Raw genomic sequence first — 115,343 nt, forward strand, 5'->3', positions numbered from 1 at the left:
CCTCACCCTCGACGTGCTCGACGAGAACCAGAATCTCAGCCATCGACCCGCCCCTCAGATGAACTTCTTCGACGCGAGGAAGTCGGCGGCCTTGGCCGGGGCCGCCGCGCCACGCGGTGGGTCGTTCGGGTTCGTACGCCGGTCAGCTTGCGCTGCAGGAGACCGAGGGCCAGTTGTAGTTGCCGTTGTGCTGGATGGTGACGCCGAAGTTGTTGCCGCTGCCGTTGGGCCTGGCGGTCAGCACCTGGGCGCTGGGGTAGCTCGCGCTGATGTTCCAGGTGGAGAGGATCTTGGCGGGCGAGGGCACGTTCATCGTGACGGTCCAGTTGCTGGAGCCGGAGACCGCGACGTTGAGGTTGTAGCGGTCGCTCCACGACTGGCCGGCCGACAGGGTCGCGGTGCAACCGCCACCGCCACCGCCACCGCCACCGCCGCCACCGCCACCGCCGCCACCGCCACCGCCACCGCCACCGCCGCCACCGCCGCCACCGCCGCCGGAGGTGCCCAGGGTGATGTTGGAGTTGCCGCTGCTCTGGTAGCCCTCGGTGGCCAGGATCATGTAGTCGTGGGAGCCGAGGTTCATGCCGTAGCGGGCCCAGGCGTCGAAGTGGTTGCCGGTGGTGATGGTGCCGCCGGTCTTCTTGGACTGGCGGACGCTCCAGTACTGGTTGAAGGTGCTGCTGTTGCCCTCGATGGAGGGGGCGTTGTACCGGGTGGTCATGTAGATGTCATAGGTGCCGCCGTCGCTGGTGACGGTGCCCTTGTAGGTCCCGGTGGGCCGGTAGGTGCCCCAGTTGTCCAGGATGTAGTACTCCACCAGCGGGTTCCTGGTCCAGCCGTACAGCGCCAGGTAGGCGTTGCCGGAGGGGTTGAAGCTGCCGGAGTAGTTCACCGACATGCGGCCGCCGTTCCTCCAGCCCTTGCCGGCGACGAAGTTGCCGACGTTGCTCCAGGAGGTGCTGTAGTTCCCGCCGCCGCCCAGGGTCATGGACGACGATCCACCGCCGTCGCTCCAGAAGGAGTAGAAGTAACCGCCGTCGGTGCCGGTCTGGTTGCTGGTGATGGCCGCGTGGGCGGTGCCGGGGAGCATGGTGATGATCGCGACCAGGGCTATGACCCAGGCGCGGCCGATGAGCGCCCAAGGACGGCCAGGTCTGCGGATCTTCGGAAGGATGGGGACGTCGTTCATGTGTGCGCTTCCTCCTCGTGAAAGCTGGCGGTGCCAGGCGGCGTGGCACGATCCGGCGGGGCGCTCGCCGGTGACCTGGTGAGGGCCACGGCGCGCCGGCGTCGTGCGACGCGGCGGAGGTGTCCGGCCGTCTTCCGGTGGACGGCCGGAGGACCAGGTCGCGGCTGGTGACCTGGATCGACAGCTTCATGCCTGCCGATGGCGCCAGTGTTCGCCCGGTTTCCTGAAAGTGTCAATCAGATGCCGAAAGATTGCGACTGCCTCACCTTTGCGGATGACGTGTTCAAACTGCTCACGGACAGCGCACGGCGGTTTGTCATGGATGAGGCGTGATGAAATTTTCGGCTATCCGCCGAAATGTGCGGAGCACGGAACGGGTTGAACGCTCGACATCGGCTGCGCTGAGCGGTGCCGACGGCGTGAACCGCCCAGGAGCGGGGGTGCGGCCAGGTTCGGCGGGCTGAAATTTCCATCCGCGACCTGTGACTTCGCGGCCCGCCTGGCCGCGGTGTCGACATGCGGCGACACGCGGTCCTACCGTCGGCGTAGCGCGTCGATCGGTATGGCGGGGCCGGCAGGCCACCGCCCCCACCTCCTGGCCGCCAGGGAGTCACCATGCAACGGCGAGTCATCTCCATCGTTCTCGCGGCGCTCACCGCACTGGCCGGGCTCGGGGTGACCACGCCCGCGTTCTCGGCGACGGCTCCCGCGCGGATCACGCGGCTCGCCGACACCAGCCCGCCGACGGTTCCCACCGGGCTGAGCTCCACGGTCAGATGCAATCCCCTGTCGGTGACGCTGAGCTGGACCGCCTCCACCGACAATGTCGGGGTCACCGGCTACGACGTGTACGCCGCGTCCTACGGCGGTTCGTTCACCTCGGTCGGGACGACCACGGCGACCTCGTTCACCCAGCCCATCAACGGGCTGTACCAGTACGAGGTGCGGGCACGCGACGCGGCCGGCAACACCTCCGCCTTCACCGAGCCGGTCCGCGTCGTGCCGCCGCCCTGCCCGACGATGCCGCCGCCGGACACGCAGGCGCCCACGACGCCGGGTACACCGACCGCGACCGTCACCTGCGGCTCGGTGACGCTGACCTGGGCCCCGTCCACCGACGACAGGGGGGTCGCCGGGTACGAGATCTGGCGCGCGCCCGGCACCACCGGCGGCACGTACGTCTCCGTCGGCACCTCGACGACCACGTCCTTCACCCAGTCCGGCGTGGGGGTCTTCCGCTACCAGGTGCGGGCGCGTGACGCGGCGGGCAACACCTCCGCCTTCACCACACCCGTCACCGTGTACATCCCGGCCTGCCCGACCAGGGGCTGTACAGCCGTGTACAGCCCGGCCGGCGCCTGGCCCGGCGGGTTCCAGGGGCTGGTGGTCGTGACCAATACCGGCACCACCCCGACCACCGGGTGGAGGGTCACCCTCACCTTCCCCGGCGGTCAGCAGCTGACGCGGGTCTGGAATGCCCAGACCAGCGACACCGCCAACCCGTACACGATCACGAACCTGAGCTTCAACGGAGCACTGGCCCCCAACGGGTCCACCACGTTCGGCATCCAGGCGACCACCACCAGCGGCGCCGACAACACCCCCACGACCACCTGCATCCGAACCCCGTCCAGCTAGGCGCGCCGACCACTCACCATCTCCGAGTGCGACACTCGCCGGGTCCTGGCCGGGTCCTTCCCCGTGCTGGGTGTGACGCTCACCTCGTGCCGGCCGGGTCTTCCCCCGGCACGTGGCTTAGTCCGCTCTGGCTGAGTCCTTCCCCGGCGCCGGGGCGGCGAGACGGGGTACGGCGAATCCGGCGCCGTTGTGCGGCGGGTGACCGGCGAACGCTCGCCGGTCACAGCACCGGCCCCGCTGGGTCGTGGCGGGCTCAGAATCCGGTCGGGTCGTGCTTCACCACGCGCTTGGACGACCGCCAGGCCGCGGGAGAACAGACCACGGCGGGTCCATCGAGTCGCTTGCTGTCGCGCACAGCGACGGCCTTGGACAGGTTGAGGGCGACTTCTACGCAATTCCCGCCCGGTGTGCGAGGTTCTCCGGACGTGCGCGACTCCCCGGGCGCACACGGCCATGTCCTTCCGCGGCTGGAGATCGTAGAGGGGATGGAGAAGCTCGTGCGGCGGTCACGATCGTCCGTGCCGCGCAGCGGTTCTCCTACCGCGTCGCTCCTCGAATGGGCGAGGCGTATCGCATGCTGTTCCCGGCCGGCGAAATTGCGGAGGCGGTCGCCTACATCACCGCCGAGACCCTGAAGTGGCAGGACGAGCACTCCAGCGCAGTGGAGCGCGCTTGTCGGCAGTCAAGGGACGCCGACATGGAGCAGCCGATCTCCCTCACGGTGCCTCGCCCAGATCGTGGCCGTTGTTCAGCCAGTGCAGGTGGCCGCCGTGGATGGCGGAGAAGGCGACGGGGCGCCCGTCGAGCGCGACGGTGTAGGTGAGGGTGTCCGCCGGGGGCCGCCGCCCGAGGCGAGCGGCGACGTCCGGCAGGATCTCGGCATCCTCCTGGGAGATCCAGTGCCCGTCGAGCCGCCGCACCTGGTCCACGAACGTGGCCCGGCCGGCTTCGGGTACGTAGTAGAGCACCGCGGTGTGGAAGACGACGAGCGTGGCCGACGGGGGCGCCTGGGCCGCCACCTCGCCGAGGCGCGCGTTGAGATCTCCCCGCACGACGCGGGGAGGGTCCTGCCGCGCCAGCTCGATCGCGGCGTCCAGGCGCCGCAACCGTTCGTGGTGTTCGGGCCAGACCAGCGTCCGCAGCCATCGGACGTCGTCGGGGTCGGTGACGTCGAGCGGGTTCAGGTCGATGCCGGCCCGCCAGGCGACGGTGACCGCTCCCGGTCCGGGCAGGGGCGGCTCGCCCTCGACCTGGCACCGCACCCGCAACGGGCTGTCCACCGCGCCGGCCAGGGTGCCGTCGTAGTCGTACCCGTAGCGGTCGGGGAGCAGGCACAGCCCGGCCGACGCCCCGGCCTCCAGCAGCGCCAGCGGCTGCGGCAGCGAGGCGAGCAGGGGGTACAGCGCGGCGCACCGCGCCGGCTCGTTGGTCTGCGTGCGCCGGGAGAGCATCGTGGCCACGACCGCGTCACGGTGGTCGAGGACGGCCTTGCGGAACGCCCGGTAGCCGTCCGGAGTCCCGCTCACGTGCCGGGCGGCGGCGAACAGCAGGTTCGGCTGCCGCTTGGCCGCCGGGAGGCCGGACAGCAGGTCGAGCAGGTCACGGTCGTCCGCCACCCCGAGGGCGAGTTCCTCGTAGAGCGGCGAGCTGCCCCGCGCCTCCATGGACGCGAACCGCCGGTACAGCTCCGCGGTCGCCGATGCCATGACCGAACCCTAACCCGGTGGAAACCGCGTGCCTACGCGCCCTAACCACGACCGCCGAGCGCGTTCGCTCAGCGGGCGATTGAGCTGAGGACGGACAGAGACCCGATCGTGGTCGTCACGTGGCTGGGATTCGCCGCCACGCCGATCGGGATCGCCGCGGCGGTCCTCGCGGCGATGGTCGTGTGGCGGATCAGCGCCTTCCAGGAACCGCGTCGCGGCGCGGGCGCCGGGGGCTGAACCTTTCAACGGATCTGTGCCGCGTCGCGACGGTGATTAATCGGTTCAATTTCCGACCGGCGAGCGCGTTTGTCCTGGCCGGGATGGGCTGCGGCGCCCGCGGTGCCCGCATGACGCCTGACCGGTGATGACCAGCGGGCACGTGGGGCGTCCGCCGCAGCGGTGAAGGGTCGCGACCGTCGACTTAATCGATTAATTTCGGGACGCTTCATTCGGCGGTCCATCGCGTGCCGTACCGGTGGCCGTTCATTTCCGGAAAGGACGCCTGATGAGACGAAGTCTCGCCACTTTCGCGGCGGCCGCGCTGGTCGCCGCGGGTGGGATCGCAGCGGTGATGGCGCCGGCCGCCGGCGCCGCCGCAGGGTGCACGGTGGCCTACAAGATCACCAATCAGTGGAGCGGCGGATTCCAGGGCGACGTGGCCATCACCAACCTCGGCGACCCGCTGACGGGTTGGAAGCTGGAGTTCGACTTCCCCGACTCCGGCCAGAAGGTCGCCTCGGGGTGGAACGCCACCTGGACGCAGTCCGGCGCGCACGTCACGGCCGCCGGCATGTCGTACAACGGCTCCATCGCCACGAACGCCACCGTCTCCGGCATCGGGTTCACCGGCACCTTCGGCGGCGCCAACCCCGTCCCCACCGCCTTCTCGGTCAACGGTGTGGCCTGCACCGGAGTGCCGACCGCGTCCCCGACGCCCACCCGGACGCCCACGCCGACACCCACTCCCACAAGGACGCCGACCCCGACCCCGACCCCGACCCCGACGCCGACCCCGACGCCGACGCCTACGCCCAGCGTGCCGCCGGGTTCGGCGCCCAAGCTGCACGTCTCGGGCAACAAGCTCGTCAACCAGGCGGGGCAGGCCATCCGGCTCCTCGGCGCCAACCGCTCGGGCGGGGAGTTCGCCTGCATCCAGGGCAACGGCATCTGGAACGGGCCGATGGACGACGCCTCCATCAACGCCATGGCCGCCTGGAAGATCAGGACCGTCCGCGTCCCGCTCAACGAGGAGTGCTGGCTCGGCACCGGCAACGTCCAGTCGCAGTACGGCGGTACGACCTACCAGAACGAGGTGAAGGGGTACGTCTCCAGGCTGCTGGCGCACGGCATCACCCCGATCGTGGAGATGCACTGGAGTTACGGCTCCTACACCGGCAACTCCTCCGCCTGCACCGACGTGCACGCTTCGTGCCAGAAGCCCATGCCGGACGCGCAGTACGCGCCGAGCTTCTGGACCTCGGTCGCCAACACCTTCAAAAACGACACCGCGATCGTGTTCGACCTGTTCAACGAGCCCTATCCCGAGCGGGCCACCGGCAGCGCGGCCTCCGGCTGGGCGTGCTGGAAGAACGGCGGCACCTGCGCGGGCATCGGGTACCAGGTGGCGGGCATGCAGACCCTGGTCAACGCCGTGCGCGCGACCGGGGCGCAGAACGTGATCCTGCTCGGCGGGCTCGCCTACTCCAACGACCTGACCCAGTGGCTGTCGTACAAGCCGTCCGACCCGGCCGGCAACCTCGTCGCCGCCTGGCACTCCTACAACTTCAACGTCTGCGCCAACCAGAGCTGCTGGGACAGCCAGCTCGCCCCGGTGGCCGCCCAGGTACCGCTCGTGGCGGGGGAGATCGGCGAGAACGACTGCGCCCACGGGTACATCGACCAGCTGATGAGCTGGCTGGACCAGAAGGGCCTGTCCTACCTGGCGTGGACGTGGAACAACTGGGACTGCTCCAGCGGACCGTCCTTGATCACCGACTGGAACGGCACGGCCACGAACTACGGGGCCGGCTTCAAGGCCCACCTCGCCACCCAGTGACCGCCTCCGGCGGGGGGTCTTGTCGCCGAGCGAAACAGAATGGAATTCTGTCGGCATGAACCGCGCGACGACCAACGGCGTCGAGATCGCCTACGAGGCCTTCGGGCCCCCCACCGGCCGGCCGCTACTGCTGATCATGGGTCTCGGCTCGCAGTTGATCAATTGGGACGTGGAGCTCTGCGAGCTGTTCGCCGACAGGGGGCACCGCGTCGTCCGCTTCGACAACCGGGACGCCGGCCTGTCCACCCACTTCCACGAGGCGGGCGTACCCCATTTCAACCCGGGACCGGACGGCGTGGTGGCGCCGCCGCCGTACCTGCTGGAGGACATGGCCGACGACACCGCCGGCCTACTGGACGCGCTGGGCTGGGACGCCGCCCACGTGCTCGGCGCGTCGATGGGCGGGATGATCGCGCAGAGCTTCGCCATCCGCCATCCGGCCAGGACGCTCAGCCTCACCTCCATCATGTCCACGCCGTCTCCGCACATCGGCTCGCCCACCCCTGAGGCCATGGCGGTGCTGGTCACCAGGTCGGCCCCCGAGCGCGACGCCGTCGTCCGGCGGGCGATCGAGTCGCGCCGGGTCATCGGCTCGCCCGGCTACCCGGCGGACGACGAGCGCGTCGCCCGGCTGGCCGGCGAGAGCTTCGACCGCGCCTACGACCCGGCCGGGTTCGCCCGCCAGCTCGCCGCCATTCGCGGGTCGGGCGACCGCACCGCCGGGCTCAGGGAGCTGTCGGTCCCCGCCCTGGTCATCCACGGCGAGGCCGATCCGCTGGTGCGACCGGCCGGCGGCCAGGCCACCGCGGACGCCATCCCCGGGGCCAAGCTGCTGACCTTCCCGGGGATGGGTCACGACCTGCCGCGCGAACTGTGGCCGGACATCGTCGCCGCCGTCACCGACCTCACCGAGCGCGCCCACCGCCCCTGAACGAGGGCGCGCCCGCCGCTCTCAAACGCACGTGTCCTGATCGGGGGCGCGGTCGTCGCTGTGGACGCGCCTCCTGTGTCGCGGGGCGCGTCCACCGTCAGATGTCGAGCTTCTCGTCGATCGCGCGGAGCGAGTGCCGCGCCATCGCGAGATTGGCGCGACCCCGGTCCAGCGCCAGGTACAGGAACAGGCCCTTGCCACCCCGGCCCGACAGCGGGCGGATGATGTGGTACTGGTTGCTCAGCGTGATCAGGATGTCCTCGATGCCCTCCTTGAGGCCGAGGGCGTCCATCGTGCGGAGTTTGGCCTTGATGACCTCGGTGTTCCCGGCGGCCGCGACCTGAAGGTCGAGATCCTTGGAGCCGCCCAGCGTGCCGAGCGCCATGCCGCTGTTGTAGTCGACCACCGCGGCGCCGACCGCGCCGTCGACGGCCATCATCTCCTTGAGGGAGACATCAATGCCGGCCATGTTCGTCGTTGTTCCTCTCGTGGGTGCGAGCGCGCCGGCCGCCGCTATCCGGCGGCCGGCGCGCGTTCGACGATGGCGGCGAGCCGCGCCGCCGTCCTGCGTCCCTCCATCCGCAGCAGCCCGAGGTTGGCGCCCCTGGCCGCCAGGACGGTGAGAACGAGCTTGGGGCCCGCGGCGTAGCAGGCCGCGTGGCCGCCGGCGCCGGAGATCAGCGTCTCCTCCAGGGCGCCGGCATGGATCAGGCCGGTCATGCGGTCGCTCAGCGCGTGCAGCGCGGAGGTCAGCGCCGCCACCTGCTCGGCCTCGGCCCGGATCTGCGCCGTCACGAGCATCCCGTCCACCGTGCACACCAGGGCGCCGGTCACCTCGTCCATGCGCCCGCGCAGGAGGAGCATCTCTTCGTGCACGTTGCGGCGTAGATCCATCGGTAGCCTCTTTCCGGCCCGCTTGAGCGATTGCAGCCTCATCACGCCGTCGCGCCCTTGTCGCCGTCACCGTTCACGGCAGCTTCTCCAGGGCGTCGCGCAGCCTGAGCAGCATGCCGACGTCGCCTGGATCGCCGCTGACCCGCGGCAGCCCCGGCGCCTCCGGTGCTCCGGGTGGAGGAGTGGCCGCGGACGGGACGGCGTCCGGCCGGAGTCCCGCGTGCCCGGCCCGCTTCGGCAGCACGGACGCCGAACCGGCGGAAGCGGCCGATCCCGGGGACGGGCCCGCTGGAGCGGCCGATCCCCGGGAAGGGCCTGCCGGGCAGGCGGACCCCGCCGTCGGGGACCGGGCGGGCGCGAAGTGGGCGGAGGTCGACAGGGCGGGCGCGGATCGGGCGGAGGTGGGCGGGCCGGGCGCGGAGTGGACGGGGGTGGGCTGGACGGGTGGGGACTGCGTGACCAGGCGGCCGGAGATGGCGCGCAGGTGGTGACGCGCGAGCGCGAGGTTCGCGCGCTCCGGGTCCAGTCGCAGGTAGAGCAGGATCGGGCCGGTGAGCGCCGTCTCCAGAGGCCTCAGCAGGTGGTGGCCGGTGTCGGCGGTGATGATCACGTCCTCCACCCGCACGGTGCCGTCGGGCGAGGTCACGGCCAGCCCGTCCAGCGTCGCGCGCAGGGTGCGGCTCAGCGCGGCGGCCGACTCCTGCGGATCGAGGTCGGCGACCGTCCGTCCCGCCGCGACGGCGGTCCCGCCGGTGTCCTCGATGACGAGGGCGTCCAGCGCACCCGGGATGGCCAGGATGTCGGTGAGACAGTCCTCGATGTCGAGCATGGTCGACTCCTCGCCGGTCGATCCGAACCGCATGTGGCGGCCAACTCTAGGGAAATGACCGGGGGATTCCATTCGGCGTAAATAGCTGTGAAAGATATGAGATAGAAGGATGTCTCACCAAGTAGAAGGATCGATCCCCCAAGTGGCAGGCGTCGGCTCGAATACCACTCGGTGTGACGGGGAAAATGTCTGGCTGGCGCTATTTGTCCCACAATGAAGCGGGGAAACGGGGATTTATTGCCCTGTTTGTCTCCCCTGCCCGGAGCGTCCAGCGCCGCTACCGCGAGCGACTCGGCGCTGCTCCGAAGGGTCCCGTGGCTGCTGCCACGGGACCAGGGATCGCCATCAGGGAACCAGGGACCGCTGCCACGGACCCGGGGGATCCTACGGCCGCTGCCACGGGACGGGAGGACTCTGGAGCGGTGCCAGAGGAACCGGCCGCTGCCGGGAGACCCTGGGGTCGCGGCGGTGGCTACCGTGGAGGGATGGAGAGGATCCTGGTCAGTGCGTGTCTGATCGGCCGTCGGGTGCGGTTCGACGGCCGCGCCAAGACCCTCGACGACACGCTGCTCGCCCGGTGGCAAGCCGAGGGGCGACTGGTGCCGTTCTGCCCCGAGGTGGAGGGCGGGCTGCCGGTGCCGAGACCGCCCGCCGAGATCGAGGGCGGGGTCGGCGGCGCCGCCGTGCTGTCCGGGGTCGCGCGCATCCTCACCCCTGACGGCGCCGACGTCACCCGGCACTTCCTGGCCGGGGCGCAGGCCGCGCTCGCGGTCGCCCTGTCGATGGGCGTCAGGCTCGCCATCCTCAAAGACGGCAGCCCGTCATGCGGCAGCCTGCGCGTCCATGACGGCGCCTTCCGCGGGCGGACGACCCCCGGCGCCGGCGTGACGGCCACCCTGCTCGAGGCCAACGGCATCCGCGTCTTCACCGAATCCCACCTCCCCGATGCGGCCACCCACCTCCACCACCTGGAATCCACCCCGACTTGACCCCGGGGCCCGGTGGGCCGCCGTACGAGTGGCGCCGGCATCGCCGCCCCGCGTCCCACCGCCGCGGCGCCATTCCGAGGGGCTCGTTGCGGGAGAGGAGTCGGGGCGCCGTGTCCTTTCATGCTTGGGTCCGGGGCGGGAACGAGGGGGTCGTGTCGTTCATCCTGGGGGCGGGGGCGTGGTGGCCTTCGCACGCGTGTTCCGGGGGCGGAGGTGAGAGGGCGGTGGCCTTCGCACGCGTATTCCGGGGGCGGGGGTGAGGGGGCCTTCGCATGCGCATTGCGGGGGGCCGGAGGTTGTGCTGTTCGGGGGTGCTTTTGGTGGCGGGGTCAGGGGTTGAGGGGGTCGGATGGGTGGGCGTCGCCTATTACGGCTTTTTCGTCGGGTTTGAAGACCAGGACGGTGTCGATGTAGGACTTCACGGCCGCTTCCAGGCCGACGTCGCGGCCGGCGGTCTCGGACATGAACCAGCGGTGGTCGAGCACCTCGTGGAAGAGCTGGGCGGGTTCCAGCTTGCCGCGCAGCTCGACGGGGATGGCGTTGACGGTCGGCTGGAAGGTCTCGGCCAGCCAGCGGTGCGCGACGATCGCCTCGTCCTCGTGGCGCAGCCCTTTGGCGACCCGGAAGGCGTCCAGGTCGTTCAGCAGCCGCCTGGCCTGGTTCTCCTCGACGTCCAGCCCGGTCAGACGCAGCAGGCGACGCTGATGGTGGCCGGCGTCCACGACCTTCGGCCGCACGATCAGGCGGGCGGTGCCGGCCTTGCGCCTGACCATCATTTCGGCGACGTCGAAGCCCAGGGAGTTGAGCCGCCGGATGCGCTGGTCGACGCGGTGCCATTCCACGTCCTCGACGATCTCCTCCTGGGTGAGCTCGTCCCATAGCCGGTGGTAGCGCTCGATGAGCTGCTCGGCGAAGGCCAGCGGGTCGATCGAGGGGTGGAGCAGGCCGCCGGCCTCCAGGTCGAGCATCTCGCCGTAGATGTTCACGTGGGCGACGTCGATGTCGTGGGAGCGCTGGCCCTGGGTGAGCACGGGGTGCAGTTCGCCGGTCTCGGCGTCCACCAGGTAGGCGGCGAACGCGCCCGCGTCCCGGCGGAACAGCGTGTTGCTCAGCGAGCAGTCACCCCAGAAGAAGCCGGCCAGGTGAAGGCGCACCAGGAGCACCGCGAGGGCGTCGAGCAGGCGGATCAGCGTGTCGGGGCGCAGCGTTCCCGACAGCACGGCCCGGTAGGGCAGCGAGAACTGCAGGTGACGGGTGATCAGCGCGGAGTCCAGCGGCTCCCCGTCGGCCGAGGTCCTGCCGGTGACCACGGCCACCGGCTCGACGGAGGGGGTGTCCAGGCGGCTCAGGTCCCACAGGAGCTGGTACTCGCGTTTGGCGTACCGCTGGCTGATCTCCTTGATCGCGTAGACCCGCCCGGACAGCCGGGCGAACCGGACGACGTGCCGGGAGATGCCGCGCGGCAGCGTCACCAGGTAGTGCTCGGGCCACTGTTCCAGCGGTAGGTCCCATGGCAGGCGGATCAGGTCGGGATCGCTGGGGGCGCCGGTCATCTGGAGCGGCAAGCTCGTGCTCCTCGTGGATCGATGGGATCGGTGGGATCGGAGGATCGGGGGGATTAAGCCTATTCGTTCCGTTCCTTCCGGCTCCGACGCTAGCCGTTCCGCGCGCGCGACGCCGGACCGGTCCGCCTGGCGGACACCAGGCCCCGCCGGGGGGCGAGATCGCCGGTCCCGCGGAGGTGATCTCGACCGGGTCGCCGTCCGCCGCCGCCGGAGCGGGCTCTCCGGCGGCCGGTCGCGTCGGGGGAGGCGGTTCTCCGGACGGCGGGCCGCGCCTGCGGCGGCGGCAGGCTTGGTGCGCGGTCGGCGTTATCGGATCGTGACGATCGGGCTGCGTGGGTGGGAAGGCGACCGGACCTGTGGAGGCGTGCGGCGGGGTCGGCGGGCATCTGGTCTAGACCGGGTATGGGGGGTGTCGAATTAGGGGCTGTTTGTGCCATCATCGGCCCATGACCTGTGCCGTTGTGAGATTACGCCGGGGTTTCCTCACGCCTCCGGCGTGCCCCTCTGTCGCGGGTCGAATGCTGGTCGGCCACAGCTCGATCACGGGTTGGCCCATACCACTTGACGGTGTAGGGGGATGGACGTACGTTCCTCCAAACGTTTAGGAAACTTTCCTAATTGATAGCTCATTCTGGAGGGTTGCATGTCCAACTCCGCCGGCACGCCCCGAGAGATCACCCGGCGGCAGATGCTCCGCCGGATCGGCCTCACCGCACTCGTCGCAGGACCGGCGGCCGGCGTGCTCAGCGCCTGCGCGACCAGCGGCACCGGCACCGCCGCCCCCAGCGCCACCGCGAGCGGCGCCGCGACCTCGGCGGCCAACCCCTTCGGGGTCAAGGCGGACGCCCCGCTCGAAGTCGTCATCTTCAAGGGCGGCCTGGGTGACAGCTACGCCACCGACGTGCACGAGCCGCTGTACAAGAAGGAGTTCCCGAAGGCCTCGGTCAAGCACGTCGCCACGCAGCAGATCTCCCAGACGCTGCAGCCCCGCTTCGCCAGCGGCGACGTCCCGGACTTCATCGCCAACTCCGGCTCCGACCTGATGGACAACGGCGCCCTGCAGTCCGAGGGGCAGCTCCTCGACCTCACGCCGCTGTTCGACGCGCCCTCCATCGACGACCCGAGCAAGAAGGTCAAGGACACGCTGATCCCCGGCACCTACGAGTCGGGCCTGGTCGCCGGGAAGCCCTACATCCTGAACTACGTCTCCAGCGGCTACGGCCTCTGGTACAACGCCAAGCTGTTCCAGGAGAAGGGCTGGGCTCCGCCGAAGACCTTCGACGAGTTCAAGACGCTCTGCGAGACGATCAAGAAGGCCGGCCTCACGCCGTACGCCTACGCCGGCAAGAACGCCTCCTACTACCAGTACTGGATGATCCTGATCACGGCCGCCAAGGTCGAGGGGAACCAGGTGCTGATGGACATCGACAACCTCGTGGACGGCGTCTGGAACCGTGACTCGATCAAGCAGTCCGCCGCCGCGTGGGCCGAGATCGGCAAGTTCATGGACAAGAGCTACGAGGGCTTGATCCACACCGAGGTCCAGACCAGGCAGAACCAGGACAAGGTCGCGCTGTACCCGTCCGGGTCGTGGCTGGAGAACGAGCAGAAGTCCAACACCCCGGCCTCGTTCGAGTACGCCGTCACGCCGACCCCGAGCCTGACCTCGGCCGACAAGATGCCGTTCGAGGCGATCCGCTCGGCCGCGGGCGAGCCGTACATCATCCCGGCCAAGGGCAAGAACACCGCCGGCGCGCTGGAGTACGCCCGCATCATGCTCTCCAAGGAGGGTGCGAAGGGCTTCACCGAGAAGTCCGGCAGCCTCACCGTCGTCTCCGGCGCCGCCGAGGGGCTCTCGCTCAGCCCGGGCCTGAAGAGCGTCAACGACGCCCTCACGGCCGCGGGCAGCAACATCGTCACCTACAGCAGCTTCGAGAACTGGTACAAGGAGCTGGAGACCGAGCTGCGCAAGCAGACCAACTCGCTGATGTTCGGCCGCATCTCGGCCGAGGAGTTCTGCGCCAACATGCAGAAGAAGGCCGACTCGGTGAAGGCCGACTCCTCCATCACCAAGCAGAACCGGACGGTGTAGTCGATCATGCGGCATGGCGACGGCGGGCTGGCCGGGTGGCTGCTCTCTGCCAAGATGCGGACATACGGGTTCATCGTGTCCTTCCTGGCGATCCCGGTGGTCCTGTACGTGGTCTTCGTGATCAGCCCGTACATCCAGGCGTTCTACATCTCGCTGACCAACTGGAAGGGCATCTCGGCCAACCCGCAGTACATCGGCTTCGAGAACTTCGGCCGGCTGCTGGGCGACGAGGTGTTCTGGGCGGCGGTGCGCCACCACGCCCTCCTGCTGCTCGCCATGCCGCTGATCACCATCGCGATCGCGCTCTTCTTCGCGTTCCTGCTGAACATCGGGGGCGGCGGCGGGAGCGGGAAGACCAAGGGCGTCTGGGGGTCGCAGTTCTACCGGGTGGTGTACTTCTTCCCCCAGGTGCTGGCCGTCGCCGTCGTTGGCGTCCTGTTCCAGGCGATCTACCGCCCCGACGGCACCGGCGTGCTGAACGGCCTGCTGGCCACCGTCGGGCTCGGCCCGGTCGGCTGGCTGATCAACACCAACCTCGCCCTCTGGGCGATCATGGCCGTGGTCGTCTGGCAGTCGGTCGGGTTCTACGTCGTGCTGTTCTCCGCCGGCATGTCGGCCATCCCGCGCGACGTGTTCGAGGCGGCGGCCCTGGACGGCGCCGGCCGGTTCCGGCTGTTCTTCAGCATCACGCTCCCGCTCATCTGGGACACCATCCAGGTCGGCTGGGTGTACCTCGGCATCGCCGCCTTCGACTGCTTCGCGCTGGTGCAGGTGCTGTCGGTGGACCGTGGCGGCCCGGACAACGCGACCACGGTGCTGCCCCTGGAGATCTGGCGCACGGCGTTCACCTTCTCCAAGTTCGGCTACGCCTCGGCGATGGGCGTGGCGCTGTTCTTCCTGACCATCACGTTCGCGGCGCTCAGCCTGCGCGTGACGCGGCGCGAGAGGATCGAGTTCTAGTCATGGCGCTTCAGACCGATGCGGTGCGGGTGGCCAAGGCGCCGCGCGCGGCCACGACCCGGCGCCGGCAGAACCCGGTGGGCGTGTTCGGCGCCCTGTCGCACGTCGCCCTGATCGTGTGGACCATCCTGGTCGTCGGCCCGATCCTGTGGACGTTCCTCGCCTCGTTCAAGACCAACCCCGAGATCGTCGGGGACGCGCCCCTCGCGCTGCCGCACGGCTACAGCTGGGCGGCCTGGGGCCGAGCCTGGGACAAGGCCCACGTCGGCAGGTACATGCTGAACACCGTCTTCGTGGTGGGCGTGAGCACGTTCTTCACGATGCTGTTCGGCTCGATGGCCGCGTACGTGCTGGCGCGCTACCGCTTCTGGGGCAACCGGGCGATCTACTTCCTGTTCGTGTCCGGGCTGTCCTTCCCGGTGTTCCTGGCGCTGGTGCCGCTGTTCTTCGTCGTGCGGAGCTTTGGCCTGACCGACACCTTCACCGGCGTGATCCTGGTCTACATCGCCTACTCGCTGCCGTTCACGGTGTTCTTCCTGACCGCCTTCTTCAAGACGCTGCCCACCTCGGTGGCCGAGGCGGCCATGATGGACGGCTGCTCGCACACCCGGACGTTCTTCCAGATCATGATGCCGATGGCCAGGCCGGGCCTGATCAGCATCACGATCTTCAACATCCTCGGCCAGTGGAACCAGTATCTGCTCCCGATCGTGCTGCTGTCGGGCAACGTCGAGGACAAGTGGCTGATCACGCAGGGCATCGCCAACATCAACACCAGCGCCGGGTACGAGGCCGACTGGCCGGGGCTGTTCGCGGCCCTGAGCATGGCGATCCTGCCGATGCTGATCGTCTACATCGTCTTCCAGCGGCAGATCCAGTCCGGTCTCACCGCGGGCGCCGTCAAGTAGCGCCGCGCACTCCTCTGCCTTCTCTTTCGCTATTTGTCGGATAAAGACTCTTTCGTACTTCCGGCAACTGGTGGAAGATCTCCGGCAAAGACGTCTGTCACGTCCTGGGCCGGTCGGCCCGGGCGGAGGGGTGAGGCCGTGAGCGAGTCGTCGACCCATCGTAGGAAAAGACGACTGACCGTACTGTTCATCGCCGCCGTGCTGGCCCCCGTGGGGCTGGGGGCGGCTCCCGCTCTGGCGGAGCCGCCGCCCGCGCCGGCCCATCCGTGGCAGGCCGACCTGTGGCCGCAGCGGCAACCATGGCAGGAGGGGGAGCCCGCCGCCCTGCTCCGGGGCAGACCCGGCGGCCCGGCCGTGATCGACCCGCAGAACTGGAAGAACCCCGACCACATGACCTGGGAGGACTACAAGCCCGTCCCGGGCACCGACTGGTCGGACCCGGCGGGCGTCGCCTCCAAGCGCACCTTCAAGGGCGCGCTCGTCCTGCTCGACTACCCGGGCCAGTCGTTCGTGGTGACCCGCCCGCCGCACTCCACGGTCTTCGGCAACCCGAGCACCGAGGCGCACGACATCCCCCGCGACAAGGTCGCCCAGTTCTACAAGGACTTCCTCAACACCCCCAACCAGCTCAACCGGGGCCACACCATCAACGAGTACTGGATGGAGGACTCCGGCGGCCGGTACGGGGTCGACCTCACCGCCTTCGGCCCGTACGAGATGCCCGGCAAGTCCCACGAGTACGCGATGGAGTTCCAGAGCGGCACCGCCTGCCCGGCCGGGGACACCTGCAGTCGCAACATCCGCACCGACGGACGCGCGGCCTGGGCCGCCGACGCGGGCGAGGCGACGATCGGCCAGTACGACTTCGTGTTCTACCTGAGCGCCGGCCAGGACGAGTCGTCCACCTGGCAGGAGTTCGGGCCGATCAAGTTCCCCACCAAGGAGCAGGTCACCGACCCCTTCGGGCCGCCCGACCCGGCCCTGCCCAACTGGGCCAGGACCCGGTACGTCGAGTGGACCTCCTGGGCCTCGGCGTCCACCATCTGGCCGAACGCGGGCGGCGGCTCCTCCACCCAGGCGGAGAGCTCCGGTCAGGGCGTCTACGCCCACGAGTTCAGCCACATCCTGGGCATCGGCGACAACTACAACAACCCGTTCGGGGTCCCGCCGCGCCGCGCGTACACCGGCATCTGGGAGATGCTCAGCCGGGGCAGCTTCAACGGCCCCGGCGGTCCGCACAGCCGCTGGACCATCCCGCCGACGGGCGGCGGCTCGATGGGCGCACAGCACATGCTCCGCAACAAGATCAAGCTGGAGATGGTGGACGAGAAGAACGTCCTGCGGCTGTCACGGGAGGCGCTGGCCGCGTCGGGCCTGGTCGTCGCCCGGGTGAAGGCCCGCGAGGCGCAGCCGGGCGAGAGCGAGCTGTCCGGCGTCAACATCGCCCTCGGCACCGGCGACCTCAGCCCCAAGTGCGACGTCGCCACCGACCCGCTGTGCGACGGCGGCGGCTACCAGAACTACACGGTCGAGGTGGTCGACCGCATGGGCGCCGACTCCTTCACCCCCGACTCCGGCGTGCTGCTCGCCAAGACCAAGAACCAGGACCAGGCGCCGTTCGAGTGGGTGATCGACGCCAACCCGCAGGACATCGGCATGACCGACTACGTCCTGCCGGACGGCACGCGGGTCCCGATCACCATCGGCGACTACCGGCAGCTCTCCGACGCCCTGTTCCACGCGGGCACCGACTCCGGCAGCGAGTACGAGTACGTGGACCAGGCCAACCGCCTGCACTTCTACGTGCTCGGCCTGCAGCGCGACAAGAAGGGCATCCTCTCCTACACGGTCGCGATCCGCTCGCTGGACGGCGCGGGGCCGCAGCGGCACGGCGTCAGGGTCCTGCCCAGCGCGGCGGTCACCACGGGGACGCAGTGGGCGGCCTGCCGCTTCCCGCTCGCCAACACCGGCAAGGCCGCGGCGCCCCAGGGGCAGCACCCGGAGGACGTCGGCGCGTACCTGAAGTCCGACGTCTACCGCCTGTCGGCCAGTGTGGAGGGCAAGGGCTGGTCGGCCTGGACGCCGAACACGCTGGCCGCCGTCGGGTTCGGCGACTCCACCCTCGTGCCCGTCTACGCCCAGCGGGCCAAGGGCGGCGACCACCTCGGCCGGCTGAAGCTGACCGCGACCTCCGAGAGCGACCCCGCCAAGACCTCGACGGCGACCTGCCGGCTGGTCGGCGTCTGACCACACCGTCCGTACCACCGGCGCCCGCGGGCCCGGTGGTACGGCGTCGCCGCGCCCGCGGGCGGGCATCCGTCACCGACACACATGAGAGAGAGCCATGCCGCACATCGAATTAGGGAACGACGCGCCCGGCATCGTCGGGCTGATGCTGTACCGGCCGGACACCGCCAAGGTGCTCAACGAGCTCGCCGAGATCCTGCTGCGGGGCGAGAACACGCTGACCCGGGGCGAGCGCGAGCTCATCGCCTCCTATGTGTCCGACCTGAACCGCTGCCGGTTCTGCCACGGCTCGCACGCCGCGTTCGCCGCCGCGCAGCTCCCCGGCGGCGCCGAGACCGTCGCCCAGGCCTGCGCCGACCTCGACACCGCCGACATCTCGGCGAAGATGAAGGCGCTGCTCCGCGTCGCCGGCGCGGTCCAGCGCATCGGCACCGACGTCACCCCCGCCCTGGTCGAGGCGGCGCGCGAGAACGGCGCCACCGACCTGGAGATCCACGACACCGTGCTCATCGCCGCGGCGTTCTGCATGTACAACCGGTACGTCGACGGCCTCGGCACCTACGCCCCGGAGGATCCCAAGGCGTACGAGGAGATGGCCGGCCTGATCGTCGAACGCGGCTACGGGGCCTCGGTGGCGGCCAGGCAGGAGGCCTCCGCAGGCTGACCCGCCGGGTGAGCCGCCGGGTGAGCCGGGCCGCCGGGCCCGCGCGACAACCCTTCCCGCCGCGTGCGAGACTCCTGGCATGAACAGGTTGGACGAAGCGGCGATCGCCACCCGGCTGAGCACGGTGCCCGACTGGAAGCGCGAGGGCGACGAGATCCGGCGCACGATCGTCGCCCCCGACTTCCGCACGGCCATCGCCATCGTCAACGACGTGGCCGAGCAGGCGGAGGCCATGAACCACCACCCGGACGTCGACATCCGGTGGCGGCGGCTCCACCTGGCCCTGACCACCCACGACGCCGGCGGCCTGACCGAGAAGGACTTCACCCTCGCCGCCCGCGTGGACGCCATCGCCGCCGACCACGGCGCCACGTCCTGATCCTGACGCCCGCGACCGGGGGCCGCCGCCGTGCGGCCCCCATGGCCTGTCACGGCCTGTCACGGCCTGTCACGGCCTGTCGCGGCCGTCGTGCCGCCGTCCGGACCTCTGCCGGGCCGTTATGGGCGGCGGGCCGCCGTGAGGACCTCCACGGTCCCGTGCTCGCCGTCCACGCGCAGCAGGTCGCCGGTGCGCAGCCGGTCGGTGGCGTTGCCGCAGCCGACGACGGCCGGGATGCCGAGCTCGCGGGCGACGATCGCCGCGTGTGACAGGGGAGCGCCCACGTCGGTGACGACGGCCGCGGCCCGCGGGAACAGCGGCGTCCATCCCACGTTGGTGACGGTCGTGACCAGGATCTCGCCCGGCATGAGCGCCTCGCCCTCCTCCACGCTCGCGATGACCCGCGCCCGGCCCTCGACCACGCCCGCCGCGCCCGGGAAGCCGGTCACCGCCTCGGCCGCCGGCGCCTCCCGGTCGTGCTCGTCGTACACGTCGCCGCGCCGCGCGGGGTCGGCCGCCCACCGGAAGGGGTCGAACCGGCCCCTGATCAGCGCGGGGTACGGCGGCAACGCCCGGTAGCGTTCGTGGAGCCGGCGCCGTCCGGCGACCGCCGCGAGCGCGGACGCCCCGTCCGCCGTGCTGCCGTCGCCAGGCGCGGCCCCGGCGTTGCCGGCGTCCGGCGCGTGCCCGGCGCCGCCGCCGGGGGAGCGGGCGTCGAGGACGGCGAGGATCTCCTCGACGGACAGGAAGAACAGGTCCTCGCCATGTCCGGTGATCTCGCCGGCGCGCAGCACGAAGTCGCGCACCGCCCAGAAGGCCCGGACCACCTCCGAGCGCGCCACCTCCCGGTCGCGGAGCGCCCTGGTCATGCGCGCGACCGTGCGCCGGGCGCGCCGCACCTGGCGCGGGTGGCCTTCCGCCAGCCGGCGCCACGCGGCGGCGCGCCGCTCACTCTGGCGGGCGAGGAGCGCGTCGATGTCGTGCTCCGCCTCGCGGAGGCCGGCGAGCTGGGCGTCGATCCACCGGGGATCCTCGCCGGGGCGCGCGACGGAGACCTCGAACTCGCTCGGCCCCCGGTGGCCCCACTCGCGGGCGAAGGCGTCGCGGTCGATCTCGCCGCGAGACAGCCGGTCCAGGCCGACGAGCGGGCCGAGGCTCGCCAGGGCGGAGTCGCCGCCGTGCAGGCCGCTGCTCAGCGCGGCGACCTCGGACTCGCCGACCAGCTTGGCGAGCCGTATGCGGCCGAGGCCGAGCGCCCCGCTGTCCTGGCGGGTGGCGGCCTCCAGCATGTGCGAGCATTCGAGCAGGTACGGGCCGAGCTCCTCACGCCACAGGGCGGCCAGAGCGGCGGCCGTGGGTGCCGCCGCGACGCGTCCGCGCAGCGCTTCGCACCGCCCCGGCGCCGTGGCGAAGAACTCCGGCAGCCGGCGGGTGTTGACCCGTACTTCCCGCTTCACCGCGACCGCCGCCGGGAGGATCGACCGGGCCATCCGCCACCACGACATCGGCACCGTCGGGATGTCCATGCCGGCGGGCAGCCTGCCGAACACCGGCTCGATGAACATGGCGAAGCGCTTGCGCAGGCCGAACGCCGCCGCGAGCGTCATGGCCAGGCTGAGGTTCATGTAGAAGCGCCCGCCGATGCGCCCGTAGGCGCGGAACTCGGCGACGGACGAGGTGCGCATCGCACCGGACATGAAGATCTCGACGAAGGAGTAGGTGCTCGGCGTCATCACGTCAGGGATGGCCTCGCCGAGGTTGCCGTTGCTCCAAAGGTAGTCGCCGGAGAGGCTGTCGTTCCACAGGTCCGCGGGCGCCGCGGCCTCCAGGGCGGTGATCGGGCGGGCCTGCAGGATGGACGGCCGCCCGGCGTGGAGGGCCCACTCGACGTCCATGGGAAGGCCGTACAGCTCCTCGACGCGCTCGCCCAGGCGGGCGAGGGCGGCGATGGCGGCGGCGTCCAGCACCGGGGCGGCGCGCAGGTCCTCGGGCACCGGCACCTCCGCGGTGCCGGCTCCGGCGCGCACGGTCATCACGGCCTTCTCGGCGGTGTGCCGGGCGATGACCGCTCCGCCCGGCCGGGCCACGACCACCGTGTCCGGGGTGACCTGGCCGCCGACGACGGCCTCGCCGAGCCCCCACGCCGCGTTGAGGACCATGCGGTCGCGCGCCCCGGTGACCGGGTCGGCGGTGAACAGGACGCCGGCCGCGTCGGCGGGCACCAGCTCCTGGACGACCACCGCCATCGTCACCTCCTCGTGCGCGACGCCATTGCCGGCGCGGTAGGCGATGGCCCGGGCGGTCCACAGGGACGCCCAGCAGCGCCGGACGGCGTCGATCAGGGCGGCCTCGCCCTGGACGCCCAGGTAGGTCTCCTGCTGCCCGGCGAAGGACATGCCCGGCAGGTCCTCGGCGGTGGCCGAGGAGCGCACGGCGACCACGGGCTCGCCGAGGGCCGCGTACGCCGCGCGGATCGCCGCGCTCACCGGCTCAGGCACCTCGCGCCCGGCGAACAGCCCGCCGATCGCGCGCTCGGCTTCCGCGAACGGCATCGACCCCACGGCGGCCCCGCTGACGGGGTCCCCGGCGGCGCGGCCGGCGGAGGCAGGGGTCTCGGCGGTAGGGTTCGCGACGGCGGCGACGGCGGCCAGGACGGCCTCGCGCAGCCCACCGGCGACGAAGCGCTCGTAGGCCGCGGTGGTGACGTGGAAGCCCGGCGGGACCGGCAGCCCGGCGGCGGCCATGCGCGCGAGCGAGGCGCCCTTGCCGCCGGTGAGGGCCAGGTCGGCGGCCGGGTCGGCCAGGGGCAGCACCAGAGGGGGCTCGCTCACTGTCGGTAGTCCTCTCCGAGGTCGGTCGTCGTCAGGGACAGCCGGAGCCGTTCACGGGCCACGCGCAGCGCCTCGTCCAGGAAGGTGAGAGCCGCCCCGGTGGCCTCGGCCGTCTGGTCGGGGGTGAGCGGGCGGCCTGCGTCCAGGGCGCGGTGCAGGGTGTCGGCGAGGAGCTCCGCCAGGCGCTCGCCGGAGAGCCGGTGGTCCTCCGGCATCCGCGGGGTGATCATGAAGAAGCCGTACATGGTGCCGGTGATCACGTTCACCTGCTCGACCGCCGACAGGTCGGTGCGGACGGCCCCGTGCTCGCGCAGCGCGCCCAGGTAGACCTCCGACAGCGAGCGCATCGCGATGGCGGTCTGCACGGTGGGCTTGTTGCGGATCAGCTTGCCGAGCACCTCGGCGTCGCTCAGCAGGCTCGCCTTCATCAGCGGCCGGGTCATGACCGCCAGGGCGAGGTGCCGGAACAGGGAGCGGGGCGTGGCGCCGCCGGGTTCGGCGGCGAGGCCCGCGCGCACCTGTTCGAGCATGGCGACGCGGTCGCGGCGCAGCAGGGCGGCGAACAGTGCCTCCCGCGACTTCCAGTGCAGGTAGATCGTGCCCTTGGCCACCCCCGCGGTGCGGGCGACGTCGTCGATGGTCGTCTTGTCGTATCCCCAGCGCAGGATCAGCTCGGCGGCGGCGTCGAGGATGCGGTGGGCGCGTTCTTCACGGCCTGGCCCGGGGGGAGCGCCTCGGCCGGCGCGAGGTTCGGTGTCGGGGGACGGCATGGCCTCACTCACGATGGACGAATGACCAGATAAGCTCATTTGGTCATTGGTTGGTCATCGAACGGTAAGCCCCGGTCGTCCCCGTGGTCAAACCGCCGCGTCCGGCGGATGGCGGCAGGGCCTTCACCGGCCGGGCGGCGACGGCCATACTGGGTGGTAACCGACAGATGTTCGGGCAATGAGGAGACCCAGATGAGCCTCTCGGACCTGCGTCCGGTCCCCGGCGAGCAGCTGACCTTCCGGCTACCCCCGAAGTTCGAGAACGTGGCCGACGAGCGGCGCCACCGCCAGGAGCGGCTGGCCGCGGCGCTCAGGCTGTTCGGCCGCTTCGGCTTCGAGGAGGGCGTCGCCGGCCACATCACCGCGCGCGACCCCGAGCACCTCGACCACTTCTGGGTGAACCCCTTCGGCATGAGCTTCAAACACGTCAAGGTCAGCGATCTGATCCTGGTCAACCACCAGGGTGAGGTCGTCGAGGGGCGTTACCACGTCAACAAGGCCGCCTTCGCGATCCACGCGATGGTCCACCAGGCCCGGCCGGACGCCGTGGCCGCCGCGCACAGCCACTCCGTGCACGGCAAGGCCCTGTCGTCGCTCGGGCGGCTCCTGGAGCCGCTCACGCAGGACGCGTGCGCCTTCTACGAGGACCACGGCCTGTTCGACGACTACACCGGCGTCGTGGTCGAGACCGAGGAAGGCCGCAGGATCGCCCGGGCCCTGGGCTCGCACAAGGCCGTCATCCTGCGCAACCACGGCCTGCTGACCGTCGGCGACTCGGTGGACGCCGCCGCCTGGTGGTTCGTCACCATGGAGCGCTCGTGCCAGGCCCAGCTCCTGGCGAAGGCCGCCGGTGAGGTCGTCCCGATCACCCACGAGAACGCCAAGCTCACCCACGGGCAGATCGGCAACGACCTGGTGGGGTGGATCAACTTCCAGCCGCTGTACGACCAGATCGCCCGCGACGAACCCGACCTGTTCGACTGACGCCGGGCGGGCGCGTCAGGTGAAGAGCTCGGGCGGCGGGACGGGGGTGAGCACCGCGTCGCCGTCCCTGATCGGCGCCGCGCCCGCGACGAACCTCACCAGGTCCTCCTCGTACACGCACCGGGCCTGGGTGAGGCCGCCCGCCGCCTTGCGGGTCAGCTCGCGCAGTGGCAGCGGCGCCGCCGAGGCGGTCACGATGAGGTTGCCGAACCGGCGCCCGCGCAGGATGCCCGGCTCGGCCAGCAGCGCCACGTGGCGGAAGGTGCCGCGCACGGTGGCGACGACGCGGCGCGCGAAGGCCAGCCCCTTGCCGTCGGCGATGTTGATCAGCAGGGTGCCCGGGTCCTTCAGCACGCGGGCGATGTCGCCCATGTACTCGGCGGTCGCCAGGTCCACCGGCATCGTCGCGCCGCTGAAGGCGTCCAGGATGAACAGGTCGGCCGAGGCGTCGCGCAGGCCGGTGGCGGCGCTGCGGCCGTCGGCCACCCGCACCTTCAGCCGGGGCACCGACCGCAGCCGCAGCTGGTCGCGGACGAGCTGCACCAGCGCCGCGTCCGGCTCGATCACGATGTGCCGCGAGCCGGGCCGGGTCGCCGCGACGTACCGGGGCAGGGTGCAGGCGCCCGCGCCCACGTGCACCACGTCCAGCGGCCCCTCCTGGATCGCGTCGATCACGTCGGCCATCAGCCGGACGTACTCGAAGTCGAGGTAGGTGGGGTCCTCCAGGTCCACGTACGACTGGGGGACCCCGGCCATGCTCAGCAGCCAGCCGTGCGGCCGGTCCAGGTCGCGCAGCAGCTCGACCTCGCCCATGTCCACCGGGTAGCGGCCGGGCATGGGGCCCGCCTCGGCCTTACGCTTCCCCACACGGTCTCCCATGGTTCTGATATATCGGGATGTGCCATACCCGGCACTCTTGGGAGAACCGTATGCGCCGCCGAGGACTGCTCGCTCTCTTCGGGGTGACCGTCGTCATCATCGCGGCCTCCCTGGTGGCGCTGGTGCTGGACGCGCGCCGGATCACCGGCACCCCCGAGGCGGCGGGGCGGGCCTACCTGGACGCCTGGGCGGCGGAGAATTTGCCATCGATGAGGGAGATGGTGTTCTCCCCGCCCGCCGACTTCCTGGACCAGCACCGCCGCCTCAGCACCGACCTGCAGGTGCTGTCGATCAAGCTGACCCCCGGCACGCTGGTGCGGCACGGCGAGCGGGCCGCCGACCTGCCGTTCGAGGGAGTGCGGCAGATCGGCGAGCTCGGCCAGTGGCGGTTCTCCTCGGTGCTCCATCTGGCCGTCAGGGACGGCGCGTGGAAGGTCGTCTGGACGCCGCAGACGCTCCACCCCGGCGTCGCGGCCGGTGAACGGCTGCGCCTGGCGGAGATCCCGGTGCCGGGCACCGAACTGCTGACCCGGCAGGGACGGCCGCTGCCGCACGCCAGCGGCGCCGAGACCTATCTCCGCGACCTGTCGGGCAAGGTCGACGACTTCTACGACGCGCCGTCGGCGGGGTGGGCGATCGAGGCCGGCACCTCGGCAGGCAGGTCCAGGAACCTCGTGGTGTTCCGCCGGCCGGCCGAGCGGACCTTCCGCACGACGCTGGACTGGTGGACGCAGGCGGCGGCCGCCCGCGCGCTCGACGGGCTCGACCGGCCCGCGGCCGTCGTCGCGGTGCGGCCGTCCACCGGAGAGGTGCTCGCCGTCGCCGACCGGCTCGCCGGCCAGGGCGCCTTCTACCAGCCCGCCCCGCCCGGCTCCACCTTCAAGATCGTCACCGCGGCGGCGCTGCTCGGCGACGGGATGAGCGCCGACACCCCGGTGCCGTGCCCCGCCCGCTACACCATCCCGAACGGGCGCACCTTCACCAACCACGACCACCAGGACCACGGGACGGTCAGCCTCCGCCGGGCGTTCGCCCTGTCGTGCAACACGACCTTCGCCCGGCTCGCCGTCGAGCGCCTGGGCGACGGCGCGCTCCGGCGGGAGGCGACGGAGCTGGGGTTCGGCGGCGACCTGAAGTCGGGCATCGGGGGGACGTGCGGGACGATGCGCAGGGCCGGCGACCGCGACGAGCTGGGCGCCGACGCGATCGGGCAGAACTCGGTACAGGCCACCCCGCTGTGCATGGCCCTGGTCGCCGCGGCGGTCCGGGACGGCACCTGGCGCCCGCCCCGGCTGATGTCGGAGAAGGCCGTCAAGCGCCTGGAGATCGACGGCCGGCCGAAGCCGAGACGCATGCCCGGTCCGGTCGTCGCGCAGCTCAGGTCCATGATGGCGGCCGTCGTGACCGAGGGGACGGCCGCCGGCTCCGCCCTGCCCGGCGGGGTGGCGGGCAAGACCGGCACGGCCGAGACGGGGACGGGCGAGGACCACGCGTGGTTCGTCGGCTACCGCGGGGACCTGGCGTTCGCCGTCTTCGTCGAGCACGGCGGCGCGGGGGCGGGGGCGGCGGCCACCGTGGCGGCCCGCTTCCTGGGCGCTCTCTGAGGCCGTTCAGTGCAGTGAGGGAACTCACCGCCTACCCCCGGTGGTTCGGCTTCCACGAGGTGTTCCACGCCTTCACCGTGGCCGCGTACGTCGTGCAGTACGTCGCGGTCTCGCTGGTGGTCTACGCCGCCGCCTGACCCATGCTCCACGCCGCGGTCCGGCCCGGTGGTCCTCGCCGTCCGACCCGGTGGCCGACCCCCGCCGTCCGACCCGGTGGCCGACCCCCGCCGTCCCGCCCGACCCCCGCCGTCCCGCCCGACCCCCGCCGTCCCACCCGGCCCGCGGCGCGGCAGGGGGACGGCGCGCTCAGGCGGTGGCCGCCTCGAGGCCGAGCCGGCGCTCGGCCAGCTCGGCGTACAGGGCCGCGCCGTCGGGCAGCACCGTGTCGTCGAAGGCGGCCTCGGGCGCGTGGTTGTAGGCCGCCCGCGCGGGGTCGGCCCCGTTCGGGCAGGCGCCGAGGGCGACGAAGGCCGAGGGCACCTGGTCGCAGACGAACGAGAAGTCCTCCGAGCCGGTGAACGGCTGGGGCGCGGTGATGTAACGGTGCTCGTCGAAGACCTCGCGCACCGTGTCCCCGGTGAAGTCGGCCTCGGCGGCGCTGTTGACGGTCACCGGGTAGCTGACGTCGTACTCCGCGTCGACCTCCAGGGCGTGCGCGGCGGCGATGCCCTTGAGCAGCGTGAGGATGCGCTCCTGGACGCGGCCGTGCGCGGCGGCCGAGAACGACCGCACGGTGGCCTCGAACGTCGCCTCCTCGGGGATGATGTTGTCGGCGGTGCCGGCGTGGAAGCTGCCCACGGTGACCACCACCGGGTCGAACACGTCGAAGCCCCGCGTCACCATCGTCTGCAGCGCGGTGACCATCTCGCAGGCGGCGGGGATGGGGTCGGCGGCCCGGTGCGGCATCGACCCGTGGCCGCCCCTGCCGCGCACCGTGACCTTCAGCCGGTCGGCCGCCGCCATGATCGGCCCGCCCCTGCTGACGAAGAGGCCGCGCGGCAGCACCGAGCTGATCACGTGCAGCGCGTAGGCGGCGATCGGGCGCCGTCCCGAGGCGTCCAGCACGCCCTCGTCGATCATGATCTTCGCGCCGCCCTGGCCCTCCTCGCCGGGCTGGAACATGAACACCACGTCGCCGGCGAGCCGGTCGCGCCGCGCCGCCAGCAGGTGGGCCGCGCCGGCGAGCATGGTGGTGTGCAGGTCGTGGCCGCAGGCGTGCATCCGCCCGGGCAGCGCCGAGACCACCGCGGCGCCGCTGCGCTCGGAGACGGGCAGGGCGTCCATGTCGCCGCGCAGCAGCACGGTCGGGCCGGGCCGCCCGCCGCGCAGCACCGCCGTGACCGAGCTGAGCCGCTCGCCGGTGGTCACTTCCAGGGGCAGTCCCGCGAGGGCGCCGAGCACCTTCTCCTGGGTCCGCGGCAGGTCCAGGCCGAGCTCGGGCTCGCGGTGCAGGGCGTGGCGCAGCCGGACGAGCTCCTCGCCCAGGTCCTTGGCGGCTTCGCGGAGCGACACCGGGCATCCCCTCCAGGTTCCTCACCGATACATCCGAGACTTCAGACGATATAGCCCGACTTGGCGGCAGGTAGACAGCATTTGGCGACTTTTTGGTCTGTTACCAGGGTCTTTCCGGATAGGAACGGAACGGTAGCTCGACGGGGGAGATTCGACATGCATGAGGTCAGCGGCGAGGCAGGCCGTCACTGGACAGAGATGGGCCGTCACTGGTGGGTCCAGGCGGCGCGCGGCGCGTGCGCGATCGTCTTCGGCGTCCTGGCCGTCGTGTGGCCGCTGATCACGCTGCTCACGCTGGTCATCCTGTTCGGCGCGTACGCGATCGTCAGCGGGGCCTTCGCCCTGTTCGGGGCCTTCCGCGGCGTCCATCCCCGCGACTCGCGCACCTGGCTGGCCATCTCGGGCGTCCTGGCGATCGTCGCCGGCATCGTGGCCTGGGTCTGGCCGGGCATCACGGCGCTGGCCCTGCTCATCCTGATCGCCGCCTACGCGGTCGTCATCGGGGTGTCGGAGATCGTCGCCGCGGTCGCCCGGCGCAAGGCCGGCGAGACCGACTGGGCGTACCTGGTCAGCGGCGTGCTCGCGGTGATCTTCGGCATCCTGCTGTTCGCCTGGCCGGCCTCCGGAGCCCTCGCCCTGACCTGGCTGATCGGCCTGTTCGCCATCCTCTACGGCGCCTCGCTGCTGCTGCAGGCCTACCGGGTTCGCGAGAGCGCGCGCAGGGGGAGCACCGCGGGCCCCGCCGCGCACGCGGTCTGACCGTTCCGCCGTCGCCCGTTCCGCCGTGAGGCCGCCTGTCCTGCATGATTCCGCGTGGTAAGCCGGATGTACCGGAGGAATTCCACATAATCATGGAGGTGGCCGGGAATATTCTTGCCGACTATCGGACAGGCTCCTCATGGGGAGGGCACATGAGCGTGCTCGACCGGCTGGCCCGCCACCTGCTCGTCGACGGTTACCGCTTCGAACTCGACCTCGACCGGAGCCGGGGATCGTGGATCGTGGACGCCGGCACCGGCCGGCGCTACCTCGACTTCTACACCTTCTTCGCCTCCGCCCCGCTGGGCGTCAACCCGTTCGACGACGATCCGGAGTTCCTGGCCCTGCTCGGCCGGGTGGCCGCCAACAAGCCGGCCAACTCCGACATGTACACCCGCCACCTGGCCGACTTCGCCGACACCTTCGCCCGCGTGCTGGGCGACCCCGCGCTTCCCCACCTGTTCTTCGTCGAAGGCGGCGCGCTCGCCGTGGAGAACGCCCTGAAGTGCGCGTTCGACTGGAAGAGCCGCCACAACGAGGCGCGCGGCCGCCCGCGCGAGCTGGGCACCAAGGTCCTGCACCTCACCCGCGCCTTCCACGGCCGCAGCGGGTACACCCTGTCGCTGACCAACACCGAGCCGGTCAAGACCGAGCGCTTCCCGATCTTTGACTGGCCGCGCGTCGAGGTGCCCGCGATCCACTTCGGCGAGGTGGAGGCGGCCGAGGAGCGGGCGCTCGCCCAGGCGCGCGCGGCCTTCGACCGCCACCCGCACGACATCGCCTGCTTCATCGCCGAGCCGATCCAGGGCGAGGGCGGCGACAACCACATGCGGCCGGAGTTCCTGCTGGCCGTCCAGCGCCTGTGCCACGAGCACGACGCGCTGTTCATCATGGACGAGGTGCAGACCGGCGTCGGGCTCACCGGCACGCCATGGGCCTACCAGCAGCTCGGCCTGGCCCCCGACATCGTGGCATTCGCCAAGAAGGCCCAGGTCGGCGGCATCATGGCCGGCCGCAGGGTGGACGAGGTGCCGGGCAACGTCTTCCAGGTCAGCGGGCGGATCAACTCCACCTGGGGCGGCGGGCTGGTGGACATGGTCCGCTCGCGCCGCATGCTGGAGATCATCGAGCGGGACGGCCTCATCGCGCGCGCGGCGGAGCTCGGCGAACGGCTGCTCGGCGGCCTGCGCGAGCTGGAGGCCGGGTTCCCCGGCCTGGTCCGCGCCGCGCGCGGGCGCGGGCTCATGTGCGCCTTCGACGTGCCGGACCGCCGTGACGATGTCGTCCGGGCGCTGCGCGAGGACCAGGGCGTGCTGGTGCTGCCCTGCGGCGAGCGGTCGGTGCGGCTGCGCCCCGCCCTCTCGGTCACCGCGGAGGAGATCGCCCACGGCCTGACAGCGCTCACCCGGACTCTGACCACCGTCCGCGAAACCACCCCGAACGCCCTCCGCGTGCCCGCCTGACCACCGGACAGGCCGCCCGCGAAGCGTCGCCGGGTCGTCCGCCGTAGCCGGCGCCGGCCTCGCCGTGCCACGACCCGCCGACCCGGCGCCGATCACCTGTGGCACGTGGCCGGGATGGAGGACCGCGCCCGGTGAACGTTCTGGTCACCGTGCTGGTCGCGGGCGGGGTGTGTTGCTCGACGCCGGGCCGCGGGTGCCACGCCGGCCGCCTCCCCGTGGCCGGCGTGCCGTTCGTCCGTCAGGTGGGCGGGCGGGCGGGGGAGTTGGCCTTCCACAGGCCGATGGCCGTCATCCGGCAGTCGGCCCCGAGCTTGGAGTAGATCCGGTTCACGTGGTTCTTGACGGTCTTCTCGCTCAGGAACAGCCGCTGGGCGATCTCACCGTTGGAGTGGCCCGTCGCGATCAGGTCCATCACCTCGGCCTCGCGTTTGCTCAGCCCGGCGTGCGCGTGCTCGTTGTAAGTGGCGTCATCGACACTCATCCGGCCTCCGTGGCACGAATCATTGTCTGATCGCCGAGCCCCCCGCGCTGGCGGTGTGCGGTTTTTGCGAGCATAGCCCGCCATCGCGGCCTTTGGGGGCCAGCCAGTCCGAGAAATGCTCACTTTCCGCGAAAGCGATGGAGAGGGCGGTGATGCCGCGAAAGCGCGATGGCCGGTCCGAGAGGGACCGGCCATCGACCGCTGGGGTGAGTGATGGGACTTGAACCCACGACATCCAGGACCACAACCTGGCGCTCTGCCAACTGAGCTACACCCACCATGTCCGCGGTCATCGCCGCGGCACAGGAAAAGTGTAGCGGGCTTTGGGGGGTTCTGGTGCCGTGCCGCGTCAAGATCCGGTTATGGCCTCCGCCACCTCACGTGCGGTGGCGGTGTCGGGGCCCGGCTGCGGCACGAAGACGGCGGCGCGGTAGTAGCGCATCTCCTGCACGCTTTCGGTGATGTCGGCCAGCGCCCGGTGGCCGCCCTGCTTGGCAGGGGAGGCGAAGTAGACCCGTGGATACCAGCGGCGGACCAGTTCCTTCACCGAGGAGACGTCCACCATGCGGTAGTGCAGGTAGGCGTCGACGGCCGGCATGTCGCGCGCGATGAAGGAGCGATCTGTGGAGATGGAGTTGCCGCACAGCGGCGCCTTCTTCGGCTCCTGCACGTGCCGCTGGATGTACGCCAGGACGAGCGACTCGGCCTCGGCGAGCGTCACGCCGTCCGCCAGGGCGCTGAGCAGGCCGGAGGAGGTGTGCATCTGCCGCACGACCTCCGACATCTGCTCAAGCGCCTCCTGCGGCGGCTTGATGACGACGTCGATGCCCTCGTCCAGCTGGTTCAGCTCGCCGTCGGTCACGACGCACGCGACCTCGACGAGCGCGTCATGGCCGAGGTCGAGCCCGGTCATCTCACAGTCGATCCAGACCAACAGGTCACTCATAATGCTCAGCGTAGTGCCCGGTCATGAGGCCTTGAGAGAGTCCAGTACGCGATCGATCAGCGATGTGTCCAAATTGTCGGGTACGGAGGCGTAAAGGACAGAAGGTCGCTTGCCCAGACCCTGGTCCACCAGGGCGATCACCCCGTGCTCCTTCTTGAAGTCCCAGCCCGCCTTCTTGGCCTCGGGCGTGAAGTCCATCTCGAACCTGAGCATCCACGCCTTCTTGCCGCTGACCTCGAAGCTCTCGTCCTTGACGATCTTGCGCTTGTGCGGCGGGCTGTAGAAGACCTTCTCGTAGTTGATCAGGAAGCTTCCGGCCGCGTTGCGCAGGTCCTTCGGGCCCGAGTAGTCGAAGACCTGGGGGAGCGTGCACACCGTCACCGTGCCCACCCAGTCGTGGTCCTGGCCGTCGTAGTTCTTCTGCGAGGTGGCCTGGTAACCGCTGGTCCACAGCGGGAAGCGCGGGTCGGGCCGGCCGGTGCCGTTCAGCTCCGCCCACGTCGGCACCGACCACTTGCCGCCGGGGAAGGTGAAGGACAGCCCGTTGCGGGGGTCGGTGATGGTGTCGCCCTTCGGCGGGGGCAGCTGGGCCGGGAAGTCCGTGACGCTCGGATCCGGGGTCGGGGTGTCCAGCGGCGGGTCGGTGGCCGGGGCCGACGGCTCCGCGGTCTCGCTCGGCAGGGGCGTGGACGCCGCGGTCGGGGTGCCGTCGCGGTTGACGAAGGTGAAGGCGAGCACCAGGGCGATGACCACGAGGATCGCGACGGCGCCGCCGCCGAGCACCCACGGCAGCGGGCTCTTCTTCGGCGGCGGGGGCCCCTGCGGGCCGAACTCCGGCACCGGCATCTGGGCCGTGGCCCCGGGAGGACCCCACTGCTGCGGTCCGCCGTACGGGCCCGGCTGACCCGGCTGCCCTGGTTGTCCCGGCTGCCCGTACTGCCCGGCCGGCTGGCCGTAGGCGCCGGTGGGCTGGGCGTACGGACCCGTCGGCTGACCGTACTGGCCCGCCGGCTGCCCGTACTGGCCGCCCGGCCCGCCGAACTGCGGCTGCCCGCCGGGCGGGGCGAAGGCGCCGGGCTGCTGGTGCGCCCCGGTGCCCTGCTGTCCCCCGGGGCCGGGCGCGCCCGGCTGCGGGTACGGCCCGGTGCCCTGCTGCCCGCCGATCGCCCCGGGCTGCGGCTGGGGACCGGTGGCGCCGGGCCGCGGGTACGGGCCGGTGCCGCCCGCGCCCAGGTGAGGTTGCGGCCCCGTCTGCGGCCCCGCCTGCGGACCGGTCCCCGGCTGCGGGGGCGCTTCCTGCGGGGTGCCGGCGCCCGGCGGGGAGCCGCCCGCCTGGGACGCCTGGGAGGAGTCGTCCGGCGCGGACCCCGCGCCCTGCTGGGGCGTGCCCTCCGGCCGGCTCCACTGGCCGGTCGTCACCGGGGCCTGGCCCGATGAGGCCTCCAGGGGGTGGGTGGCGTCGGTCCACTGCGTGCCATCCCACCACCGCAGTTGCGGTGATCCGTATGGGTCCGGGTACCAGCCGGCGGGGGTCTGCGTCATGTCGTCAGAATAGTGACATCCCCGTTATTACGCGCATTTGGCGAGCGATCTGCGCGGTCAGCATTTATAAGTGAACGTCGCCGCGTCCTCGAGCGGGGCGCCCGAGGCGCCGACCGGCGACAACACGCGCAGCCGCGCCGTCAGTTTCCGGGTACCGTGCCCGCTCACGTCCCATTCAAGAGTGACCTCGTGGCTGGACCGCCCGGACGGCACGGCGTCGGTGTGCTTGATCGGCTTCTGCTTGCTCAGCAGCCACTCGTAGGAGACCTGGCCGGCCGACCCGTTCGTGGTGAGCACCCCGACGACGTTCACGGTGGTGTCGCACCCGGCGGCCTTCGGCTGCCTGACCTGGACCGCCGTCACCGACAGCGGCGCGCCGCGCTGGAACCACAGGAAGGCCGCGGCCAGCAGGATCAGCGCGAACAGCACGGCGGACCCGACGAAGCCGCCGCGTCGGCGCCGCCGCCTGCGCGGAGCGGCCAGCCGCTCGGCGGCCGCCACGGTGGGCTGCTCGCGCCCGGCCCGCCAGATCTGCGCGGCGGTCGTGTCCGCCGGCACCCCGGGGCCGAACCGCATCTCGCCGCCGGCCGGCGGCGTGGCCGCGGACGGGGCCTGGCCGGTATCGGCCGCCGGATGGGCCGGCTGCTCACCGGCGCCCGCCGGCACGTACAACAGGGTCACGACCTCACCGGTGTCCACGCCCTGCGGCGACGGGGGCAGGTGCGGGGGCTGCCCGGTGGGCACCGCCGACGCCGACCACCACTGGATCGTCTGGACCAGCCGCTCACGGGTGGCGAACCCCGAGGGCAGCAGGTCGCGCCCGTTGACCAGGGCGTCGCGCGCGGCGCCCAGGCCATGGGTGGTCGCGGTGGCCGCCGCGCGGTCGAACAGCCGCGCCGCCTGCTGGTCGCCGGCCGCCCACGCCGCCGCGAGCCCGCGGGCCAGCGAGGCCCACGCGGCCAGGTCGCGCTCGACCGAGGCGTGCGCGCCGCGCAGCGCCGGGACCAGCCCGCGCTCGGCGAGCAGCGCCGTGCCGTCCTCGGCGATCACCACGGTGCCGGCGTGCAGCGCGCCGTGCACCAGGCCCGCCGAGTGGACGGCGAGCAGCGTCTGCGCGGTCTCCACCAGGATCGTGGCCGCGCTCCCGGCGTCGGGGACCGGGCCGGAGGCCGGGGCCCGCATCAGCTCGGCCAGCGACGGCGTTCCCGGCCGCGCGGTGAGCAGCCACACCTGTCCCCGCGCGGCGACCAGGTCGGTGATCGGCACCAGGCCCGCGACGCCGCCGCGTGTCAGGCGCCGGTCGGCGGTCACCTCGGCGACGACCCGGTCGCGTGCCCCGGGGTCCACCAGGACCCCGGGATCGATCCACAGGACCCCGCCGCGTCCGCCGTCCGGCGTGACCGCGTCGGTCCAGGTGCCGGTCTCACCGGCGCGGGATCGGCCCGTCAGCCGGTATCCCGCGATGCTCTCGCCATCTGGCATCTACCGCCGCCTCCGGTGCCGTCCCGCCATGCGCTGTCTGAGGACAAGTGTGGCGGGAACCGCCCCGGTCGTCACCAGGCCGGCCGCCAGCACGCCCACCGCGTCCCCTCGCGGGGTCGTCTCGGGCGACGGGGTGTCGCCGACGTCGCCCCTCGGCGGCGGTGACGACGGCGACTCCGAGGGCCGCGTCGAGGGACTGGGCGACGGCTCGGGAGAGGGCTGGGGCGGCTGCTGCGTCGGGCGAGGAGTCGGGGTGGGCTTGGGCTTGCCGGAGGGCAGCGTGTCGTCCACCTTGGGATCGGAGGTGTCGGGCTTGTCGGACGGGCTCGGCTTGGCCGAGGCCGAGGGCTTGGCGGACTTCGTCGGCTTCTTGCTGGGGGAGGGCTTCGGTTTCGGCGAGGTCTTGGTGGCGGTGGGCTGCGGGGCGGTCGAGGGGACCGCGGCGGCCGTGGTCTGGGGAGGGGCCGCCGTCGGCTCGGCAGTCGGGCTCTCGGACTCCTCCGCCTGCTCCGTCGGCTCCTCGGAGGGCTCCTGCGCCGGCGACTCGGCGATCGCCGGCTTGGGCGAGCCTCCGGCGATGGCGGGCGTGGCCGACGGCGTGGTGGTCGTCGTCTGCGCCTGCAGCGAGCTGTCGCCGAGCGTCCCCACCAGGACCGCGCCGCCCGCCGCGACGACCGCCAGGCCCACGGCGCCCACCATGAGTTTGACGCTCAGCTTGCTCAGGCCCCGGCGGACGCCGCCGAGCTCGGTCTCCGCCAGCGAGGTGCTGGCGCCGGGCAGCTCGTCGACCAGCGGGAACAGCAGGGCGAGCAGGCCCGCCAGCGCGGCCAGGCGGCGGCGTCCCTTGTCCTCCCAGTCGGGCCCGTACGCCTGGAGGGCGACGTCCTCCAACTCGGCCAGGAACGCGTCGGCGGTGGCGGGCCGGTCGGCGGCGCGCTTGGCCATGCCGCGCTCGATGAGCCCCCGCAGCGGCGCGGGAACCTGCTCGACCGGCGGCGGCATCGCCTGGTGCTGCCGCGCCAGCGCCGCCATGTTGCGCGACTGGAACGGCCGGGTGCCGGTGAGGCACTCGAAGAAGACGATGGTCGCGGCATACACGTCGGTGCTGGGGCCGGCGGGAGCGCCCGCCCACTGCTCGGGCGCCATGTACGGGGGCGTACCGGCGCCGCTGACCCCGTCGCCGGAGCGCACGGCGATGCCGAAATCGATGAGCTTGCTGTCCCCGGTTCCCTCGATGACGACGTTCTCGGGCTTGAAGTCGCGGTGCACGACGCCGCTGGCGTGCGCGGTGGCCAGGCCCAGCAGCGACCCCTTGAGCAGCACGAGCGCCGCCTCGGCGCCGGTCGGGCCCTCCGAGCGCAGCATCGCGCGCAGGGAGACGCCGTTGACCAGCTCCATGATGATGGCGGCGCCGCCCTGGTGCTCGATGTACTCGTAGAACCGGGCGGCGTGCGGGCTGTCCATCAGCTCCAGCAGCCGCGCCTCGTGGCGGAAACGGACGACGAACCCCGGGTCGGCGCACAGCTCGTCGGACAGGTATTTGATCGCGACGTAGGTCTGGTCCGCGTCGTAGCGTGCCATGACGACACGTCCGGACCCTCCGCTGCCCAGGTCACGAATCTCGGTATATCCGGGGACTCGCCATGCCCCGCTCTGGCCGTCCATGCGGTCTCCTTTTGTGGCCGGGCCCCCACCCATGACGCGACAACGAAGCCTAATGGCGACGTGGCTGATCCGTGATGTTTAAATAGATATTTGCTATATTGTCGGCGCCATTGTCAGCGATCGGCGCGGCCCGGCGGCGCTTTACGCCCGGCCTTCCGCGCGGTCGTCCAGGGCCCTTTTCCGTGCGGTCACCCGGCGTCCGGCCGCCCCCTGCCGGCGATGTGGGCGGGCACCGGCGTCCCCTGCGGCAGCGCCGGGTCGGGCTCGGGCTCCCCCCAGCTCACCCGCAGCGGTAGGACCCCCGCCCACAGCGGAAGCGCGTAGTCCTCCTCGTCGTCCACAGGAGGCCCCTGGCGCACCTTCACCGACGCCTCGGCGAGGGACAGCGCGACGACCGCCGTGGCCGCCAGCTCCTTCCTGTCCGGCGGCCGGGTGGCCTCCCACTGGCCGGGCGCCAGGTTCTCGGTGATGGCCCGCAATCCCGCCAGCCGTTCGTCGGCGTCCTCGACCGGGCGCGGGGTGCCGTAGATCATCGCCGAGCGGTAGTTCACCGAGTGATGGAACGCCGAGCGCGCCAGCACGACGCCGTCCAGATGGGTGACGGTCACGCAGACCTCCCCGCCCGCGCGCAGCGACGCGGCGCCGGTCGATCCGTGCAGGTAGAGGGTGTCGCCGATGCGGCCGTACCCGGTCGGGACGACCATGGGCGAGCCGTCGACCACCACGCCCACGTGGCAGATCAGTCCGGCGTCCAGGACGGCGTACAGCTCGGAACGGTCGGTGCGGCCGCGGCGCTTGCCGCGCCTGAGGGTGGTGCGCGAGGTCGAGGACAGCATGCGATTACCGTACGAAGAAGTGGACCTGTGGTGCAGGTCCACTGGCGCGCCGTTTCAGGAGACCACTTGCCGCTCCACGTCGACCTCCCCCTCGTCCTCGACCGGGACGCGTCCGTCCCGCTCACGGTCCAGCTCGGCGACCAGCTCCGGGCCGGCATGCGCGCGGGCATGCTCAGGTCGGGAGAGCGACTGCCGTCCAGCCGCGCGCTCGCGCGGCTGCTCGGCGTGAGCCGCACGGTCGTCACCGACGCCTTCCAGCAGCTGTACGCCGAGGGCTGGCTGGAAGGACGCCACGGCTCGGGCACCTACGTGGCCGACCTGTCCGGGATCGCCGGTCCGGCCGTCGGCGCCTCGCACGCGCCCCCGGCCGGGGGCGCCCGTCCGGCGGGCGGCGCCCCGCACGGGCCGGCGAGAGGGGCGCCGTCCGGGAACGGCCCGGCGACGCGGGCACCCGCCGGACCGGCGGGCCCGGCGGCCGGATGGGCGGGGCGGGACACGGTGTTCGCCGCCGCCGGCGCGCAGGACGTGCCGGACGCCGGGGTCGTCGACCTGCGGCCCGGCCGGCCATGGGTGCGGGACTACGACCGGGCGGCCTGGCGGCGGGCCTGGCGCGGGGCCGCCGACCGGCCGCCCTGCGACGTCATCGACCCCTACGGGCATCCCCGCCTACGGGAACTGCTGGCCGGCCACCTGCGCAGGGCGCGCGGCGTCCCGGTGGGACCGGAGAACGTGATGGTCACCCGGGGCACCGGCCACGGGCTCGACCTGCTCGCCGCCGCCCTGCTGCGACCGGGCGACCGGGCCGGCGTGGAGGAGCCCGGGTACGGCAAGGCCCGCTCGATCATCGCCGCGCGCGGCGGCCGCATCGCCCCGTGCCCGGTGGACGAGCAGGGCGTCCTGACCGAGGGGCTGCCCGACGACCTGCGCATCCTCTACACCACGCCCGCGCACCAGTACCCGCTGGGCGGCAGGCTGCCCATCCCGCGCCGCGAACGGCTGCTGGCCTGGGCCCGCCGCACCGGCGCCACCGTGGTCGAGGACGACTACGACGCCGAGTTCCGCTACGACGTGGCGCCCCTGACGGCCCTGTACGGCCTGGACCCCGGACGGGTCGTCCTGCTCGGCACGCTGTCGAAGTCGCTGGCGCCGGACGTGGGCATCGGCTGGCTGGTGGCGACGCCCGCCCTGCTCGGCGAGCTGGCCCGCGTGCGCGTGGAGCTCGCCGACCGGACCTCCGGGCCGGTCCAGGAGGCCGTCGCGGTGCTGCTCGAACGCGGTGACCTGGACCGCCACCTGCGACGGGCGCGGCTCTCCTACGCGCGCCGCCGGGCCGCCATCGTGGAGATCCTCGGCGGGCGGGTGAGCGGCGACTCCGCCGGCCTGCACGTCTTCCTCAGGCTGCCCGCCGGGCAGGTGGGCCGCCTGGTCGCCGCGGCGGCCGAGCGCGGCGTGTTGCTGGACACCACCGAACGGCACCACCACGGCCCGGTGCGCCACCACGGGGTGGTCATCGGATACGGCTCGGCGTCCCTGGCCGAGGTCCGCGAGGGCTGCGCCGTCATCGCCGCCCTGCTGTCCGGCCGCTGACCACGGCCGCCGACCACGGCCGCTGACCAGGGCCGCCGACCACGGCCGCGCCGGACGGGGGAGGCGACGGGCGCGGGGCCGGAGCCGTGTGCGGCCGGGCGGCAGAGGACGGGCGGCAGAGGACGGGCGGCAGAGGACGGGAGTCAGGGGACGGGAGTCAGGCGGCGCGGGGGAGCAGATGGTCGCCCGGCGGGGGCGGAGCCGGGAGCAGCGACTCGACCACCGGCAGCGCGCGCCCGGCGTACAGCGGGTCGACCGGCAGCACGTGCCGCGCCCACCAGCGGGCCGTCTCGCGCTCCGGCGACGGCTCGACGAACCCCTCGGCGTAGTCGTCGTACGGCGGGTCGTAGAGGTAACCGGTGGGCACTCCGCGGCGCTCCAGCGCGGCGATGGCACCGTCGCGGTCGGCGACGAGCAACGGGACGCGGAACAGCGGCTGGTCGACCTGGGCGCGGACCCCGGCGGCGGCCGTCGGCAACTCGGCCAGCCGGGCGACGCCCGCCAGCCGCGCCGCCCGCTCCTTGGGCAGGCGCGCGAGCCGCCGCCCCTGGTACCACCGGGCGACGGCGCCGCGAGAGCTGCGGTAGTCGTGCAGGTCGGCGCGGACCCACGCGTCGAACGCCGGCAGGCCGTGCCCGCCCGCGAGCGTCGCGGCGAGCTCCTGCGGACGCAGGGCGATGCGGTAGCCCTGGCGCGGCTCCTGCAGGCCCAGAACGCGGGCCAGCCGCATGGCGGGGCGGGCCATGTCCAGGCGCAGGGCGGTGCGCCGGGCGGCGGAGGTGGCGACGCCGAGCAGATCCCTGCGCAGGGCGCCCGGCTGGAGCAGCAGGTCGCGCTCGCGCTCGAGCTCGCGCCGGTCGGCCGGGCTGTCCACGGCGAGCACGCCCCCCGACCCCGCTCCCGCGTGCTTGGACATGCTGAAGACCCCGGCCACGCCGAACGTGCCGAGCGGCCGGCCGTCCACCGACGTCTCGGCCGCGTGGGCGACGTCCTCGATCACCAGCAGACCGGTCATGCCGAGCACGTCGTCGGGCAGGCCGTACAGGTTGGTGGTGAGCACGGCGTCCACCGCGCCCAGCAGCACCCGGGCCAGCTCGATGTTGCCGTCGAGGACCGAGACCGGCGCGATGACCGGGATGAGCCCGGCGGCCAGGACGAGGAAGAGGATCTCGTCGGCCGAGATCGGGGACATCAGCAGCCGCTGCCCGGGTGTGCACCAGTGCCGCAGGGCCAGGTACAGACCGAGCCGGTTGGACGGCAGGTACACGGTCTCGCGCCCCGTGCGCGCCGCGAGATGTCTTTCGGGACTCACTGCTCCCTCTTTCCGCCGCCTGGTGGTGCCTGGACCAGGTCCGGCAAAGCAGAAAGGTAGCGCATGGGAGCCGGGTGGTTACCCGTCTATGCGGGGCCGTTACCCGGCTGGGCGGGCGCCTGTTACACGGCGAGGCCGGTGTGGACGCCGGTCATCGGACGACGCGCGGACACGGAGCAGGTCACGAGGCGATGGTGGTGCGGATCCTGCCGTAGGTTTTCAGCGCCAGGTCCGCGGTCTCGCGGAGCACCGAGTTGGCGAGGACCGTTCCACGGGCCTTCCGGACGGGCACGCGGACGAGCCAGTGAACTCCGGCCCCCGGAGTCGGCCGGGCGACGCGGCCCTCGGTGACCCACAGCTCGCCGGTCTTCAGCTTGTCCTTGTACTCCTTCTCGCCGCGGCCCATGTCGATGAGGCGGATGCCGGCCTCGGCGGCGCGCTCGGCCATCGCCAGGTGGTGGATCAGGCCGGGGGAGTACTTGGCGTAGGCCGGGTCGTAGGCCGGGAACCAGCCGGCGAGGGTCGTCTTGGTGCGCAGCCCGAAGTGCCCGGCGACCGGCCGGCCGTCGACGTAGACCATGTCGAGTTGCCCGCCGAAGTGCTCGGTGTCGATGCGCAGCAGGTTCTCTACAAGGCGCACGATCCACGGCCGCGCGAAGCGGTCGGTGCGGCCGGTGCGGCGGTACTGGTCGGTCTTCCAGTCGAGCAGCGTGCGCAGGACGGCCTCGTCGGTGACGCCGAAGTCGTGGCGCATCGGGCCGAAGTCGCGCTGGAGCTTGCGCGTCTTGTACGCGGTGGACTTGTAGGTCTTGCCGGACACCTGCTTGAGCGTCTCGACGTAGGCCGCGTAGCCGTCGGACAGGTCGATGACCGGCGAAGGGTGCCGGGTGTGCTTGGCGGGCACCAGCGGCTGACCGGCCAGCAGGTGGTCGAACTCGAACACCGCCAGCCCGCAGGCCTTCATCAGCTCGTTCGGGTCGAGCTCGATGTCCTTGGCGTGGACCATGCCCTGGGCGTCGGTGAGCCCGGCGGCCACCGGCATGCCGATGCCGAACTGGTGGCGCTCGAAGGGGAAGAAGCCCACGATGTCGGCGCCGTCGGTGAGGACGGCCACCCGCGCCTGCTCGCGCACCCGGCCCGTCTCGATCGTGAACTCGGGCGAGAGAAAGGGGCTGTCGAGTGCGGGGTCGGCGGCCTGCAGAGCCCGCCAGCGGGCCGTCTCTGAGGGACCGAGTTCCCTGGGATGGACGACGGTTACGCGCATGGGCTCCTACTGGGGTGATCCCTGTGGTGTTGAGACGGCGCCTACACCTTCTACCCAGCTTGGTGCCTGCCATGTAATAGGGCGATAAAGATCGTATCACGGTGTGATTGGGGAATGCTGGTAGCGATCGCGCTCCACGTCGCGTCCATCGGCGCCGATCCTGCCGGCGCCGTTCGCACCGCCCTCGCGTGGGCGCGGGACGTCGAGGCTCGCGGGCGGCTCGCCGACGATGCGGTGCACGTCGATCGCCCCCGGGTCCCCCTCGGAGGCGCCGGGCACCTGCGAGGCGCCGAAGTGGCCGCCTCTGGCCCACACCCGCGGACTGCCCTGCGCCGCCACCGACAGGGGGTAGGGCAGGGGAGGGCCGGCGGGCCACCGGCGCGGCACCTCCCAGGAGTCCAGCCACGACAGGATGTCGTCCAGCCCGTCCATCTTGCTCTCGGTGAACGGCTCCTCCACCGATCCGAGCACGCGGATCTGGACGCACACCCGTCCCTGCCGGTTGAGCGCGCCCGGCAGCCCGCAGGCCGCCCTGGTGGGCGGGAGTGACTGGATGATCTGCCCGGTGACGGGGTTCCACACCAGATGGGCCGGTCGGGAGATCTGGACGAGCCGCTGGGCCACCGATTTGGCCGACACCCGTTGGGGGTCGGTCGGCCAAATGAACCAGACCACCCGGGGCGCGCCTCCGGCCATCGGCCCTGCGTCCTCGAGAGCGGGAATTCGACTGGCGACGGGCAGCCATGCCTGGGCCACTGTGCCCCCTCAAATCCTCGGTCGCGGCTTTTATACCCCTTTTAACAAGCCGTTGACACCTTATGCTGCTTGATTCTTGGAACAACACTTAGAGTGATACTTGCGGCGTTAAAAGGGTTATGGGCGTGTCTGGTGGTAAGTGGGCGAGCCATGAGCACCATGGCGGACGGCGCCCACGGGCGCTCGCGCGGTGGGAGCATTCAAGGGTCCTGCAAGCGTGAGCGGATACGGTGACGGAGTGTTGGAGAGCAGTGGCCGGCATGCTCGGCGTCGTTACATCCGGCGAGGGCCCATCGCCATCGGCGCCGGCGTCCTCGCCCTCGCCCTGGTGGCCGGGCTCCTGGCCATCGCCGCCCAGCGCGGCGGCGGGCGGTCCGACGGCGTCGCGGCCACCATCCTCGCCACCCCCGAGCCGCCGCCCAGCCTCGAGCAGCCGCCGGTGGTGGACAGCTGGCCGCGGTGGGGCGTGACCCACACCCAGTACAGCGCCGACAACGAGAGCGACGAGGTCCGCTCCAAGGTGGCCGACCTGTTCGCCCGCGTCCCGATGCTGGAGAACCAGCACATCATGGGCTGGGGCGCCGGCAACCCCGAGCCCGCGCCCGGCAAGTACGACTTCCGCGACCTCGACCGCCGCGTCAAGCTGATGGCCGCGACCAAGTCCCAGCCCGTGCTCACGCTGTGCTGCGCCCCCGACTGGATGAAGGGCGGGTCCGAGGGGCGCACCAACTGGAGCAAGATCGAGATGGCGCCGGTGCGCGACCACTTCGAGGACTACGCCGAGCTCGCCGCCACCGTGGCCCGGCGCTACCCGACCGTGACCCATTACATGGTGTGGAACGAGTTCAAGGGCTTCTGGGACGACGCCCACAACGACTGGGACGTCGAGGCCTACACCGACCTGTACAACCGGGTGTACGACGCGCTCAAGGCCGTCAACCCCAAGATCCAGGTCGGCGGCCCGTACATCCCGATCGACAGCCACGTCAGCAGCGCCAACGCCTCCGCCCTGCGCGGCCCCTGGGGCGCCGTCGACCGCAGGAACCTCGCCAGCATCGACTACTGGCTCACGCACAAGAAGGGCGCCGACTTCATCGTCGTCGACGGATCCTCGGCCACCAACGACCGCGGGCTGGTCCCCGACGAGTTCACCGCGCTCAAGAAGTTCTCCGCCGTCACCGCGTGGCTGCGGCAGCGCGGCGGCGACCTGCCCGTCTGGTGGGCCGAGTGGTACATCGCCCCCGACAACATCGACTGGGACGAGCAGCACCGCTCGGCGGTGCAGGCGGTGGCCATGATGGAGTTCGCCAGGAGCGGCACGGCCAGCGCCCTGTACTGGAGCCCGCAGCGCAAGGCCGGCGACGACTGCCCCGGCTGTCTGTGGACGCCCGGCGTGGGCGACGAGATGCCCATGGCCGGCCTGCTCAGCGGCTTCACCCGGTGGTTCCCCGCCGGCGCCGAGCTGGTCGACCTGAGCGTCTCCGACCCGCGCGTCCAGGTGCTCGCCGTCGACCGGCAGATGGTCATGGTGAACACCGCGCCCACCGCCCTGACGGTCACCGTCGACGGCAAGTCGTTCGAGTTCGCCCCCTACGACGTCAAGTGGAGCGACCGCGGCCGGTGACCGCGGACCGCCCCGCGGTCAGCCGGAGGTCAGTGTCAGGAAGCGCTCCACGATGACGGCGAGGGCGGCGGCGGTCATCAGCAGGCCGATGATCACCAGTTTGCGCCGCCCGCGCGCGGCCCGCTCGGTGCCCCGCAGCCGCGCGAGCTCCGCTGCGAACAGCGTCGAGACGGCCAGCGCCAGCGCCACGAGGCCGAAGGGGGTCCACGGCGTCGAGCGGTCGCCCACCATCGTCACCGGAGCCGGCGGCGGGATCTCCGATCCCTTCGGATAGGTGCGCAGGGTGTAGATGGCGGCGTCCTGGTTGGCGTACACGCGCTTGAGCTTGGTCGAGGCGTCCAGGGCCGCGCGGAACCGCTCGCCCCACTCTGGGGGGAAGCCCTCGTTCAGCTCCAGATACGCCGCCTGCCCCCGCGTGGTGATCAGGAACGTGTTCGGGGCCTTGCCGCGCAGCGCCGTCAGCACCCCGGCCAGGTCGCCGGGATCCTTGGTGACGAGCGCCTGGTCGTACTCGACCCGGTCGATGTCGCGCTCGCGCCACGGGATGGTCGGCGTGACCTCCTCGCCGAGGATCGGCACCAGGTACAGCAGCCGCGCGCTCGGCCGGTCGTGGGCGTACACGTAGTGCATCGCCGCGGCCTCGCCCGTGGTGACCCGCTCGAACTTCTCGTTGCCGTACCGCGCCACCAGGAACGCGCCCGCCAGCGCCAGGGCGGTCACCGCCGCGAGCACCGCCGAGACCCGCCGCGTCGTCCCCGGCGCGAACCGCATGGTGCGGCGGCGGATCGGCACCGTCTCGCCCTCGCGGGCGTCGGTGGTGTGCGCGGGCAGATTCGGGAAGAACGCGTACGCGCCCAGGATGCACGCCGCGGGCAGGGCGAACATGTAGACCCGCAGGCCGATCTCGCCGCCGTAGCTCTGCAGGCCGAGTGCCAGCGTGGGCACGCACAGCAGCACCGCCGCGGCCCGGTCGCCGACGCCGCGCCGCAGCCGGCGCAGCAGCCCGACGGCCGCGAACAGCAGGATCACCCCGCAGATCCCGAGCCGCACCTTCAGCACGATGCCGTGCTGCGGGTCGGTGCCCACCAGCCGGTCGCCGGTGTTCTCCTGCAGGTTGGCGAAGATCTTGCCGATGCCGCCGAACAGCTCGTCGATGCGGCCGCTCCAGAACGGCGTCGCCTGGTAGTTGATCCAGGCGATCACGATCAGCCCGAAGAACACCGGCAGCGCCAGGGACAGGGCGCTGCGGCGCAGCAGGATGAGCCCCGTCAGCGCCCCCATCATCATGAACGGCGTGATCTGGTGGGTCGCCGTGGTGGCGAAGAACAGCCCGACCAGCAGCGTCAGCAGCACCACCCGGTCGGTCACCGTCGTCGGCCTGGCCGGCAGCTCCCCGGGCGTGAGCCGGTCGAGCCGTGCCAGCGTGCGCCGCAGAAAACCCTTGGGAGGCAGCGGCGCCGTCCTGGGCTCCGCGCGGCCGAACCAGCGCATCAGGACGGCGACGAACACCAGGTACAGCGCGAAGGTGAAGCCCTGCGGGGAGAAATAGTCCTGCCCGATCCACTGCACCAGGATGAACAGCAGCGCCGCGAACCAGCGGGCCCGGGTGGTCGCCACGATCTGCCGCAGGATCAGCACGAACGGCAGCAGATAGAGCAGGTTGGACACCAGCGGCGTCCACTGCAGCACCGTCGAAGGATCCTCCACCCCGGCGGCGCGCAGAACGAACCCGAACAGCGCGAAGAATCCCGGCCAGGCGAAGCGGGCGTCCAGCCCTGGCAGCGCCTCGCCCGCCCGTCCGATGTACTCGGCGAAGCCCGCGTGCACCCAGGCCGTGGGGAAGCGCGGCTCGGCCTCGACCAGCGCCGCCGCCCCGTGCAGGGTGAAGGTGACCGCGGCGAGCTGGAACAGCAGCAGGCCCTTGCGGTCGGTGTTCTGGGTCAGCGTCACGAAGAACGAGACGATGATGAGGGCGATCGCGGCGAAGGCCGTGACCGGCAGCACCGAGATCAGGCCGAGCCCGTTGATCCGGTCGAGGTCGACGCCGCGCATGGCCCCGTGCGGCACCCGCAGCGCCAGCACGTACATGACCAGACCTTCGAGGGTCAGCAGCGGCGGCAGCCACGACGCCACGCTCGCCGCCAGCCGCGACACCCGCGGCTCCGCCGCCCGGTCGCCCGCCTCCACCGCCTCCGCCTCCAGGGCCGTCTCGACCGGGGTGGCCGCGGTCGCTGCGGAGAGCTTGGCGGGAGTCCCGGGCGCGGCCTGCGCGACGGCCGGAGTCGTGTCGGGGTCGTCCGAGCCGTCGGAGTCGTCCGGGTCCTCTGGGGCGTCCTGGTCGTCTGGGGCGTCCGTCCGGCCCGCCGCAGCCTTGGCCCTGTCGTCCAGCCGAAGCGGCTCCTCGGGCGCGGGCGGCGCCTGGACGGCCCGCGCGACCGGCCGCGGGCGCGAGGCCGGCAGCGGCAGCGGGATCACCTGCGTGACGTCCTGGTCGACCGGTTCCCCGGCCGGCACCACGGCGACCTCGTCATCAGGGTGCGCGGCGTCGTCCCGGTCGTCGTCCCCGTCGTCGTCCCCGTGGTCGTCCGACGGGGCGTCGGCGGGGGCGTCGGCACTCGCCGTGTCCGGCGCCGTGCCGGCGCCCTCGGCGGCGCCCTCGGCGGCGCGGGACGGGGTGAGCTGGACGGGCAGTTGCAGCACCTGGGTCACATCGGCGTCGTCGGCGTCGTCGTCCCCGCCCTCGGCGTCGTCGTCCCCGCGCTCGGCGTCGTCGTCCGCGCGCTCGGCGTCGTCGTCCGCGCGCTCGGCGTCGCCGGTGTCACCAGGCTCGGCGGCGCCGGCGTCGTCGCTGTCACCGGCTTCGGCGGTGTCCGCGGGCGCGGGGGCGCGGTCGATCGGCAGGGCCACCGGCCGGGCGAACTCGGAGGTGACGTCGGAGTCGTCCTCCGCGTCGAGAGCCTCCTCCGTGCCCGGACCGTCCTCCGCGTCGAGAGCGTCCTGGCCGTCCGGACCCTCCTCGGGCCCGGTGGCCTCGGCGTCCGGACCGTCAGCGGCGTCAGCGGCGTCGGCGGTGTCGGTGGCCTCGGGGTCGGTGGCCTCGGCGTCCGGACCGTCCTCGGCGTCCGGACCGTCCTCGGCGTCCCGGGCGGCGATCCCGGCGCCGGGATCGCCGGCGTTCGGGCCGTCGGCGGCGTCGAGGGGCTGCTCGGCCTCCAGGTCGGCCTCGGGGCCTGCGTCGTCGGCCTCGGCGCCTGCGTTCTGGTGTGCGGGGTGACCGGTGTCCGGATCGTCCGCGGGGTCGAGGGCGTCGTCGTCCGCCGGGGTGGCGATTTTCGTCGCCGTGTCCTCAGTCACCTCGTCGCCTGTCCGTTGCCTCACGTGGACCATGATGCGGTCTCGGACGCCTCCCGCGCGCTCGATGACCCCGGCGTCGCCGAGCCGCCGAGTATCCGGCGCAGCCCCGGGAGGATCAGCAGGGCGACCAGCACCTCGCTGAACAGCAGCCCGTACCCGACCGAGGTGATGCCCGCCACCGGCAGCAGGATGACCGAGGACGACAGCACCAGCACCGCCAGGCCGATCTGCACGACGGCGAGGGTGCGGGCGTCGCTGCGGGCGCGCAGCCCGCTCAGGTAGATCTCGATCAGCACGCGGGGCAGCACGGCGACGGCCATCAGCCGCAGCAGCGGCGCCCCGTGCTCGGCGAAGCCCGGCCCGAACACCGCCAGGATCAGCGGAGCGGCCACGACGGTCACCGCCACCACCGGTATGATGATCATGTACGCGCGCCGCAGCGCCTGACGGCAGTTGGCGGCCAGCATCGAGCGGTCGCCGGCCCCTTCGACGGTGAGCGAGGTGGCCATGTTGATGGCCAGCAACTCGATCATCGCCCCCAGGGTCTGCGGGATGGAGAAGTACCCGAACATCTCGCCGTTGACCCGCGAGGCGACGTACACCGGCAGGAAGTACACGATGGCGAGGATCGAGAACGCCCCGGGGTAGTCCCCGGCGAGGAAGCGGCCGATCTCGCGCAGCCGGGGCGGGCGCGAGCCGGCCGGTGCCAGCTTGGCGTGGCGCGGCACCAGCACGCCGAAGATGAGGATGTTGATCGGGATGAGCGCGAGCGCGGTCGGGACCACCCACGAGACGTAGATGCCGTCGTCGGGCATGGCCCCGGCCAGGGCCACCAGCAGGCCCATCTTGACCAGGCCGAAGCTGAAGCTGTTCACCGGCACCCAGACGGCCTTGCGCATGCCGGCGAGCGCCACGTCCTGCAGGGTGAACACCGACCAGATGGCCACCGACGCCAGGAAGAACAGGCCGGGACCGACGCCGGCCAGCGTGGAGTAGTTCTCTCCCCAGAACGGCAGGGTCAGCAGGAACGCGCCCGCGGCCACGACGGCCGTCAGCGTGGAGATGAGGTAGCCGCGGCCGATGAGCCCGCCGGTGCGCCGGCCGGCCACGGGGATGAACCGGGCGAGCGCGCCGGTCAGCCCGAGCGCCGTGAGCCCGGCGAACAGCCGCATCGCGGTGATCAGCGCCTGGCTGCGCCCGAAGTCCTCCGGCGAGTACAGCCGGGCGGCCAGCAGCCAGTAGCCCATGCCGAGCACCGCGGTCACGCCGGTGTTGGCCATCAGCGCGTAGCCGTTGAGGAACAGCGGGTTGCGCAGGTCGCGAAGGAGCCGCCGCCACAGGACGGTCAATCTCCCGGCGGCCTCATCGGCGTCCGTCGCCTCCGGCCTGTCGCCGGTCACTGTCGTCTTCATGGTCGCGTCACCCCCCTCATCGACGCGCGGCGTCTTCCCCGCGGCTACTTCACTCACGCCCGACCACGTGGCGCAGGCCGTACCTGGTGCGGCGCACCACGGCGTACCCCTTGGTCAGCGCGTGTTCCTTCATGTAGATGATCGGCACGCCGCGCCCCTCGACGGCCCGCCGGAAGCGGTTCATGGTCGTGGAGCGGCCCACGGTCAGGCGCGGGAGCGCCATGACGTCGTCGGCGTCGCAGGCCAGCGCGTTGGCCACGGCGCAGGCCGCCCAGTAGCCGGCCTTGCGCACCTCCTTGCGCACGCGCGCGGAGGAGTAGCCGTAGGGGTAGGCCATCGTGGCGACCGGCCGCCCCACCTTGTCCTCCAGCAGGGCCTTGTTGCGGCGCAGCTCCTGGCGCAGAGCGGCCTCGGGTAACTGGTCGAGCTGCGGGTGGCTGTGGCTGTGCCCGGCGATCTCGACGCCGCAGGAGGCGGCCTCGCGGGCCTGGCTCCAGGTCAGCATCTTGTCCAGCGGGCGGCCCGCGGCGTCGCTCCCCGCGTCGCCGACCCATCCGCTGGTGAGGAAGACCGTCGCGGGGAAGCCGAGCCGTTCGAGGATCGGCAGGGCCTCGCCGTGGAAGTCGGCGTACCCGTCGTCGAAGGTGACGACCACGGGACGCTCGGGCACCGGCGCGCCGCCCGTGCCGTACAAGGTGGCGACCAGGTCGCCGAGCGTCAGCGGCGTGAACCCGCGGTCCTTCAGGTAGGTCATCTGGGACTCGAACACCGACGGGCGGACCGCGAGCGGGCGGGTCGCGCTGTTCGGACGGTCGGTCACCGAGTGGTACATCAGGATCGGCACGCGCATGGTGGTCACCGTTCGTGGTCGATGGTTCGTCCGGCCCGGTCACCGCGCACGCGCAGCCGCGCGGAACCCACGGCGTACCCCCACGTGGTCCAGGCGAGGCCGGCGACGATGGCGCCGGCCCTGGCCAGCCCGGCGGGGTCGCCCCGCAGGGCGTCGGCCACGCCGCGAAGGACGCCGCGCGGCAGCGTCTTGACGGCGTGGGCGCGCTCGCTGGACAGCCCGTCCCCGGCGCCCACGCTCTGGGAGACCAGTGCCTTGGACAGGCCTTCCGCGTAGCACCGGGACCGGAAATAGCGGAAGGTCGCCCGGGAGGCGGGCACGCGGTGGCCGATGACCGCCCGCGGCTCGAACATCATGATCGAGCCTGGCCTGCGCTGGGAGAGCCGGATGCAGAACTCGGTCTCCTCGCAGCCCAGCGGGCGGCTCTTACGGCCCTGGACGCTGCGGCCGATGCCGGAGTGGAAGCCTCCGACCTCGCCCACGACCTCCCGGATGAAGGCGGCGTTCCCGCCCATCACGTTGCGGATCGGCTTGCGTTCGGCGGGCAGGCCGCGGTAGGTGCACCCGATGGTCCAGTCGAACTCCTCGGGGAACCACCGCGGCCGCTCACCGGTGTCCCACAGGGGCTTGGTGAGCCCGCCGACCCCCACGACCGTTCCGGAGCCGGCGGGCCGCTCCGACATCGTCTCCTCGAAGGCCGCGAGCCAGTCGGCGTCCGCGACCGCGTCGTCGTCCAGGAACGCCACGACGTCACCGGTGGCGGTGGCCACCCCGGTGTTCTTGCCGCCGGACAGGCCCCGCGCGTGGGTGTTCTCCACGACGATCGCGTCGGCGTACTCCCGCTTGAGCCGCAGGTGCAACTCGGGGTTGTAGTCGACGACCAGGATCAGTTCGTACGGCTGGCGTCTCTGGCTGCGCACCGACTGCACGGCGGCCCTGATGTCGTCCCACCGCTCCTCGGTGTAGACGCAGATGACGACGGAGATGTTCATACCGTTATGCCGCGCCCTGGTCGGCGGCGGGCTGCTGGGCGGCCGCCGCGGGAGGGATGTCGATGACCGGGCGCCGCCACTCGCGGACGATGGTCTTGAGCACGCGCCAGCCGTCCCGCACGACGCGCAGGTTGCTCTCGCCGTGGATGCGGTTGCGTTCGTGGCTCGGCACCTCGTGCACGCGCAGGCCCGCCTTGGCCGCCCGGATGTTGAGCAGGGTCTCGACCTCGAAGCCTTCGCAGTCGAGGTCCAGGACGTCCAGGTGGCGTGCCCAGAAGGCGTTGTAGCCGTAGCACAGGTCGGTGTACTGGGTGCCGTAGATCCAGTTGACCAGCGAGCGCAGGACGCTGTTGCCCAGGCGGCGGCTCAGCGTGAGGTCGTCGCTGCCGCCTCCGCTGGCGTAGCGCGAGCCCTTGACGAAGTCGGCGCCGGTGACCAGGGCGCCCACGAAGTGGATGATCTCGCGCCCGTCGGTCGAGCCGTCGGCGTCGATCATGACGATGATGTCGCCGGTGGCCTCGGCGAAACCGGTGCGCAGAGCGTCGCCCTTGCCCTTGCCGCGCTGCTGCACGACGCGGAGGTTCGGGCGCAGACGCCGCGCGACGGCGACGGTGTCATCGGTGGAGTTGCCGTCCACGAGGATGACCTCGTCGATCCAGTGCGGAAGCGTGGCGAAAACGTGCGGAAGGTTCTCCGCCTCGTTCATGGCCGGTACGACCACGCTCACCGTCGGCGATATGGCCAGGTGGGGAGTGAGAGGTGTGAAACGGTCCACTGTCGGCAGTGGCCTCAGCGTATGAAGCTGAGACTTCCCGTTGTGCTTGGTGATCTCGGGACTCATTTTCGAGGGATGTCCTTCCGGGCGGTCTGACATCGGCGGCGACTGCCAACAGGACCGGCGCGACTGGACGGAGAGGGGTTTCTCCGTCCCGGTCAGAGCAGTAGAGGGTGTGCGATGTGCTGTGCTGTGCTTGTGAGGGGGAGCTAGCTGTCAGCGCGCCCCCGAGGGTTCCTTCTCGACGGACTCCGGCTGGAGGGATGTGCGCACCCGCCCGAAGCCCTTCAGCAGCCTGTCGGCCAGCCGGTAGAGCGAGGGGCGGTCGACCACGATGTTGCGGGCCTTGTTCACCGGCGTCCGGCCCATCCAGTGGACGGCCGCCGCCGCCGACGGACGGGAGACCCGGCCTTCGGAGACGTGGATGACGTCGTTCTTCAGCCAGCCCTTGTACTCCCGGCCCCCCTTGCCCATGTCGACCTGGCCCAGACCGTGGGAGGCGGCCTGCTCGGCCATGTGCAGGTGGTGCATGATCCCGGGGGAGTACCGGGCGAACTCGGTGTCGTAGGCGGGGAACCAGCCGACCAGCGTGTGGTGGGTGCGCAGGCCGAAGTGGCCGGCCACGGGGGTGTCGCCGGCGTACAGCATGGTGAGCACCCCGCCGAACGACGGAGTGTCCATGGCGTGCATCTCGTCCAGGAGCTGGACGATCCACGGCTGGGCGAACCGGTCGACCCGGCCCGTCCGGCGGTACTGGTCGGACTTCCAGCCGGTCAGCGTGCGCATCGACTCGGGATCGGTGGCGCACCATTCGAGGCGGATGTCGCCGTGCTCGCGTGCGAGCTTGCGCTCCTTGTAGCGGACCGTTTTGTAGTTCTTGGGAGAGTTCGTCCGCACATGGTCGATGTAGGCGTCGTAGCCGCCGGTGAGGTCCATCATCGGCACCGGGCGCACCGCGGACTCGTGCGGCGCCCACGTGGGCTGCCCGGCGACCATGTGGTCGAAGTCGAACACCGACAGCCCCGTCGCGCGCAGGATCTCGCGGGCGGAGATGTCGAGGCCGGGCACGGAGATCAGGCCGTGACAGGTGGTCAGCCAGCTTCCAAGGGGCTTGCCGATGCCGAAGGCGTGCCTTTCGAACGGCAGGAAGCCCGCCACCTTGCCGCCGTCCTCGATGACGGCGACCCGGACATAGGAGCGCAGCCGGCTCAGGGCCAGCGTGAACTCCACGGAAAGGAAAGGATTGTCGAGCGATGGCGTGGCGCGCTGGAGTTCGCGCCATCGGGTGAGTTCGGCGTCCCCTAGTTCTCCAGGCCGAACGACCGTGACTTTCACCTTGACCCGGCCCCCTGTTCGGTGCGCACGTTGCCGTTCCCCCGGTACAGAGACCGAAGCACCCACATGAATCCGCCGAGCACCGCGACGGTGGCCACACCCGCGCGGGAGGACCACGCGTCGAACATGAGCATGGCCTCGGCTAGTAAGACGTTTACAACGAGACTCGCGGCGGCGCCCACCGTTAGTGCCGCGAGAGGGTCACGATCACGCAACAGTCCGACGACCGAGGCTCCCGGGACCACGAGTAGGAAGAGCGGGACCAGGACCACGCGTGCCGGTGTGCGAATGTCGGCGAGCGCGATGACCGCCCCCGCCGCACACGCGATCGCCAGCACCCATGTGAGCACTGTCCTTCTCCTACGCATTCTCTCCTGGCTCCGCTGGTCAAGACCGACCAAAAGGCTTGGATGATCGGTCTCTTCATAGGACCAACCACGCCACGCCAACGTCAATGCCGACGCCCCAACCCTGCCACGGGTTTACAAGGCCCAGGGCAAGAACCATAGCGCGGCCGATCAAAGGACCGGCCGCGCCAATGACTGTTGCCCCCGAGGCCGCCGTGACTGTAGGGACTTGGGGGTATTCACACGGTACTATCCGTTCGCCCCAAGTGTGGACTCGGTGCCGGAATCAGGTGGCCTCGGTGGTGGCCTGCTCGCTCGCGGTCTCCGTCGGAGACGGGCCCGACGTGGGCTGCTGGTCGGGCGGCGGATCGGAGGCGGGCGGCGGGTCCTGGGCCTCCCACGAGATCGCGCATGTCGCCGCGCCGGCCGCGGATTGCAAGGTCACGGCGCCTTTGCCGTCCTCCTCCGGAGCCGAGACCACGACAGAGACCCGCTGCTTGACCCCCGCCTTGAGCGTGCCCGACGCCGGGGAGACCGACAGCGCGCCGGTCGCGGCGGCCGTCCAGGACACACTCGCGTTGCGCGCGGAGATGAGGATCTCACCCGCGTCCTTCCCGCCGAAGGCCCCCGGGCAGGAGACCACGAGCCGGGCGGCCGGGGAGGGCGGCCGGGGCGTGGGCGTGCGCGAGGGGGGCGCGCTCGACGACGTGGCCGCCGGCGCGGCGGCGGACGTGCGCGCCTGCGGCGCCCGCGTCGGCGTCGGCGTCGGACGGGTCCGCGAGGACGACGTGGGGGAGGGCCCGGCGGAGGTCGCCTCGTCGGTCGGCTCCGGGCCGTAGCTGATCTGCAGCTCGCCGGGGGTGCGGCTCGGGAAGCGCAGCGTCGGGGTCGTGCCGCCGGGGTGGGAGGCGTCCTGCCCGGTCGCGACGACCATCGCCCCGGTCGCCACCAGCACGCAGGCGATGGTGGCGAAGACGGGCGTGGACCTGCGGGAGGCCCTGCGCGTGACCGGCGCACCGCGCCTGCGCGCCGGGCCGCGCCCGGACCTCCCCGAGCCCACGCCCGTCCCGTCCTGTCCCCCGGCCATGCCGTGCCGGGGGGTGTCGGCGTGGGCGACGCCCATGCCGTAGTAGGGGGTCTCGGCGGCCTGGTCGGCGGCGGCGCGCCGCTCCTCCCTGCCGCCCCGCCGCTCCGCGCGCAGCCGGCGCTCGGCCGCCGCCGCCGGGGGGAAGCCGTTCTTGTCGAACCCGTCGGCGAGCGTCATGATCGCCGTGCGCGCCTCGTCGTGCCGCGGCCGGGCGCACGACTCCGCGACCCGCCGCCGCAGCGACAGGGGCGGGAAGGCCACCGGCACCGAGTCCAGCAGCCGCTCGGCCGACACCCGGCGGCGGCGGCCCTCGGTGCACTCCTTGCAGCCGATGATGTGCCGGGTGATGCGCCGCCGCAGCTGCTGCGGCAGGGGCCCCTCGATGGAGTCCAGCAGGGCCGACAGGTCGGGGCAGTGCGCACGCCCGCTCCTGGCCAGGACCACGGCGGCCGCCGCGTTCTCCAAGTGGTCGCGGGCCCGCTCCAGGCGCGTCCCGGCCTGGCGCGAGGTGAGCCCGAGCACGGCGCCGATGTCCGAGGCGGCCAGCCCGTGCCGCACGCCCAGCACCAGCGCGTCGCGGTCCTTGGGCGCGAGCTCGTCCAGGGACTCCCGCACGATCTCCGCCAGCTCGGGGTCCTCCTCGTCCCCCGGCAGGTACTGCTCGGTGTCGGTGCCGTGCGCGGGGGTCCGGCCGCGGCGGGTGCCGCACTGGTAGCGCGTCAGCGCGTACAGCCAGGCCCGCAGGCGGGCCGGCTCACGCAGGACGCCGATGCGGCCGTGGGCGGTGACGATCGCGTCGTGGACGGAGTCGGCGGCGGCGTCGGTGTCGCGCAGTAGTGAGTGGGCATAGTCGTTCAGTCGGTCGGCATAGGCGTCGTAGAGACCGTCCGCCGCGCGGCTGTCCGCCTGGCGCAGACGCTCCACCAGTCGCTGGTCGTCGGCACGGCCGACGCTCGGCCATCCGGGCACGAATCTTCCTCCCCCGCAGGACGGGTACCTGGCTTCGGTCACGCACGATCGCGAGAATTTCCCCTGCCCGCGCCAGGCCCACACGCGTAGGACGTCCGCTTCCTTCAGAGGGTTCACCCGGAAATAAACAATAATCAGCGGGTATGACCTGGGAAAATAGGGATTGAGGAGTCTGCTGGAACCAGTGTGACGTCTGCGTGAGAGGGGGTGAAGATCCCTCACCGTCGGTAGCGATTCCGCTGACGAAACGTGACGGCACGGCGTTTCGGGCGACCGCCCGCGCAGGCGTTTCGGATCGGCCCCGCACGGCCGCGGGACGGCGAAGCGGCGGCGGCCGTCCCGGAAGCGCACATGTCGCAGCCGCCGGATGCCGGGCGGTCGGCCTGCCGGCGGTCGTCCGGGAGACCGCGGCGGTGGTCCGGACGGCGGGACGTCGCGAGGGATCAACGGCGAACGCCCGGCTCCGGATCCTCAAGGACCGGGCCGGGCGCATGGGCCGTCCGCGCGGCTACTACTGCGAGCCGCCCCCGTCGGTGCCGCAACGTGGGGCGCACAGGCGCCGGGAGATGCCCTCCAGGAACACCTTGCGGATCTCCAGGGCGTTGTTGGGGAAGAACGCCTGGCCCTGGGTGGCCTTGGCGATGGCCTGCATCTGCCGCCGGCCCGCCGCGTCGTCGGCGCCGAGCGCCACGATGATGATGCTGATCGGCTGGGTCTGGTCGAACTCCTGCCGCAGCTTCTTGAGTATCGCCGCGTTGCTGATGCCGCCCTCGGGGTCGTCGTTGCCGACGCCGTCGGTGAAGACGAGGATCGTGTTGATCTTGTCGGCCTCGTACTCGGCCTTCATCTTGTCGTAGGCGGCGGCCAGCGTGTCGTTGAGACCGGTGTCGCCGGTCGGCTTGGCCTTGATCTGCTGCAGCGACTGTGAGATCGCCTCGCGACGAGTGGCGCCGTTCAGCTTGGCCCCGAGCGGCCCCACCGGCACCGCCTCGCGATAGTCGACGCCCTTGCCGTTGAGGTTGGTGGAGAACACCCAGGTGCCGACCTCGGTCTTGTCGGGGAACAGCTTCAGGCCCTCGATGGCCGTCTGGGCGATCAGCCGCATGCGGTCGCCCGGCGCGCCCACCGCGGGCAGCGCCATGGTGCCCGAGATGTCCAGCAGAGCCAGCAGCCGGCCACCCAGCTTCAGCCGGGACCACGCCTGCGACAGCCGCGTCACCGTGGCCGCGTCCGGGATCTTCAGGGACCGCGGGGTCGCCGGGTTCAGCCCGTTGGCCTGGCTGATGGCGCCGCCGGCCTTGCCGTCGGGCGTGCGGAAGCCGTACTCGCGGATGGTCTTCTTGGCGTCGGCGGCGGTCAGCGCGGCGGTGAACTCCTTGGCGGCCTGCCGCTTCTGCTCGTCCTTCGCGGTCACGACGACCGGGTAGTCGAGGCTGATCGTGCCCTCGGCCGGATAGAGCGCCACGACCTCGCCGGGCTTGCTCTTGTCGTTGTTGGACCAGATCTCCTGCTCGGAGGCGATGCCGATCGGGGCACGGGAGGACGGCTTGGCCATGCTGGCGAACATGTTGCCCGGCGAGTTCACCGCGCTCTCCGACAACTGCCTGAGCACGCCCACCAGTTGGTCCTCGCCCGCGCCGGACGCCTGGAGCACCCCGGACCCGGCCAGCAGGGCGCACATCCCCGCGGCGTTGAGCGTGGGGTCCAGCGGCAGCACGCGGATCTTGCGGCCGAGGCCGTCGGGCGTCGCGGCGTTCGCCGCCGACATCAGCCCGCTCCAGCTCGGCTCGCCGAAGGCGCTGCGCAGCTTCTCGACCACGGGCTTGGGCGCGGCCAGCACCACCGGGGAGCGGGCGACGAAGCCGGTGGGCTCGGGGATGCCCTCGCCCTTGGGGCTGGAGCGCAGCCTGGCGACCCACAGGCTGGAGTCCGGGATCCACACGTCGCCGTCGAACTTGCCGGTGGTCGCCCCGGTGCCGGCCAGGGCGTTGGTCACCCCCGCGGGGTCGCTGCCGGAGACCGCGACCTGCACGCAGGACGCGCCGTCCGCCGGAGCGGCCTTCTTGTTGTAGGCAGCGGCGATCTTGCTGATCGCCGGCTCGATGTCGGGGGAGGCCACCACCTTGAGCGCGACCGTGCCGTCGCCGCAGGCCTTGTCGCGGCTCATGATCACATAGGCGGCGACGCCCAGCAGTACGGCGAGCGCGACGGCGCCCGCCAGAGGCACCAGCACCTTGCCCCGGCCCCCGCGGCGGCGGCCTGACGGCTCGTGATAAGGGTTGTAGCCGCCCTCAAGCTCGTCTGTCCGGTGGCGTCCACCCACGATGTCCTCTTAGGTGTCGATCTTCAGGGGTACGGTGGCGCGCTTCGCAGCGACCATATAGGGAGATGTCGGGTAATGCTTACGGAACCATAGCGTCAAGCTTTATACCGGCAAAACCGATCTTTTGCTGCGGCGATGACCGGATTCGGGGCACAATCCGGTGGTTGATGCCTGTATTTCGCGATACATCTTGACGTCGCGCGAACGCGATGTATCGTGTCACGGTATATCGCGATTTCTGGTGCTCGGTCGCGGAGCCGTAGGGGGCCGGGGGCGGCCCGGGGCAGGGGGTGACACTCGTGTCGACGCTCGTCGAGGCACGTGCCACGCCGGAGGTGACGGCCCTGGCGGGGCCCACCGGCCGGGGGCCGGCGGAGCGGCGGCCCGATCTGCTGCTGATCGAGGCCGACCACCCCGGTTGCCCGGACGAGGTGCGCCGCGCCCTCTGGGAGTCCGACTGCGTGCGCGAGGTCGCCATCGCGGGACGGGTCTGCCGGGCCCTCGCCGACCCGGGCACCGCGCCGCTGGTGGCCGCCGCGCTGCGCGCTCAGGGCCTCCGGCTCGCCGTGGTCATCGTTCAGTGGCGGCAGCAGTGGCCGCGCCAGGCCCTGCCGCCCTCGCGCACCGCCACCGCGGCCAGCGCGACGGCGACGGCCGGGTCGAGCCACCACCAGCCGAGGGAGGTGGCGGTCAGCCCCGCCAGCACCCCCGCGGCCAGCAGGGCGCACAGCATGTTCTGCGTGCCCTCGCCGGCGGTGGCCGCCGAGCCCAGGCGCGCGCCGAGCCGTCGCTTGGCCAGCCCGAGCAGCGGCATGCTGACCAGGCTGATCGTGGTGACGGCGATGCCCAGCGCCGTGGACGCCGGCCGCTGACCCTCGCGAAGGTCATAGGCCACGTGGGCCAGGAGATAGGGCGCGAGAACCCAGAAGCTGACCGCCACGGCCCGCTGCGCGCGCGACTCGGCGGTGGCCGAGTGGAGCCGGCGCCCGGTGAAGCGCCAGATGACGATGAGGCTCGCCAGCGCCTCGACCAGGGACGCCCAGCCCCAGCCGATGAGCGCCACCGAGTGGGCCGACAGCCCCGCCGCCAGGCCGAAGGAGCTCTCAGCGCCGAGCCAGACAAGCGTCGCGACCGACAGCCGCCTGGCCAGCCGCGCGTCGCGCAGGAACTGCGGCGCGGCCGAGGGACGCGCCCGCGTACCCGGATCTGGCACCATGGCCCCCGATCACCTGAAAGCCGATCCGACAGCGCTGCGTAGTCTACCGGTCGCACACGGTGCCCTGCCGTCGTCGGCGCGCGGCCATGGACGGCCGGCGGGCCGTCCATGGAGGAGATTTCATTGCCCTTCACCCCCGCCCACGTCGCCGTGGTCATCCCGTTGATCGGCTCGCCGCGGGTGCGCAAGGTGCTCGATCCCTGGGCGCTCGGCGTGGGGGCGATGGTCCCCGACCTGCCGATGTTCCTGCCGTACCTTTCGAACTACAGCCGGTGGCACTCGCCGGCCGGGGTGGTCACCGACGACGTCGCCGCGGTGTTCGTCCTGCTGGCGCTGCTGCAGTTCGTCCTGCGCGACCCGCTGACCGCGCTGCTGCCCCCCCGTCTGGCCGCGCGCGTCGCCGCGCTGCCCGGACCGGCCTGGCGGCGCTTCCCCGCCATAGCGCTCGGCGCGGCGGCGGGCGCGGCCACGCACGTGCTGTGGGACTCCTTCACCCACGAGTGGGGAGCCGCGCTCTGGGGCTGGGCATGGATGACCGCGCCGGTGGTGGGCTGGCTGAACGGCTCGCAGGTGGCGCAGTACGCCTCCTCCGTGCTCGGCCTCGCGCTGACCGTCTGGTGGGTCCTGCGCTACCTGCGCGCCGCCCGCACCGCCCCCCGGCCCGAGGTCCCCGGCTTGGGGCCGGTCGGCGTGCGGCCGCGGCTCACCGCGCGGGCGGGAGTCGAGGGACGGCCGGAGCTGACAGCGCCTGCGGGAGTCGCGGGACGGCCGGAGCTCACGGCGCGGGCGCGGTGGGGCGTGCTCGCCGGCGCGGCCGGCGGCGCGTGCTGCGCGGCCGCCCTGTGGACATTCGTCGACCCGCCGAACCCCCTGTACGGCTGGGCCGGCGTGCTCGCCAAGACGGGCGTCGGCCTGGTCGTGGGGCTGTGCGCGGTGCTGACCGTCTACGCCCTGCTGTGGCAGCTCGCGCGGGTCATACGCTTGAGGCGTGCCTGAGCTCATCACCGTGGAGGACCCCGCCGACCCCCGGCTGGCCGACTATGTGCGCCTGCGCGACGTCGAGCTGCGCAAGAGCCTGGAGGCCGAGCGCGGCCTGTTCATGGCCGAGGGCGAGAAGGTCATCCGGCGGGCCGTCGCGGCCGGATACCCGGTCAGGTCGGTGCTCACCACGCCGAGGTGGCTCGCCGGGCTGGCCGACGTGCTGGGCGAGGCCCGCGTCTACCTGGTGTCGGAGGAGGTCATGGGCGGCATCGCCGGCTTCGCCGTGCACCGCGGGGCGCTCGCCTCCATGGCCCGCCTGGAGCTCCCCGCCGTGAGCGACCTGCTCGCCGGCCGGTTCACCGCCCCGGGCGACCCCCGCTTCACCCCCGCGCCCCCGGCCCCGACTCCACCACTCCCGCGGCGGGTGCTCGTTCTTGAGGACCTGGTCGACCACGGCAACGTGGGCGCCATCTTCCGGTGCGCCGCCGCGCTCGGCGTCGAAGCCGTCATCCTGTCGCCGCGCTGTGCCGACCCGCTGTACCGGCGCTCGGTGAAGGTCTCCATGGGCGCGGTGTTCGCCGTCCCGTACGCCCGCATGACCAACTGGCACGCCGGGCTCGCCGAGCTGCGCGAGGCGGGCTTCCGCACCCTGGCGCTCACCCCCGACCTTTCGGCCACGCCGCTGGAGGCCGCCGCCGTCGGCGGCCGGGTGGCGCTGCTCCTCGGCTCCGAGGGCGACGGCCTGTCCTCCCGCTGGCTGCGCGAGGCGGACGAGGCGGTGCGCATCCCCATGAGTCCCGCCGCGATGGACCTCGGCGTCGACTCCCTCAACGTGGTCGCCGCCGCCGCCATCGCCTGCCACGAACTCACCCGATCTCCGGCCGCTCTCACCTGACAGGCGGGGCGGACGGCGGCCCGTCCGCTTTGCGAGACGTGGCGCCGCAGGGTATGGGGCCGTGCGTATCCGGGTTTGTGTCTTGCTCTGGGTTGGGTGCGGAGGGTGCTCTCCGGGCCGGTGGCGGGCGGAGGTCCTGCGGTTACGCGCCGGAAGTCCGGGTTTATGGCGTCTAAATTACCTGATGACGGACAAAATGAGCCGCGTCCAGCAATAGTACTATTGTCAGCGAAAGAGTAATCATTACTGTTAAGTCTCGCCCTTAATGGTGTCCTGGCTTGTGCTGTCGCGGCCTGTCGCGACATTGTGGTCATTGTCGCATCACGTAATGAACAGTCAATGTGCTTGGCCCTACTTCGGAGTGCTCCGATGACGCACCCACGAACGGGATACCAGGTCATCGAGGCCGTGGTCGCCCGCCTCGATCCCGACGAGCTCCCCTACCTGCCGGAAGCCTGGAGCCTTTACGCGGCCAATCCCACCCGCCTCAATCGTCGGCGCGAGCAAATGCTCGGCGGGGGCATCATCCCGCAACTCGCCGAATGGGCGCCCCTGGTGGCGACGTTCGTCGGCGGCGCGCTGGCCGACGCGATGAAGGACGAGATCGGCGACGGGGCGCGCACCGGTGCGCGCTTGCTGTTCGGCCGGATCGGCCGGCGCGCCCGCGCCCGCCGCGACGCGCAGGCGCTCGCCACCGACCCCCTCCCGCCGCTGAGCGTGGAGCGCTGCCAGTGGCTCGCCGGCAAGGCCTACAGCGACGCGCGCGCGGCGGGCGTGCCCGAGACCAGGGCCCGGCTCCTCATGCAGACAGTCCTGAGCGTGCTGCTCGAGACGGACACGGGGCATGGCCCCGACGGCGGGCCGCAGAAGGACGGCTAGATGTCGGCCGCCGACCCTCCGCGCCCGCCGCCCTTCGCGGCCCCCCGACACGGTGGCGGCCGCGGGGAGCCCTCGGCGTCACCGGGCGGGTCCGGGGAGCCGGCCGGTGGCCACGATCCGCCGGACGACCTACAGGACGGCCGCACGCCCGGCGGCCAAGCGGCCCACGACCGCGCCGCCGGCACCTTCGCGCTGCCCCCGCCGACCACGGGGCGGTTGCGGCTGCTGTTCCTGACCGTGGCGGCGGGCTCGTACTTCGCCGGCTATCTGTTCCTGGTCTGGGGTCAGGACGGCTGGCGTGCCGCCAACGAACAGTGCGCCGCGGCGCGAGCCGACCTGGTGGCCTGCACGTCCCGGGTCCTGATCCTGCAGTCGCTGACCCCGATGGCGGGCCTGCTGCTGATCGCGGCCCTCACCGTCCTCGGCTACCTCTCGGCGCCCGTCGTGGTGACCTGGTGGCAGAAGGCCGACCGGCTGGGCGACTGGCCGGAGGAACTACGGGAGACCGTCGACGCGGCGGGGCTTCCGGCCGTCCCGGAGCCGGTGCGCAGGAGGCGGGACAACGAGTGGACCATGTTCGTCTACGGCCGCCGGCCTCGACACCGTGTCCTGCTCCCGGCGAACCTGCGGCTGAGCCTCCTCAAGGGCCCCGCGGAGGTGCGGGCGCTTCTCGCCCACGAACTCGGGCATCTGCAGAACCGCGACGTCGACCGGTCGATCCTCGCCCTCTTCGCCACCGGCTCCTTCCTGCTGGTCATGGCCGTCGCCGTGGCCGCCTCGGCCGCGATGCGGATCGATCCGCCGATCCGCCTGGCGCTCGGCTGGCGGCTGGTGCTGCTGGTGTCGCTGGTCGTGGCCACGTTCGCCGGCGTGCTACGGGCCCGCGAGCACGACGCCGACCTGCGGGCGAGCACGAAGCACCGGGCGACACTGCTCGAACTGCTGAAGACGTCGGCCGCCCAGCGTTCCTGGCCGATCCGGCTGCATCCCACGCTCCCGGACCGGCGCCGCATCGTGCTGGATCCGGGCCTGACCATGCGGACCTCCGTGCCGGAGGCGTTCGCGACCGGCGTCGCAGGCGGCGTGGCCATCCTGGAACTGGCCGCTCCGGTGCAAGCACTGCTCCCGGAGCCCGAACTCGTCGCCTATTGGATCGCCGCGTTCGTGGTCGCGCTGCCCATCGCCGGCGTGGTCGGCCTGGCCGTGTGGCGCTCGGTGCTGCACGACGTCGAGGCCGGCGTCCGGCGAACGCGGGTGGTCCTCCCGGGGGTCGCTCTGGGCACGGGAGTGGTCCTCGGCTCCATCCTGGCGCCGAGGGGGAGCGCGCCTTGGACCGTCGTGTTCACCTCGGTGCCCGAGTCGACCGCGCAGCTCACGTTCCTGGAGGGCGACCCGCTGACCGCGATCTGCCTCGCGGCGGGTCTTCCGCTGGTGACAGCGCTGGTGCTCAACTGGGTCGCGCTGGCGGCCGCCGCGCGCCTGCCCGGAGGCGGGCCGAGGGCATGGCGCCCGATGGCATTGGCCACCGCTGTGGTGTTCGGTGGCGTGTTCGGCACCTGGTTCCTCGCGGCCCGGTTCGCGGCGGTCGATCAGTGGCGTCCCGCCTCCCTGGCGGGTCTCGTGATCGAGCCCTGGGAGGCCGGGGTGCTCGCGGCGGTGGCGCTGACCTGCTGTGCGGTGCTCCTGCCGCTCCGCCGCGCCCCCTGGTCGTGGTTCGCCGGGGCGGCGGGGGGACTCCTGCTGTCGCTGGTGTTCCTCGGCGCCGTCGCGACCGGCGCGGTGGGCGCGCGTCCTGTGGCCCAATGGTCGGCCGCCGCGCTCCCCGAGTCGAACGAACCCGAGGCCGTCTGCCTGTGGCTGCGTGCCGTCGGCATCCGGGCGCTGGGCGACCGCGGTGACCACGACACCCGGGCCCGGCTGGGCGACTTCCTCCGAACGGCGCCCGACTCCCATCTGCGCCGGGCGGGCGGGCTCATGTCGCTCAGCGCCCGCACGCGCTCGCACGCGACCGCCATGGACGCCTGGCGGCTGCTGGTGCGGCGCTGCGACCTGATCAAGCGGTATCCGGAGACCGTCGAGACCCCTCCGGCCACCCCCACACCCCCGTTCCCCCTTCTGACCGAGTGAGGAATCATGAACGCCAAGAGCATGCTCGTCCGCCGCGCCGCCGGTTCTCTCGTGGTGACGGCCGTGGTCCTCGCGCCGGCGCCCGCCCACGCCGGCGTCGACCGGACGGCGGCGGTGCGCCCCGTCCCGAACCTCGCCGGAGCGCTGCTCGACCTCTCGGACGTGCCCAGCGGGTATCTCAGGTGGACTCCGAAGTACACGGCGTACGACTCGACCGACTCCAAGCCCTGCGCCCAGACCCTGGACGAACTGCAGTTCCCCCTTCACCGCGATCGGAGGGTGCGTTACGCGGACGTGGCCTTCAGCGGCGGTGACACCGGCCCGTACATCGTGGAGACGCTCCGGTACTACAAGTCCGGCTCCCCGAAGCGCGCCCTGGCCGACGCCGCCGCGACGCTCCGCCGGTGCGGCCGGTTCACGCTGTGGTACACCAGCGAGCCTCCAGAGCTGACCGCGGTCGTCACGGTCCAGCGCATGGCGTTCCCCTCCGTTGCAACGGAGACCCGGGGCTGGTTCATCACGGTCACGTTCACGCAGAACGGCGCGCGCGTGTACGGCGCGAACCAGGTGCTGGTACTGGCCAGATCCAACAGGACACTGATGATCCTGAGCCGGCACGGCGAGAAGGCGCCGAGCGCGGCCTTCATCCGGAGCCTGGCCGAGCGGGCCGCCGCGAAGATGCGCAAGCTGAAGTGAGACCCGACCGCGTCGCTCCTCGCGGGTCCTCGGTCTGGAAGACACGGTCCCGCTATCGCGGGGTGCGCGCCGTCGCGAGAAGGTAGGCCGGCCAGCTTCCGTGGGCGCTGATGTCCTTCGCCGACTCGGCGGCGTACGCCTCGCACAGGAAGCCGAGGACGCGGCGGCCGTCGGCGAGGTCGACGGTGCCGAGCGTCAGCGGCGGCCCGGTGTCGGCCAGCAGCGTGCCGAGCGCCTGCGTGCCCAGCTCGTACAGCTCCACCTCGACCGCGACGCCCGCGCCGGGCCGGCGCACCAGGCCGGGACGCGCCGGCTCGCCGCCGTCCAGCGCGTAGAGCCGGTAGAGCGGCGCGGTCATGACCGTGCCGAGGCCGGCGGCGCCGAGCGCGGCGAGCCGGCCGTGCAGCGGCTGCCCGAGCCGGTGCGCCCCGACGACGGCCAGCACCTTCTGTCCGCCATCATGGACGCCCGTCGCCGTCTCCGGGGCCTCGGCGGGTGAGGACGAGATGTCCGTCCCAGAGTCGCCGGGCCGTGCGCCGGAGGCACCCGCGGTCGCGTCGCCGCCGGATGGCGTGGTGGCCTCGGCGGGCGACTGGAAGGCGTCGGCCAGGCCGGCCAGAAGGGCGTCCGCGCCGGCCGGGGCCAGCAGGCTGAGGCCGTGCGGGCGGCCCGCCGCCGTCATGCCGCCGGGCACCGCGACCGCCGCCAGGTCGAGCAGGTTGGCGAAGGTCGTGTAGTGCCCGAGGACGGTGTTGCGGTCGATCGGGCTCTCCAGCATCTCGGCGACGGTGAAGGTCGTCGGCACCGTCGGCAGGGCGAGCGCGTCCATCGCCGCCCACGCCCGCCGGGTCTTCGCGCGCAGCGCCCGCAGGCGGTACAGGCCCTCGAAGGCGTCGACCGCGCTGAGGCCGGCGCCGCCGCCGAGCACCTCGCGGGTGACCGGGTGCAGCTCGCCGGGGTGACGGGCGGCGAATTCGCCCACCGCGGCGAGCCGTTCGGCGATCCACGGCCCCTGGTACAGCAGCCGTCCCGCGGCGAGGAACGGGTCGAGGTCGACCGGGACGATCCGGTGCCCGAGCCCGGCGAGCCGCTTCACCACCTCGGCGAACGCGGCCTCGGCGGCGTCGTCACCGAAGAACGACAGGTGCTCGGGCACCCCGACGCGCATCGCGCCGACGGCGGGCGGCGCCGGGGAGGGCACGGGCAGCGGGCGCGACCACGGGTCGGCGGGCTCGGGACCCGCCATCACCGACAGCACCGCGAGCCCGTCGGCGGCCGACCGGGCGAAGACGCTCGGGCAGTCCAGCGACGCGCACGCCGGCACGACGCCCAGCGTGCTGACCAGACCCCGGCTCGGCTTGATCCCGGTGGTGCCGGTGAGGGCGGCCGGCACCCGGCCCGACCCGGCCGTGTCGGTGCCCACGGCGAAGGTCACCAGCCCGGCGCCCACCGCGACCGCGGAGCCCGAGCTGGACCCGCCGGAGATCAGGCCGGGCACCAGCGGCGACTCGCACGTGCCGTACGGGCTGCGGGCGCCGGACAACCCGGTGGCGAACTGGTCCAGGTTGGTCTTGCCGACCAGCAGCGCCCCGGCCGCGAGTAGCCGCTCGACCAGCGGCGCGCCGCGCTCGGGCACGTAGGCGTAGGCCGGGCAGGCCGCCGTGGTCGGCAGCCCGGCCACGTCCACGTTGTCCTTGACGGCGAAGGGCACCCCGTACAGCGGCGGGCGCGAGCCGGGGTCCGGCCAGCGGCGGGCCAGTTCGGCGGCGTCGCCGAGCAGGTCCGCCGCCGGCCGCAGGGTGATCCACACGTGGTCGTCGCCGCGGGCGGCGATGCGCCTGAGCACCTCCGCGGCCACGCCGGCCGGGGTGAGCGACCCGTCGCGGTACCCACGGGCCAGGTGCGCGAGATCGAGCGAGATGGTCATCGGATCCCTCTGTCGTGGGCGCCGCCGTCCGCGTGCCGCCGGCGGGTCGGCCGGGGGTCATGAGGCCGCGGGCACCTCGGCGGCCACGGGCTCGGCGGCGGGCGGGGCGGTCGCGGCGTCCTCGGCCCCGGCCGGACGTAGGAAGGCGAAGGCCAGCAGCACCAGCCCGGCGAACAGGTAGCCCAGGGCGATCTGGCCGCCCGCGTTCCACGCGACCCGCTCGCCGTGGATCAGGCCGACGAACGACAGCGCCGCCCCGATGCCCGCGTACGCGGCGGCCCACAGGAACGAGCGGTCGATGATGAACGCGGCGATCGAGCCCAGCACCAGCCCGGCGAGCACCGCCCCGCCGCCGAGCAGGGCCGTGCCCTCGTAGACCGTGCCGCTCTGCGCGATGGCCGCGTACCCGACCTTCTGGGCGCTGGTGCCCGCCGCCGCCAGCGCGTTGTCCATGTAGCCCTGCGCCCAGGCGGCGATGTTCGGGATGATCGCCAGCACGACGGCGACGGCGTGCGCCCGCGGCACGGCCTGGAACGCCTGGGCGCCGATGAGCAGCCCGATGTACAGCAGGATGGGCACGATCGCCGGCGTCGGGAACACCGCCCCGAGCAGCGAGAACATGCCGAGGAAGCAGAAGGCCGCGATCACGACGCCGCTGGCCATCGAGTAGCCGCTGCGGCCGCCGGCCGACTTCCACCCCGGGTGGCCGATGTAGACCGCGGGCGGGAACGGCGAGCCGAGCATCGAGCCGACCACCGCGCCCGCGCCGTCGGCGAGCAGGACCGACCGCAGGTTGTAGGAGTCGCCCGCGGCGGCGGCGCTCTCGACGTTGCTCATGCCCTCGGTGAAGTTGTAGATGCCGAGCGGGATCGCGGTGGCCAGCAGCGGCGACACCTCGCGCAGCCCGTCGAGCAGCCGGCCGAGGTTGAAGGAGGGCAGACTGACCGCGATGTCGCCGGCGGCCCGGCCGACGTCGGCCGGGTTCATGTACCCGCCGATCCAGGCGATGGCGGTGCCCGCGAGCAGCGCGGCCAGGCCGACCGGGATGCCGCCCGGCAGGCGCAGGTCGGTGAAGAAGCCGACCAGGATGATCACCAGCACCGGCAGCGCGATCCAGGCGGCCTCCCACATCTGCGCGGCGGGACGCATGGCGATGAAGGCGATCGAGATGCCCGCGAGCGTGCCGAGCATGGCCGCCCTCGGCGTGAACCGGCGGATGTAGGGGCCGACGAACGCACCGATCACCACGATGAGGCCGATGATGAAGCACCACGCCAGCCCGGCGGCCCACGCCGTGAGGGGATTCTTCGTCGTCAAGTACGTGGGCAGCATGATCACGAAGACGACGATGAACATGTGCGGCACGCTCGGCCCGTACGGCATCGCGCAGACGTCGTCGCGGCCCTCACGGCGGGCCAGCCGCCGGGCCAGGTAGGTGTAGTAGAGGTTGCCGATCAGGAGCTGGATGCCCATCGCCGGCAGGATGACCCCGAAGACCTGCGCGCCGGGCAGGTGCACGACGCCGAGGCACAGGCCGCTCAGCACCAGCACGTTCACCATGACGTTGAAGCCGAGACCGAAGAAGGCGTTGGTGTCCCCGCCGACCCACCAGGGCAGGCGCGGCGGGGCTGACAGGGGGGTGGTGGTCGTGGTCATCGTGCGCTCCGCGCTTCTAGTGCCTTGAGGTAGTGGCCGGAGGGGGCGACCCACCCGAAGATGCCGCCCTGTGCCGCGATCATGTCGAGTCCGTGGCGCTGGAACTCCGGGAAGTAGGAGCCCACGCAGTCCGACAGCACCAGGCACTCGTAGCCCCGGTCGTTGGCCTCCCTGACGGTGGTGTGCACGCACACCTCGGTCGTGACGCCGGTGACGACCAGGCTGCGGACGTCCATGTCGCGCAGGATCTCGTCCAGCCCGGTGGCGTAGAAGGCGCCTTTCCCGGGCTTGTCGATGACCAGCTCCCCCGCGATCGGGGCGAGCTCGTCGATGATGTCGTGGCCGCGTTCGCCGCGGACCAGGATGCGCCCGTACGGGCCGGGATCGCCGATGCGCATCGAGGGCGCGCCGCGGCGCAGCTTGGCGGGCGGGCAGTCGGACAGGTCGGGCAGGTGCCCCTCGCGGGTGTGCACCACGGGCACGCCGGCGGACCGGGTGGCGGCGAGCACCTCGCGCAGCGGGGGGATGACGTCCTGGAGCAGGGTCACGTCGTTGCCCAGGCTCTCCCCGAAGCCGCCGGGCTCGACGAAGTCGCGCTGCATGTCGATGACCAGCAGGGCGGTGTGCGCGGGGTCGAAGCCGTAGGGATACGGCTGGGCCTCGACGAGAAGCGGATCGGACACGTTGGCCTCCGTTCCTCCGATTCCTCCCTTGTCGATTGTCGACAGAATTGTGTCGGGGGTTCTTCGGCCCGGTTACGCTTCTGTTAGCCGCTCTGCCCGGGTACGGGGCGCGGCCGTCTCGGGCCGGGGTTCGCCGGCCTCCTGCCGGGGTTCCCTCGAACGCCAGGGTCCCTCCAACGCCAGGGCCCCCTCGAACGCCAGGGCCCCCTCAACGCCGGGGCCCCCTCAACGCCGGGGCCCCCTCAACGCCGGGGCCCCCTCGAACGCCGGGGCCCCCTCGAACGCCGGGGCCCCCTCGAACGCCGGGGCCGGGAGCGCGCCGAGTGTGGTGCCTGGAGCGGGTGGGTCTCCGCCGCTTTCCAGGTCAGCCGATGTAGGTGCGGGCTCCGTGCGCGGCGAGGGCCGCGACGACCGTCGCGGGGTCGCCCGAGGCGACCGCCTCGTACAGGCGCCGGTGGCGCACCACCCCCTCCGACGGCGTGCGCTGCTCGGCCTCCCTGCGCAGGTTGGCCGCCATGTACAGCTGCAGCTTGGACACCACCGGCTCGTACGCCAGCAGCAACTGGCGGTGGCCCGCCAGCGCCACCAGCGCGATGTGGAACCGCCGGTGCGCCTCGTTCTCGGCCAGGGCGTCCCCCGCCTCGACCGCCCCGCGCATGCCTTCGAGCGCCTCGGCCAGCCCCGACAGGTCGTGCGCCCCCGACGGGGGCAGCGCCGTCCACACCGCGTAGCGCTCCAGCACGTCGCGCAGCCCGAACAGCTCGTCGACGTCCTTGCTGGACAGCTCGGCCACCCGGACCCCGCGCCGGGGCAGGTGCTCGACCAGGCCCTGCTGCGCGAGCGAGCGCAGCGCCTCGCGCAGCGGCGCCCTGCTGGTTCCGAAGCGCTGGGTGAGCTGCTCCTCGATCAGTCGCTCGCCCGGGGCCAGCGCCCCGCTGAGTATCTCGTGACGCAGCCGCCGCATCGACAGCTCGACGAGGCTGGGGGAGTCGAGGACCCCGTCAGATTCCACCCGCACACCTCCCGGAACCCATTCTCCGCGAGCCTCAGACGCCGTTCGCGCTCGCCCCGTCGAGAAGGACCCGGGCGCTGCCGTAGCGGGCGGCGTCGCTCCTGTCGCCGAGGACCGCCCCGACCAGCGTGTGGCCGCCGCGCACCGAGGTGAACAGCAGGCAGTAGCCGGCCGGGCGTGTGTAGCCGGTCTTCAGCCCCTGTGCCTCGTCGGGCAGCAGGCGGTTGGTGTTGCGCCAGACGTGGGCGCGGTGCGCCGCCGTCTTCCCGGTCGCGTACCGCGGGGTGCGGGCGATGGTGGCGATGACCGGGTCGGCCAGAACGGCGTTGGCCAGCCTCACCTGGTCCTGCGCGGTGGAGCGGTCGCCGCCGGGCTTGGGCAGCCCGTCGGCGTTCTTGTACAGGGTGTCGCGCATGCCGAGGGTCTTGGCCGCGCGGTTCATCTTCGCCACGAAGCCTTTCACGCCCGGTCCGTAGCGCCGCGCGAGGGCGTTGGCGGCGTCCGCCCCGGACGGCAGCATCAGCGCGTACAGCATGTCGCGCACGGTCAGCCGCTCGCCGGCCCGCAGCCCGGCGTGGGTGGCGCCGTTCGCGGCGGCGTGCCTGACGTCGTCCTTGGACACCGTGACGAGGTCGTCCAGCGACGCCGAGCGGCGCACCACGTACGCGGTCATGACCTTGGTCAGGCTGGCCACGGGAACCCGGCGGGTCTGGCGCCTGGCGTATTCGACCGTTCCGGCGGTGACGTCGACCAGGTAGGCCTCCTTCGCCGTGACCGCCGCCGCGCCGGCCCGGCCGCGCGCGGGCAGCGCGGCGAGGGTCGCGCTCGTGGAGGGAGCGGCGGTCGTGGCGCTCACGGTTCCGGCGGCCGGGGCGGTGGTGGACATCGTCGCCCCAGCCGCTTTCACGGGCGCCGTGAGGGCGGCCGGGGGGCGCGGCGCCGTGCCCGCGAGGGCCGGGCCGGCCGGGCCGGCCGTGATCAGGGCCGCTACCAGGATAGGGAGAACCGCCATGCGCATCCCGTTATGATCCCATGCCCACCAATCTGGGCATGCGCATTGACGCGAGATGCCCGGGCGGCGATCGTGGTACTTTCCGCCCGCGCGATCCCGGCCCCCGCACCGGCCCCCGTCGCGACTGCAAGCGGACGGCAAGTAGGACACAACCAGCCCCGCGTACACCTGAGGGTGAACGAAAGGGGCGGGGCATGAGAGCGGGGCGCAGCATGGAGCCGGTACGCCGTCTGGCGCCGATCATGGCAAGCGGCGTGGCGAGCGTCTTCAAGCTGCTGATCGCGACGCTGGCCTTCTGCGGCGCCTACTTCGGCGTGGCGGCCACCGGCGGGCCCGCCGTCCCGGCGCGGGCCGGCGAAACGGCCGCCGGCGAGCAGGTCAGGACCGTCACCCTGTCCGCCCAGGCCATGCCGGTCGAGATGGGCCGCGCGCCGAGGCCCGGCCTGGTGACGGTCGGCGCCGCGGAGCCCGGCGCGCCCTGCCCGCGCGCCTACCACGCGCAGAGCTTCCTGGCCGGCGGCGCCGGCCGTGCCGCCGCCTACGAGTGGAGCCTGCGGCGCTGGAACCCCGGCCGCCACGCGTGGAAGACCGTCGAGGTCTCCGGCGCCGGCCGGGTTCTGGGCGGGCCGCGCACCGTCGAGTGGCGCCCCCGCGTCGCCGGCGCCCCGGGCTGGTACCGCGTCGAGCTCGCGGCGACCGGCGGCCGGACGATCGCCGGCGAGAGGTTCAAGGTCACCTGCTGAGGGCAGCACCCCGGAGCCACGTGCCGGCCGGACCGGCGCGGCCCGGCCGGCACGCGGCAAAGACCGGTATGACCGCTTTGAGAAGCACAACGCCGCAGCCCCCCCGCGCCGAGAACACGCAGCGTCCCGTGACGCCGGCGCCGCGGCACCGGCACGCCGCGCCCAGATCACCGCCCGGTGCCCGGGCCGCGCCCAGATCGCCGGCACCGACCCCTGCCTTCACCGGTGAAGGCGGGACGGGTCAGACGGTTCCCAGGCCCTTTCGCGCCGCCGTGACCCAGCGGGGGACGCCGACCCGTTCGGCCACCGCCAGCGCCTTCTCATAATGCCTGCGCGCGTCCTCCGGCTGCCCGAGATGCATGGCGAGGTCGCCGAGCGTCTGCGCGACCGGCCACAGCGCAACGACACCGGTGCCGGCGCCCGCGATGCGGTCCGACAGCGGGCCGAGGGTCGAGTAGGCGTCCTGCATGCGGTCGCGGTCGCCGAGCAGCATCCCGGCCAGCGCACGCCACGTCGTCGCCAGCTCGTACAGGAAGTCGGCGCGGACGGGGGGCCGGATGGCCGCGATCGCCCGCGCGTCCTTGACGTGGCCCGCCGAGGCCAGCGCGACGGCGTAGGCGTCCAGCGTCCACTTGGCGCCGCGCCGGTGCGCCTCCTCCAGGGCCTCGACCATGTCGGCGGCCCTGCCGTCCACCAGGTGCAGGCAGAACGTCGTGATCAGCGGCAGGTCCTGGCGGCCCTCCAGCATGCCGGCGCGCGCCGTGAGCCGGGCGGCGTCGCGGTAGGCGCGCTCGGCGCCGGCGTACTCGCCGGTGATCATCATGCGCATGCCGGCGTACCAGGCGCCCACCGCGGACGGCGCCGGCAGGTCGTACCGCCTGGCCAGCCGCTCGGCGGAGCTCATCTGCGCGTCGGCCTCGGCGAAGTCGCCGCGCGCCGCCGCGCACTCCATCAGCACCAGATGGGCCAGCGCCCGCACCGCGATCTGCCCGGACGCGGCGCCGACCTCCAGCAGCTCGCGGCCGATGGCCTCGCGCTCGTCGACCACCGTGATGACGTACGACTGGCGCAGCCGGCCGCTCAGCGCGACGGCGAGCAGCGCCGGGTCGCCGCTCTGCCGGGCCAGCTCCTCGGCCTCCAGCGACGCCTCGTACCCGCGTCCGGTGGCCGAGCCCTCCAGCTCCAGCGCCAGAGTGGCCAGCAGGCTCGCGCGCAGCGACTGCTCGCTCGGCGGCAGCTCGATCAGCGCCCGCTCGGTGACGTCGACGATCTCCCACGCGGTGCGGGTGAGGTCGCGGGCGATGCCCTTGTAGGGGACGGCCACCGACGCGGCGATGCGCGCGGTCAGCTCCAGGTCGCCGAGCGGCAGGGCGGCGTCCATCGCCTCGCGGCGGCGGGCCCGTGCCGCCGTCATGTCGCCGCACAGCGCCAGCGCCTTGATCAGCCGGAGCTGGAGCATCAGCCGCTCCTTGGGCGGCCCGCCCGTGGGGTGGGCGCGGTCGAACGCCGCGATGGCCCGCTCCCACAGAGTCGCGGCCTCCCGGTGGGCGAAGCGCCGCTCGGCCTGCTCGGCGGCCAGGCCGGCGTAGTGGACGGCCTTGGCCGCGGTCTCCACCGTGCCGGCGGCGTCGTAGTGGTGGGCGAGCGCCGCCACGTCCGACCGCGACCGGCTCTCGATGACCGAGGCGACGGCCGCGTGCAGGCGGGACCTGCGCAGCCGCGAGGCGTCGGAGTACAGCGTGTCGCGGACCAGGTCGTGGTCGAACCGCAGCATGCCCGGCCCCGGCTCGGTGACCAGGCCGGCCAGCAGTCCGGCCTCGACGGCGTCGACGACGGCGTCCTCGTCGCCGGAGATGTCGACCAGCACGTCGATGTCCACGTCCCGGCCGATCACCGCGGCCTGCAGCAGGATCTGCTGGGCCGTCGCCGGAAGGCGGGCGATGCGGCGGCGCAGCACGTCGCGCACGCCGGAGGGCACCTCGGAGATGACCTCGGCGGCGGTGGCGCGGCCCCCGGTGGACTCGGAGTCCAGCAGCCGGACGGTCTCGCGGACGAAGAAGGGGTTGCCGCCGGTGCGTTCGACGATCGTGCCCAAGGCCTCCTCGTCGACCTCGCGGACGCAGGTGGCGCGCACCAGCTCGGCCACGGCCTGCTGGTCGAGCCCTTCCAGGCCTACCCGCACCGGCCCGAGCCGGGCCAGGGCCGCCAGCACGTCGGACTGCTGGTCGTTGAGCTCGCCGTCGCGGCAGGTCACCACGAGCAGCACCCGGCTGGTGGCCAGCAGGCTGGGCAGCGCGCGCAGCATGGCGAGCGTCTGGTCGTCGGCCCAGTGCAAATCTTCCAGGGTGAGCAGCACGGGCGCGTCGCGGGCGATGCCGGCGATGTAGCCGCCGACCGCGCGGTGCAGCCGGAAGCCGCCGGAGGCCTGGTCGTCCTCGTCGGCGGGGGCGGCGTCGTCCAGCAGCGGCGCGAGCAGCGGGCCGTACTCGCCGGCGCCGCGCACCGCGACCAGCGCGCGCAGGACCTCCACCCACGCCCAGCCCGGCGGGGTGGCGCTGCTGTCGGGGCAGCCTCCCGAGGCGGTGATCCAGCCCTGGCGGGCGAGCTCCTGGCCGAGCTGGCGCACCAGCGTGGTCTTGCCCGCGCCGGGGTCGCCGCCGACCACGGCGGCGGTGAAGCGCCCGGACAGGGCGTGCGGCGCGGCGCCGGTCAGCCGGGCCAGCTCGGCGTCCCGGCCGACGAACGGCTCGGCGGGCAGCGGCGGGACGTCCACGGCGGGGCTCTCGGCGCGCGGCGGCCAGGTGCCGCCGGGCTCGGCGAAACGCTGCTGCCGCTGCGGGACCGTCAGCTCCAGCCCTGGATCCTGGGACAGGATGTCGGACTCCATCTTGCGCAGCGCGGGGCCCGGGTCGATGCCGAGCTCGTCGGCCAGCATCGTGCGGGCCCGCCGCAGCGCGGCCAGGGCGTCGCCCTGCCTGCCGCAGCGGTACAGGCCCAGGGCCAGCAGCCGCCAGCCCTCCTCGCGCAGCGGATGCTCGCCGGTCAGGGCCTCCAGGTCGGGCACGGTCTCGGCGTGCAGGCCCAGGCGCAGGCCCGCGTCGGCGTGGCGCTCGCGGGCCACCAGCCGCAGCTCGGCCAGCCGGTTGACCTCCGCCTCGGCCCACTGCTGCTCGGCGAAGTCGGAGTAAGGGGTGCCGCGCCACAGGCCGAGCGAGGTCTCAAGGCCCGAGCGCGCCGGCTCGGGATCGTCGTTGTCCAGGTACTTGCCGGCCGAGCGCACCATCGACTCGAAGCGGAGCGCGTCGACCTGCTCGGGCGCGGTGCGAAGCGCGTACCCCGAGGCGACGGTGACCAGCAGGCGGTTGGGGCCGCCGCGCGGGCGGCCGGGCTCAAGGACGCGGCGCAGCCGCGAGATGTAGACCTGCAGCCCCGACTGGGCGCCTTTGGCGGCCTCGTCGCTCCACAGGTCGAACAGCAGTGTGTCGACCGGCACCACCTGGCCGCGCGCGACCAGTAATCGCGCCAGTACGGCGCGTTGCCGAAGCCCGCCGAGGTCGACCTCACCGTCGCCGTCGTCGTACGCCTCGACCGGCCCAAGAACGCGGAACGTCACCATGTCAGCCGCCACGCTATGCGGGCCCGTCGAGCGCGCACAAGCTATTCGTCAAGGCCCGCCTTCCTTCTCTCGCCGCGCCGTCGCGGATGCCTCGGGCGGCCCACGGGTGTGACGAGGCTACAGGACGGGGAACGCACGGCGACAACGACGTGGCAGGGGGTATCGGTCCGCACTTCAGCCCGGCGGCGCCGCGCGTCCGCGCCCGGGTTCAGGCGTGGGACGCGGGCTCGGGCGAGCGGTCGTTACCGGCCGGTCTGCGCCGCAGCAGCGACCACGCGCCGAGCGCGAGGCCGCCCCAGGGGATCTCGATGGTGTAGGTCCAGAAGCCGAACAGGATCGCCGCCGCGGTCGCCGGGCCGGGCTGCTGGCCGAAGGCGATCAGCAGCGCCGCCGTGCCGCCCTCCATGATGCCCGCGCCGCTCGGCGTGACCAGGGCGCTGGTGAGCACCCGGCTGACCGCGAAGACCGCGACGGTCTCGGCCGGCCCGGGGTAGGCGCCGGTGGCCACCGCGCAGGCCGCCATCATCAGGCACTGCATCACCAGGAAGCCCACCATGCCGAGGGAGAGCCCGGGCCAGCGCCGGTGCACGATGCCGGCCGTGTCGGCGCGCAGGCGGTGGACGGCGTCCGCGGCGTAGTGCTCGGCCGGGCGCAGCCTGCGGGGCAGGACGCGCAGCGCGCCGTCGGCGGCGCGGCCGAGCAGGTCGGCGGCCCGCTTCCAGTAGAGGGCGGCGGCCACCACGGCGACCAGCACGAGGATCGACACCGCGCCGCCCCAGGCCGCGCTGGTGACCCGGGGGTCGGGGATGCGCCCGGCGACGAGCAGGGCGATGATGCCGGCGGCCGGCAGGATGAACCGGAACAGGGTGTTCCAGATGCCCGTGACCAGCGTGTAGACCACGACGGGACGGGTGGCGAAGCCCCAGCCCTTGGTCATCCCGAAGGTCAGCGCCACGCCGGCCGCCCCGCCGAACGGCAGCAGGTTGCTGACCGCGCTGCCCGCGGCGTTCAGCGTGAGCGCCTGCAGGTGGGTGAGGCCGGGCAGGCCCGAGGTCATCACGAAGGTGTAGGCGTACAGGCTGAGCAGCCACAGCACGGTCATCAGCAGGATCATCGGCCAGCTCAGGGCCGCGAAGCGCGCCCCGATCTCGCTCCAGCTCACCTGCGCGCCGGTGAGCGCGTGCACGATCTGCGGCAGGAACACCACGAGCAGGACCGCCAGGGCCAGGGAGGCCACCGAGAGGCCGGCCTGCACCCATCTGTTCCTCATCAGTGCTCTCCATGTCCGTTCACGGGCCGCCCGTCGCGGCCCCCGCCGATGCGCGATCCCAGTCTGCCGGGCCGTCGCGGCGGCCATCTCCTCCGCAAGGACGAGATGGCCCCTGGCCGCCCCCTAGCCCGCCTCCCCGGCGGCCTCCTCCACCCGCGCCGCCGCCCCGGCCTCCGGCAGGTCGTCGAAGGGATGCGTGCGCCGGGTGCCCGGCGGCAGGTCGCGGCGGACGTACCACTCGGTGCCGAAGATCAGGCGGTACAGCGGGCCGGGGATCCGCAGCATGACCGCCAGCGTGCGGTCGCTCCCGCCCCCGCTCGCCTGGCTGGCGTGGGCCGCCATGCTGGCCCGTTTGACCCTGGCGAACCTGCGCACGTTGACCCGGTGGGTGATCACCTCGCCGGGGGAGTAGGCACGCTCGAAGGAGCGCACGTCGAACTCCGGCGGGAAGCGGTAGAAGCGCTGGGCGAGCCGCAGGCCCCGCAGCAGCGGGTCGCGGTTGACGGTGGCCTCGAGCAAGATCGGGGTGCCGGCGATGCCCGCCGCGCGCTGCCCCACCCGGTACACCTGCACGTGGTCGGGGTGGCCGTACCCGCCGGCCGGGTCGTAGATGGTGAGCAGGTCGGCGCCCTCCTCCCGCAGGACGGCCGCGAGCCGCTGGGCGGCCTCCTCGATGTCGGCGTCGATGAAGGCGTTCTCGGGCCGGTCGTCGCCGACGCCGCCGCCCTCGCCGAGGCCGGAGTCGCCGTAGCCGAGCAGCACCACGCGGGCCACCCCGAGCACGGCGGCCGAGGCGTACAGCTCGGCGGTGCGCGCCTCGGCCAGCTCGTCGCCGTGGGGCAGGTCGGCCAGGCCGCGCTCGCCTGCGGTCGCCACGACGAGGACGACCCGATGGCCCTCGGCCGCCAGCATCGCCATGGTCCCGGCGGTCAGCAGCGCCTCGTCATCGGGATGGGCGTGGAAGAACACCGCGGTACGTGCCACGCCGCCATGATTCCACGGCGCCGCCGCCGAGCTCTCCGCCGCCTCCCACGCGGTGCCTCCAGAAGCCCTCCGCAACGCTTCAAGAACCAGCAGGACCCGGCTCGCGTCCCTGGCTCGCGCGTTTGATGCCGGTGGCGGCCTCTGCCAGTCTGGCGGGGTGCGGATCCTTCACGTGAGTGACTGCTACCTGCCCCGGCTCGGCGGCATCGAGGTACAGGTGGCCGATCTGGTGCGGTCGCAGGCCGAGGCCGGACACGACGTCGAGGTCGCCACGGCGACCCCGGGCGAGCGCCTGTCCGGCGTCCACCGCATCGTGGCGCCGATGCCCTTCGACCTGCCCGTCCACCCCCGCGGCGGGGTGCACCTGCTGCGCCTGATGGCCGCCCGCCGCCCCGAGGTCGTGCACGTCCACACCGGCGCGGCCTCGCCGTTCGCGTGGATGGGGGTGCGCGCGGCCGTCCGCGCCGGGCTGCCTGTCGTGGTCACCGTGCACAGCATGTGGGACCCGGTGACGCGCACGATGTACCGCGGCCTGGACTCGCTGTTCGGCTGGACGTCGTGGAGCATCGTCGGCACCACGGTCAGCCACGCCGCCGCCCGCCCGATCCGCGCCGTCACCGCCGGGCGGGTCCCGGTCGACGTGGTCTCCAACGGCCTTGACGTCTCCACCTGGCGGCCGGAGGAGGAGGCGCCGCCGAGGGAGGGCGACGAGGTGCACGTCGTGGCGGTGGGCCGGCTTGCGCCGCGCAAGCAGCCGGTGCGCCTGCTCAAGCTGCTGCTGGAGGCCAGGCGGCGGGTGCCGGCGGAGATCCCGATGCGGGCGACCCTCGTGGGCGACGGCCCCGCGCGCGGGTCGATGGAGCGGTTCCTGCGGTCCCACGGCATGCAGGGCTGGGTGTCGCTGCCGGGCCGTTACTCGCGCGAGCGCATTCGCGAGCTGCTGGCCTCGGCGGACGTGTTCGTGGCGCCGGCGCCACGTGAGTCGTTCGGCATCGCGGCCCTGGAGGCGCGGGCGGCCGGCGTGCCGGTGGTCGCGCGGGCGCAGAGCGGCGTGGCCGACTTCGTGCGTCCCGGCAAGGAGGGCCTGCTCGGACGGTCCTTCGACGAGCTGGTCCGCGCGGTGGCGCGCCTCGCACGCGACCGCGAACTGCGCGAGCAGATCGCCCAGCACAACAGAGAGACCGAACTCACGCGCTGCACATGGCCGGCGGTCCTCGAAGGCTTCGAACACTGCTATGCCTCGGCGAAGTCCGCCGTGGAAATGCGCGGGCCGGAAGAATCCGGCGGGAAAAGGTTTTAGCGGGCGTTAGAAGGGAAGGACGCGGCCGGAAGGGCTGCGGAGGTCCAGAGGGCTCGGACGGCGCGTGGGCTTCGGCCGGGGTGTGATGAGAATCCGTTTCATGTCCTTCTCCTTCGGTACGGGCTCACACTTCCCTCGTCACTCGTCGGCGGGCAGGTCCGTTGCCTCAGTGGTGACTCCGCGGTCGGGGCGAGGTGCGTGGGACCCGACCTCACCTCCTGTTTACCCGCTATTGGGCTGCCGCAGACGCTTTCGACCTCAGTTTCTCTGATCTTGATGTGCCGCGTAACCCCTACCTCTCCCCAGCAGGGCCTATGGCGCCCCTTTCGCAGGCTCCTGCGAAGACGCATGTTCATATGGACGTATTCAAAGCCTAAAAACGCGATGTTTCCAGCGATTATCGAACGTGTTGCGGGTGCCCGCCCCGCGATGGCCGGTGCGGGCCCGCGTATTCGCCGCCGTGAGCCCTCCGGGACCGTCCGTGAAGGGCGCGGCGTCGGTGAACGGCCCCGGTGATCCGCCCGCGGTGAATTCCCCAAAGGCGCCGGCGCGGCACGACCGCGCGCGGCGGCCGCCGCTCAATCGGCGGCTCAGTGGACGGCGTTCCACACGGTGATGGCGGTGCGCCATGCGAGCAGGGTCATCTCGAGTCCGAGGCGCAGCCATTCGCGGCGTTCGCGGCCGGCCCACCGGGTGCGGTGCTTCTTTCGCCTGTCGGCCATCTGGCCCCCCTTTCCATGCCGGTCTCCGGGGGCGGGGAGCGGGGCGCGCGCCCTCGTCGCCCGCCGTGTCCGGGCGTCCGCGCGGGTGCCGTGAACTTCTGCCCGGGGACCGGGGGGCTGGTCGGCGGGCCGTTCCGGATGCAACCATGCCGGGCGCGTCAATAGGCGTTCCGCGTGCGCCCGCAGTGCCGGACGGCGCGAGGCGCTCACCCGGGTGAAGCGGTGCTCCCACGTCAGGCGCACGCGCGGTTATTGACATGATCGTACCCGTCGGTAACGACCTTGAACCTCCCGGCGGGCCCGCCGTCTCCCGGCGTGTCGCGGCGGGGCCGTGCCGCCCCGGGGCCGGGGTCACCGGTGGCGCAGGATGAAGTCGTCCTCCTCGTCGCCGGCGCCGACGCTGCCGACCGCCCACAGGCCGCCGGCGCCCGGGACGCGGGCGATGCCGGTTCTGCGGACGTCGTCGGACTCCTCGTACTGCTGGCCCTCCCGGTGCTCGCGCACCAGCGGGCCGTACGACCGCGACCACCCCGTCCCGTCGAAGTGGAGGAACAGCGCCTGGCCCGAGTGGTCGGCGTCGACGCCGCTGATCCACACATCGCCGGGACCGAAGCCCGTGACGCCGTCGAGCGCGCCGCGCGGCACCGGCACCTCGACGCGCCGCCAGGCGAGGCCGTCCCAGTGCAGGACCAGCGGGGTCTGCGGCGTCCGGGGGCCGCCGCCGGGGGCCGTCACGCCGCCCACCGCCCACACGTCGTCCGGACCGGCCGTCCACACCCCGCGCAGCACCCCGCCGGGGATCGCCGGGGTGCGGGCCCGCTGCCACGACTGGATCGCCGTGCCCGAGACGGCGCTGCCGTGCCAGATCATCGGACCGCCCTGCGCGTCCGGCGCCGCGGCGTCGTTGCCGACCGCCCACACGTGGCCGGTCGTGGCGGTCACGGCCGTGAAGTACCCGTCGGCGCGCAGGGCGTTGCGGAAGCCCCGCCCGGTCCACTCGGTGATCACGCCCTGTGTGGTGTTGCGGCCGGCCAGCCACGCGTGGCCGCCGTGCGCGGCGACGTCGGAAAGGACGTACTCCTCGGCCACGCCATAGGGATGCCGCGGCGTCCAGCGCGTGCCGTCCCAGTGGGCCGCGTACGGGCTGTCACCGGCGCCGACGACCCACACGTCGCGGGCTCCCGCAACGCTGACCCCGAGCAGGCGCCCGGCGTCGCCGGCCCCCTCGGGCGTCTCGGTCCAGCGCGTGCCGTCCCAGTGCTGCAGGGCGGGGCGGCCCTCGCTGTCCTCGGCGCCGTCCTTGTACCCGACGGCCCAGGCGTCGCGCGGGCCGCTCGCCGCGACGTCGAGCAGCGCGGCGCCGCCGCCGAGGCGGGCGCCGGCGAAGAGCTTCCAGTGCGGCGAGGCGGCCGTCCTGCCCGTGGCGGCGGGGCTCGGGCCGGTCGTCGCGGCCCCACCGGGGGAACCGGCGCCCGTGGCGGTGGAGGTGGCCGCGCGCGCGGGCGGCGCGCCGTCCTGGTCGCCGGCGCAGGCGGGCGCGAGTGCCAGGGCCAGGCAGGCCACCGCGAGCGGCCATCGGAGCGTTGTCCCCATGGGACGGCATGCTCGCAGGAAGCCCCCTGGCCACGCCACCGTCGCCGCGCGTGCCGCCCGGCGTGGCGTGCCGCTCAGCCGAGCCGGCGGGCGAGGTCCTGGTACACCCCGAGCAGCAGGTCCCAGAACCGGGGGACGTCCAGGCCGGTGCCCACCAGCGCGTTGGGCACGCGGTCGCCGAGGTCGAAGTGCGTGACGGTCATCCCCGAGGTGTACCGGCCGGCCGTCTCCACCTGCACCAGCGCCGGCGCCACGTCGACCAGCGTGGGGTCGATCAGGTAGGCGATCGCGCACGCGTCGTGGATGGCCGGCCCTTCCTCGGCGGTGACCATGCCGTAGAACTCCACGCACGGCACCAGCAGGTCGGCGCCGAGCCGGCCCATCGCGCGCATGCGGTCGACGACCTCGCCGACGGCGAGCGCCCGCCGGCTCACGTCCAGCCCGATCATGGTGACCGTCCAGCCGGCGTCGAACACGATGGCCGCGGCCTCGGGGTCGGCGGCGATGTTGAACTCGGCGGCGGGGGAGAAGTTCCCCCGGGTGGAGGAGCCGCCGAGGATGGCGAACTCGCGGGCCCACTCGACGATCCTCGGCTCGCGCAGCAGGGCCAGCGCCACGTTGGTCAGCGGGCCGATCGCGACCAGCGTGACCTCGCCCGGCGCGGCCCGCAGGGTGTCGATGATGAAGTCGGCGGCGTGCCCGTCGTCGGCGGGGAGCGTCGCCTCGGGCAGGACGGCTCCGCCGAGTCCGTGCTCGCCGTGGACGGACGCCGCGTCCACCGGGGTGCGCAGCAGGGCGCCGGCGCTGCCGGGGACGACCGGGACGCCGGGGAAGCCGAGGAACTCGCGCAGCCGCAGCGCGTTGCCGGTCGTGTGGCCCAGGTCGACGTTGCCCCCGACCGTGGTGATCCCCAGGATCGAGAGCGCGGGGCTGCCGTGCGCGAGCGTGATCGCCAGGGCGTCGTCGATCCCCGGGTCGCAGTCGATGATGATCTTCTTGGGCGCCACATCTGTAGCTTGGACGACGCACGACAATTCCGGCAAATCTCCGTACCTCGGCCGGTGGCCGGTCACCGTCTCCGGGCCCGCGTGCGGACCCGCCGGGAACGTGTACGGCTCGCGCGGGGCGTGGTCGCGCGAGCCGTACGGTCTGGGGTCAGCGCCGGATGACGTGCAGGACGCTGGCGATGCGCTCCGCCGCCGTGACGATGTCGGAGGCGTGGCCGATGCGGCCGGCCCACGACAGCCAGAACCACCACTCGCCGTCGGCCGCGTTGGCGGCCAGGACGTCCTCGGTGACGGCCGGGGCCATGGGGTTGATCACGCGCAGGCGCGGATACAGGCCGGTGCGGGCCGTCAGGCGCACCTGGAACGCGTGCGCTTCGAGCTGCGCGGCGAGTCGCTCCAGGTGGTCGAGTGCCTCAGCCGAATGAACGCTCGGTTCTGCGGTTCTCATCTTTGGTCTCCAGCGGGGACATCGGTGACCGGATGGGGACCAGACTGAACCCGGCCGCTCCTACCGGCAATCGGAGCAAATCCACTGATAAGTGGAATACCGTCGATCGGACCGGAGGTTTACGTGGAAACCACGCGGATGTCCAGGCATCAGTCCCATAACGCTGTGGGCTAATAGGTGCCGGCTGGTTAACATCGGGGAAACATCCGTAAGGCCGAACACTCCAGTGGCGGAGGGCGAGAGATGGCCCGTGGAGAACACTCCCCGGCGTGTGCGCGACGCTGGCGTGAGCAGGCCGTCTCCCGCCAGTGGACCCTGTGGCAGACCGCCCAGGCCATCAACGGCTGCTGCGGGGTCAGCCTGCTCAAGGCCCACCGCCTCGCGCGCGGCTGGTCCGCCCGGCAGGCCATCGAAGAGCTCGAACGGCTCTGCGAGGCCCACTCCCTCGGGCTGCCGCGCGCCAGCATCGACCTGCTGAACGCCTGGGAGAACAACCGCGCCCGCCCCCGGCCGCAGACCATCGACCAGATCGCGCGCCTGTACTCCGCCAACGCCGTGCGCCTCGGCCTGGCCGCCGACTACTGCGACGACGGCGAGGGGCCGAACGTCGTGGTCGTCGCCGCCGGCCACACCATCCCGGCCCCCGCGCTCCCCGTCGAGGACGCCGCCCAGCCCCGGCCGCGCCCGGCGGCCGACGACTCAGGCGACGAGGCCGAGCGCCGCGCCCTGTTCCACCACGCGCTGCTCAGCTCCGGTCTGCCGCTCAACGGCCGCCTGCTCGCCGAGGTCGAGCGCACCCGCCAGGACGTGGACCGCACGCTCGCCGCCGCCACCGTCAGCGAGGACCAGCTCGACCGGCTCGACGAGCAGGTCCTGCGCTACCGCCGCGAGTACATCAAGAGCGCGCCGCTGCCGATGCTGTACCGCCTGATGCTGGAGATCGCCGACGTCCGCAGGCTGGTCTCGGCCCGGCAGCCCGCCGCCACCCAGCGCCGCCTGCTGAACGCCACCACGATGCTCGCGCTGCTGTCGGCCGACGCGCTCATGAAGCTCGGCGACACCCGTCAGGCCCACGCCTGGTACGGCACCGCGCGGGCCGCCTCCGACGACATGGGCGAGGTCCGGCTGCGCGCGCTCGTGCGCGCCCAGGAGGCCATGCTGCCCTACTACTACGGCGACCTCACCGAGACCGTGCGGCTGGCCCGCGAGGCGCGGATGCTGGCCGGGAGCGCTCCAAGCTCGCCCGCGGCCCTGGGCGCCGCCGCCGAGGCGCGGGCGCTGGCCCGCATGGGCGAGCACCAGGCCGCCCGCGTCGCGCTGGCCGAGGCCGAGCGCATCTTCTCGCGGATGCCCCGCGAGGGCGCCGACCACCTGGCCTTCCGCTTCTCCGAGCGGCGGCTGCAGTTCTACCGCATGGGCACGCTGATCGAACTCGGCGAGGCCGAGCAGGTGCAAGAGTGGATCTCCCGGTCCGCGAGCCCGTACACCATCGACCCCGTGCTCGTGCTGCTCGACCAGGCGGGCCACGTGGCGCGCGAGGGCGACTACGACCAGGCGTGCCGGCTGGCCGAGCAGGCCCTGACCCAGGTGCCGCCCGAGCACCGCACCTCCATCGTGGTCACCCGGGCCCGCGCCCTGCTGGCGATCATCCCGAGGACCCAGCGCCGCACCCCCGCCGCGCGACATCTCCACGACCTGCTCGCGGAGGCGGGTCCGCAGCTCGCGCTGGAGCGGCCATGAACATGCTGGCGGACGAGGCCGCGGCGATCCTGGGGGAGGTGTGCGAGAGCGTCGGCCTCGACGCCAGGGACGCGCAGCTGCTCCGGGTGCGCAGCAACGCCGTGTTCAAGCTCCGCGACGAGATCGTGGTGCGCATCGCCACCGCGCCGGACGCCATGACACGGCTGCCCGTCGTGCTCGCCGTCGCCCGGTGGCTGGCCGACCAGGGCTTCCCCACCGTGCGCCCGGCCGACGAGCTGTGCGACCAGCCGCTGGTGTACGACGGGCGGGTGGTCACCTTCTGGCACTACGTGCCGGCGAGCGGGCGGCCGACGACCACCCAGCTCGGCGACATCCTGCGCAGCCTCCACCTGCTGCCGGTGCCGCCGTTCCCGCTCAAGCGGCTCGCCGACCCGCTGGCGGAGGTGCGCGAGTCCGTCGAGCACCGCAAGGAGGTGCTGACCCCCTGCCAGCGCGCCTGGCTGCGCGACCGGGTGGCCGAGCTCACCTCGCGCTGGGCCGACCTCGGCACCGAGGGGCCTCCCGTGCTGCTGCACGGCGACGCCTGGATCGACAACCTGCTGCGCTGCCAGGACGGCCACGCCGTGCTGTGCGACTGGGACGGGGTCGCCGTCGGCCCCCGCGAGTGGGACCTCGTGCACACCTACCACGGGCAGCGCCGCTTCGGCCTGACGGCCGCGCAGGTCGATGACTTCGCCGGCGCCTACGGCTTCGATCTGCGCGCCTGGCACGGCTACCCGACCCTCATGGAGGTCAGGGACATGTACGCGGTGGGCATCCACATCCGCAACGCCACGCGCGACCCGTTCTCCCGCAAGGAGCTGCCGCGCCGGCTCGACTCGCTCACCCGTGGTGACGGACAGGCCCGCTGGTACCTCGCCGAGCCGGCGTGAGCCACCTCACGCGGGGCTCATGATTTCTTTGCCCCGGACACGAGTGATGCGTTTGAGATTCCGGGGGCGGGCGGGTACTGTCGGCGATGTTGCAGTCGTAGTTTCCTCGAACGTCTTTTTTGAAAGCGCCCGCGGGAAGTTCCTGGCAGCGGTCGTTCTTGCTTCTTCAGCGGTTTCGTGGATGCAGCAGGGTATCGTCCGCTACGCAGCCCCGTGCCGCCGACCCGGCGGACCGGTGAAGCCCTAACAGGGAGAAGCAGAGTTGTCTGAAGGTACCGTCAAGTGGTTCAACGCCGAAAAGGGCTTTGGCTTCATCGCCCCGGACGACGGTAGTGCCGACGTGTTCGTGCACTACTCGGCGATCACCTCCGGGGGCTACCGCAGCCTGGACGAGAACCAGCGCGTCACCTACGTGACCGTCCAGGGGGCGAAGGGTCCCCAGGCGGAGCAGGTCACCGTCATCTGACGCGACGTCTCCTCCGGGCCCGTACCGCCTCGCGGTGCGGGCCCTCAGATTTCTCCGGGTGAGGCCATCCCGTCTCCGCCGCCCGATACTTTGCCCCTTCTTGGGGTAGAGGCGGCCGGGTGAGACTGACCTATACCTCAGACCTGTGGTGGAAGAACGCGGTCGTCTATTGCCTGGACGTCGAGACCTTCGCCGACGGCAACGGCGACGGCGTCGGCGACTTCCGGGGTGCCGCGCAGCACATCGATCACCTCGAACGCCTCGGTGTGACCTGCGTCTGGCTGATGCCGTTCTTCCCGACCCCCGACCGTGACGACGGGTACGACATCACCGACTTCTACAGCGTGGATCCGCGGCTGGGCACGCTGGGGGAGTTCGTCGAGTTCATGCGGGTGGCGCGCGACCGCGGCATCCGGGTGATCGCCGACCTGGTCGTCAACCACACCTCCGACGAGCATCCCTGGTTCAAGGACGCGAGGTCCAGCCGGGACTCCCGCCACCGCGACTGGTACATCTGGTCCGACACCCCCGAGCCGGACGACCCCAAGGGCGTGGTGTTCCCCGACGCCGAGGACTCCCTGTGGCAGTACGACGAGGGCAGCGGCCAGTACTACTACCACCGCTTCTACCGGTTCCAGCCCGACCTCAACGTCGCCAACCCCGAGGTGCGCGACGAGATCGCCCGCATCCTGGGCTTCTGGATGGAGCTCGGCCTGTCGGGTTTCCGCGTCGACGCCGTGCCCTTCCTCGTCGAGGACGTCGGCAAGAAGGAGGAGGCCGGCAAGGAGCCCTCCGGCGCGGATGGCGCCAAGGCGGGCCAGGACGGCGGTGAGACGGGCAAGGCGGTGGATGACAAGGCCAAGGACGCCGGGCTGCCCGACGTGCACGAGTTCCTGCGCGACATGCGGGCGTTCATGAACCGCAGGGACGGCAGCGCCATGCTCCTCGGCGAGGTCAACCTCGAGTACCCCGACCTGCGCAAGTTCTTCGGCAACGACCTCGGCGACGAGGTCACGATGTGCTTCGACTTCATCGGCATGCAGCGCATGTACCTCTCGCTCGCGCGCGGCGACTCCCGCCCGCTCGCCGACGCGCTGCGGCAGCGCCCCGCCCCGCCCAAGGACTGCCAGTGGGCCTCGTTCGTCCGCAACCACGACGAGCTGACGCTGGACAAGCTGAGCGAGGCCGAGCGCAAGGAGGTCTTCGAGGCCTTCGGCCCGGACAAGGACATGCAGCTGTTCGGCCGCGGCCTGCGCCGCCGCCTGCCCTCCATGCTCGGCGGCGACCTGCGCAAGATCAAGATGGTGTACAGCCTGCTGTTCTCGCTGCCGGGCACCCCCGTGCTGTTCTACGGCGAGGAGATCGGCATGGCCGAGAACCTCGCGGTCAAGGGCCGGGAGGCGGTGCGGACGCCGATGCAGTGGACGCCGCACGAGAACGGCGGGTTCTCCACCGCCGACCCCGAGAACTTCCGCAACCCGATGGTGCAGGGCGAGTTCGGGCCCGAGCACGTCAACGTGAGCGCCCAGCGGCGCGACCCCGACTCGCTGCTGATGTGGATCACCAAGCTCATCGAGCAGTACCGGGGCTGCCCCGAGCTGGCCTGGGGACGGTACGAGGTGCTGGAGACCGGCGCGCCGGCCGTGCTGGCCAACCGTTCCGACATCGACGGCGAGACGGTCCTGGCCGTGCACAACTTCGCCGACGAGACGGTCTCCTGCGAGCTCACCCTCGACGGCCTCGACGAGGGCAAGGTGCTGACGGACCTGCTCATCGACGGCACCGTCGAGATCGGCCCGGGCGGGCGGGTGTCGCTGGAGCTGGAGCCCTACGGCACCCGCTGGATGCGCGCCTCCGAGCCCGAGCTGGCCCCCGCCGACGCGGGCGACATCGCCGATTCCGAGGCCCGTCAGAAGGCCTGACGCAAGGCCCGGGGCCGGGGGACGGGTCAGGGACGCCGCCGCTGGTGGCGGGCGCGAACCCTGAAGCCCGGCCCCGGCCCCGGACCCGTCCCGCCCCTGGTGGAGTAGGGGTCGGCTCGGGGATGCCCCAGGGCTCGCTCCGGCCGATCTCCGATGCCCGCGCGGCGCGCCGGAGGCGACAGTCAAGGGCATGACGACCTCTCCCTTGACCGCCGGCGGGTTCGCGGCCCTCGCCAACGGCGCCGTCGCGATGACGGCGCTGCACCTGACCTCCGGCCTCGACCCGCTGCACGGCATGATCAGCGAGTACGCCTTCCACCCCCACGGGTGGCTGCTGGGGACCTCGCTGACCTTCTTCGCCCTCGGGGCGGCGATGCTGGCCGTGGAGATGTCCCGGCGCGGGACCGGCCGGGCGACGGTGGCACTGCTGGGCGTGTGGAGCACGTGCATGCTGATGATCGCCGCGTTCCCCACGGACCGGCCGGGGATGTCGCTGTCGATGTCCGGGGGCATCCACCGCTATGCCGCGTTCGCCGCGTTCGTCAGCATGCCCGTGGCGGGCCTGGCCGTCGCGGCGCGCGGCGGCCGGCACGCGGCGGCGTTACGCGGCCTGAGCCTGGCCGCCGCGGGCTTCCTGGTCCTGGTCCTGGTGCCGTACGCGGTGCGCATGTTCGGCATGGACCCCGGGGCCGTCCCGGCCGGGCTGACCCAGCGGCTCGTCGTGGTGACCGAGGTCGTCGTCCTGGTGCTGATCGGACTGTCGGCCGCGGTCCACCGCGACGGCGCCCGGGTCCGCGCCCGGGTGGCGACGCGCCTCGACGCGGCCGGGCCTCGCGTCCGCCCCGCCGCGGCGGCCTGAACGCCCCGTGAGAGCGCGGACGGGGTCAGATGAGGCCGAGCTCCCGCACGGCGTCGCGCTCCTCGCCGAGCTCGCGCACCGAGGCGTCGATGCGCTCGCGGGAGAACGGGTTGACGGGCAGACCCTGGACGATCTCCCAGCGGCCGCCGCGCGAGACGGCGGGGAAGGAGGAGATCAGGCCCTCCGGAACGCCGTAGGAGCCGTCGGAGGGCAGGGCCGCGGAGGTCCAGTCGCCCTCGGCGGTGCCGTTCACCCAGTCGTGCACGTGGTCGATCGCCGCGTTCGCCGCCGAGGCCGCCGAGGACGCGCCCCGCGCCTCGATGATGGCCGCGCCGCGCTTGGCGACCGTGGGGATGAAGGTGTCGCGCAGCCAGCCCTCGTCCACCTGCTCGGCGGCGATCTTGCCGTTGACCTCGGCGTTGTAGAGGTCGGGGTACTGGGTGGCGGAGTGGTTGCCCCAGATGGTCATCTTGGTGATGGCCGTCACCGGGACGTCGAGCTTGGCGGCGAGCTGCGACAGCGCCCGGTTGTGGTCCAGGCGGGTCATCGCGGTGAACCGCTCGGCGGGGACGTCCGGCGCGTGCGACCGGGCGATCAGCGCGTTGGTGTTGGCCGGGTTGCCGACGACCAGGACGCGGATGTCGTCGGCCGCGTGGTCGTTGATGGCCTTGCCCTGGGGGCCGAAGATGCCGCCGTTGGCCTGGAGCAGGTCGCCGCGCTCCATGCCCGCGGTGCGGGGGCGGGCGCCCACCAGCAGCGCGACGTTGGTCCCCTCGAAGGCGCGGCCGGCGTCGTCGCTGATGTCGATGCCCTGGAGCAGCGGGAAGGCGCAGTCGTCGAGCTCCATGGCGGTGCCCTCGGCGGCCTTGACGGCCTGCGGGATCTCCAGCAGGCTCAGCCGCACCGGCACATCAGGGCCGAGCAGATGACCCGAGGCGATGCGGAACAGCAGCGCATAGCCGATCTGGCCTGCGGCGCCGGTGACGGTGACCTTGACTGGAGCCTGCGTCATGACGTTCCCCTAGGTGGGCTGTTGACGTTTTCCGAACAGCCGAAAGATTATCCGTTCGAACAGGCCCCTCAGGAACGCAGGTCCCCTCCGGGCGCGCGTCCGCGTCCCCGGCGTGTCCGTTGACGCCGGAGGCGCGGCGTCCTACGGTACGGGCACCTCTGCCGCCGGTGTCACCCCTGGAGGTCCCATGCCGGTCGTCGAAACCGTACGCGGTCCGGTGGACGTGGGCGTCCTCGGCCAGACGCTGATGCACGAGCACGTCTTCGTCGTCGACCCCGGCCACCTCGCCGACCAGGGCGAGGACGGCTGGTGGGACGAGGAGTACCGCGTCGCCGACGCCGTCGAGAAGCTGCGGGCCCTGGTCACCAGGGGCGTCACGACCATCGTGGACCCGACGGTGTGGGGGATCGGCCGGTACATCCCGCGCATCCAGCGGGTCGCCGCCGAGGTGCCCGAGCTGAACATCATCGTGGCCACCGGCCTCTACAGCTACTTCTCCTGAAGCGGTGACGATGCCGGGAGGCCTCCCTTGGGGCGGTGACGCTCCCTCGGGAGGCATCTCCTGAGGCGATGACGCCCCGGGGGGCTTCTTCTGAGGCGATGACGCCCCCGGAAGGCCGGCCGCGGCCTTCCGGGGAGACGCGTCCGGCTTACTTCAGGCCCTTGTCCAGGCCGGCCTTGCGCAGGGCCTCGGCCAGGGCACCGCCCGCCGGGGCGCCGCGGTCCTGCCCGCCCCGGCCGCCGCCGCGCCGGCCGTCTCCGCCGCCTCTGCCCTGCCCCTGCCCGCCCCTGCGGTCGCGGCCGCCCGCGCCGCCCTGGCCGCCCTGGCCGTCCTGGCCGTTCTGGCCGTTCTGGCCGCCGCGTCCCTGCGCCTGGCCGCCTCTGCCCTGTCCCTGGGCCGCGTTCTTGCCCGCGGCCTCGTCGTCCAGGCGGAGCGTCAGCGAGATGCGCTTGCGCGGGATGTCCACGTCCAGGACCTTCACCCGGACGATGTCGCCCGGCTTGACCACCTCGCGCGGGTCCTTGACGAACGTCCGGGACATCGCCGACACGTGGACCAGGCCGTCCTGGTGCACGCCGACGTCCACGAACGCGCCGAAGGCGGCGACGTTGGTGACGACGCCCTCCAGCAGCATGCCGGGCTCCAGGTCGGAGATCTTCTCCACGCCCTCCTTGAACGTCGCCGCGCGGAAGGCGGGCCGCGGGTCGCGCCCGGGCTTCTCCAGTTCCTTGAGGATGTCGGTGACCGTCGGCAGGCCGAAGGTGTCGTCGGCGAACTGGTCGGGCCGCAGCTTGCGCAGCACCGCGGTGTCGCCGATCAGCGTCGTGATGTCGCCGCTGGTGGCGTCCAGGATGCGCCGCACCACCGGGTAGGACTCGGGGTGGACGCTGGAGGCGTCCAGCGGGTCGTCGCCGCCGGGGATGCGCAGGAAGCCGGCGCACTGCTCGAAGGCCTTCGGCCCGAGCCGGGGCACCTCCTTCAGCGCGCGGCGGGAGCGGAACGGGCCGTTGGCGTCCCGGTGCTGCACGATGTTCTCGGCCAGGCCCGAGCCGATGCCGGACACGCGGGTCAGCAGCGGCGCCGACGCGGTGTTGACGTCCACGCCGACGGCGTTCACGCAGTCTTCCACCACCGCGTCCAGCGAGCGCGAGAGCTTGGTCTCCGACAGGTCGTGCTGGTACTGGCCGACGCCGATGGACTTTGGGTCGATCTTGACCAGTTCGGCGAGCGGGTCCTGCAACCGGCGGGCGATGGAGACGGCGCCGCGCAGCGACACGTCCAGCCCGGGAAGCTCCTGGGAGGCGTAGGCGGAGGCGGAGTAGACCGAGGCCCCGGCCTCCGACACGACGATCTTGGTGACCTTCAGGTCGGGATGCCGCTTGATCAGGTCGCCGGCGAGCTTGTCGGTCTCGCGGGAGGCCGTGCCGTTGCCGATGGCGATCAGCTCGACGCGGTGCTCGCGGGCCAGCCGTTCGAGGACGGCGATCGACTCGTCCCAGCGGCGGCGCGGCTCGTGCGGGTAGATCGTCTCGGTGGCGACCACCTTGCCGGTGGCGTCCACGACGGCGACCTTCACGCCGGTGCGCAGGCCGGGGTCCAGGCCCATGGTCGGGCGGGTGCCGGCGGGCGCGGCGAGCAGCAGGTCGCGCAGGTTGGTGGCGAAGACGCGGACGGCCTCCTCCTCGGCCGCCTGCCACAGGCGCATGCGCAGGTCGATGCCGAGGTGCACCAGCACGCGCGTGCGCCAGGCCCAGCGGACGGTGTCCATCAGCCACCGGTCGGCCGGCCTGCCGCGGTCGGCGACGCCGAAGTGGCGGGCGATGCGCGTCTCGTAGCCGCTCGGGCCGTCCTCGGCGGGCGCCTCCTCGGGCTCCAGCGTGAGGCCGAGCACCTCTTCCTTCTCGCCGCGGAACATGGCCAGCACGCGGTGGGAGGGCAGCTTGGTGAACGGCTCGGCGAAGTCGAAGTAGTCGGAGAACTTGGCGCCGGCCTCCTGCTTGTCCTCCCTGACCCGGGAGACCAGGCGGCCCTGCGACCACATCTGCTCGCGCAGCGCGCCGATCAGGTCGGCGTCCTCGGCGAACCGCTCGACCAGGATGGCCCGCGCGCCCTCCAGCGCGGCGGCGGCGTCCGCGACGCCCTTCTCGGCGTCCACGAACGCCGCGGCGGCGGTCTGCGGGTCGCGTGAGGGGTCGCCGAGCAGTTCCTCCGCCAGTGGCTCCAGCCCCGCCTCACGGGCGATCATCGCCTTGGTGCGCCGCTTGGGCTTGTAGGGCAGGTAGATGTCCTCGAGGCGTGCCTTGGAGTCGGCCGCCATGATCTGCGCCTCGAGGGCGTCGTCGAGCTTGCCCTGGGAGCGGACGGACTCGAGGATCGCGGTGCGCCGCTCCTCCAGTTCGCGCAGGTAGCGCAACCGCTCTTCGAGCGCGCGCAGCTGCGCGTCGTCGAGCATCTCGGTCGCCTCTTTGCGGTAGCGGGCGATGAACGGCACGGTGGCGCCGCCGTCGAGCAGCTCGACCGCCGCCTGCACCTGCCGCTCGCGCACGCCGAGCTCTTCGGCGATCTTCTGATGGATGGAGATCGTCACGATCCTGGTCCGCCTTCGCTTCTGAGGTCCGGGGAAGATTGTGCATGCTCGCCACCCCGATTGTCGCGCCGTCACGCACCGCACGGGCGGCCGGCCGCGCGTACGGGCGCCCGAGACCGGCCGGCCTGCGGGACGTTACCGCAGGCCCCCGGACCTGCGAGACTTGGAGCGCGGCACCCGGGCACCGCGGCGTCCCCCCGGCCCGGCGCCGTGCGCAGCGCCGCGGCGAGCCCGCGGTTCGGGCAAGCCGCAGGAACCGGAGGTCGGCGTGAAAACCCTTCTACTGCTCGTCGGACTGATCATCATCGTCAGCTGTGTGCTGATGCTGGCCCGCACCTACGTGGCCGACCGCGCGCGGCAGATCCCCGCCGCCGACCACCCCAAGGAGATCCTCAAGCGGCGCTACGCGGCGGGCGAGATCGACGAGGAGGAGTATCTGCGTCGGATGTCGGGTCTGTCGCAGGACTGGTAGCGCTCACGCCGCGCCGGCGCAGGGCCTCGTAGCCCACCAGGTCGTCGGGCGCGGCGTCGGGGACCTCGGCGTCGAACCGGGCCAGGGTCCTCACCCGCGACGCCCCGGCGACCAGAGCGGCCATGGCGAGGGCGAAGACGATGTACATCAGTCCGACGCCGCGCCCCTCGCCCACCTCGATCACGGCGCCCACGCTCCCCGCGAGCGGCCCGCCGGGGGCGAGCAGCGGGTCGAACACCTGGCTCCCGTACGGCGCGACCAGCCCGAACCCGATCGGCAGCGTGGACCAGGCGATGAGGGTATTGAGCGCGAACACCCGCCCGTGGAACCGCTGCGGCACCTTGACCTGCACGATCGTGGCGTAGATGCCGTTGACGACGGTCAGCGACAGGGCCATGCCGAACGCCCCGGCGGCGATCGTCAGCAGGTCCGGCCGCAGGCCGGTGACCAGGCAGAACGCCGCGAGCGCGAGCGTGCACGCCATCATGCCGGCAAGGCGCCGCCGCCGGGGGCCGCCCCAGACCGTCATGGCGAACCCGCCGGCCAGCACGCCGGCCCCGGAGACGAACGCGATATTGCCCGCGTCGGTCAGCGTGCCGAACGACAGCACCAGCGGCGAGATCAGCAGGAACAGCGGGGACAGGAAGATGTTGAGCGCGGCGAAGAACAACAGCATGGCGCGGATCGAGGGGGTGCCCCAGCTGTACCGGAACCCGTTGGCGATCTCCGCCAGGACGGGTTCCTTGCGCCGCCAGGCCATGCTCGCGGGGAACCGGGTGACCAGCAGAACGGCGACGGCGAAGGCGTAGCCGGCGATGTCGATGACCACGATGCCGCCGAGGCCGATGGAGGCCATCAGCCCCACCGCGACCAGCGGGACGATCAACTGCGTCACGCCGTTGGCCATCTGCGCGACCCCGTTGGCATGGCCGAGATAGTGCTTGGGCACCAGCTGCGGAATGGAGGACCCGTACGCCAGGCGCTGGAACTGCAGCGCGACCGACAGGGCCACGATCAGCACATAGATGTGCCAGGTCGCGAGGTTGCCGGTCCACAGGAGGACGCCGAGCAGCGTCTGGACGCCGCCGGCCGCGATGTCGCCCGCCAGCATGACCCGCCGCCGGTCCGACCGGTCGACGATCGCGCCGGCCAGGGGGGCGACGAGCATGCCCGGCACCAGGCCGAGCACCGCGAACAGCGCGAAACGCACGAGCGAGCCGGTCTGCAGGTAGACCCAGATGGGGATGGCGAACTCCGTGAGCGCCGAGCCGGTCATCGACACCATCTGGCTCGCGGCCACGGTGACGAAGCGCTTCATGCTCGGCCGCGGGCCGCTCGCCGTCACCGGCCGTGCGGAGCGCGAGACGTCGTGCAGCCACCAGCCGGCCTCACCGGGCCCACCCGGCCCACCGGGGCCGCGCCGCTCCCGACCGGAGGGCCGGGCGGCGTCCAGGGTCCGGTGGACGCCGGTGACGATGTCGGCCAGCTCCTGCGCCCGATATTTCAGGAAGAAGTGCCCGGCCTCGGCCAGCACCACGACCGCCGAGGTGTCGGCGACGAAATGCCACTCGCGGAAGCGTTCCTGGTAGTACTCGGTGCTCGGGTCGCGCTCGCCCGCGATGGTGACGATGGGCGCGCGCAGCCGGTCGACGCCCTCGGCGAGCAGGCGCGTGTAGTGCGCCTCGGCCTCCTCCGAGTCCGCGCGCATGTTGCGGATGATGTGCCTGACCTGCCGCGGGTCCAGGTCGCCGAGCTCCAGGCCCCAGGAGATGAGCCAGTTGGTGTACTCCTGGTCCGAGCGCAGGAACTCCATCCGGGCGATCTTCGACAGGGCCTCCATCACGCGGTTGTCCGGCCGGGCGAAGGGGAACATCGCGCCGATGTGGACGACCTCCAGCTCGCGTCCCGCGGCCTCCAGCCGCCGCGCGATCTCCACGGTCAGCGCCGACCCGACGCCGCAGTGGCCGTAGAGCGCGAGCGGCCCGTCGACCTTCGCGAGGATCTCGGCCACGCAGGCCGAGGCCAGGGTCTCGAAGGGCAGCCGCTCCTCCTCGACGCCGAGATCGTGACCCGGGATGGCGACCGAGAACAGCCGGTGCCCCTCCGGCAGCGCGTCGGCCAAGGGCTGGTAGACCACCGCGCTCCCCCCGCCGTAGGGGACGCACACGTGCGACAGCACGCGCCGCTCGGCCGGGACGGGCCGCGTCAGCTCGTACAGCAGCCCGCGCGGGCCGCGCTCCGCGGCCGGGGTGTCCACCAGCGCGGCCAGCTCGCGCACCGTCGGGTTCTGGAACAGGTCCATCACCGAGACCCCCGCGCCGTGCGCCGCGCGCATCCCGGCGATCACCTGTGTGGCCAGCAGCGAGTGGCCGCCGAGGTCGAAGAAGTCGTCGTCGACGCCGATGCGCTCGACGCCGAGCACGGCGCGCCAGACGGCCGCGATCGACTCCTGGGTGACGGTCTCGGGCGGCGCGAACGCCGTGGACTCCTCCCGCAGGAGCGCCGGGGCCGGCAGCGCCCCGCGGTCGAGCTTGCCGTTCGGCGACAGCGGCAGCGCCTCCAGCCGCACCAGCGCCGAGGGCACCATGTAGTCGGGCACGCGGAGCTTGAGCGCGGCGCGCAGCGGCGCCGTCTCGGCCTCGCCGACCAGGTAGGCGACGATGCGCTTGTCGCCGGGCCGGTCCTCGCGCACGACGACGGCGGCGTCGCTCACCCCCGGCTGCTCGCGCAGCACCGCCTCGATCTCGCCGGGCTCGATGCGCAGGCCGCGCACCTTGACCTGGGCGTCCAACCGGCCGAGGAAGTCGATCGTCCCGTCCGGGCGCCAGCGGGCCAGGTCGCCCGTCCGGTAGAGCCGCGCGCCCGGTGACCCGAACGGGTCGGGGACGAAGCGCTCCGCCGTCAGCGACGGCCGGTCGTGGTAGCCGAGCGCGACCCCCACCCCGCCGATGTGCAGCTCACCGGGCACCCCGATCGGCACCGGCTCCATCCCGGCGTCCAGCACGTACAGCCGGATGTTCTGGATCGGCGCGCCGATCGGGACGCGGGCCAGGCCGGACAGCGCCCCCGGCTCGCAGGCCCACGCCGACACGTCGACGGCGGCCTCGGTGGGACCGTAGAGATTGTGCAGCTCGGCGGGCAGCGCCGCCCGGCACCTGAGCGCCAGGTCCGGCGGGAGCTCCTCGCCGCTGCAGATGATCGTCCGCAGCGACGTGCAGGCCCGCGCGGCGTCCTCGGCGAGGAACACGGCGAGCATCGAGGGGACGAAGTGCAGGGTGGTCACGCGCTCCGCGCGGATCAGCTCCGCCAGGTAGGCGGCGTCCTTGTGGCCGCCCGGCCGTGCCAGCACCAGACGCGCCCCGGCGAGCAGCGGCCAGAAGAACTCCCACACCGACACATCGAAGCTCGCGGGCGTCTTCTGCAGGACGGTGTCGCCCTCGCCGAGCACGAACCGCTTCCGCATCCAGTCGAGCCGGTTGACGATGCCCCGGTGCGCGTTGGGCACTCCCTTCGGACGCCCGGTGGAACCCGAGGTGTAGATCATGTACGCGCAGTCCCCGGGGTCCCCGGGGTCCCCGCAGGGTGTTCCGGTGACGTCGCCGGCGGGCGCGGGATCGGTGTCATCGCCGGGGAGCCATTCCGCGGGGTCGTCGAGCGGCAGCGCGCGGGCGCCGCCCGGCGCCTCGGGGAGCGTCCCGCGAAGGCGCCGCTGGGTGAGGACGATCCGCGCGCCCGAGTCGGCGAGCATGAACGCCAGCCGGTCGGCCGGGTAGTCCGGGTCCAGCGGGACGTAGGCGGCGCCCGACTTCAGCACGCCGAGCAGCCCCGCGACCAGCTCGAGGGAGCGTTCGGCGCACACCGCCACCGGCGTCCCCGGCCCCGCCCCGAGCGAGCGCAGCCGCCGGGCGATCCGGTCCGCCCACGCGCCGAGCTCGGCGTAGGTCAGCGAGGCGCCCTCGAAGGTGACGGCGATGCGGTCCGGCGTCCGGGCGATCTGCTCCTCGACCAGCCCGTGCAGGGTCGCGCCGGCGGGGAAGGGAGCATCGGTGGCGTTGAAGCCGGCGGTCACCTGGGCGCGCTCGTCCTCGCCGAGGACGCCGATCTCCGACAGGCGCGCGCCGGGGCGGACGGCCACCGCACGCAGGAACATGGTCAGATGCGCGGCCATCCTGGCGACGGTGTCCGGCCCGAACAGGCCGGTGTTGTAGGTCAGCAGCAGGCCGAGGCCGCCGGCGTCCTCGCCCGCGTACAGCTCCAGGTCGTACCGGGTCGAGATCGCCTCCACAGGGAAGGGCGCGACGGCCGGCCCCTCGGTCGGTCCGCCGGTCGGTCCGCCGGCCGGACGTGCCTGGCCGCCGTAGTTCTGCATGGCGAAGATGGTCTGGAACAGCGGCGGCCGTGACACGTCGCGCGGCAGGTTCAGCTCCTGCACCAGCCGCTCGAACGGCAGGTCCTGGTGGGCGTAGGCGTCCAGGGCGGACTCCCTGGTGCGCGCCAGCAACTCGGTGAACGCCGGATCGCCCGACAGGTCCGCCCGCATGGTCAGCATGTTGACGAAGCAGCCGACCATGCCCTCCAGTTCGGGCCTGGACCTCCCGGCCACCGGGGAGCCCACCGCGAAGTCGTCCTGCCGGGCGTACCGCCCGAGCAGCGCCTGCCAGGCCGACAGCACCACCATGTGCAGTGTCGCGCCGTGGCGGGAGGCCAGGTCGCGCAGCGCCGCCGCCTCCTCGGCGGCGAGCCGGAAACCGTGCGACGCCCCGGTGAAGGTCTGCCGGTGCGGGCGGGGATGGTCGGTGACCAGATCGAGGGGCGGGAGCCCGGCCAGCCGCTCCCGCCAGTAGGCCAGGTCGCCGTCCCCCGCCTGGCTCCGCCGCTGCCACACCGCGAAGTCGCCGTAGTCGAGCGACGGACGTCCGACGGGAGCCGGTTCGCCGGGCGCGGGCTCACCGGCTGCGGGCTCGCCGGGCGCGGGTGCCACGGGGGAGAGCCCGATGGGGGAGTGCTCGGCGGGAGTAGCACGCACCACTTCCGGTCCGGCCGGCGCGGGTCCGGTGGGAACGGGCCGGGCGGGGGCGGGGTCGCCGTGGGGGCGGGCCTCGTAGCGGGCGAGGATCTCCGAGGTCAGCAGGTCGCAGGACCAGCCGTCGCAGGCGATGTGGTGCACGGCCAGCGCCAGGACGTGGTCATCGGCGTCCAGCCGGATCAGCAGGGCCCGTAACAGGGGACCGGTGGCCAGGTCGAACGGCCGGGCGGCCAGTTCCTGGACCATCAGCCGCGCCTCCTGCTCGGAACCGGCCTCCGCGCGGGCGAGCCGCACGCCGGCGGACTCCTCGACCACGGCGGCCGGGCGGCCGTCGTCCCCGGCGGGGAAGCGGGTCCTCAGCGCCTCGTGCCGGTCGGCGACCTGGCGGACCGCCGCCGAGAGCGCCTCGGCGTCGACCGCGCCGCCCAGCCGCAGCGTGAGGACGATCGTGTACGCGGCGGCCTCCGGCACGAGCTGGTCCATGAACCACAGCCGCTCCTGCGCGTACGAGAGCGGAGGGGCGGCACCGGCGGGCCGGGCCGGGATGAGGTCACGGGCCTGCGACCCCGGACGCCGCCGCAACCGCTGGGCGAGCAGCGCCTGCTTGGCCGCGCTGAGCGGGGCGGGGGGCGTCCCGCCCAGCTGAACCGCGGTCCCTTCTGGAACGCCGGGGGGACTCTGCTCTCTCTGGACTCCTGTCACAGGCTCGGCCATCGGATGTCCGGGGCGCGGTCCCCGGCTCGCGCCGAGGGGGAGCCGGCCCCGCCCTCCCTTCGCTTCGCGGGTGCGCCCGGAGATGCCGGACGGGATGTCGCCGGACGGAGTATCGCCGGACGGGATGTCGCCGGACGGGGTGTCAAAGGTCGGCATGTCGGGGTCGGCACGTCGGGTCGGCCCGTCATGGCCGGGGCTCCGCCGGGGTGTCCTGGGCGGCGGACAGCAGCCGCTCGGTCTCCTCGTCGCTCAGCCCGCTGATCTCCGCGATCAGGAGCTCCTCGAGCACGGCCGCCAGCGCGGCGGCCGTGGGGTGGGCGAACAGTTCCTTGATCGGGACGTCGAGCTCGGCGATCGACCGGATCCTCGACATCACCCGGACGGCGTGCAGCGAGTGGCCGCCGATGGCGAAGAAGTCGTCCACGGCGCCGACCTCGTCCAGGCCGAGGACCTCCGCCCAGATGGCGGTGACGAGATGCTCCGCGTCGGTCCGCGGCGGGACGAACGCGACGGCCGGGTCCCGCTGGAAGCGCGGCGCGGGCAGCGCCCGCGCGTCGACCTTCCCGCCCGGCGTCAGCGGCAGCCGGTCAAGCGGGACGACCACGCCCGGCACCAGGTGGCCGGGGAGGGCCCGCGCCGCGTGGGCGCGCACCTCGTCGGGCGCGGCGGAGCCGACGACGTAGGCGACCAGGGTGTCGTCCCTGGCGACCACGGCCGCCTGCGAGACGCCCGGATGCAGGAGCAGCCGCGCCTCGACCTCGCCCGGCTCCACCCGGTGCCCGCGGACCTTCACCTGGTCGTCCAGGCGGCCGAGGAACTCAAGAGTCCCGTCGCGCCGCCACCGCGCCCGGTCACCGGTGCGGTACAGCCGGGCGCCCGGCGGCCCGTACGGATCGGGGACGAACCGGGCCCGCGTCAGCTCCGGGAGCCCGAGGTACCCGTCGGCCAGGCCGTCGCCACCGACGCACAGCTCCCCGGGCACCCCTGTGGGGACCAGGGAGAGATCGTCGGCCACGACGTGGACCCGGGTGCCGCTGAGGGGCCGTCCGATCGGCGGGCGGTGGTCGCCGTCCCGCAGTTCGGCCCAGGTCGCGATGATCGTCGCCTCGGTCGGCCCGTAGGTGTTGACCAGCCGGACGGCGTCCCCGAACCGCGACAGCCACGCGCCGGCGGCGGGCGCCGCCACCTGCTCGCCGCCGAGGATCACCAGCCGCAGCCGCGACGGCCAGCGGATCTCCTCCAGCACCTCGACGAGCCGGTGCCAGTACGACGTGGGCAGGTCCAGCACGCTGATCTCCGGGTCGCGCGCCAGCACGTCGGGCAGCGACTCGGGGCCGTCGGGCAGCAGGACGAGCGTCGCACCGGTCGCGAGCGCCGGCCACACCTCCTCCGCGTGGGTGTCGAAGCCGAGCGAGGAGAACTGCACCACCCGGTCGCCGGGGCCGAGTTCGTACGCCCTGGTCATCCACCCGACCCGGACGTCCAGCGCGCGATGCCCGACGGCCACCGCCTTCGGGGCGCCGGTCGACCCGGAGGTGTAGAGCACGTACGCCGTGCCCGCAGACTCCGGAGCGGTGTGCCCGTGCGGAGCGCCGTTCCCGCCGGGGTCCGGAGCGGTGTGCTCGCCGGGGTTCGGAGCGCCGTGCCCGCCGGGGACGGCGTGCCGGTGCGGGGGCGGGGGCACGGGAGCTTCGCGCGTGGTCACTCCGTCCGGGGTGACCACATGGCGCACCACCGCGCCGGACGCCATCAGCTCAAGCCGCTCCCCCGGGTAGGCCGGGTCCAGCGGCACGTACGCCGCCCCGGCCGTCCACACCGCCACGAGCGCGACGATCGCCTCCACGGAACGGGGCATGCTCACCCCGACGAGGTCTCCGGGCCGCACGCCGGCCTCGCGCAGTCGCGCCGCCAGCGCGTTCGCCCGTCCCACCAGTTCGCCGTAGGAGACCACGGTGGCGCCGCACACAAGGGCCGCCGCTCGCGGCCTCAGGCGGGCGGCGCGAGCCACGGCCGCGAGCACGCCTCCGCACGGCTCGACCGAGCCGCCGGTGGCGGGCGGTCCCCCAGGACCGTCATGGTCACCTGGTTCCCCATGGCGAACGTGAGAGTCCGGTCCCTTGGGGCGATCGTCGACACCCGACTCCACAGGGACGTCGTTGTAGGCACACGGTCCCACAGAGCCGTCGTCGGACCAGGGCTCTGCCGGATCGTCGTCGCGGCACCGTTCGGCGGGGCCGCCGTCGGACCAGGCGAGCAGCCGTTCCCGCTCTCCGGGAGCCAGCAGCGGCAGCCGCATGACCGGCTCCCCCGGGGCGTCGGCGATCCGCTCCAGCAGCACCATCCAGCGGTCGGCGAGCAGTTCCACGGTCTCGGTGTCCAGCACCTGGGCGTTGTGACCGAACACCGAGACGTCCCCGAGCTGGTCGAGCAGGAGGTCGAACTTCGCCTGCCGGAACCCCGGGTCCACCGCCTCCACCTCGACGCCGGTGAGCGCGCCGGCGGCGGCGACCGGGTCACCGGCGCTCTGCAACGTGAACAGCGTCTGGAACAGCGTCATGCCGGGCTCCCGGCCGTTCCGCGCGCCCGCCGCGAGCTGTTCCAGGGGCACCGGACGGTGCTCGTAGGCGGCCAGAACGCTCTCACGGGTCCGTGCCAGCACCTCGCGGAACGTGGGATCGCCGGAAAGGTCGCCGCGCAGCACGAGCGTGTCGCTGAAGTAGCCCACCAGCGGCTCCAGCTCGACCCGGTCGCGCCCGGCGACGGGCGAGCCCACGCACACGTCGGACTGCCCGCTGTGCCGGCACAGCAGCACCTGGTAGGCGGCGAGCAGCACCATGAACAGCGTGCACCGCTCCTCGCGCGCCAGCGCGGCCAGCCGGTCGAGCAGTCCGGGCGCGGCGCGGCGGACGACGAAGCCCCCGGCGGACGAGCGCGAGTCCGGGCGGGGCCGGTCCAGAGGCAGATCGAGGACGGGCGCGTCCGCCAGCCGGTCACGCCAGTACGTCAGAAGGTCCGGCGACACTCCGGCGTTCCGCTCCGCGCGAGCGTGGTCGGCGTAGGTGAGCGGCAACGGCGGCAGCGCCGCGGGCTCGCCCCGCAGGAACGCGTTGTAGAGCACGGCCAGCTCGGACATCAGCACGTCGAGAGACCAGCCGTCCCCGGCGATGTGGTGCAGGACCACACTCAGCACGTGGTCCTCGGGGGAGACGCGAAGCAGGCCGGCCCGCAGAGGCGCGTCCACGGTCAGGTCGAAGGGCGCGTTCGTCCGCTCGGCCACGAGCGCGGCGAGACGTCCTTCCCCCGGTCCGGCCTCGACCGTCTCAAGGACCGGCGACGGCGGGTGGACGCTCTGGACGGGCCCCGTCTCCGTCACGGGGAAGCGGGTCCTCAGGGGCTCGTGCCTGCGCGCCAGCTCGTCGAAGGCCCTGGACAGCGAGGCGACGTCCAGGGGGCCGCGCAGGCGCAGGGCGAGGAACATGTTGTAGGAGGCGTCGCCGGGGTCCAGGCGGTTCAGGAACCACAGCCGCTCCTGCCCGAAGGTGAGCGGAGCCGCCCGCCGCGCGTCGGTCATCTAGGTCCCCCGGGAGCTGATCGCCGCCACCACGCCGGCGATCGTCGGTGTGTCGTAGAAGACCCGCAGCGGCAGGTCCACGTCGAGCCGCCGGCGGACGCGTGCCGCCAGCCGGGTGATCGTCAGCGAGTGGCCGCCCAGGTCGAACAGGTTCTCGTCCGGGCCCGCGCCGTCCAGGCGCAGCACGTCGCACCAGATGTCGTGGACCGCACGGCTGATCGGATCGTCCGCGAGCGCGCGGCCGGGCGTCCGCGCCGCCGCCGGACGGGCCTCGGGCAGCGCCGACCGGTCGACCTTGCCGTTGGGGGTCAGCGGCAGCGCGTCCAGCCACACCACCAGGTTCGGCACCATGGCCGCCGGAAGCGTCCGCGCGCAGTGCTCCCGCACCTCCTCGCACGACACCTGCTCGCGGGGCACCTGCTCGCGCCGCGCCTCCTCGGCCTGCGGTTCTCCGGCTCGCGGCCGCTCTGCCCCGGCGTCCTCGGGATGGGCGTCGCCGGGTCCGGCCGGGGTGGCGACGAGGTAGGCCACGAGTGTGTCGTCGCGCACGGTGACCGCGGCCTGCCCGATCCGCGGGTGGCGCAGCAGGCAGGCCTCGACCTCGGCCGGCTCGACCCGGTGCCCGCGCACCTTCATCTGGTCGTCGAACCTGCCGAGGAACACCAGCGTCCCGTCCGCGCGCCACCGCACCCGGTCTCCGGTGCGGTAGAGCCTGGCGCCGGGGGGCCCGAACGGGTCGGGCACGAAGCGCTCCGCCGTCAGCGACGACTTGCCGAGGTACCCGTGGGCGAGCCCCGCCCCGCCGATCAGCAGCTCGCCGGGCACGCCGGGAGGCACGAGGTTCATGGCCGCGTCGACGACGTACACGGTGGTGTTGGCGATGGGCCGTCCGATGCCTACCTCGCCGGGGGACGGCGGCACGTCCCAGGCGGTCGACCAGATCGTCGTCTCGGTCGGGCCGTACACGTTGACCAGCCGCGCGACCTTCGATCGCAGCTCCTCGGCCAGCGGGCCCGGCAGCAGTTCGCCTCCGGTGAGGGCGGTCACCGCCGCGCCGTCGAAGTCGCCGCCCGCGAGCACCAGGCGCCAGCCCGACGGCGTCGCCTGGACGTGCGTCACCCGTGCGGGATGCGCGGGAGAGGCACCGGGCGGGCCCTCGCCCGTCAGGCCGCCGATGCCGGCGGCTCCCTCGACCACGGCCACCCGGCCGCCGGTGACCAGCGGCAGGTAGAGCTCCAGCGCCGAGATGTCGAACGCCATCGACGTCGCCGCGCTCCACACCTGGCCCGGACGCGCGTCCAGCAGCGAGCGCATTCCCCACAGGAAGTTCGTCAGCGCGCGGTGGGGCACCGCGACCCCCTTGGGCGACCCCGTCGACCCGGAGGTGTACATGACATAGGCCAGGTCGTCGGGGCCGGGGACGTCATGGCCCGCGTCCACCCGGCCCTCGCGCCCGCCGTCGCCGACCCATCCGTCGCCGGCCCGCCCGCCGCCGTCGCCGGTCCATTCGTCGTCGCCACCCGCCCGGACCAGGACGGAGGTGAACCCGCCGCGGGGCAGCCGCTCCTCGAGCTCCTCGCCGGTGACCACCACCGTCGCCCCGCAGTCGGCCAGCACGTAGGCCACGCGGGCCGGAGGAAAGGCCGGGTCCAGCGGGACGTAGGCGGCGCCCGCCTTCATCACGGCGAGCAGGGCGACGACCATCTCGGCCGACCGGTCGAGGTGCACGCCGACGAGCGATCCCCGGGCCGCCCCGGCGGCGCGCAGGCGCTCGGCGAGCCGGTCGGAACGGGCGGCCAGCACGGCGTAGGTCAGAGCCCGCGTGGCGTCGCTCACCGCGACGGCGTGCGGGGTGTCGCGGGCCTGGCCGGCGAACAGTTCGGGCACGGTGGCGCCGGGCACCGGGGTGGCCGTGGCGTTCCAGGTCCGAAGGACCCGCTCGTACTCGTCGGCGGGCATGACCGCGAGCCGCGACACCCGCTCGGCCGGATCCGCGGCGACCGACCTCAGCACCGTCTCGTAGCGGCGGGCCAGCCCGGCGATGGTCGCGGCGTCGAACAGGTCGGTGTTGTAGGTGAAGGCGAGGAACAGCCCATCGGCGTCACGGGTGAGGTCCAGCGACAGGTCCGTCTTGGTGTACCGGAAGCCCGGGGGAAAGGACTCGACCCGCAGATCGGGCAGGCTGAGCCGTCCGTGCTCGGCGTCGGCCTGGTTCTGCTGGATGAACATCGTCTGGAACAGCGGGGTGCGGCCGAGGTCGCGCGGGACCCGCAGTTCCAGCAGCAGCCGCTCGAACGGCACGGCCTGGTGGGTGAGGGCGCCGAGCGTGTCCTTGCGCACCCGGCGGAGCAGGTCGGAGAAGGACGGGTCTCCGTCGAGGTCGGCGCGCAGGACCAGGGTGCTGGAGAAGAACCCGATGGCGGGCTCCAGGTCGGTCTCGCCGCGCCCGGCCACCGAGGAGCCGACGGCGAAGCCGGTCTGCCCGGTGTGGCGGGACAGCAGCACCTGGTAGGCCGCGAGCAGCGTCATGAACGGCGTGCACCGATGCTTGCGGGCGACCTGCTCGACGGCCTCGGCGACCTCCAGGGGGACGCGTGTCACATGGACGGCGCCGCGGGTGGTCCGCTCGGCCGGCCGGGGCCGGTCGGCGGGCGGTTCGAGGGGCGGAACGCCGGCCAGCCGCTCCTTCCAGTACGCCAGGTCGCCCGCCCCGTCGTCGTCCTGGACGGCGCGCACATACTCGGCGTACTGCCGGGGAAGCGGCGGCAGCGGCGAGGGCTCACCCCGGCGGAACGCCGTGTACAGCGTGGACAGCTCGCGGTACAGCACGTTCAGCGACCAGCCGTCGGCGACGATGTGGTGCACGACGAGGCACAGCACGTGCTCCTCGGCGGACAGGCGAAGCAGCGAGACCCGCAGCGGCGGCGCCTGGGCGAGGTCGAACGGCCGGTTGGTCCGCTCGGCCACCAGGTCGAGCGCCCGCCTCTCCCGGTCGTCGCCGGGGAGCGCCGACAGGTCCAGGTGCTCGACGGGAACCGGCGCCGGTGCCAGAACCTGCTGGACGGGGCGCTCCTCGCCGCGGAAGCGGGTGCGGAGGGTCCCGTGGCGGGAGACGATCTCCTCCAGGGCCCGGCCGAGGGCATCGATGTCGAGGGCACCGCGCAGGCGCTCGGTGACGAAGATGTTGAAGGACGCGTCGGCGGGGTCGAACCGCTGGAGGAACCACAGCCGTTCCTGCCCCGCGGACAACGGCGCCTCGTCCACCACCCGCGGGCCGTCGTCCGGCGCCGGCCGGCCGTCGTCTCGCGCCGGCCCGGCGCCGTTCGGCGCGGACCGGCCGTCGTCGGTCGCGGGCCGGGCGGGGGCGTCTTCGGGCTCAGACGCTTCCTCGGCGAGCGGCGGCCGGTAGGCGAGCCGGCGCGCGAGCAGGGACCGGTGCCGCGATGACAGAGAGGCGCCATCGCCGGAGTCGGCGGGCTTCGATGGTGAGGCCACGGTGAGCTCGTCTTTCAGCGGTCCGGTTTCCTCATCGGTGGGAGGCGGCGCGGTGCAGCGGATATGTCGCCTCGGAGGCATTGTGCGCGAGAAAACGCACTTACGCGGTATCGAACAATGAGCGGTACGCTATGAACGCGAAATGGAAATTGTCAATACTCGCCCGATCCTCTCGAACGGTCGCCGTCCCTGTGCGCTCCGTCGCCGTCGCCGATCGCCGTCCCCGTCGGTCGTTCGCGTCCGCCGCCCGACGTCCGTGACCGTGGTCGTATCGCCTCGTGAACCCCTGGAACCAAGGACTTCGCGCTCGCGGACCCTTGACACGGCTGCGGCCACAGCGCAATATGGGAGCGCTCCCAAGGGGGGCTGTCCGCCAGCCGAAAAGGCGGCGAAACGGGGAGTGAACGCCTGCTTCATCAGGGGCCGGGCGCTCGGGAATTCATGAATCACATGCTCCACCACAGGGGAAGACGGTCGTTCTCCGATTGAGGTCCGCGCCGGCCCGGGTGACGCCGCAATTTCGCACGCGCGCATTACTCGGAGGTGCATTGTGCGTGCCGCACAACCGGATTCGGACGCCCCGCGACCGGATTCCGCCGCTCTGCGACCGGATTCGGACGCCCTAGGTCCGGTCCACGGCCGGCACCGACCCGCCGAACCTCCCACGCCGGCAGACCCGGCAGGCCCCGCCACGCACGCGCCTCCGACGCCGACCCCCGCGAAGCCCGGTAAGCGCGCCGGGCGTGCCGGGCGTGCCGGGCGTGCGAGGACCGCGCCTGTCCTCCCCGTCATCTCGACCGTGCCGGGGCTGCTGGCCGCCCGCGCCGCGGCCGAACCCGCGGGCGTCGCGCTGACCGTCCACGACGTCGGTTCGCTCACCTTCGCGGAGTGGGACCGCCGCTCGGACGAGGCGGCGCTGGGCCTGCTGCGCCGCGGGCTGCGGCAGGGAGACCGGGTCGGCCTCGTCTTCGGCGAGAACGAGTGGATCGACTACGCCATCGCCTACTGCGCCGCGCAGAAGGCCGGGGGTGTCGCGGTGCCGTTGGCGGCCGCCCTGCCGCCCGGCGAGCTGCACCGGCTGCTCGCGCACAGCTCGGCGGCGGCCGTCGTCCACGGCGCGGGACGGACTCCGCCACAGGCGGACCTGTGGACGGTGACCCTTTCCGACCTCAGCCCCGGCGCGGACGGCACCTCCCGCGCGGGCGGCAACGTGGGCGTGAACGGCGGCTCCGGCGCGAAGGGCGAGTCGGGTGCCGACGGAGGCTCAGGCACGGACGGCGACTCGGGTGCGCAGGACGGCTCTGGTGCGGACGGCCGCGCCGGTCTCCGCGCTGGTGTTAGCGCCGGTGTCCGCGGCCTGGACGAGGTGTCGGTCCGGCCGGGGGACGCCGCGCAGATCCTCTACACCTCCGGCACGACGGGGGAGCCGAAAGCGGTCGTGGCGAGTCACGCCAACCTGACCTTCGGCTGCTCGCGCGACCCGCGCCGCCGCCCGCTCGCCCACTCTCGGCACTTCCTGCACGCCTTTCCGATCGGCACGAACGCGGGGCAGACGATGCTGATCAACGCGCTGGACGCCCGTCCGGGCGCGTTGACCCTGCCGCGTTTCACGGCCGCCCGGTTCGCCCGGCTCATCGAGACCTACCGGGTCGGGACCGTCTTCCTCGTGCCTTCCATGGCGATCGAGCTGCTCAACTCCGGCGTGACAGATAAGTACGACATGTCGAGCGTGCTGCTGCTCGGGTCCACCGCGGCGGCCCTGGCGCCGTCCGTCGCCACGGCGCTCACGGCGGCCTTTCCCCGGGCGACCATCGTCAACTACTACACCTCCACCGAGGCCGCCCCGGCCCAGACGACCATGGTCTTCGACCCCGCGCGGCCGGACTCGGTGGGCCGTCCCGCCTCTGGCGGGACCCTCATGATCTCCGACGGCGAGGGCCCCGTCCCGCCGGGGACGCCCGGTGAGGTCTGGCTGCGCTCGCCGACCGATCCCCGCAGTTACGACCGGGACGGCGACGCCGCCGGGAGGGTGTTCCGCGACGGGTGGGTGCGCATGGGCGACATCGGCCATCTCGACCAGGACGGCTACCTGTACCTGCTCGACCGCGAGAGCGACATCATCAAGTCGGGCGCGTTCAAGATCTCGACCCTGCGCATCGAGGCGGCGCTCCACGAGCATCCGGCCGTCGCCGAGGCGGCCGTGTTCGGCGTACCGCATCCCGTCATGGGCTCCGCCGTCGCGGCCGCCGTCGTCCCACGCGCCGAGCCGGCCTCGCCCCCCGCGACCGTCCAGGACTCCCAGGCCGCCTCGGACGCCGCGGCCACTGCGGATCTGACGGGCGAATCGGGCGCCGGGGATGTCCGGGACTCCGCGGTGGTCCAGGCGGCGGGGGTGGTCCAGGGGACCGGGGTGTCCACCGCCGGGTTGCGGGCCTTCCTCGCCGACCGGCTCGCCGGTCACGAACTGCCGGCCCGATGGCTGGTCCTCCCCTCCCTGCCCAAGAACGCCGCGGGAAAGGTCCTCAAACGCGAACTGCGGACGCTCCTCGCTACCCCGGAAGGCGACCATGCCGCGCACTCCTCTTGACACCCATCCGCCCGCCTCGTTCGCCCAGCACGGCATCTGGATCACCGAGCGGACCGGCGCGGCCGGGGACGCCTACCGCATGCCGCTGGTCGTCACGTTCGAAGGCGGCCTGGATGTCGAGGCGATGCGCGGGGCGTGCCAGGCGGTCCTCGCCCGGCACCCGGTGCTCGCGACCGTGCCGGTCGAACGGGACGGCGAGGTCCGCCTGGTCCTCGCGGACGTCCCGCCGTCCGTCGAGCTCCATGACCTGTCCGCCCAGGCCGGAGGGGACGCGGACGCCGCCGTGCGGGCGCACGTCGAGCGGGCCTTCGACCTGGACCGGGGCCCGCTGGCGGACTTCGCCGTCCTCACGCTGAGCCCCGTGCGCCACGTGCTCGTCTTCACCGCGCACCACCTGGTCTTCGATGGGATGTCCAAGGACGTCCTGGTACGGGACCTCGCCGCCTGTTACCGGGAGCGCGTCACCGGCGCCCCGGCCGGCCTGCCCGTCCTCACCGGCTCCTACGCCCGGTATGTGGAGGAGGAGCGCGAGCAGGTCGCCGCGAGCCGGGACGAGGCCGCCGCGTTCTGGCGGTCCCGGTGGAGCGACCCCCGCGAGCCGATCCTGCCCGGCCCGGCCCGGGCCGTGCGGGCGGCCGAACCCGGCGAGACGATCGAGGTCGTGCTCGACGACATCGCCCGCGCCGCCACGGCGCTCGGCGTGACCGACTTCGAGTTCCTGCTCGCCGCCCTGCACGCCCTGCTGCGCCGCTACGGCAACGAGCAGGTCGTCGTCGCGGTCGACATGTCCACCCGGACGGCCGGCACCCGCGACCTGGTCGGACTGTTCGTCAACGAACTGCCGGTCGTGACCCGTCCCGCGCTCGACGTGACCTTCGCCGAGTTCGCCGGCGCCGTCCGCGATGAACTGCGGCAGGTGTACCGGTTCCGCCGCGTGCCGCTCACCCAGGCCGTCGGCGGCATCGCGCCGCGCGCCGCGCTCGCGCCCGTCTCCCTCAGCTACCGCGAACGCGACCCCGACCCGGTCTTTCCCGGGCTCGACGTCACCGTCGACTGGACGGTGTTCAGCGGGGCGGCCCGCAACACCCTGCACATCCAGGCGGTCGGCTCCTCCGCCGGGCTCACCCTCGGCCTGCAGTTCAGCCCGGACGCCGTCGCTCCGCGCACGGTCCAGGCGCTGGCCGGGCATCTGCGCACCGTGATCGAGAGCCTCGCGGACCGGCCCGACCTGCGCGTGGGCGACCTCCCAGTGCTGACCCCGCAGGAACGGGAGGCCATAGAGGGGTGGAACGCCACTCGCAGGGCCTTCCCCGACCTCACCGTGACCGAGCTGTTCGAGCGGCGCGCCCGGGCGGCCCCGGACGCCGTGGCGGTCGTGTCCGGCGACCGTGAGGTGACCTACGCCGAGCTGGACGCGGCCGCCGGCCGGCTGGCGGGAGCGCTGCGGGAACGCGGTATGGGCCCGGGCAAGGTCGTCGCCCTCCACCTGGAGCGATCGCCGGAGATGGTCGCCGGCGTGCTGGCCGTCTTGAAGGCGGGCGCCGCCTATCTACCGCTGGACCCGGCCTACCCCGCCGAGCGGCTCGCCTTCGTCCTGAGGGACGCGCGGGTCTCCCTGGTCCTGGCCCCGGAGCGGCTCGGCGGCCCGCCCTGCGTCACCGGCGCCCCGGATCTGTCCGGCATCATCGGCCCGCCGAACGAGCAGGACACCCAGGACACGCCGAGCGGGGAGGACGCGCCGAACGGGCGGTACACGTCGATCACATCGGACCCGTCCGAGACCTCGGCCGGCGATCCTCCCCAGCCGCTCGGTGACGCCGACGCGCCCATGCCGGTGCCGGTGCTGGAGCTCGGGGAGCTGGCCTCCTGGCCCGGCGCGGCCGGCCCCGTGAACCTGGCGTCCCCGGCCTCCGGCGACCTCGCGTACGTCATCTACACCTCCGGGTCCACCGGCCGGCCCAAGGGCGTCGAGGTGGAACACCGCTCGCTGACCAACCTCCTGCTCACCATGCGCGACGAGCTCGGAGCAGGTGACGGGGACGTGTGGCTGGGGCTGACGACCCTGGCGTTCGACATCTCGGCGCTGGAACTGCTGCTCCCGCTGATCACGGGGAGCCGGGTCGTCGTCGTGCCCGAGGCGAGCACCAGGGACGGCGCCGCGCTGCGACGGCTGATCGAGGCCGAGTCCGTCACCCACGCGCAGGCGACGCCGTCGAGCTGGCGGCTGCTGCTGGACGCGGGGTTCGACGCGCCGGGCCTGGTCGCGCTGAGCGGGGGCGAGCCGCTGCCGTTGCCGCTGGCACGGGAGCTGCGCGACCGGGTGGGCCGTCTGGTCAACGTCTACGGCCCGACGGAGACCACGGTGTGGTCGTCCATCGCGGAGATCCCGCAGGCTCCGGCCGAGGTCACCATCGGCGGCCCGCTCGCCAACACCACGATCCGCCTGCTGGACGAGCGCCTGGCGCAGGTTCCCGTCGGGGTCCCGGGCGAGATCTGCATCGGCGGGGACGGGGTCGCCCGCGGGTACCGGGACCGTCCCGAGCTGACGGCCGCACGCTTCCCGCAGGACCCTCACGGCCCGCCGGGAGCGCGGTTGTACCGCACGGGCGACCTCGGCAGGAGACGGCCGGACGGGCTGATCGAGTTCCTGGGCAGGGCCGACTTCCAGGTCAAGATCCGCGGTCACCGCGTCGAGCTGGGCGAGATCGAGGCCAGGCTGCTGGAGCACCCGCTCGTCGCCGAGGCCGCCGTGGTCCTCCGGGAGGACGAACAGCGCCTGGTCGCCTACGTCGTCCCGAAGACGGCCCCGTCGGCCCCGTCGGCCCCGTCCAACGCGTCGGCCCTATCAGATGCGTCGGACGCGTCCGACGCATCTGACGCGTCGGACCGGTCGGCTCCGCCGGCTCCGTCAGACGCGTCGGTTCCGTCGGCGCCTTCTGACCCGGAGACGGCGTCTGGCCCGGAGATGAGCGCCCGGTTGCGCGAGCACCTGGCACGGGTGCTGCCGGGGGTCATGGTGCCGGGCGTCTTCGTCGAGCTGGAGCGCCTGCCGCTGACTCCGGCGCGCAAGCTCGACCGTGCCGCCCTGCCCGATCCGCCGTCGCGTACCGCCCCGCAGTCCCCGCCGCCGGCCGAGACCGATCCCTTGGTGGCCGAGGTCACCCGCATCTGGGAGGAGGTGCTGCGGTTCGACGGCATACGGCCCGACGAGGACCTGTTCGAGCTCGGTGGCCACTCGCTGACCGTCACCCAGATCGCGAGCCGCATCCGCAAGCACCTCGGGGTGGACGTCGACCTGGACGTCTTCTTCGACACCCCTACCATCGGCGGCGTGGTACACGCGATCAGATCGTCCGGACAGGAGATGACATGACCGACTCTGATGACACGCCGGCGGCCCTGGACGCCGCGACGGTGCGCAGGCGCGTCGCCGACATGGTGGTGACGGCCTCGGACGGCGATATCGCCGCCGAGGAGGTGCTGCGGCCGGGCGTCTCGTTCACCGCGGCGGGGGTGACGTCGCTGACCACCCTGCGCCTGATCGACGCGATCGAGGAGGAGTTCGGAGTGGAGGTCGAGCTGGGCCGCGACGTGAGCTTCCTCGACGGCCTGGACTCTTTGGTGGCCCACATCCTCGACGCCTCGGCCGTCCACCGGTGAGCGGCCGATGAGGACGCGGCTGGAGTTCCGCGGGGAGCGGTCCGGGACGGCGCCGCTCGCCTGGGGGCAGCGGTCGATATGGCTGGCGATGTGCCGGACCATGCCGAGCGACCACTACTTCAACTTCGGCCGCGTCGTCACGATCGCACCGCACCCGCCGCGGGTGGTGCTGGAGGCGCTCGCGGCGCTGGTCGCCCGGCACGAGTCCCTCCGCACGCGCCTGCGTGAGGCCGACGGTGACGTCCACCAGGCGGTGGAGCGCTCGGGGGCCCTGGAGGTCGAGGTCGTGGAGTGTCCGGCCGCGGACCTCAGGCGCACGGCGCAGGACATGCTGGAGCGTCTGGCCGCGCCCGTCTTCGACTACTGCGCCGAGTGGCCCGTGCGCATCGGCCTGGTGACGTGTGACGGCGACGTCCGGTCCGTCGTGATCGTGTTCTGCCATCTGGCCGCGGACGGGCACGGCGCCGACGTCGCCGTGCGCGACCTGCGGCTGCTGCTGCGCCGGGGCGCCCTCCCCGGGCCGCCGCCGCGTCAGCCGCTGGATCTGGCCCGCGAGCAGTTGTCGCCCGCCGGCCTGCGCGTCTCCTCCTCGGCGCTGGCCTTCTGGGAGCGGGAGTACCGCCGCATCACGCCCTCGATGTTCGGCGCCCCGGCCGGCCCGCCCCGGCGGCCCCGGTTCTGGCGGGCGGCGATGACGTCCCCGGCCATGGGCACCGCCGTGCAGGTGATCTCCGGTCGGTACCGGGTGAGCCAGACGACGGTGCTCCTCGCCGGCGCCGCCGCGATGGTGGGGGAGGTGACGGGGCATCGCACCTGCGCCATGCTCCCCGTGGTGAACAACCGCTTCCACGTGCGCGACCGTGAGGTGGTCACGCCGCTCGCGCAGGACGGCCTGTTCGTCCTCGACCTCACCGACGAGACCTTCGAGAGCCTGCTGCGCTCGGCGTGGGCCTCGTCCCTGCGCGCCTACAAGCACACGAGGTTCGACCCGCTGGAGCTCCGCCGGGTGGTCGACGCCGTGAGCGCCGAGCGCGGCGAGACCGTCCACCCCTACTGCTGCTTCAACGACCAGCGGCTGGTGGAGCCGCCGCGGATCGTCGCCGCCGAGCACGACGAGGCGGCCGTCCGGGCCTCCCTCGACGAGACGAGGGTGACCTGGCCGGTCAAGCTGGACCGGCTGAACTGCAGGTTCTGCCTGCACGTGACCGACGAGCCCGCCGGCCTCGGGATCTCGCTCACCGCCGACACCGCCTACCTCCCGCCGGAGGCGATGGAAGGCTACCTGCGCGGACTGGAGCGCCTGCTCCTCGCGGCCGCCTACCGCGAGGTGCGCCTGGCTGAGCTCCCACGCCTGGCCGGCACGGCATCCGCCTGACCGCACACGGCGCCCGGACACCGCGGCGCGGACCGGAAGTGGCCGGACGACGCGGCGGTGGTGTGCGGGAAGTGGCGGATGGACGCGGCGGCGCGCCGCCACCTGCTCCCAGGTGACGGCGCGCCGGTCGACTCGTCCTCGTCCTCGTCGTCGTCTTTGGTCTCGTCTCGTTGTTGTCCTGGTTCTCGCGGCCTGTCGCCGGGCTCAGCCCAGCCCGTTCCGCATCGCCGTGATCAGCTCGCCGTTGGTCGTGTCCCCGCTGAGCTCCCAGAAGAAGGAGCCGCCGAGACCCTGGTTCCTGGAGTAGCTCATCTTCCCCGAGATCGTGCTGGGGGTGTCGTAGCTCCACCACTGGTTGCCGCAGAACGCGTAGGCGGTGCCGGCCACGGTGCCGGTCGCCGGGCACCGGGTCTTGAGCACCTTGTAGTCCTCGATGCCGGCCTCGTAGGTGGCGGGCGCCGCGCCGGAGGCGCTGCCGCCGGGGGCGCTCTGCGTGACCCCGGTCCAGCCCCGGCCGTAGAAGCCGATGCCGAGCAGCAGCTTGCTCGCCGGGACGCCCTTGCTCTTGAGCTTCTGGATGGCCGCGTCGGAGTAGAAGCCGGGGGTCGGGATGCCGCTGTAGGAGGTCAGCGGCGAGTGCGGGGCGGTCGGGCCGTTGGCCGCGAAGGCCCCGAAGTAGTCATAGGTCATGACGTTGTACCAGTCGATGTACTGCGAGGCGCCGCCGTAGTCGGCCGCGTCGATCTTGCCGCCGGAGGTGCCGTCGGCCGTGATCGCGGCGGTGACCAGGTAGTTGGACCCGAAGCGGGAGCGCAGCGCCGACATCAGGTTCCTGAACGCCGCCGCGCCGCTGCCGTCACAGCTCAGGCCGCACGCGTTCGGGTACTCCCAGTCGATGTCGATGCCGTCGAACACGTCGGCCCAGCGCGGGTCCTCGACCAGGTTGTAGCAGGAGTTGGCGAACGCGGCCGGGTTGGCCGCCGCCTGCCCGAACCCGCCCGACCAGGTCCAGCCGCCGAAGGACCACAGCACCTTCAGGCCGGGATGCTTGGCCTTGAGCTTGCGGAGCTGGTTGAAGCTGCCGCGCAGCGCGCCCGCGTCCCAGGTGTCGGCCACCCCGTCGACGCTCTCGGCGGCGGTGTAGGCGCGGTCGTAGTCGGCGTAGGAGTCGCCGATGGCGCACTGGCCGTTGGTGACGTTGCCGAAGGCGTAGTTGATGTGGGTGAGCTTGGCGGCCGACCCGCTGGTCTCGATGTTCTTGACGTGGTAGTTGCGCTGGTAGACGCCCCACTCGGCGAAGTAGCCGAGCAGCTTGTTCCCGCCGCCGCCCCCGCCGGGCTGGGTGGTGGCGCTGACCTGGTTGCTCGCCGCCGACAGGTTGCCCGCGGCGTCGCGCGCCTTGACGGTGTAGGTGTAGGCCGTGGAGGCCGAAAGACCCGCGTCGGTGTAGCTCGTCCCGGTCGCGGTGGTGACCAGCGTGCCGCCGCGGTACACGTTGTACCCGGTGACGCCGACGTTGTCGGTGGAGGCGTTCCAGGCGAGGGAGACGCTGGAGGAGGTGGTGCCGGTGGACCGCAGGCTGCCGGGCGTGCTCGGCGGGGTGGTGTCGCCGCCGCCGGTCGCCGTGGTGACGTTGAGCGTGTTGCTCGCGCCCGACAGGTTGCCCGCGGCGTCGCGCGCCTTGACGGTGTAGGCGTAGGCCGTGCCGGCCGAAAGACCGGAGTCGGTGTAGCTCGTTCCGGTGACGGTGGTGACCAGCGTCGAGCCGCGGTAGACGTTGTAGCCGGTCACGCCGACGTTGTCGGTGGAGGCGTTCCACGCCAGCGAGACGCTGGAGGAGGTGGTCGCCGTGGACCGCAGACTGGCGGGCGCGCTGGGCGCGGTGGTGTCGCCGCCTCCGCCGGTGACCGGCGTCCACAAAGCCGGCACGTTCGGCGGCTCCCAGCCGACCAGCGACGTGTGGCTCTGGATGCACCGGTAGTCGACGCCGTTGTAGCTGACCACGGTGCCCACGGTGTAGGCCGTGTTCGGGGCCCACGCGGCGGCCATGGCGGCGCGGCTCGCGACCGCGACCGTGGCGGAGGCGCTCGGCCCGAACGCGACCGCCGTCCCGAGCGGCAGGAGCATTGCCCCCGTCGCGAGCAGGACCTTGGCGAACTTGTATCTCATTTGTGCTCCACGTCCATCGGGCGGATGCGAATTGGGGGGTCGATGAGGACGTATGTACGGCGGGCGGCGCGCGGGGCCGGGAACCCGGCGGACGATCGCGCGGGCCGCTCGCCCGGCGTTCACTGCGGGCGGCGGTACAGAGCGAACAGGAAGAGGACCGGCGGAGACCGCGGCATGGCGGCAACCTTCCTACCTCGTCATTACAACGAAACTCTTAAGAAGCTTTCCTTATAATTAGCAGCGAACCTACCCGCCCCTGACTCCTCCGTCAATGTCCTGTCACGCCCGGGCTTCCACCGAGTCGCCCACCCTGGCGCGCCCAACTGCGAAGAATGAGGCCTTGCTGGCGGGAGTGAGACGGAAACCGGGGCGGTAACGACGAACCAAGCCGGTCCGGGCATCCATGAGCAGCCGGTCGCGGCGTACATGTCGGAGTCGGGCACCGCATCGTTCCGCAGCCGGGGCCGCCGTCCGGAAGCGGCGGCCATGGTTCGAAGGCGCGGTCGCTGCGGGGAGGGAGACGCTCGGTTCCTACCGCGTCGTGCTCGGCGAGACCCACCCGCTGCTGGAGTTCCTGGAGGGCGACCGCCGGATGACCTTGGACCTGGAGGCGCTGCCTGTCTGACGGTGCGCGCCCGAACACCGCACGCCCTGGCCGTTCGAGGGCCCGCGCCCGGCCACGCCGAGCGTGCGGGTCAGGCATTGCCCGCTGTGTCATCCGCGGTAAGCCGGTTGGGC

At 72.7% G+C, this 115,343-nt stretch carries 83 protein-coding genes, 1 tRNA gene and 1 pseudogene; 36 read left to right on the forward strand and 49 right to left on the reverse strand.

The features are described from left to right. Positions 1 to 142: 142 nt before the first annotated feature. Positions 143 to 1,189: a glycoside hydrolase family 11 protein gene (locus tag ACWEN6_RS18060; RefSeq protein WP_452571222.1), complete on the reverse strand. Its 1,047-nt coding sequence runs from the start codon at positions 1,187 to 1,189 to the stop codon at positions 143 to 145. Between the two features lie 615 nt (positions 1,190 to 1,804). Between ACWEN6_RS18060 and ACWEN6_RS18065 the strand changes: the two genes are divergently transcribed. Next, positions 1,805 to 2,827 (forward strand): cellulose binding domain-containing protein, encoded by a 1,023-nt coding sequence (locus ACWEN6_RS18065; RefSeq protein WP_452571223.1) that lies wholly within the window; start codon positions 1,805 to 1,807, stop codon positions 2,825 to 2,827. 253 nt (positions 2,828 to 3,080) lie between these two features. Here the strand turns inward: ACWEN6_RS18065 and ACWEN6_RS18070 are convergent, their stop codons facing one another. Further along, positions 3,081 to 3,479, reverse strand: coding sequence for a DUF397 domain-containing protein (locus tag ACWEN6_RS18070; RefSeq protein WP_452571224.1), 399 nt, complete (start codon positions 3,477 to 3,479; stop codon positions 3,081 to 3,083). Between the two features lie 64 nt (positions 3,480 to 3,543). Continuing rightward, positions 3,544 to 4,533 carry a DUF2332 domain-containing protein gene (locus ACWEN6_RS18075; RefSeq protein ID WP_452571225.1) on the reverse strand — a complete coding sequence of 330 codons (990 nt, stop codon included), beginning with the start codon at positions 4,531 to 4,533 and terminating at the stop codon, positions 3,544 to 3,546. Between the two features lie 108 nt (positions 4,534 to 4,641). Between ACWEN6_RS18075 and ACWEN6_RS18080 the strand changes: the two genes are divergently transcribed. From ACWEN6_RS18080 to ACWEN6_RS18090, 3 genes are all read left to right on the forward strand, one after another. Next, positions 4,642 to 4,770 carry a hypothetical protein gene (locus ACWEN6_RS18080; protein ID WP_452571226.1) on the forward strand — a complete coding sequence of 43 codons (129 nt, stop codon included), beginning with the start codon at positions 4,642 to 4,644 and terminating at the stop codon, positions 4,768 to 4,770. Between the two features lie 268 nt (positions 4,771 to 5,038). Beyond that, a complete protein-coding gene (locus tag ACWEN6_RS18085) occupies positions 5,039 to 6,589 on the forward strand; it encodes a cellulase family glycosylhydrolase (RefSeq protein ID WP_452571227.1) in 1,551 nt (516 codons plus the stop codon). A gap of 55 nt (positions 6,590 to 6,644) precedes the next feature. Then, complete coding sequence (locus tag ACWEN6_RS18090) at positions 6,645 to 7,520, forward strand: alpha/beta fold hydrolase (protein ID WP_452571228.1); 876 nt, start codon at positions 6,645 to 6,647, stop codon at positions 7,518 to 7,520. 97 nt (positions 7,521 to 7,617) lie between these two features. Here the strand turns inward: ACWEN6_RS18090 and ACWEN6_RS18095 are convergent, their stop codons facing one another. From ACWEN6_RS18095 to ACWEN6_RS18105, 3 genes are all read right to left on the reverse strand, one after another. Beyond that, on the reverse strand, positions 7,618 to 7,989 hold the full coding sequence (locus tag ACWEN6_RS18095) for a hypothetical protein (protein ID WP_354840773.1): 372 nt from the start codon (positions 7,987 to 7,989) through the stop codon (positions 7,618 to 7,620). 44 nt (positions 7,990 to 8,033) lie between these two features. Further along, positions 8,034 to 8,414 (reverse strand): roadblock/LC7 domain-containing protein, encoded by a 381-nt coding sequence (locus ACWEN6_RS18100; RefSeq protein WP_452571229.1) that lies wholly within the window; start codon positions 8,412 to 8,414, stop codon positions 8,034 to 8,036. 73 nt (positions 8,415 to 8,487) lie between these two features. After that, positions 8,488 to 9,276, reverse strand: coding sequence for a hypothetical protein (locus tag ACWEN6_RS18105; protein ID WP_452571230.1), 789 nt, complete (start codon positions 9,274 to 9,276; stop codon positions 8,488 to 8,490). Between the two features lie 452 nt (positions 9,277 to 9,728). On the opposite strand from ACWEN6_RS18105, the gene ACWEN6_RS18110 reads away from it, so the two are divergent. Further along, complete coding sequence (locus tag ACWEN6_RS18110) at positions 9,729 to 10,232, forward strand: DUF523 domain-containing protein (protein WP_452571231.1); 504 nt, start codon at positions 9,729 to 9,731, stop codon at positions 10,230 to 10,232. A 329-nt stretch (positions 10,233 to 10,561) separates the two neighbouring features. Here ACWEN6_RS18110 and ACWEN6_RS18115 read toward each other — a convergent pair whose 3' ends face one another. Further along, positions 10,562 to 11,797 carry a DUF4032 domain-containing protein gene (locus ACWEN6_RS18115; RefSeq protein ID WP_452571232.1) on the reverse strand — a complete coding sequence of 412 codons (1,236 nt, stop codon included), beginning with the start codon at positions 11,795 to 11,797 and terminating at the stop codon, positions 10,562 to 10,564. A 643-nt stretch (positions 11,798 to 12,440) separates the two neighbouring features. On the opposite strand from ACWEN6_RS18115, the gene ngcE reads away from it, so the two are divergent. The 6 genes from ngcE to ACWEN6_RS18145 all read left to right on the forward strand — a co-directional run bounded on the left by ngcE (position 12,441) and on the right by ACWEN6_RS18145 (position 19,047). Beyond that, positions 12,441 to 13,889: an N-acetylglucosamine/diacetylchitobiose ABC transporter substrate-binding protein gene (ngcE, locus tag ACWEN6_RS18120; protein ID WP_452571233.1), complete on the forward strand. Its 1,449-nt coding sequence runs from the start codon at positions 12,441 to 12,443 to the stop codon at positions 13,887 to 13,889. A 6-nt stretch (positions 13,890 to 13,895) separates the two neighbouring features. Next, on the forward strand, positions 13,896 to 14,849 hold the full coding sequence (locus ACWEN6_RS18125) for a carbohydrate ABC transporter permease (RefSeq protein WP_354840790.1): 954 nt from the start codon (positions 13,896 to 13,898) through the stop codon (positions 14,847 to 14,849). A 2-nt stretch (positions 14,850 to 14,851) separates the two neighbouring features. Next, entirely contained in the window at positions 14,852 to 15,757 is a 906-nt protein-coding gene (locus ACWEN6_RS18130; protein WP_452571234.1) for a carbohydrate ABC transporter permease, read from the forward strand. Positions 15,758 to 15,895: 138 nt separating this feature from the next. Beyond that, complete coding sequence (locus ACWEN6_RS18135) at positions 15,896 to 18,004, forward strand: M6 family metalloprotease domain-containing protein (RefSeq protein WP_452571235.1); 2,109 nt, start codon at positions 15,896 to 15,898, stop codon at positions 18,002 to 18,004. A gap of 97 nt (positions 18,005 to 18,101) precedes the next feature. Then, positions 18,102 to 18,668 carry a carboxymuconolactone decarboxylase family protein gene (locus ACWEN6_RS18140; RefSeq protein WP_354928647.1) on the forward strand — a complete coding sequence of 189 codons (567 nt, stop codon included), beginning with the start codon at positions 18,102 to 18,104 and terminating at the stop codon, positions 18,666 to 18,668. Positions 18,669 to 18,747: 79 nt separating this feature from the next. After that, positions 18,748 to 19,047 (forward strand): 4a-hydroxytetrahydrobiopterin dehydratase, encoded by a 300-nt coding sequence (locus ACWEN6_RS18145; RefSeq protein ID WP_354840802.1) that lies wholly within the window; start codon positions 18,748 to 18,750, stop codon positions 19,045 to 19,047. Positions 19,048 to 19,166: 119 nt separating this feature from the next. Here the strand turns inward: ACWEN6_RS18145 and ACWEN6_RS18150 are convergent, their stop codons facing one another. After that, the gene (locus ACWEN6_RS18150; RefSeq protein WP_452571236.1) at positions 19,167 to 21,878 is read right to left on the reverse strand and encodes a PEP/pyruvate-binding domain-containing protein; all 2,712 of its coding nucleotides are present in this window, start codon (positions 21,876 to 21,878) and stop codon (positions 19,167 to 19,169) included. Then, positions 21,875 to 22,660, reverse strand: a complete 786-nt coding sequence (locus ACWEN6_RS18155; protein ID WP_452571237.1) for a TetR/AcrR family transcriptional regulator — start codon at positions 22,658 to 22,660, stop codon at positions 21,875 to 21,877. The genes ACWEN6_RS18150 and ACWEN6_RS18155 overlap by 4 nt, the downstream gene beginning before the upstream one ends. 180 nt (positions 22,661 to 22,840) lie before the next feature. Between ACWEN6_RS18155 and ACWEN6_RS18160 the strand changes: the two genes are divergently transcribed. Then, positions 22,841 to 23,632 (forward strand): class II aldolase/adducin family protein, encoded by a 792-nt coding sequence (locus ACWEN6_RS18160; RefSeq protein WP_452571238.1) that lies wholly within the window; start codon positions 22,841 to 22,843, stop codon positions 23,630 to 23,632. Positions 23,633 to 23,647: 15 nt separating this feature from the next. Here the strand turns inward: ACWEN6_RS18160 and ACWEN6_RS18165 are convergent, their stop codons facing one another. Further along, positions 23,648 to 24,499 carry a spermidine synthase gene (locus ACWEN6_RS18165; RefSeq protein WP_452571239.1) on the reverse strand — a complete coding sequence of 284 codons (852 nt, stop codon included), beginning with the start codon at positions 24,497 to 24,499 and terminating at the stop codon, positions 23,648 to 23,650. A 62-nt stretch (positions 24,500 to 24,561) separates the two neighbouring features. Here ACWEN6_RS18165 and ACWEN6_RS18170 point away from each other — a divergent pair, with 62 nt between their 5' ends. Next, positions 24,562 to 26,115: a penicillin-binding transpeptidase domain-containing protein gene (locus tag ACWEN6_RS18170; RefSeq protein ID WP_452571240.1), complete on the forward strand. Its 1,554-nt coding sequence runs from the start codon at positions 24,562 to 24,564 to the stop codon at positions 26,113 to 26,115. 35 nt (positions 26,116 to 26,150) lie between these two features. After that, positions 26,151 to 26,252, forward strand: a pseudogene (locus ACWEN6_RS18175) (PAQR family membrane homeostasis protein TrhA); the annotation flags it as partial. Between the two features lie 169 nt (positions 26,253 to 26,421). Here the strand turns inward: ACWEN6_RS18175 and ACWEN6_RS18180 are convergent. Next, a complete protein-coding gene (locus ACWEN6_RS18180; protein WP_452571241.1) occupies positions 26,422 to 27,627 on the reverse strand; it encodes a M20 metallopeptidase family protein in 1,206 nt (401 codons plus the stop codon). 156 nt (positions 27,628 to 27,783) lie between these two features. Between ACWEN6_RS18180 and ACWEN6_RS18185 the strand changes: the two genes are divergently transcribed. Together ACWEN6_RS18185 and lat are read left to right on the forward strand one after the other, a co-directional pair. After that, on the forward strand, positions 27,784 to 28,386 hold the full coding sequence (locus tag ACWEN6_RS18185) for an HdeD family acid-resistance protein (protein ID WP_452571242.1): 603 nt from the start codon (positions 27,784 to 27,786) through the stop codon (positions 28,384 to 28,386). Between the two features lie 152 nt (positions 28,387 to 28,538). After that, entirely contained in the window at positions 28,539 to 29,849 is a 1,311-nt protein-coding gene (gene lat / locus ACWEN6_RS18190; RefSeq protein WP_452571243.1) for an L-lysine 6-transaminase, read from the forward strand. A 238-nt stretch (positions 29,850 to 30,087) separates the two neighbouring features. Here lat and ACWEN6_RS18195 read toward each other — a convergent pair whose 3' ends face one another. The 7 genes from ACWEN6_RS18195 to ACWEN6_RS18225 all read right to left on the reverse strand — a co-directional run bounded on the left by ACWEN6_RS18195 (position 30,088) and on the right by ACWEN6_RS18225 (position 36,801). Next, a complete protein-coding gene (locus tag ACWEN6_RS18195) occupies positions 30,088 to 30,330 on the reverse strand; it encodes a helix-turn-helix domain-containing protein (protein ID WP_354928671.1) in 243 nt (80 codons plus the stop codon). 202 nt (positions 30,331 to 30,532) lie between these two features. Next, a tRNA-His gene (locus ACWEN6_RS18200) sits at positions 30,533 to 30,608 on the reverse strand. A gap of 71 nt (positions 30,609 to 30,679) precedes the next feature. Next, entirely contained in the window at positions 30,680 to 31,276 is a 597-nt protein-coding gene (gene orn / locus ACWEN6_RS18205; RefSeq protein WP_354928674.1) for an oligoribonuclease, read from the reverse strand. A 21-nt stretch (positions 31,277 to 31,297) separates the two neighbouring features. Next, a complete protein-coding gene (locus ACWEN6_RS18210; protein WP_452571244.1) occupies positions 31,298 to 32,818 on the reverse strand; it encodes a DUF2510 domain-containing protein in 1,521 nt (506 codons plus the stop codon). Positions 32,819 to 32,875: 57 nt separating this feature from the next. Next, entirely contained in the window at positions 32,876 to 34,300 is a 1,425-nt protein-coding gene (locus ACWEN6_RS18215) for a hypothetical protein (RefSeq protein WP_452571245.1), read from the reverse strand. Then, positions 34,301 to 35,998 (reverse strand): serine/threonine-protein kinase, encoded by a 1,698-nt coding sequence (locus ACWEN6_RS18220; RefSeq protein ID WP_452571246.1) that lies wholly within the window; start codon positions 35,996 to 35,998, stop codon positions 34,301 to 34,303. Between the two features lie 155 nt (positions 35,999 to 36,153). Next, positions 36,154 to 36,801, reverse strand: a complete 648-nt coding sequence (locus ACWEN6_RS18225; RefSeq protein ID WP_452571247.1) for a pyridoxamine 5'-phosphate oxidase family protein — start codon at positions 36,799 to 36,801, stop codon at positions 36,154 to 36,156. 66 nt (positions 36,802 to 36,867) lie between these two features. On the opposite strand from ACWEN6_RS18225, the gene ACWEN6_RS18230 reads away from it, so the two are divergent. Continuing rightward, positions 36,868 to 38,388 carry an aminotransferase-like domain-containing protein gene (locus ACWEN6_RS18230; RefSeq protein ID WP_452571248.1) on the forward strand — a complete coding sequence of 507 codons (1,521 nt, stop codon included), beginning with the start codon at positions 36,868 to 36,870 and terminating at the stop codon, positions 38,386 to 38,388. A gap of 157 nt (positions 38,389 to 38,545) precedes the next feature. Here ACWEN6_RS18230 and ACWEN6_RS18235 read toward each other — a convergent pair whose 3' ends face one another. The 3 genes from ACWEN6_RS18235 to ACWEN6_RS18245 form a co-directional block, all read right to left on the reverse strand. Continuing rightward, positions 38,546 to 39,700, reverse strand: a complete 1,155-nt coding sequence (locus tag ACWEN6_RS18235; RefSeq protein ID WP_452571249.1) for a DegT/DnrJ/EryC1/StrS family aminotransferase — start codon at positions 39,698 to 39,700, stop codon at positions 38,546 to 38,548. 181 nt (positions 39,701 to 39,881) lie between these two features. Then, complete coding sequence (locus tag ACWEN6_RS18240; RefSeq protein WP_452571250.1) at positions 39,882 to 40,964, reverse strand: GNAT family N-acetyltransferase; 1,083 nt, start codon at positions 40,962 to 40,964, stop codon at positions 39,882 to 39,884. A 96-nt stretch (positions 40,965 to 41,060) separates the two neighbouring features. Further along, positions 41,061 to 41,639, reverse strand: a complete 579-nt coding sequence (locus ACWEN6_RS18245) for a hypothetical protein (RefSeq protein WP_452571251.1) — start codon at positions 41,637 to 41,639, stop codon at positions 41,061 to 41,063. 319 nt (positions 41,640 to 41,958) lie between these two features. Here ACWEN6_RS18245 and ACWEN6_RS18250 point away from each other — a divergent pair, with 319 nt between their 5' ends. Further along, a complete protein-coding gene (locus tag ACWEN6_RS18250) occupies positions 41,959 to 43,344 on the forward strand; it encodes a GH39 family glycosyl hydrolase (protein WP_452571252.1) in 1,386 nt (461 codons plus the stop codon). A gap of 18 nt (positions 43,345 to 43,362) precedes the next feature. Here the strand turns inward: ACWEN6_RS18250 and ACWEN6_RS18255 are convergent, their stop codons facing one another. The 10 genes from ACWEN6_RS18255 to ACWEN6_RS18300 form a co-directional block, all read right to left on the reverse strand. After that, positions 43,363 to 46,722, reverse strand: coding sequence for a hypothetical protein (locus ACWEN6_RS18255; RefSeq protein ID WP_452571253.1), 3,360 nt, complete (start codon positions 46,720 to 46,722; stop codon positions 43,363 to 43,365). After that, on the reverse strand, positions 46,719 to 48,110 hold the full coding sequence (locus ACWEN6_RS18260; RefSeq protein ID WP_452571254.1) for a lipopolysaccharide biosynthesis protein: 1,392 nt from the start codon (positions 48,108 to 48,110) through the stop codon (positions 46,719 to 46,721). Before ACWEN6_RS18260 ends, ACWEN6_RS18255 begins: the two co-directional genes overlap by 4 nt. Before the next feature lie 49 nt (positions 48,111 to 48,159). Next, a complete protein-coding gene (locus ACWEN6_RS18265) occupies positions 48,160 to 48,960 on the reverse strand; it encodes a polysaccharide deacetylase family protein (protein WP_354928710.1) in 801 nt (266 codons plus the stop codon). 5 nt (positions 48,961 to 48,965) lie between these two features. Next, positions 48,966 to 49,952, reverse strand: coding sequence for a glycosyltransferase (locus ACWEN6_RS18270; RefSeq protein WP_354840867.1), 987 nt, complete (start codon positions 49,950 to 49,952; stop codon positions 48,966 to 48,968). A 4-nt stretch (positions 49,953 to 49,956) separates the two neighbouring features. After that, entirely contained in the window at positions 49,957 to 50,679 is a 723-nt protein-coding gene (locus tag ACWEN6_RS18275) for a glycosyltransferase family 2 protein (RefSeq protein ID WP_452571255.1), read from the reverse strand. A gap of 264 nt (positions 50,680 to 50,943) precedes the next feature. Beyond that, entirely contained in the window at positions 50,944 to 51,957 is a 1,014-nt protein-coding gene (locus ACWEN6_RS18280; protein WP_354928716.1) for a GNAT family N-acetyltransferase, read from the reverse strand. 101 nt (positions 51,958 to 52,058) lie between these two features. Further along, entirely contained in the window at positions 52,059 to 52,412 is a 354-nt protein-coding gene (locus ACWEN6_RS18285) for a hypothetical protein (protein ID WP_354840876.1), read from the reverse strand. Between the two features lie 283 nt (positions 52,413 to 52,695). Beyond that, complete coding sequence (locus tag ACWEN6_RS18290) at positions 52,696 to 54,465, reverse strand: sigma factor-like helix-turn-helix DNA-binding protein (RefSeq protein ID WP_452571256.1); 1,770 nt, start codon at positions 54,463 to 54,465, stop codon at positions 52,696 to 52,698. A 511-nt stretch (positions 54,466 to 54,976) separates the two neighbouring features. Continuing rightward, positions 54,977 to 56,788 carry a substrate-binding and VWA domain-containing protein gene (locus ACWEN6_RS18295; protein WP_452571257.1) on the reverse strand — a complete coding sequence of 604 codons (1,812 nt, stop codon included), beginning with the start codon at positions 56,786 to 56,788 and terminating at the stop codon, positions 54,977 to 54,979. A gap of 577 nt (positions 56,789 to 57,365) precedes the next feature. Next, positions 57,366 to 58,004, reverse strand: a complete 639-nt coding sequence (locus tag ACWEN6_RS18300; RefSeq protein ID WP_452571258.1) for a cation transporter — start codon at positions 58,002 to 58,004, stop codon at positions 57,366 to 57,368. A gap of 123 nt (positions 58,005 to 58,127) precedes the next feature. Between ACWEN6_RS18300 and ACWEN6_RS18305 the strand changes: the two genes are divergently transcribed. The 5 genes from ACWEN6_RS18305 (at position 58,128) to ACWEN6_RS18325 (ending at position 63,582) form a co-directional block, all read left to right on the forward strand. Beyond that, positions 58,128 to 59,000 carry a DUF4184 family protein gene (locus ACWEN6_RS18305; RefSeq protein WP_452571259.1) on the forward strand — a complete coding sequence of 291 codons (873 nt, stop codon included), beginning with the start codon at positions 58,128 to 58,130 and terminating at the stop codon, positions 58,998 to 59,000. Beyond that, positions 58,993 to 59,880 (forward strand): TrmH family RNA methyltransferase, encoded by an 888-nt coding sequence (locus tag ACWEN6_RS18310; RefSeq protein WP_452571260.1) that lies wholly within the window; start codon positions 58,993 to 58,995, stop codon positions 59,878 to 59,880. Before ACWEN6_RS18305 ends, ACWEN6_RS18310 begins: the two co-directional genes overlap by 8 nt. A 369-nt stretch (positions 59,881 to 60,249) precedes the next feature. Continuing rightward, positions 60,250 to 60,759, forward strand: a complete 510-nt coding sequence (locus ACWEN6_RS18315) for a hypothetical protein (RefSeq protein WP_452571261.1) — start codon at positions 60,250 to 60,252, stop codon at positions 60,757 to 60,759. Next, positions 60,760 to 62,886, forward strand: coding sequence for a M48 family metalloprotease (locus tag ACWEN6_RS18320; RefSeq protein WP_452571262.1), 2,127 nt, complete (start codon positions 60,760 to 60,762; stop codon positions 62,884 to 62,886). Positions 62,887 to 62,892: 6 nt separating this feature from the next. Further along, positions 62,893 to 63,582, forward strand: coding sequence for a hypothetical protein (locus ACWEN6_RS18325; RefSeq protein WP_452571263.1), 690 nt, complete (start codon positions 62,893 to 62,895; stop codon positions 63,580 to 63,582). A gap of 52 nt (positions 63,583 to 63,634) precedes the next feature. On the opposite strand, the gene atzF is transcribed toward ACWEN6_RS18325, so the two are convergent. The 5 genes from atzF to ACWEN6_RS18350 all read right to left on the reverse strand — a co-directional run bounded on the left by atzF (position 63,635) and on the right by ACWEN6_RS18350 (position 69,872). Further along, positions 63,635 to 65,509 (reverse strand): allophanate hydrolase, encoded by a 1,875-nt coding sequence (gene atzF, locus ACWEN6_RS18330; protein ID WP_452571264.1) that lies wholly within the window; start codon positions 65,507 to 65,509, stop codon positions 63,635 to 63,637. Positions 65,510 to 65,566: 57 nt separating this feature from the next. Further along, positions 65,567 to 67,165, reverse strand: a complete 1,599-nt coding sequence (locus tag ACWEN6_RS18335; RefSeq protein ID WP_354840897.1) for a SulP family inorganic anion transporter — start codon at positions 67,163 to 67,165, stop codon at positions 65,567 to 65,569. Beyond that, positions 67,162 to 67,848, reverse strand: a complete 687-nt coding sequence (locus ACWEN6_RS18340; protein WP_354840900.1) for a cysteine hydrolase family protein — start codon at positions 67,846 to 67,848, stop codon at positions 67,162 to 67,164. Before ACWEN6_RS18340 ends, ACWEN6_RS18335 begins: the two co-directional genes overlap by 4 nt. Positions 67,849 to 68,212: 364 nt before the next feature. Continuing rightward, positions 68,213 to 68,860: a GntR family transcriptional regulator gene (locus ACWEN6_RS18345; protein ID WP_354840903.1), complete on the reverse strand. Its 648-nt coding sequence runs from the start codon at positions 68,858 to 68,860 to the stop codon at positions 68,213 to 68,215. Positions 68,861 to 68,894: 34 nt separating this feature from the next. After that, positions 68,895 to 69,872 carry a D-alanyl-D-alanine carboxypeptidase family protein gene (locus ACWEN6_RS18350; protein WP_452571265.1) on the reverse strand — a complete coding sequence of 326 codons (978 nt, stop codon included), beginning with the start codon at positions 69,870 to 69,872 and terminating at the stop codon, positions 68,895 to 68,897. 194 nt (positions 69,873 to 70,066) lie between these two features. Between ACWEN6_RS18350 and ACWEN6_RS18355 the strand changes: the two genes are divergently transcribed. Continuing rightward, complete coding sequence (locus ACWEN6_RS18355; protein ID WP_452571266.1) at positions 70,067 to 70,615, forward strand: hypothetical protein; 549 nt, start codon at positions 70,067 to 70,069, stop codon at positions 70,613 to 70,615. 241 nt (positions 70,616 to 70,856) lie between these two features. Here the strand turns inward: ACWEN6_RS18355 and ACWEN6_RS18360 are convergent, their stop codons facing one another. From ACWEN6_RS18360 to ACWEN6_RS18370, 3 genes are all read right to left on the reverse strand, one after another. Next, the gene (locus tag ACWEN6_RS18360) at positions 70,857 to 74,231 is read right to left on the reverse strand and encodes a BTAD domain-containing putative transcriptional regulator (protein ID WP_452571267.1); all 3,375 of its coding nucleotides are present in this window, start codon (positions 74,229 to 74,231) and stop codon (positions 70,857 to 70,859) included. 208 nt (positions 74,232 to 74,439) lie between these two features. Next, the gene (locus tag ACWEN6_RS18365) at positions 74,440 to 75,501 is read right to left on the reverse strand and encodes a lysylphosphatidylglycerol synthase transmembrane domain-containing protein (RefSeq protein ID WP_452571268.1); all 1,062 of its coding nucleotides are present in this window, start codon (positions 75,499 to 75,501) and stop codon (positions 74,440 to 74,442) included. A 123-nt stretch (positions 75,502 to 75,624) separates the two neighbouring features. Next, a complete protein-coding gene (locus ACWEN6_RS18370; RefSeq protein WP_452571269.1) occupies positions 75,625 to 76,485 on the reverse strand; it encodes a PIG-L deacetylase family protein in 861 nt (286 codons plus the stop codon). Positions 76,486 to 76,657: 172 nt separating this feature from the next. On the opposite strand from ACWEN6_RS18370, the gene ACWEN6_RS18375 reads away from it, so the two are divergent. Further along, positions 76,658 to 77,785 (forward strand): glycosyltransferase family 4 protein, encoded by a 1,128-nt coding sequence (locus ACWEN6_RS18375; RefSeq protein ID WP_452571270.1) that lies wholly within the window; start codon positions 76,658 to 76,660, stop codon positions 77,783 to 77,785. Positions 77,786 to 78,375: 590 nt separating this feature from the next. On the opposite strand, the gene ACWEN6_RS18380 is transcribed toward ACWEN6_RS18375, so the two are convergent. The 4 genes from ACWEN6_RS18380 to ACWEN6_RS18395 form a co-directional block, all read right to left on the reverse strand. After that, the gene (locus tag ACWEN6_RS18380; RefSeq protein ID WP_354840924.1) at positions 78,376 to 78,507 is read right to left on the reverse strand and encodes a hypothetical protein; all 132 of its coding nucleotides are present in this window, start codon (positions 78,505 to 78,507) and stop codon (positions 78,376 to 78,378) included. A 351-nt stretch (positions 78,508 to 78,858) separates the two neighbouring features. After that, complete coding sequence (locus tag ACWEN6_RS18385) at positions 78,859 to 80,100, reverse strand: hypothetical protein (RefSeq protein WP_452571271.1); 1,242 nt, start codon at positions 80,098 to 80,100, stop codon at positions 78,859 to 78,861. A 74-nt stretch (positions 80,101 to 80,174) separates the two neighbouring features. Then, positions 80,175 to 81,107 carry a nucleoside hydrolase gene (locus ACWEN6_RS18390; RefSeq protein WP_452571272.1) on the reverse strand — a complete coding sequence of 311 codons (933 nt, stop codon included), beginning with the start codon at positions 81,105 to 81,107 and terminating at the stop codon, positions 80,175 to 80,177. Between the two features lie 148 nt (positions 81,108 to 81,255). Next, positions 81,256 to 81,555, reverse strand: a complete 300-nt coding sequence (locus ACWEN6_RS18395) for a hypothetical protein (protein ID WP_354840933.1) — start codon at positions 81,553 to 81,555, stop codon at positions 81,256 to 81,258. A gap of 243 nt (positions 81,556 to 81,798) precedes the next feature. Between ACWEN6_RS18395 and ACWEN6_RS18400 the strand changes: the two genes are divergently transcribed. The 5 genes from ACWEN6_RS18400 (at position 81,799) to ACWEN6_RS18420 (ending at position 87,435) form a co-directional block, all read left to right on the forward strand. After that, positions 81,799 to 83,295: a helix-turn-helix domain-containing protein gene (locus tag ACWEN6_RS18400; RefSeq protein ID WP_452571273.1), complete on the forward strand. Its 1,497-nt coding sequence runs from the start codon at positions 81,799 to 81,801 to the stop codon at positions 83,293 to 83,295. Further along, entirely contained in the window at positions 83,292 to 84,188 is an 897-nt protein-coding gene (locus ACWEN6_RS18405) for a phosphotransferase enzyme family protein (protein ID WP_380828387.1), read from the forward strand. The genes ACWEN6_RS18400 and ACWEN6_RS18405 overlap by 4 nt, the downstream gene beginning before the upstream one ends. A gap of 262 nt (positions 84,189 to 84,450) precedes the next feature. Next, on the forward strand, positions 84,451 to 84,654 hold the full coding sequence (locus ACWEN6_RS18410; protein ID WP_248959313.1) for a cold-shock protein: 204 nt from the start codon (positions 84,451 to 84,453) through the stop codon (positions 84,652 to 84,654). A 119-nt stretch (positions 84,655 to 84,773) separates the two neighbouring features. Beyond that, positions 84,774 to 86,576 carry an alpha-amylase family protein gene (locus tag ACWEN6_RS18415; RefSeq protein ID WP_452571274.1) on the forward strand — a complete coding sequence of 601 codons (1,803 nt, stop codon included), beginning with the start codon at positions 84,774 to 84,776 and terminating at the stop codon, positions 86,574 to 86,576. Between the two features lie 190 nt (positions 86,577 to 86,766). Then, positions 86,767 to 87,435 (forward strand): DUF998 domain-containing protein, encoded by a 669-nt coding sequence (locus ACWEN6_RS18420; protein ID WP_452571275.1) that lies wholly within the window; start codon positions 86,767 to 86,769, stop codon positions 87,433 to 87,435. A gap of 25 nt (positions 87,436 to 87,460) precedes the next feature. Here ACWEN6_RS18420 and ACWEN6_RS18425 read toward each other — a convergent pair whose 3' ends face one another. Next, the gene (locus tag ACWEN6_RS18425) at positions 87,461 to 88,447 is read right to left on the reverse strand and encodes a malate dehydrogenase (RefSeq protein ID WP_354840949.1); all 987 of its coding nucleotides are present in this window, start codon (positions 88,445 to 88,447) and stop codon (positions 87,461 to 87,463) included. A 187-nt stretch (positions 88,448 to 88,634) separates the two neighbouring features. Between ACWEN6_RS18425 and ACWEN6_RS18430 the strand changes: the two genes are divergently transcribed. Then, on the forward strand, positions 88,635 to 88,949 hold the full coding sequence (locus ACWEN6_RS18430; RefSeq protein WP_452571276.1) for a phosphotriesterase family protein: 315 nt from the start codon (positions 88,635 to 88,637) through the stop codon (positions 88,947 to 88,949). A gap of 148 nt (positions 88,950 to 89,097) precedes the next feature. Here ACWEN6_RS18430 and ACWEN6_RS18435 read toward each other — a convergent pair whose 3' ends face one another. Then, complete coding sequence (locus tag ACWEN6_RS18435; RefSeq protein WP_452571277.1) at positions 89,098 to 91,536, reverse strand: Tex family protein; 2,439 nt, start codon at positions 91,534 to 91,536, stop codon at positions 89,098 to 89,100. Between the two features lie 268 nt (positions 91,537 to 91,804). On the opposite strand from ACWEN6_RS18435, the gene ACWEN6_RS18440 reads away from it, so the two are divergent. Further along, a complete protein-coding gene (locus tag ACWEN6_RS18440; protein WP_354840957.1) occupies positions 91,805 to 92,008 on the forward strand; it encodes an SHOCT domain-containing protein in 204 nt (67 codons plus the stop codon). Here the strand turns inward: ACWEN6_RS18440 and ACWEN6_RS18445 are convergent. From ACWEN6_RS18445 to ACWEN6_RS18455, 3 genes are all read right to left on the reverse strand, one after another. Beyond that, a complete protein-coding gene (locus ACWEN6_RS18445) occupies positions 91,929 to 97,748 on the reverse strand; it encodes an amino acid adenylation domain-containing protein (protein ID WP_452571278.1) in 5,820 nt (1,939 codons plus the stop codon). The two genes, ACWEN6_RS18440 and ACWEN6_RS18445, sit on opposite strands and share 80 nt — an antisense overlap. Before the next feature lie 184 nt (positions 97,749 to 97,932). Beyond that, complete coding sequence (locus ACWEN6_RS18450; protein WP_452571279.1) at positions 97,933 to 101,319, reverse strand: amino acid adenylation domain-containing protein; 3,387 nt, start codon at positions 101,317 to 101,319, stop codon at positions 97,933 to 97,935. Next, on the reverse strand, positions 101,320 to 104,814 hold the full coding sequence (locus tag ACWEN6_RS18455) for an amino acid adenylation domain-containing protein (RefSeq protein ID WP_452571280.1): 3,495 nt from the start codon (positions 104,812 to 104,814) through the stop codon (positions 101,320 to 101,322). It abuts the gene before it with no gap. A gap of 799 nt (positions 104,815 to 105,613) precedes the next feature. Between ACWEN6_RS18455 and ACWEN6_RS18460 the strand changes: the two genes are divergently transcribed. From ACWEN6_RS18460 to ACWEN6_RS18475, 4 genes are read left to right on the forward strand one after another with little or no spacing between them, the layout of a single operon-like run. Further along, positions 105,614 to 107,401: a class I adenylate-forming enzyme family protein gene (locus ACWEN6_RS18460; RefSeq protein ID WP_452571281.1), complete on the forward strand. Its 1,788-nt coding sequence runs from the start codon at positions 105,614 to 105,616 to the stop codon at positions 107,399 to 107,401. Continuing rightward, positions 107,382 to 110,774, forward strand: a complete 3,393-nt coding sequence (locus ACWEN6_RS18465) for a non-ribosomal peptide synthetase (protein ID WP_452571282.1) — start codon at positions 107,382 to 107,384, stop codon at positions 110,772 to 110,774. Before ACWEN6_RS18460 ends, ACWEN6_RS18465 begins: the two co-directional genes overlap by 20 nt. Further along, positions 110,771 to 111,061: a phosphopantetheine-binding protein gene (locus tag ACWEN6_RS18470; RefSeq protein ID WP_452571283.1), complete on the forward strand. Its 291-nt coding sequence runs from the start codon at positions 110,771 to 110,773 to the stop codon at positions 111,059 to 111,061. The genes ACWEN6_RS18465 and ACWEN6_RS18470 overlap by 4 nt, the downstream gene beginning before the upstream one ends. 7 nt (positions 111,062 to 111,068) lie before the next feature. Continuing rightward, positions 111,069 to 112,436 carry a condensation domain-containing protein gene (locus ACWEN6_RS18475; RefSeq protein WP_452571284.1) on the forward strand — a complete coding sequence of 456 codons (1,368 nt, stop codon included), beginning with the start codon at positions 111,069 to 111,071 and terminating at the stop codon, positions 112,434 to 112,436. A gap of 204 nt (positions 112,437 to 112,640) precedes the next feature. Here ACWEN6_RS18475 and ACWEN6_RS18480 read toward each other — a convergent pair whose 3' ends face one another. After that, positions 112,641 to 114,605: a glycosyl hydrolase family 18 protein gene (locus tag ACWEN6_RS18480; RefSeq protein WP_452571285.1), complete on the reverse strand. Its 1,965-nt coding sequence runs from the start codon at positions 114,603 to 114,605 to the stop codon at positions 112,641 to 112,643. Positions 114,606 to 115,343 lie beyond the last annotated feature (738 nt).

It is taken from the genome of Sphaerisporangium sp. NPDC004334, from assembly GCF_053602655.1.

Coding starts and splice junctions, on each gene's coding strand:
- ACWEN6_RS18475 (WP_452571284.1), top strand. CDS start 111,069: ATGAGGACGCGGCTGGAGTTCCGCGGGGAGCGGTCCGGGACGGCGCCG.
- ACWEN6_RS18430 (WP_452571276.1), top strand. CDS start 88,635: ATGCCGGTCGTCGAAACCGTACGCGGTCCGGTGGACGTGGGCGTCCTC.
- ACWEN6_RS18450 (WP_452571279.1), bottom strand. CDS start 101,319: ATGACCGACGCGCGGCGGGCGGCTCCGCTCACCTTCGGGCAGGAGCGG.
- ACWEN6_RS18210 (WP_452571244.1), bottom strand. CDS start 32,818: ATGACGCAGACCCCCGCCGGCTGGTACCCGGACCCATACGGATCACCG.
- ACWEN6_RS18260 (WP_452571254.1), bottom strand. CDS start 48,110: ATGAAGACGACAGTGACCGGCGACAGGCCGGAGGCGACGGACGCCGAT.
- orn (WP_354928674.1), bottom strand. CDS start 31,276: ATGAGTGACCTGTTGGTCTGGATCGACTGTGAGATGACCGGGCTCGAC.
- ACWEN6_RS18110 (WP_452571231.1), top strand. CDS start 9,729: ATGGAGAGGATCCTGGTCAGTGCGTGTCTGATCGGCCGTCGGGTGCGG.
- ACWEN6_RS18315 (WP_452571261.1), top strand. CDS start 60,250: ATGACGCACCCACGAACGGGATACCAGGTCATCGAGGCCGTGGTCGCC.
- ACWEN6_RS18355 (WP_452571266.1), top strand. CDS start 70,067: ATGAGAGCGGGGCGCAGCATGGAGCCGGTACGCCGTCTGGCGCCGATC.
- lat (WP_452571243.1), top strand. CDS start 28,539: ATGAGCGTGCTCGACCGGCTGGCCCGCCACCTGCTCGTCGACGGTTAC.
- ACWEN6_RS18215 (WP_452571245.1), bottom strand. CDS start 34,300: ATGCCAGATGGCGAGAGCATCGCGGGATACCGGCTGACGGGCCGATCC.
- ACWEN6_RS18130 (WP_452571234.1), top strand. CDS start 14,852: ATGGCGCTTCAGACCGATGCGGTGCGGGTGGCCAAGGCGCCGCGCGCG.
- ACWEN6_RS18160 (WP_452571238.1), top strand. CDS start 22,841: ATGAGCCTCTCGGACCTGCGTCCGGTCCCCGGCGAGCAGCTGACCTTC.
- ACWEN6_RS18445 (WP_452571278.1), bottom strand. CDS start 97,748: ATGGCCGAGCCTGTGACAGGAGTCCAGAGAGAGCAGAGTCCCCCCGGC.
- ACWEN6_RS18095 (WP_354840773.1), bottom strand. CDS start 7,989: ATGGCCGGCATTGATGTCTCCCTCAAGGAGATGATGGCCGTCGACGGC.
- ACWEN6_RS18270 (WP_354840867.1), bottom strand. CDS start 49,952: ATGAACATCTCCGTCGTCATCTGCGTCTACACCGAGGAGCGGTGGGAC.
- atzF (WP_452571264.1), bottom strand. CDS start 65,509: ATGACCATCTCGCTCGATCTCGCGCACCTGGCCCGTGGGTACCGCGAC.
- ACWEN6_RS18125 (WP_354840790.1), top strand. CDS start 13,896: ATGCGGCATGGCGACGGCGGGCTGGCCGGGTGGCTGCTCTCTGCCAAG.
- ACWEN6_RS18480 (WP_452571285.1), bottom strand. CDS start 114,605: ATGAGATACAAGTTCGCCAAGGTCCTGCTCGCGACGGGGGCAATGCTC.
- ACWEN6_RS18350 (WP_452571265.1), bottom strand. CDS start 69,872: ATGGCGGTTCTCCCTATCCTGGTAGCGGCCCTGATCACGGCCGGCCCG.
- ACWEN6_RS18220 (WP_452571246.1), bottom strand. CDS start 35,998: ATGGGTGGGGGCCCGGCCACAAAAGGAGACCGCATGGACGGCCAGAGC.
- ACWEN6_RS18360 (WP_452571267.1), bottom strand. CDS start 74,231: ATGGTGACGTTCCGCGTTCTTGGGCCGGTCGAGGCGTACGACGACGGC.
- ACWEN6_RS18145 (WP_354840802.1), top strand. CDS start 18,748: ATGAACAGGTTGGACGAAGCGGCGATCGCCACCCGGCTGAGCACGGTG.
- ACWEN6_RS18195 (WP_354928671.1), bottom strand. CDS start 30,330: ATGAGTGTCGATGACGCCACTTACAACGAGCACGCGCACGCCGGGCTG.
- ACWEN6_RS18065 (WP_452571223.1), top strand. CDS start 1,805: ATGCAACGGCGAGTCATCTCCATCGTTCTCGCGGCGCTCACCGCACTG.
- ACWEN6_RS18085 (WP_452571227.1), top strand. CDS start 5,039: ATGAGACGAAGTCTCGCCACTTTCGCGGCGGCCGCGCTGGTCGCCGCG.
- ACWEN6_RS18185 (WP_452571242.1), top strand. CDS start 27,784: ATGCATGAGGTCAGCGGCGAGGCAGGCCGTCACTGGACAGAGATGGGC.
- ACWEN6_RS18380 (WP_354840924.1), bottom strand. CDS start 78,507: ATGGCCGACAGGCGAAAGAAGCACCGCACCCGGTGGGCCGGCCGCGAA.
- ACWEN6_RS18405 (WP_380828387.1), top strand. CDS start 83,292: ATGAACATGCTGGCGGACGAGGCCGCGGCGATCCTGGGGGAGGTGTGC.
- ACWEN6_RS18470 (WP_452571283.1), top strand. CDS start 110,771: ATGACCGACTCTGATGACACGCCGGCGGCCCTGGACGCCGCGACGGTG.
- ACWEN6_RS18400 (WP_452571273.1), top strand. CDS start 81,799: ATGGCCCGTGGAGAACACTCCCCGGCGTGTGCGCGACGCTGGCGTGAG.
- ACWEN6_RS18100 (WP_452571229.1), bottom strand. CDS start 8,414: ATGGATCTACGCCGCAACGTGCACGAAGAGATGCTCCTCCTGCGCGGG.
- ACWEN6_RS18300 (WP_452571258.1), bottom strand. CDS start 58,004: ATGGTGCCAGATCCGGGTACGCGGGCGCGTCCCTCGGCCGCGCCGCAG.
- ACWEN6_RS18425 (WP_354840949.1), bottom strand. CDS start 88,447: ATGACGCAGGCTCCAGTCAAGGTCACCGTCACCGGCGCCGCAGGCCAG.
- ACWEN6_RS18225 (WP_452571247.1), bottom strand. CDS start 36,801: ATGCTGTCCTCGACCTCGCGCACCACCCTCAGGCGCGGCAAGCGCCGC.
- ACWEN6_RS18325 (WP_452571263.1), top strand. CDS start 62,893: ATGAACGCCAAGAGCATGCTCGTCCGCCGCGCCGCCGGTTCTCTCGTG.
- ACWEN6_RS18365 (WP_452571268.1), bottom strand. CDS start 75,501: ATGAGGAACAGATGGGTGCAGGCCGGCCTCTCGGTGGCCTCCCTGGCC.
- ACWEN6_RS18265 (WP_354928710.1), bottom strand. CDS start 48,960: ATGCGCGTGCCGATCCTGATGTACCACTCGGTGACCGACCGTCCGAAC.
- ACWEN6_RS18140 (WP_354928647.1), top strand. CDS start 18,102: ATGCCGCACATCGAATTAGGGAACGACGCGCCCGGCATCGTCGGGCTG.
- ACWEN6_RS18465 (WP_452571282.1), top strand. CDS start 107,382: ATGCCGCGCACTCCTCTTGACACCCATCCGCCCGCCTCGTTCGCCCAG.
- ACWEN6_RS18170 (WP_452571240.1), top strand. CDS start 24,562: ATGCGCCGCCGAGGACTGCTCGCTCTCTTCGGGGTGACCGTCGTCATC.
- ACWEN6_RS18385 (WP_452571271.1), bottom strand. CDS start 80,100: ATGGGGACAACGCTCCGATGGCCGCTCGCGGTGGCCTGCCTGGCCCTG.
- ngcE (WP_452571233.1), top strand. CDS start 12,441: ATGTCCAACTCCGCCGGCACGCCCCGAGAGATCACCCGGCGGCAGATG.
- ACWEN6_RS18395 (WP_354840933.1), bottom strand. CDS start 81,555: ATGAGAACCGCAGAACCGAGCGTTCATTCGGCTGAGGCACTCGACCAC.
- ACWEN6_RS18420 (WP_452571275.1), top strand. CDS start 86,767: ATGACGACCTCTCCCTTGACCGCCGGCGGGTTCGCGGCCCTCGCCAAC.
- ACWEN6_RS18060 (WP_452571222.1), bottom strand. CDS start 1,189: ATGAACGACGTCCCCATCCTTCCGAAGATCCGCAGACCTGGCCGTCCT.
- ACWEN6_RS18090 (WP_452571228.1), top strand. CDS start 6,645: ATGAACCGCGCGACGACCAACGGCGTCGAGATCGCCTACGAGGCCTTC.
- ACWEN6_RS18335 (WP_354840897.1), bottom strand. CDS start 67,165: ATGACCACGACCACCACCCCCCTGTCAGCCCCGCCGCGCCTGCCCTGG.
- ACWEN6_RS18075 (WP_452571225.1), bottom strand. CDS start 4,533: ATGGCATCGGCGACCGCGGAGCTGTACCGGCGGTTCGCGTCCATGGAG.
- ACWEN6_RS18240 (WP_452571250.1), bottom strand. CDS start 40,964: ATGCGCGTAACCGTCGTCCATCCCAGGGAACTCGGTCCCTCAGAGACG.
- ACWEN6_RS18105 (WP_452571230.1), bottom strand. CDS start 9,276: ATGCGGTTCGGATCGACCGGCGAGGAGTCGACCATGCTCGACATCGAG.
- ACWEN6_RS18320 (WP_452571262.1), top strand. CDS start 60,760: ATGTCGGCCGCCGACCCTCCGCGCCCGCCGCCCTTCGCGGCCCCCCGA.